The sequence below is a fragment of the Methylocystis sp. genome (assembly GCF_051061285.1).
In the GTDB taxonomy this organism is placed as follows: Bacteria; Pseudomonadota; Alphaproteobacteria; order Rhizobiales; family Beijerinckiaceae; genus Methylocystis.
Map to the genome: position 1 here is coordinate 1 of NZ_JBPFEA010000006.1, position 113,673 is coordinate 113,673.

Sequence of the window (113,673 nt, forward strand, 5' to 3'; positions counted from 1 at the left end):
GGCCATAACCAGTTGCTAAAGATCATCGAGGGTGTGAAGTTCATCGACGGGCTCGAGGTCGCCGCCAAGCCGACCGATTCTCAGCCCCAAACCGCCGCCGCCTGATCCTTCAGGCCGTCACCAAAAATCGGCGATAGCTCCTATGAAATACCGCTGATTTAAACGCCAGCCGGCCTGTAAGCCGGGTTCTGTACGTTCTTTGCAGAACGTGACGACCATTCCTCTGGGACGGACGTTGCCGCCCGCCTCTAGCAACCAACCCGGGCGACAGTCCCGGAGACAGGTTGAAGGCAAAAGCTCGCGCTTAAGGCCTTCCGTCGCCCCTATTCGGTCTTGCTCCCGGCGGGGCTTGCCGTGCCCCGAACGTCGCCGTTCGGGGGGTGCGCTCTTACCGCACCCTTTCACCCTTACCGCTTGCGCGGCGGTTTGCTTTCTGTGGCGCTATCCCTGGGGTCGCCCCCGCCGGACCTTATCCGGCGCCGTGTCTCCGTGGAGCCCGGACTTTCCTCTGCGTTTCGGCAGCGGCCGTCCAGCCGACTGGCCTCTTGAGGGATAGGCGCCCTCGCGACGGAATGCAAGACGGCGTCAAAACGTCGCCTTGGATAGCTAAGCAATAGTCGCCAGCTCATAAACTGTTTCTTCGCCTTGCCGTATACTGACGGGCGCCGCAGAAGTCCGACACGCAAAATGCGCAATTTCCGCGGGACCCGCGCTGCGTCGCGCCCTGCACTGTCTGAGTTTGTTGCTTTGCCTCGGATGTCGGCGAGAAGGCGCCGCGCAAGGCTGGAACCTTGGCGCCTTTGACGGCTTAAATCTTGAGTCGCAATCGGCGGCTTAGCCAATCGACGACTCGCCTGCGCATGGATGGTTCATTATGCAGCAGCACAGCAGCGCCACCGAGCGCAAACCTCGCGTCGTCATCATCGGCGGCGGCTTCGCCGGGATTGCGGCTGCGCAGGCGCTTGCTGGCGCCGACGCGCGCATATTCATCCTCGACAGCAACAATCATCATTGCTTTCAGCCCCTACTCTATCAGGTCGCGACGGCGGCCCTAGCTTCGCCTGATGTCGCCTGGCCGATACGCCACATCGTGCGGCGCCAGAAGGAAGTGACCGTGCTGATGCTCACGGTTGAGAGCGTCGACGCCGCCCGCAAAGTCGTCAAAACCGACAAATGCGAGATCGGCTATGACTTCCTCGTCATCGCGACAGGGGCCACCCACTCCTACTTCGGTCACAATTGGGCGAGTTTGGCGCCGGGGCTGAAATCCATTTCCGACGCGACCCTCATCCGCCGCCGACTGCTTCTCGCGTTCGAACGCGCTGAGGTCAGCGTCGATCCCGGCGAGCGCGAGAGACTGCTCACCATCATCATTGTCGGGGGCGGACCGACGGGAGTCGAACTCGCCGGCGCGATTTCCGAACTCGCCCGGCGAACGCTCCCACCAGAGTTTCGCCGCGCCGATCCACGGAACGCACGCATCATTTTGCTCGAGGCGGGGCCGCGCATTCTTGCAAGCTTTCCCGAACGGCTTTCCGACTATGCGCGCGATTCGCTGGAAAGGAATGGCGTTGAAGTGCGCGCGAACATGCCTGTCGATCAGGTCTTCGAGGACAGAATTGTCGCTGGAGAGAAGGAGATTCCCGCGGGCGTCATCCTCTGGGCGGCTGGCGTGCGGGCGTCGCCCGCAGCGAACTGGCTGGGCGTTGAAGGCGATGGCGCCGGACGCATTGCTGTGAGCGGCGATCTGACGATTCCCGCCCTTCCCGACGTCTATGCGATTGGCGATCTCGCCTTCGTGACCGGTCCTGATGGCGCGCCGGTTCCGGCGCTCGCCGCTTCCGCCAAGCAAATGGGCAGATACGCCGGACGCGCCATCCGACTCCGTCTGAAAGGGCGCTTTCCGCGCAAACCCTTCCGCTACCGGGACTACGGCAATTTGGCGACGATCGGCCGCAACTCCGCGATCGTCAAACTCGGCCGACTGGAACTGACCGGCTTTCCGGGTTGGCTCTTCTGGAGCGTGGTGCACATTTATTTTCTGGTGAATCTTCGCAGTCGCATCTTCGTCGCGATCAGCTGGATCGCGACCTATCTGACGGGCAATCGAGGCTCGCGACTGATTATCCGTTGATCGAATTGCGCCAGCGCAATGAAGCCGTCGGCAGATCGCTACATCTTTTCCTTGATCCCGCTGCGAATGAGAAACCAATTGATCGGATAGCTCGTCATGAAGCCGCAGATCATTGCGATCTGCATCATGAACCAAAACTCAAAACTGTTCACCTCCAGGCGCATGCCGAGCAGAACGCGGAACAAGTAAAAATAAGCGAACGCCATGAAGCCATACATGCCGATCTGCCAGGCGGTGAGTGAGAGCGTGTCAGCTTTTAACGCCTGCCAGAGCCCCTCAAGAGGTCGAAGATGGCGCATGGGCGCGATGGTGAAATATTGAAACGCGATTCCAAACAGAAAAGCGAAAATGTAGTCGAGCACCCATACGGCGAAGATTTTTTCCTCGAACAGCGAGCCCCAACCGAACCAAACGGCCACAGCCGGAAACGCAAAGGCAAGCCATTCGGCGCAAATATCGCCAAGCGTGCAGCCGCTCCCGCAGTGACTGGCGCCCTTGGCGACGACTATGGGAAATGGCGTTAAGACCTTGTTGGGCGGCTCTCTGCCCTCTTGTTTCGCCTCCATCGTCGCGCTCTTCGTGGCGAGGCGACCATATTTGAAATATCCCCAGACACTTACGGGACCGCCGAACAGCGCCACCACGGGCCAGACCACGTTCATGATCCACATGTGCTGCGGATGCACCACTTCGTCGACCGCGATGATCAGCGCGCAGAGCCCTCCAACCACAAGCGCGAAAATGGAGAGATCGTGAAGCCAAGCCGGCGTCATGCCTTATCTCCCGTCGTCGTGTCGAGGCCAACGCCGTCGGGCGGGCGAATATGCAATAGTCGATTGGAGTTCGCGCTAAGCCCGCTCCATCTCCGCGCCGCCCAGAAGCGCGCGCGACGCCGCCGCGCCGCAGGCCAGACCAACCGCCAAGGCGCCAAAAGCCGCGACCATCGAGCGGTCCGATAAGGCGAACTCCCAACCGGGCGTGATTCGCTTGGGCGCGAGGCCGTAATCGACGGTGGCGGCGATTCCCGACATCATCGCCGCATCGCCGATCAGTTCGAAGGTTGAGCGCGGCGGCTGCATCGCAAGCCAGGCCTCAAACGGGAAAGCCCAGAAGACCGCCGACGCGTGATGCGTCGCGTAGCCCACCGCCGTGTGTGCGGCGTCGACGTCGCTCCGCCCGCGCGATTTGCGCCCCCAAAGCCAATGGCTGGTGGCGTTGGTCGGCTCGAGCGCGCCCCTGCCTTCAAGCGTCGCGAGCGCCGCCAGGGCGGCGGTGGAGACGACGCTTGCGACGCTTCCGGTCACAAGCGCTGACAGACCGATGCGCGACAATTTTTCCATTCGAAGGCTCCTTGGAGACATTGAGATACTCGAACCCGGTCGCGCGTCGCTTCGTTCCAGAAAATTTTTGCTGAGGACCGGAAATGGATTAAGCCCTCGGCATGAGCGCGGCGCAGGACGAGGACGAAAGAGCGCGAATCGTCGAGATCTTGGCGCCCGTCGCGGTCGATTCGACCTATTCCTACCTCGCCCCGGCGGCGATGCGGCTTTCTCCCGGCGACAGCGTCACAGCGCCGCTGGGACGCCGGGAGGCTTATGGCGTCGTTTGGTCCATCGACGGCGACTCTGCCCCGGGCGGGAATCTCAAGACGGTCAGCGCCCGTCTTGATCGGCCGCCGCTTTCGCAAAAGCTACGCGGCTTCATCGACTGGCTCGCACGCTACACGCTGACGCCGCGCGGCATGGCGCTACGCCTCGCCACGCGCGCGGCCGAAGACGCCGGGCCCGAGGCGCCGCGCATGCTCTATCGCGCGACGGGCAATGTCCCGGAACGATTGACGCCGACGCGCGCCCGCGTCCTCAAAGCCGCGGAAGGCGGCGTTGCTTTCGCCAAGAAAGCGCTTGCCGAAGCCGCCGCCTGCTCGACGGGCGTCATCGACGCGCTCGTCGACGAGGGCGCGCTGGAGACGATCGCCGCGCCGCCGGCGCCGATTTCGCCGCCGCTCGATCCACAGTTCGCTGCGCCGGCGTTGGAGCCCGCGCAACAGGACGCCGCCGATGCGCTGAAGGCGTCGCTTGCGCCCCAGGCGTTCAAGCCTTTTCTGCTCGAAGGCGTCACCGGCTCGGGCAAAACCGAGGTCTATTTCGAGGCGATCGCCCAGGCGCTGGAGGCAGGCGGACAGGCGCTCGTCATGATGCCAGAAATCGCGCTGACGACTCAATTTCTTGAGCGTTTCGCGGACCGTTTCGGCGAAAAGCCCGCCGAGTGGCATTCCGGCGTCGGGACGCGCAAACGCGCGCGCATCTGGCGCGGCTGCGCGACGGGCGACGTTCGCGTGGTCGTCGGCGCGCGCTCGGCGCTGTTCCTGCCCTTTTCGGATTTGCGGCTGATCGTCGTCGATGAGGAGCATGAAGGCGCCTACAAACAAGATGACGGCGCGAGCTATCACGCGCGCGACATGGCGGTCGTGCGCGCGCGGATGGAGCAGGCCACGATCGTTCTCGCCTCGGCGACGCCCTCCATCGAAACCCGCGTCAACGCCATGCGCGGCCGCTACGGCTATCTGAGACTCGATTCGCGGGCGCGCGCACGCCTCATGCCGACGCTCGAAGCCATCGACATGCGCAAGGAAGGCCCGCCGCGCGGCCGATGGATCGCGCCGCGGCTGGCGTTGGCGGTCGGCGAAGCGATCGCGCGCGGCGAGCAGGCGCTGCTGTTCCTCAATCGGCGGGGCTATGCGCCGCTAACGGTTTGCCGCACATGCGGCCATCGCTTCCGCTGCGAACATTGCGACGCTTGGCTCGTCGAGCATCGTTTTCGGCGCGCGCTGATGTGCCATCATTGCGGCCATATCGAGCGCCGTCCGAACCTGTGCCCGGAGTGCGGCAGCGAGGATTCGCTCGCCGCCTGTGGACCGGGCGTCGAGCGACTCGCCGAAGAAGCGGCGACGCTGTTTCCGGATGCGCGCATACTCGTTCTCTCGTCGGATTTTCCCGGCGGCGCCGATCGGCTGCGGCGCGAACTGGAGGAGATTGCAAAGGGGAGCTTCGACATCGTCATCGGGACGCAACTCGTCGCCAAAGGCCATAATTTTCCGCATCTGACGCTTGTCGGCGTGGTCGACGCCGATCTGGGCTTGGGCAGCGGCGATCCGCGCGCCGCCGAGCGCACATTTCAGCTGCTCAATCAGGTCACAGGGCGCGCCGGGCGCGGCGACAAGCCCGGCCACGCGCTGATCCAGACGTTTCACCCGTCGCATCCGGTGATCGCGGCGCTTCTCTCGGGAGACGCGGAAAAGTTCTACGAACAGGAGATCGCCATACGCGAGCGCGCGGGCCTGCCGCCCTTCGGCCGTCTCGCCGCGCTGATCGTTTCCGCTAAGGACGCCGCCACGGCGGAAGCGCATGCGCGCGCGCTCGCGCTCGCGGCGCATGAACTGCCGCCATCGCCCCGCTACAGAGTCGCTGCGCCCGGCGCCTGGCCAGAGCAGAATGAAATCGCGCTGCTTGGTCCAGCGGAGGCGCCCATCGCGCTCATCCGCGGCCGCTATCGATTCCGCTTGCTGGCCAAAGGACCGCGCAGCGCCGACATGCAGGCGTTTCTGCGCGACATGCTCGCGGGCGGACCGAAGGAACGCGGCGGCGTGCGCGTGCAGGTGGACGTCGACCCGCAGAATTTCTCGTAACGCTATCGCTGTTTGCCGATTAGAGACGGACCCGGCGCGACGCGTTACCCTCCGATGACTCGCGCCACGACCCTGGCCGTATAGTCGACCATGGGCACGATCCGCGCGTAGTTGATCCGGGTCGGGCCAATGACGCCGAGCGCGCCGATGATCCGGCGTTCGCTGTCGCGCAGCGGCGCAGCAATCATCGATGAGCCCGACAGCGAGAACAGCTTGTTCTCCGAGCCGATGAAGATGCGGACCCCTTCGCCCTGCTCGGCGCGCTCCAAAAGGTCGATGACCTCCGTCTTCGTCTCCAGATCGGCGAACAGCAGCCGAACGCGTTCGAGGTCGACGGCGGCGGTCAGGTCCTCAAGAAGATGCGCCTGGCCGCGGACGATCAGCTGCCGCGATTCGCCCATTGCGCCCGCCCAGGTCGCAAGCCCCGTTGCGACAAGCCGGGCGGCGAGTTCGTCGAGCTCCATTTGTGCGGCCTGACGCGAGCTTTCGATGCTTGCGCGCGCTTCCGCGATGGTCCGTCCGCAGACGCGCGCATTCAGATAGTTGGCGGCTTCGGTAAGCGCCGAGGCCGGAAGATCGCGCGCGACAGGAATCACGCGATTCTCGACCGATCCGTCATCCGCGACCAGAATGACCAAAGCCCGCTCGGGCTCGAGCCGCACGAAATCGATCTGCTTTAAGCGCACATTGTCCTTGGAGGCGACGACGACGCCGGCGACGCGCGTCAGTCCCGACAGCAGACTCGTCGCTTCCGCCAGGACGCCGGGAAAATCATGGTCTTTGGAAGCCGCTTCAACTTCGGCGGCGATGCGCGCGCGCTCATTCTCCTCGACGTCGCCGATCTGAAGCATGGAATCGACGAAAAAGCGCAGGCCAAGCTCGGTCGGAAGACGTCCGGCGCTCGTATGCGGCGCATAGATGAGGCCGAGCTCCTCGAGATCCTGCATGACATTGCGCACCGAGGCGGGCGACAGCGTCATCGGCAGGAGCCGGGCGAGATTGCGCGAGCCGACCGGATCGCCTGAGGCGAGATAGCTGTCGACGATGTGCCTGAAGATTTCGCGGGAGCGCTCGCTGAGCTGCGCGAGGCTCAGAGCCGAAGGGTGGGCAAGCGGGGCGTTGCGGATCATTCAACAAGAATATCGCACCGGCGCGCCAACAAAAAAAGCCCGGCCGCAAGGCCGGGCTTTTTTCGACGTCGGGGAGGACGGTCGATCAGAGGCCGAGTTCAGGCATGCCGATCAGCGCGCCAAAGCTCTTGACCTGATAATTCACGCCAATGCGGGCGATGTTCGTATCCAGGTAGTTGCCGGCGCCGGTACGGTAAGTGAACGGGAAGGCGAGGTTCGCGCTGGAGGCCCCCTTCATGCGGGTGAAGATGTACTCCGCCTTGACGGTCCAATTGTCGAGGATGGCGTATTCGATGCCGGCGCCGATGGCGAAACCGCCCTGCCACACCGACTGGCTGACGGGGAACACACCCCCCCACTGCTGGCCATAGGGACGCACCTTGCCATAGGCCAGGCCGCCAGTGATGTAAGGCAGAAACCGGCCGAAGGCGTAGCCGAAGCGCAGGCGCTCCATGCCAAACCATTGCAGACGGCTGCTGGCGCCGACGCCTCCGAGATAGGAGCCCGCATTCGACACGCGAACGTCGGCGTAGTTGAATTCGCTTTCGTAACCAGCGACGAGACCGTTGGCGAACACCCAGTTATAGCCGTTCTGGTAACCGACCAAATATCCGCTCGTGCCGAACGAAGTCGATGTCGGAATCGCCAGGAAGGGTCCGGGCGCCAGCAGGTAGGTTTGCGAATATTGGCTGGAAACGCCGCCGGCGTAAGAGCCGCTGATGCCGATGTGGAAGCCTTCCCAGCTGAAGACCGGCGGCGGCGGCGGTGGCGGCGGAGCCTTGTAAATCGGGAGGTCAGCCGCCGAAACGGCGCTCACCGCCAGCACCGACGCAAAGGCGCCAACAATATAAGTTCTGAAAGTCATCCGAGGCGCCTCCAATAAGCTCGTCCGCTTGGGACGAACGGCAGTTTCGAATGCAAAGTATCACCATCAAACCTAAGACGTAATTACCGTAGAGGTATGCAACGGCGTTTTTCCGGCGCCGTTGCCGATGGGACACACTTTCGCGCAACATGCTGATTTTCCCGGAATCTACTCCCCTGATCCGGCGCTGATCAGCGCTGCTGCGAGGACGCCGAGGCTCGCCTTATAGGCCGCGAGCGAAAGCCGCGACTCGTAATAGCGGCGCGCCGCGCTGCCGCGCCGCCCCGCTTCGTCCAAAGGCGCGCTGGCGGCCGCCCGGCTCAGCGCGTCGGCGAATTCTTGAGCCGAATCGACGATGACGACGCCAGGAAGGCTCAACGCTTCCTCATCCATCCCGCGCATCGCCTGCCTGGTGGCGATCAGCGGCAGGCCGCTCGACAGCGCTTCGACCGCTTTGATCGAAAGTCCAGTTCCGCTGATCGTCGGAAGCAGCGCAAGGCGGGCGTTCGCGTAGACGGCGCCGGGGTCTTCGACTCGGCCCAGAAACCAGTCCTTGTAGGCAGCGTATTGCTTCGGCGCCTTTGAACGCACCCCGGCGTCGACGTTGCCGACGATCTTCACTGTGACGCCCGGCGCTTTCGGCGCGACTTCGCGCAAAAACCAGACGACGCTTTCGACATTGGCGGTGTTGTTGCTCGCGACAAGAATGATGTCCGGACCGCCAGGGCCGGTCGGCGCCTCAGGCGTTGCGGGATAGAGCAGCGCATGCGCCTTCTCAGGAACCAGAGCGCGAAAGTCTTCGGCCTCCTGCGCATTGAGATGCAGCAGCAGATCCGCGCCGCGCATCGCCTCAAGTTCCTGCGCCAGCATCGATTCGTGGGAGGCGCGTGGGGAAAGCCACGGCATTGTTTCGTTGATCAGCGCGAATTGCCGCGCCTGCAGATCATGCGTGTCGAGCAGGATCGGCGCGGCGCCGCGCGCGAGACGGCGCGCAATCGGCATCAGAAAAAAGTGATTGCAGTGAACGAGATCGAACGTCGCGCCCTCGATGGCGCGCGACAGCCGCGCGCGCTCCGCCATGGCGAGACGCACCACCGCCTGATCGCCATGGAGATAGGGCCACAGCACGTTAAGCAAAAAACGGGGCGAGAGCATCGCGTGGAACGGCGCGCCGCCGTAATAGCGCGCGCCGCCATCAAGTTCCGGAGTCGCCTGGTTAAAGGATTTCCAGATCCAGTTCCGGCCCGGAACGAAGCCTGGATCGGAACTGACCGCGATCGGAAAAACTTCGGCCCCCAGCGCGCGATAGGCGGCGATCTGCCCAAGGACGACGCGATAGGTGCCGCAGGAGTGCCAAGCCGGGTGGATCAGCGCGACGCGCCGGCCAAGAAGCGGATGCTGCGCGCAGGCCAAGCAATCACTCGATGCAACGCTCAACCCGTTCCTCCAGCTTCCGCGAGCCGCAGCCTAAGCAGAGTTTAACTGTTCCGACAATTGCCGCGTAGCTTTACGGGGCCTGATTCAGAGCGTGGCGGCGGCCATCGCCAAAGCGTGCGCATAAGCTTCGGGGCTGAACGCGTCTTCGTACAGGCGACGCGTGTCGCTTCGCTCCGGCTCTGCAGGTTCTCCGCTCACGGCTCGCGCCTCAGCGTCGCGCCATAACGCCGCAAATTGCCTGGCGTTTTCGGCGAGAGCGACATTTCCCAATTTGGCGGGATCGACCTGCATGCCGCGAAATGCGAGCGTCGTCGCGACGAGGGGCGCGCCACAGGAGAGCGCCTCGACCGCCTTGATCGACAGGCCGTGGCCCTCGACGGTCGGGAGCAGCACGCAGCCGGCGTTGGCGTAAACCGCGCCGATGTCGTCGACGCGGCCTTTGAACAAGGCGCGATGCGACTCATAGAGCGCCGCGTCGCGTCTCTTCACACCGCCGTCGATATTGCCGTAGATCGCGACGCGGGCGCCGCCCGCAAAGGGCATGACCTCCTGCAAGAACCAGCGAAGGCTCATGTAATTGGCGTAATTGTCGCTCGCCACGATGATGATGTCGCGTCCGCGCGCCAAGGGCGCCGACGCCACCGCCGGATAGATGAGCGCATGTCGTAACTCCGGCAGGAGCCGTTGAAAATCGCGATGCTCTTCCTCATTGAGATGCGCGCAAAGATCGGCGCGGCGCATCCATGAGAGTTCGACCTCGAGCATGTCGTCGTAAGTCGCATGGGGCGTGACGAAGAACTCGCCCTTGTTGCGCAACACATATTGGCGCGCCTGAATGTCCTGCGTCTCCAGAACGACGGGAACTTTACGGCCGCGCATCAGCCTTTGCGCGAAGGGCAGCGTGAAGTAATGATTGGCGTGAATGAAGTCGATCGACTCGCTCTCGAATCCTTCGGGCAAGGGCGCGCGCTTTGCGAGTTCGATGAGCCACGACGCCTGATCGCCGTGGATCAGTCGCCACCAGCCATCGACGAGCAACCGGGACGCCAAGGCGGAGAACGGCGCGCCCGAATAAAAGCGACGATCGGCGCCGATGTCGCGCGACGCCTCAAAATAGGTTGTCCAGCGCCCGCCGCGCGGTGGACGGCGCGCGAGATCGTCCATCATCGCGACAGACACGACGCGCGCGCCAAGCGCCTTATAGGCGGCGATCTGACTGACGTTCACCTGATAACTGCCGCAACTGTGCCAGGCGGCATGAACAACGGCGACGGTTTTGCCGGCAAAAGGCCGCGCCGGCGGGCCGGCGGTCTCCGCCCGCCGCGCCGCGGATGACGAAATGTGGCCCATCGTATCAGACATCGTGCTGCAACATGGTCGATCGTTCTCAAATACCTTACGAAAATCGCGCGCTCGGCCTCTCAGGCGCGCCGACTCGCTGCTGTTTCAGATTGAGGCGTCCGACCCGCATCTTCCCTCAATGCCGAGCCGCCTCTTGCTTTTGCCCGCCATTTTCAAATACATCCCCTATATGAGGCTTCGCGTCCCAAATCCAGTCTTATCGCCCGAGGGCGCCGCGGCGCCCATCCCCACCCCTGCCAAGCGATACGGCGTCGCCATCGTCGGCAATGACAAGATCATCGACTGGCTGCTCCCTTTTCTCGAAAGCTACCGAGACACAAATTCCGCGCTGCCGCTTTATCTCATTCCCTATGACGACAATGTTGGCATGACGCGCCGCGCCGCGGAAATTTACGGGGCGCATTACGTCGGCGAAGAGCCGACCGAAATCGACAAGCTCTCGCACGAACTTTATCCCGGCATCTTCAACACCAACCGCCGTCGGCTGCGAAAGCTGCAAGCGCTCTCCCTGCCGCTTGATGAAGTCGCCTATGTCGACGTGGACGTCATTCTGTTTCGCGACTTCACGCCGCTGTTCGGCCGTCTGGACAAAGGCAAGACGGAGTTCATCGTCGCCTCGCCGAGCTTCGAATATGTCTACAATGACAGGCGCGACCACTATCCGTTTCTCAAGGACGCGCTCCTCTTCAATGACGGCTTCTGGGTTACATCGAACCAATATCTGAAGCTGTCCGATTTCATCGAGACGATCCGTGACGACGCCGTAATTTTCCATGACGTGCGCAAGCGCGGTCAGCTCTTCGCTCAGCCGCTCGTCAATTTCGTCACGCACCGCCGGGGCCTGAAAATCGAGCTTTTGCCGAATGTCATCGCGGGCGCCTCTCACGAAAGCTTCTACAAGGCGCCAGGCGTCGAATTTAAGAACGGCAAGCCCGTCGACTACGAAGGCAAGGAGATCTATTTCGCGCATTGGGCCGGCGCGACAGCGCTGCCCAAGAATGGCGTGTTCGACGAGGCGTGGACGCACTATTCGCAGGCCGCCTGGGCGAGGTTCAAGCAATGACGCGCAGCGTCTCGCATCGTGCGCGGCTTAACGCCAGCGCGCCGCTCTTCCGCTTGGGCGTCGCGACGCGAACTTTCTTTGCCGCTCGGCGCGACGCCGAGCGATAGCGCGGAGCCCCCGCCATGCCGCGCCTGTTGTTCCGCTATCTGTTCAAGCGCATCGGATTCGGCGTGCTCATCGTGCAGTTCGCGCTCTCCATTCCGGTCGTCTTGTCATATCTGCTTTACCAACTGCCGCCGGCCGCCGTGCGCGGCGGCCTTGTCATTCCCGCCTTGATCGGGGTGACGCCGACGGTGGCCTATGTGACGCTGCCGATGGCGGTTGGCGTCGCCACCGCCCTCGAGTTCGGCCGCATGGCTAGCGAAGGCATGGTCGCCGTTCTCTATGCGCTGCGCCTTTCCGTCTGGGCCATCTGCCGCCCGGCGCTGGTCTTGGCGGCCGGCGTCGTCGTCCTCGGCTATCTGCTCGCCAATTTCGCGGCGCCCTATTATTCGAGCGGCATGCAGGATGTGCTCAATGTCGTGCGCAATTCGCTCAACCATCGCATGCTCGACGCGGCGCATTTCTACACCTTCGACAATGGCGTGAAGACGCTCTACATCGAGCGTTGGGAGACGCCTGACCTTGCGGTCAATCTGTTCGTGCGTCAGCTGTCGATCGAAAAGATGCAGGAAGAGACGGTGACGGCGGCGCGCGCCGAATTTCGCCGCAACGAATCAGGCGTCATCGTCGCGCTCTCCAACGGCAGCATCCAGACGCGCTCATTGACGACAGGCGACGTGCGCATCGCCAATTTCGACGAATACGCCATGGCGCTGCCGATGCAGGGTAGCACATCGCTGCCCGACCGGGGCTGGCGCGGCGTTTATGAATTGTCGGCCGGCGCCTTTCTCGCCAATTATGCTGCGGCGCGGGGCGATCCGCGCCAGCTTGGAGAGTGGACGGCCGAGGCGGCGAAGCGCTTCGGCGTGCCGGCGCTCGCCTTTGCCCATACGCTCCTCGCGATGGCGCTCGTTCTGACATTCGGGAACATCACCGGCCGGCGCGGCGCGGCGGGAGGCCTCGCCACGATTGCGGTTCCCGCCGTTCACATCGGCTTTCTCGTCGCGCTTGAATCGCTCCTGCGCATCAATGGGCTGTTCGTCTTGCTGCTTGCCGCGCTCGCCCTCGCCGAAGTCGGCGTTTCAGTTTGGCTCCTTGCCCGGCTCAACCGCAGCCCAAAGCCCAAGCGCCTTCTCGGCCAACGCGCTGCATCCGCGCGGGACGCCTACGCGACGCCGCTCGCCTGAGTTTCTTCGGCGCGCATCGCCTTACGGTAGTCGGCGACCACCTTCGCCGGGTCGCCGATCTCGCGCACGACGCCGTCCTCCAGCCAGAGCACGCGGTTGCACAGAGAGGCGAGAAAGTTGAGATCGTGCGACACCATCAGAATGGTGCCGGTTTTGGCGAATTCGGCGATGTATTTCTCGCACTTGCGCTGAAATATTTCGTCGCCGACCGAAAGCGCTTCATCGACGATGAGCACGTCGGCCTTGGCGTAGGCGCAGATCGCGAAAGCCACTCGCGCGATCATGCCCATCGAATAGGTGCGCATCGGCTGCTCAAAAAATGGCCCGATGTCGGCGAAGGCGGCGATGTCCGCGATGCACGCGTCGACCTCCTTGCGCGACAGCCCCAGGATCGCCGCGCCGATGCGGGCGTTTTCGCGCCCCGTCAGCAAGCCGTCGAAGCCCGAGCCGAGCGCCAAAATTGGCGCGATACGGCCGCCGACGCTGAAATCGCCCTTCGTTGGCTGGGTGATGCCGCACAGAATCTGCAGCAGCGTTGTCTTGCCGGCGCCGTTGCGTCCCACGATGCCGACGCGCTCGCCTCTCTCAACCGTGAAATTGACGTCATGCAGAACCCATTTGTCCTTATAGAACTTCTTCCATAGGCCAAACAGGATCTGCTTGAGCTGATCGTTCTGATGCGCATAGAGCTGGAAAGCCTTGCCGACGCCCGCGCAGCGGATAGTGGGCTCAGATGACATCGACGATGACCGATTTGTAGCGCATGAAAAACTGATAGCCGCCAAGGAACACCGCGTAGGAGATCGCGACAAGCGCGAAATAGCCGAAGACGTTTGGAATTGTTCCATCAAGCGCAACGCCGCGCAGCATCTCGATGTAATCGCCGACGATGTTGAGACGCAGCCACAATGCGACCGATCCGGACATGGCGGCGATCTGGTCCAGGCGATAGAAGATCGGCGTCGCGAACATGAGCACCGGCACGACGGAGGCCATGATATGGGCGACGTCGCGCGTGAACGCCCCGAGCGCCATCAGAAACCACACGACGCCAATGGTAAAGAGAAAAAAGGGCGCGATCAGAAATGGCGTCAGCACGATCGTTAAGGGAATCGTTCCTGCCGTCAGCAACCGAAAGACGATGTAGACGGCGAAGCCCACTCCACCGTAGGTGAACGCCCGGATCGTCGCAGTCCAGGCGATGGTTTCGCTGGGGAAAATCGACTTCTTCACGAAGTTGACATGCTCGTGCAAGAGCATTGGCGCCCGATAGGCGAGTTCGCTAAACAGATTGAAGACAATAAGCCCGATGAAAATCGAGCTTGCATAGTCGGTGACGCCCATGCCGGCGGAAAGCTGCGGAACCGTGATCGAGAACAGCGCGGTATAGGTGAGCAGCATGATGAGCGGCGAGAGCACCGCCCAGAGCGGTCCAAGCGCCGAGCCACGAAATCGGGAAATGAACTCGCGCCGCACGACGGCGCGGATAAGCTCCCGGTTGCGCCAGGCCCGTTCGAAGGGCGCGACATAGACAGGAGGGATCGAGGCGAGCAAGTGTCGGCGCGTCCTTTCAGGTTCAGAACATGTTCTCGAAAAGCGCGAGGCGTCCCTCGGACAGGATCGTGCGCCGATCGAAGCTATCGCGCCTGGCGCGGCGTCGCCCGCATAGACCAGTTCAGCCCGCCCCCTGTCAATGGCGACGCTCACCCTCAATGGTACGGCATGCAGTATCGAGCTTATTGTCTTGGGAAGCGGCCATGGTGACGCGTCGCGCGACGATCGCCGGACTGGGCGCCCTGGCGACGCAGTTGATCCTGCCGAGCGCCGAAGCGGCGCCAGAGCCGCCCTATCAGCTGGGTGAATGGACGGGCGACAGTTTCGCGCCCATGCACGCGATCCGCGATGGGCTTTGGCGCGCTCCGCTTTCGGCTCCCGAGCGGCGCGTCGACGTCGTCGTCATCGGCGGCGGTCTGGCCGGCCTCGCCGTCGCGGCGCTGCTACGGGATCGCGACGTGCTCGTCCTTGAGCGCGAGTCGGCTCCTGGCGGCGTCGCCAAATCCGAGCGTTGGCGCGATGTCGATTATGCGCTCGGATCAGCCTATATCGTTGACATATCTAATCCTTTCATGGCGCTTTACGAGACGCTGGACCTCGCGCCGCACCCTGTCAGCGAACCGGTCGACAGAGCGCTGTCAGGGACGGCCGGCGCGGGGGATCCCCGGGAGCGGGAATGGCGCGGCGGCTATGAGCGGCTAAAGGCGCTTTTGCGCCGCCTCGGCGAGAGCCCGGACTTTCCCAAGATTCCGATCGGGGAGGCGTCGGCGCCGGCGCTTGCGCTGGACCAGCTCTCCCTGCACGAATTCTTGCGGCGCGAGCATATCGACGCCGAACTCTTCGGCCTGCTTGACGCCTACAGCCTCTCGGCGCTCGGCGCGCCCACGGCCGAAATATCCGCCTATGCGGGCGTCAATTTTCTTTCGGAGATCAACGCGCCGATCTACGCCTTCCCAGGAGGCAACGCGGCGATCGCCCGCGCCTTGGCGGCGCGCCTATCACGCGCCGGCGAGGGACGCATCCTCACGGGCGCCGCGGTTTACGCGATCGAGCCGGCGGAAGGCGGCTACGCCCGCGTGGGCTGGTTCGACGCGCGACATCCAGAAGCGCCCCGCTGCCTCGAGGCGCGCTGGGCGGTGGTCGCCGCGCCCTATTTTTTTGCAGGCCGCATTCTGCGCGGCGTCGATCCCGCCGCGACGGCGCAAATGACCCGGTTGCGGCAGGGCAGCTATCTCGTCGCCAACTGCTGTTTCGAGGGACCGCCGGCGGAGCTGCCCTATGACAGCTGGGCCCTGGGCGCTCAGAGCTTCAGCGACGCGATCAGCGCGACCGCAGTGCTACCTGCCGGCGAGCGGCCCAAGGATCGCAGCGTCCTGACCGTCTATGCGCCGTTTCGAGACCCTCGCGCGGGTCGCGCCCGCCTGCTCGCGGGCGAACGCGCCGCCTTCGCCGCGCCGATCGTCGAGGAGCTGCGACGTTTCATGCCGGAGACGTTCGGCAAGGCGCGGCTCGCCGAGGTGCAGCTGACGCGCTGGGGCCACCATCACCTCATCGCCGCGCCGGGGATCGTCGCCACGATGCGCGCCTTGCCAAAACGCTTCGGCAACGTCCTACTCGCCCATTCGGACGGTCAGGGCATGCCGGCGGTCGAGAGCGCCATCGTCGAGGCGCAGAACGCCGTCGAGATCATCACGAGGGGCTGAGCGCCCTACTCCACCGTGACGCTCTTGGCGAGATTGCGCGGCTGATCCACGTCTTTGCCCATGAAGGTCGCGACGTGATAGGCGAGGAGCTGCGCCGGAACGGCGTAGACGATGACCGCGAACGGGCCCGCCACGCTTTCCGGCATTTCGATGAAACCGGCGAGCTCGGCGGCCGCGGCGTCCCGGGCGTGCGGCGAACCGATCAGAATCAGATGGCCGCCGCGCGCGGCGACTTCCTGGAGATTTGAGACTGTTTTTTCCAGGCTCGCGTCGGGCGGCGCCAACACGATCACCGGCATGGCGAAGTCGATGAGCGCGATCGGCCCATGTTTCAGTTCTCCGGCCGCGTAGCCCTCCGCGTGAATATAGGAGAGCTCCTTGAGCTTCAGCGCGCCTTCGAGCGCCAGCGGAAAGGCCGGTCCACGACCGAGATAGAGCACGCTTGAGGCCCGCGCCACGTCGCGCGCCACGGGTTCGATCTGCGCTTCGTGCGCGAGCGCCTGCGCCATCTGCCCAGGCGCGGCGACGAGTTCGGCGACCAGTTCGCGTTCGCGTTCCTTGCTCAGCACGCCGCGCGCGCGGCCCAGCGCCAATGCTAGGCAAGCGAAAACCGCGAGCTGACAGGTGAAGGCCTTGGTCGAGGCGACCCCGATCTCGGGTCCCGCCAATGTCTGCGCCACCGTGTCGCTCTCGCGCGCGATCGTTGAGGTTTCGACGTTGACGATCGAGAGAATGTGCTGGCCCTGTTCGCGGGCGTAGCGCAGTGCGGCGAGCGTATCGGCGGTTTCGCCGGACTGCGAGACCAGAATCGTCAAGCCATTCTCGGGCAGCGGCGCCTCGCGGTAGCGAAATTCCGAAGCGATGTCGATTTCGACCGAAAGGCCCGCGAAGCGCTCCAGCCAATAACGCGCCACGAGGCCGGCGTAATAGGCCGTGCCACAGGCCGAAATGGTCACGCGCGAGAGCGTCCGCGGATCGAATGTGAGTTCGAACGGCAGGCGCACGACGCCCTCGGCGAGATCGAGATAATGCGCCAGCGTGCGGCCGACGACCTCCGGCTGCTCGTGGATTTCCTTGGCCATGAAATGGCGGTAGTTGCCCTTGTCGACCAGGAAGGATCCGGCGAGCAGCGGCTGAAAGCGCCGCTCGACGAGAGCGTCGCTGGCGTCATGGAAGCGCGCGCCGTCGCGCGTCAGCGTCACCCAGTCGCCCTCGTCGAGATAGGCGATGGAGGTCGCGAATGGCGCGAGCGCGAGAGCGTCGGAGCCGAGATAGACGCCCTCGTCGCTCCGACCCACGGCAAGCGGCGAACCGCGCCGCGCGCCGATCAGCAGATCGTTTTCGCCCTCAAAAAGAAAAACGAGCGCAAAGGCGCCCTTCAGGCGCTTCAACGCCGCCGCGACGGCTTTTTCCGGCGTTGCGCCGTTGCCCAGCGCGTCGGCGACAAGATGGGCGACGGCCTCGGAGTCGGTCTCGCTCGAAAAGACATGGCCTTTCGCCGTCAGCTCGGCGCGCAGCTCGCGGAAATTTTCGATGATGCCGTTATGAACCACCGCGACGCGGTCGTTGGCGTGCGGATGGGCGTTGTTCTCGGTGGGGCGGCCATGGGTCGCCCAGCGCGTGTGGCCGATGCCGATGGCGCCCGAGAGCGGCGCGGCCGCGAGCTTTTCTTCGAGGTTCTTGAGTTTGCCGCTCGCCCGCACACGGGTGAGCCGCCCGTTCTCCAGAGTGGCGATCCCGGCCGAATCATAGCCCCGATATTCGAGACGCTTGAGCGACTCGACGATTTTCCCGGCGACCGGAGCCGTTCCGATGATTCCCACAATGCCGCACATGACGACCTCCAAAAGCATAATAGCAAGAGCGCCGCCAAAGGCGGTGGACAAAAAATGTCGTCAAATGATGATGCGCATGCTTAACGGCGTCATATTATTTTTTCTTCGCCTTTTTCGCCGCCTGCGCCATACGAAACGAGACCGCCCAGCCCGCCTTTTCCATCTGCCGGCCGCGCGCCACCGCGAGCGCGTCTGGCGCAACATCCTTGGTGATGACGGAGCCGGACCCGACATAGGCGCCCTGCCCGATCGTCACCGGCGCGACAAGCGACGAGTTTGAGCCGATAAAGGCGTTTGCGCCGATCGTCGTGCGATATTTGAGGAAGCCGTCGTAATTGCAGGTGATGGTTCCTGCGCCGATATTGGCGTTGGCGCCGATGTCGGCGTCGCCGATGTAGGACAGATGATTGACCTTGGCGCCTGGCGCGACATTGGCGTTCTTGATCTCGACGAAATTCCCGACCTTGGCTTTGTCGGCGAGCGCGGCGCCCGGACGCAGTCGCGCGAAGGGACCAACGCTCGCGCGTTCGCCAACGCGCGCGCCTTCAAGATGCGAGAAGGCGTGGATCACCGCGCCGGCGGCGATTTCAACGCCCGGTCCGATGACGACATGCGGCTCGATCGTCACGTCGCGGCCGATCACGGTGTCGGCGGAGAGAAAAACCGTCTCTGGCGCGATCATCGTCGCGCCCCCCGCCATGGCGGCGCGGCGAAGACGCATCTGCGCGAGGGCCTCAGCCTGCGCGAGCTGGACACGGTCGTTGACGCCGAGAACTTCGGTTTCGTCGGCGATGACGACTCTCGTTTCGCGTCCGTCGGCGCGCGCGAACTCGACCACGTCAGTAAGATAGAACTCGCCTTTGGCGTTTTTGTTGTCGATCTTTTCCAGCAGGCGCAGCGCCCCTAGCCCGTCGATCGCCATCAGACCGCCGTTGCAGAGCGTGACCGCGCGCTCTTCATCGGTGGCGTCTTTTTCCTCGCGGATGGCGACGAGACGCCCCGAGTCGTCGCGCAGCAGCCGTCCGTAGCCGAAGGGGTTGGACGCCTGAAACCCCAGAACGGCGACGGCGGCGCCCCCGGCAAGGGCGGCGCGCAAGGCGCCGATCGTCGGCGCCGTCACCAGCGGCGTGTCGGCGAAGAGCACCAGCAGGTCGTCGCATCCTTCCGCGATGGCGGCGCGCGCGGCGAGAACGGCGTGCGCCGTGCCGAGCCTTTCGCTCTGCACGAAGATCTCTGCGTCAGCGATCGAGCGGCGCGCTTCAGCGCCGACGTCATCGCGTCCCGGGCCGACGATCACGGCGACGCGGCCGACGCCCGCCGTCGTGGCGCTCGACAGCACATTGGCGAGCATGGAGCGGCCGGCGACCTCATGCAGCGCCTTCGGCCGGTTGGATTTCATCCGCGTGCCTTCGCCGGCGGCAAGGACGATCGCGAGCGCGCTTCTGGATTTCGGCATCTGGCGCCCAAGGCTAGACGTTGGCGTAAGGAGCCGGCGTCGCGACGCCGCTCAGGCCGCGGTTCTGGCAGATTCGAGCGGCGGAGCGCAAGCCGCCGCGGCTTTCGCGCGCAGCCCTCAAAAACCGCCAAGAAAACCATTTTGTCTCCTTAGCTTTCTTGTATAGAGGGGCTGTCGCCAGCCCAGCGCCGCAAAAAGGCTCAATCACCCGTTCATGGACCGCGCGGATCGGCCTCCTTCGGTAGCTCATGTTTGAACGTCGAGATGTTTTGAAAGCGGGCCTGGGCGCAATCGCGGCGGGGATCGTTCCACCGCCGGCAAGCGCGGGGACCGCCGGTCAGGTAGATCCCCCGACTGTCCAAAAATCTGCGCCGTTTTCGCGCGACATGGTGGTCGAACTTGCCCGCGCGCTGGCCGCAAAGCCTTATACGCCGCCGCGAACCGACCTGCCCGAACCCTTCGCTAATCTCTCCTACGAACAATTCGTCGGGATCAAGACGAAGCCCGACGCGGCGATTTGGCGTCACGACAACACGGGTTTCAGCATCGAGCCGCTTCACCGCGGCCATATTTTTGCGGCTGCTGTGGATATCTACGTCGTGGAGAACGCCGCCGCCGCGCGACTGCCTTATGAGGCGAGCCGCTTCGACTATGGCGCGCTCAATGTCCCGGAGACGCTTCCCGACCTCAGCTTTTCGGGCTTTCGGGTGCTTCACGCCCAAAATGGCGGCGCCGAAGCGGAGCTCGCCATATTCCAGGGGGCGAGCTTCTATCGGGCCGTCGCGCGCGGGCAGAATCTGGGCGTCACGGCGCGCGGCCTCTCCATTCGAACGGCCGATCCGCGTGGCGAGGAATTCCCCGCCTTCCGCAGTTTCTGGATCGAGAAGCCCGCGCTCGGCGACAACGCGCTCGTCATCCATGCTCTGCTCGATTCGCCCAGCGTCGCCGGCGTCTATCGCTTCACCCTGCGGCCCGGCGAAGCGACGCTCATCGACACGGAGTTGACGCTCTATCCGCGGACGGCGGTCGATCATTTGGGAATCGCCGGCTTTGCCGGGGCTTCGCTCTTTACGCCGCTCGACCGCCCCAGGCTCGACGATTGGCGGCCGATGGTCGCCGACATCAACGGCATTCAGATGCTCAGCGGCCAGGGCGAATGGCTCTGGCGACCCGTGTCGAACCGCGAGATCCTGCAATTCTCCTCCTTTGTCGACGACAGTCCGCAGGGCTTTGGCTCGCTGATCCGGCAGCGCGACATCGACGACTATGAGGACGACCAGCAGCACTGGGAGCGCCGTCCCTCGCTGTGGGTCGAACCGCTCGGCGAATGGGGCGAAGGCGCCCTGCAGCTCGTCGAGATTCCCTCGGAATCCGAAATCAACGCCAATATCGTCGCCTATTGGCGGCCCAAGACTGCTCTCGTCGCCGGCAAGGAGACGTCTTTCGCCTATCGGCAGTTCTGGTGCTGGGAGCCGCCGACGCGGCCGCCGCTGGCGATCGCCATGAGCGCGCGCTCGGGCCGTGCGCCGGGCGGCAAGCTCCGCCGTTTTATTGTCGTGTTTTCCGGCGACGTGTTGGCGGACCCTCAACGCACAACGCAGCTGAAAGCAGCGTTGACGACCTCTCCGGGATTGGCGACGAATATTCGCACCTATTTAAATCCGTCGGCAAAGTCCTGCCGCGTCGTCTTCGACGTAGACCCCGCCGGCGAGAACTACTGCGAGCTTCGGCTCGTTTTGCAGTCCGACGAGCGACCGATCAGCGAGACCTGGCTTTATCGATGGACGTCGTGACCCTCGCTCCTTCAGACAATCCGCCGCGGGCAATGGAATGGCGGACCTCCAGCTCCGATCCCGCCGCCGCCCCGCCGACCCCGATCGAGAGCCGGCTGTCGATGCCGGCGCAAAATCTCTTCAAATTCGACAAGCGGCAGCGGCGCAAAACCGAGGCGCCTTGGCTGTGGCGCACGCCATGGCTTTCGAGGATTTTGACTTTTGGCGGCGGCTTGGCGCTGACCGCCTATGGCGCTCACGAGATGTATAAGGTCGTCGACGTCGGCGGGGTGACGACATTGAAGTGGGCGCTGCTGGGGTTGTTCGTACTGAACTTCTCCTGGATCGCGCTGTCCTTCACAAGCTGCGTCGTTGGCTTCGTCCTGCTGATGCGCCGGCGCCGGCGCCCGGCTCTGCCGGCGGCGCTCGCCGAGACCACCGCCGTTGTGATGCCGATCTACAATGAGGCGCCGAGCCGAGTGTTCGCCGCCCTGCAGACGATCTACGAAGACGTGCAAGCGACCGGCCTTGGCGCGCATTTCGATTGGTTCTTCCTCTCCGACACCACCAATCCCGACATCTGGGTCGCCGAAGAGCGCGCCTTCATCGGTATTCGCCGCCGGCTCGGCCCACAGGCGCGAATCTTCTACCGCCGGCGTGAAAAGAACACCGGACGCAAGGCGGGCAATATTGAAGATTTCGTCTCGCGCTGGGGCGGCGCCTATCAGCACATGGTGGTGCTCGACGCCGACAGTCTGATGAGCGGGCCGACCATCGTGCAGCTCGCCGCTGCAATGGAGGCCGACCCCGACAGCGGCATCATCCAGACGCTTCCGCTGATCATCAATCGCAACACGCTCTTCGCCCGGGTCCAGCAATTCGCCGCGCGCATCTATGGCCCCGTCATCGCGATGGGCCTAACGGCCTGGATGGGCCGCGACGGCAATTATTGGGGGCATAACGCGATCATCCGCACAGAGGCCTTCGCCCGATACTGCGGCCTGCCCGACCTGCGCGGCCGGCCGCCTTGGGGCGGCCATATCCTGAGCCATGACTTCGTCGAAGCCGCGCTTATCCGCCGCGCCGGATATGCGGTCTACATGACGCCGACGCTTGGCGGCTCCTATGAAGAAAGCCCGCCTTCCCTGATCGACCTGTCGATTCGCGACCGCCGCTGGTGTCAGGGCAACCTGCAACATGCGCGCGTACTGCTCGGCAAAGGCTTCCACTGGGCGTCGCGGCAGCATTTTCTCACCGGCATCTTCGGCTATCTGACGTCGCCGCTCTGGCTGCTGCAACTTCTCATCGGTATCGTCATCGTCTTCCAGGCGAGCTATTTCCGACCGGAATATTTTACCGGCGAATTTGCGCTCTTTCCGACCTTCCCGCGGTTCGACGCCGAACGGTCGCTCGAACTCTTCGGACTGACGATGGGCATTCTGCTCGCCCCCAAGATGTTGGGCCTGATCGTCGCCATCTTTGAGCCGGAAACGCGCAAAGGCTCCGGCGGCGTGATCATGCTGCTGATCTCGACCCTTTTCGAAGTCGTGCTGTCCGCCCTGCTGGCGCCGATCATGATGCTGATTCAGACCGGCCATGTGCTGCACATCGTTTTCGGCTTCGATACCGGTTGGGATCCGCAGCGACGCGACGACGGCTCGGTGCCGTTTGCCGATATCGTCCGCCGCCACCTGTGGCACGTGGCGCTGGGCCTCTTAAGCCTCGTCGCAGGCTTCATGATTTCGCCCTCGCTCGTCGCCTGGATGTCGCCGACGATCGCCGGCCTCGTGCTCGCGATCCTGATTTCCTGGGCGACGAGTCAACGTTGGCTGGGCCTGATGTTTCGTCGCGCCGGCGTGCTGACGACGCCCGAAGAAACGGCGACGCCGCCGATCGCCAAGCGCGGCAAGGCGCTCTCCAAAGCGCTGGCGCGCGCCGGCGAAGATGACATCAATGGTCTGCTGGCCATCCACGCCGATCCCGAGTTGCGCGCGCTGCACGAAAGCTGGCTGCCGACGCGACGCCCGAGGCAGCGGGGGCAGATCACCGCGGACCGGGCCTTGGCCGAAACTAAAATCGCCGACGCCGAGACGATCGAGGACGCAGTCAATTGGCTGAACCGCGGCGAGCGGCTGGTGGCGCTCTCCGACCGTGCGCTCATCGGCATGATCGCGCGTCTGCCGCGCCGGGCGGCGCTGGCGGCCGCTGCGCAGAGAACCCCGCGCGCCGCGGAGTGACTCGGCGGGCTTGAGACAAGGCTGATTGGCTCGTGACTCATATCTACAAAATCGTTTCGCAGTCCGAGTGGCGCGCGGCGGAAGCGGCGGGCGTCTTTAGCGGCGCGGCGGTCGATCTCGCCGACGGCTTCATTCACTTTTCGGCCGCGGATCAGGTCGAGGAAACAGCGGCGAGATATTTCGCCGGCCAAACCGATCTGCTGCTCGTCGCGGTGGACGCCGCCGCGCTCGGCGACGCGCTCAGATGGGAGGTTTCGCGCGGCGGCGCGCCCTTTCCGCATCTTTATGCGCCGCTTCCTCTCGAGTCGGTTGCGCGCGTCCATCCGCTGCCCTTAGGCGCGGATGGCAAGCACGATTTTTCGGCCATCCTCGAATGACGGACGCCTTCGCGATCGCGTCGCCGCTTTTACGTCTGCTCGACGCTGAAACGGCGCATCATGCGACGATCGCCGCGCTGAAACTGCTGCCGCGTCGTGCGCCGCCGGCGAATGATCCGCGTCTCGCGGTCCACGCCTTCGGTCTCGACTTTCCCAATCCGATCGGCCTCGCGGCAGGCTTCGACAAGAACGCCGAAGTCGCCGACGCCATGCTCGGCCTCGGGTTCGGCTTCGTCGAAGTCGGCACGCTGACGCCGCGCGCGCAGCCCGGCAATCCGCGTCCCCGCGCCTTTCGACTCGTCGAGGATCACGCCGTCATCAATCGCTATGGCTTCAACAATGAGGGCCATGCGCCGGCGCTGGCGCGCCTGTCGAAGCGCGCGCGGCGAGGAATCGTCGGCGTCAATATCGGCGCAAACAAAGACGCCGCCGACCGCGCGGCGGACTATGTCGCGGGCGTGCATGCCTTCGCCGACGTCGCGAGCTATTTCACGATCAACGTCAGTTCGCCGAATACGCCAGGCCTGCGCGATCTGCAGGAGCCGGAAGCGCTTTCCGATCTCCTCGCGCGCGTCATCGAGGCGCGCGACGCGGCGCCGGTTCGGCGGCCCCTGCTCCTCAAAATCGCGCCGGACCTCACGCTCGCGCAGCTCGACGCCATCGTGCGCGTCGCGCGCGATCGGCGCATCGACGGCATGATCGTGTCGAACACGACGATTTCGCGGCCCCTATCGCTGCGCTCGCATTTTGCGAAGGAGAGCGGCGGCCTTTCCGGCGCGCCGCTGTTCGATCTCTCGACGCGCATGCTCGCGCAAACATTTTTGCGCGTGGAAGGACAGTTCCCGCTGATTGGCGTCGGCGGCGTCGGCAGCGCCGAAGCGGCGCTCGCCAAAATCGAAGCCGGCGCGACGCTGGTGCAGCTTTATTCCGCGCTTGTTTATGAAGGGCCAGGGCTGGTCACGCGGATCAAGCGCGGGTTGATCGAAACTCTCGCGCGCGACAAAGAGGCGCTGGCGGCGAGGATCGGCAAATGCGCTACGACGTCATGCCGCGCGGAATAGATCTTCGATAGGCGCTCGCCAGCGCTAGCACGCCATGTCTGACGATCGCCGGCTTCCATGTGACGGCGCGCGATGCTATCGACCGCTCGGCTTAACCGAAGAGGATCAAACATGACCGAGCATATCTGGCTGGCGACGGGCGAAGCGACGGTTCTGGCCGCGGACGGACAATATACCGACGCCATGCCGGAAGTCATGATCGGCAACGTCAAGGGCCCGGTCGGGCACGGGTTCGCCAGCATGGCGGGTCAGGTCGCCGGCCATCCGCGCATGTTCGTCATCCGCGACCTCAACCAGCAGGTGCGGCCGGCGACGATGATGACCACCAAAATGACGGTCAAATCGGAAGATTACGTCGAGCTTCTCGGTGGCGTGGTGCAAGCGGCGACCGGCGACGCCATTGTCGACTGCGTCGCTGAAGGGATTCTCCCCAAGGATCAGCTCAATGAGCTGTGCATGATCATCATGGTCTGGCTCGATCCGCGTTGCGCCACCCATGCGGAGCTCGACAAGAAAGATCTCTATCGCACCAATTACGAAGCGACGAAGCTCGCGATCTCTCGCGCCATGAAGGGCGAGCCGACGGCCGACGAGCTCATCGCCAACCGCAAGAGCGTCCAGCACTACGCGCTTGAAGGCGTGTTCGAAGGCTGATCGTCCTCGCGGACGCGCACGCCGATAATCATGCCGTCCTCGAACCAGCTCGACAGAGATTGCGCCAACCGCTCTGGCGCAATCTCGCCCGCCTGCTGAAAGGCGGTCATCTGACAAATGTCGCCGAAGGCGTGGCCGGCGCGCGCTTCGGAAAGCGCGACATATTCATCGGGCTCGAGCTGGCGATAGGCGGATTCATGATCGACGCGCCATACGGCCGCATATTCGATGTGTTCGCCCGCCGCGGGCTTATCGACTTTCGCCGGCGCCTCCTCGCTGATCGCCACGCCATAGGCTTCGATGGTGCCGGCGGCGAGTTCGAGCAGCGTTAGGCTCGGGTCGAATTCGAAGGCGAGGCGCGCCCAATCGTCGGGCGCAAATCCCGCCAGCGCCTGCACCGTCACCGGCGTTTCGTCAGCTGTGTCGAAGGCGTCGACCATGGCGCGCTCAAACAGCGCCATGGACACGGCCGCACCATCGTCGCGCCAGCGCACATTTTCGCGCATGAAGTCCGGCAGTCCGGTCGTAAACCAGCGGGCGTTCGGATCGCGCGACGGACGCTGGTCGATGTAGTCGTCGACCAGCGCGTCAAACGCCTCGTCTCCGAGAATCGCGCGCAGCCCCGGGTGATCCTGCGAAACAAAGTCCGCCAGTCGTATGCGGTAGCCCGTCTGATAGACGTCCAGCAGCGTCTCTGGCGTGGCGCCGCGCGGCGACGGCCTCAATTTTTTCAGGAGAGGCTTGTCCGCCTCTCCTGAGCCGGCCAGCACACGCTGCTGAAACAGAGACTGAAAATCGGCGAGTTTCATGCCGCGCTGAGCGCTCGCTCTTTTGAGACGCGCGCGTCGATGTCGCGCATATGCTGGAGTTCGTCGAGAAGCTCCGCGAGCGGCGGATAATTGTCGTCGCGCTCAATCATCGCGGAGACGTCGCCGCAGCGCCGACGCGCGTGCTCATAGAGCGCCCAGACTTCGTCGCAGACCGGCTGATCATGTGTGTCGACGCGATGAGTCTCATTATTGGTATGACCCGCCATGTGAAATTGCACGACGCGATCGGCCGGAACGCCATCGATGAAAGCGACCGGATCGAAGCCGTGGTTGAAGCTCGAAACGAAAACATTATTGACGTCGAGCAGCAACAGGCAATCGGCGCGCTCGGCCATTTCGCGAACGAACTCGTGTTCGCTCATCTCCGAATCGACAAAGGACACGTAGGTCGAGGCGTTTTCAACAACCAGACGGCGCTTGAGAAAGTCCTGCACGCGTTGAATGCGCTCGACGATATGCGCAAGCGATTCGCGTGTGTAGGGAATGGGCAGCAGATCGTGGAGCGTCACGCCATGAACGCCTGTCCAGGCGACGTGATCTGAAACCCATGCCGGCTGGACGCGTTCGGCGAGCGCCTTCAACTGCCGCAAATAGTCGAAGTTGAGCGGGTCGGTTGACGCAAGCGACATCGAGACGCCATGCATGACGACGGGATAATCGGCGCGTATGCGCTCCAACATCGCCAGCGGCCGGCCGCCGGCGAGCATGTAGTTTTCAGAAATGATTTCGAACCAGTCGATCGGCGGGCGCGACGACAGGATCTCCTCATAATAGATCGGCCGCAGGCCCAAGCCGTAGCCAAGCGGCGGGGGCTTTTCCATGACGTGTTCCCCTCTCAGGCATCGCCGCTCATGCCGGAGCCGCATCAGCGTGGCGGGGACGGTCGTAGGAGCCGCCCCCGCACAACAGGGCGATTACTTGGTGTGGCAGCGGCTCTTCATGTTGCAGTGGCCCTTGTGATGGTGGCACTGCGCCTTGTGGTGGCATTTTGACATGTGGCGGCATGTGCCCTTGGCGCCGCAATGGGTCTTCGCGTGGGTCGACTTCGCGGAATGCGCATAGGCGGGCGCAACCGACGCGCCGCTGAGAGCGAGGGCGACGGCGGCGGCGGCGAGAGCCGAACCTGAAATAATATTAGTCTTCATCTCTTTCTCCTCTTTATATCCCTATCGCAACGACGGGAAGTCGACGCTCTCGCCGTCTGGACGGCGAACGCGAAGTTCTAGTGGTTTCGGCCAAGCGGTCCGGCGCGCCAATGTTGCTCCGGGCGGCGGGGGCGCCGCCGCTGACGCCTGGCGGCGCCCCGAAGCGTGGCAGTAGGATGCAGACTATGCGTGCGGCTGCGATTCCGCTAGCGAGAAATTCGCCAACAAACGAGCCTTTTTGCGTTATGATTATTATATTAAAACGGTATATTGTTAACATATTGCAGCGCAATATCATGGCTTTGCGCAGGCTGCGCTGACTCTTTTCTTTTTTAGCGCGCTTGCGACGGCGGCGCGCCGCTGGTAGATAGGCCCCGCCTCGGTAACCAAGCCGGGGCATTCGCTTTGGTTTTCGACATCGGGCCGCGCCGGCAGTTCGCTTAGCGAACTTTTCGTCCAGCCTCGCGTTTTAGCCGCGGGGGACGTCCGATCGCCGAAAGCCGATCTGCAACGCTAACCCTTGCCGGCGCCGCCCTCTCTGGGCTCTCGGGAGAACAAATGTCCGCCACGACCGATCGCGCGCCTACGCGCGAAGATTTCGCCGCTCTGCTTGATGAGAGCTATGGCCAGAACGAGGCCTTCGAAGGCTCCGTCATCAAGGGCCGCGTCGTCGCCATCGAAAAGGATGTCGCCGTCATCGATATCGGCCTCAAGACCGAGGGCCGCGTCGCCATCAAGGAATTCACCGGCTATGGCCGCGACCCCGCCCCTCAAGTGGGCGAAGAGGTCGAAGTCTATTTGGAGCGCGTCGAGAACGCGCTCGGCGAAGCCGTCATTTCGCGCGACAAGGCGCGGCGCGAAGAGAGCTGGGTCAAGCTCGAAAAAGCCTTCGAGACCAATGAAAAGGTCGAGGGCGTCATCTTTAATCAGGTCAAGGGCGGCTTCACCGTCGACCTCGACGGCGCCGTGGCCTTTCTGCCGCGCAGCCAGGTCGACATCCGACCGATCCGCGACGTCGGCCCGCTGATGAACGTCCCGCAGCCGTTCCACATCCTGAAGATGGACCGCCGGCGCGGCAATATCGTCGTCTCGCGCCGCACCGTGCTCGAAGAGAGCCGCGCCGAGCAGCGCCACGAGATCGTCGCCAACCTCGAAGAGGGACAGGTGATCGACGGCGTCGTGAAGAACATCACCGACTACGGCGCCTTCGTGGATCTCGGCGGCATCGACGGCCTGCTGCATGTCACCGATATCGCCTGGCGGCGCGTCAATCACCCGTCCGAGGTGCTGACCATCGGTCAGACCGTCAAGGTGAAGATCATCAAGATCAATCACGAGACGCACCGCATCTCGCTCGGCATGAAGCAGCTGCTCGAGGATCCCTGGCAGGGCATCGAGGCGAAATATCCGATCAGCGCCAGATTCCACGGCCGCGTGACCAACATCACCGACTACGGCGCTTTCGTCGAACTGGAGCCTGGCATCGAAGGCCTCGTCCACGTCTCGGAAATGAGCTGGACGAAAAAGAACGTCCATCCCGGCAAGATCGTCTCGACGAGCCAGGAAGTCGACGTTCAGGTGCTCGAAGTCGATCCGGTCAAACGCCGAATCTCGCTGGGCCTCAAGCAGTGCCTGCAGAATCCGTGGGAGGCCTTCGCCGAGAAGCATCCGGTCGGCTCGACCGTCTCTGGCGAGGTGAAGAACAAGACCGAGTTCGGGCTCTTCATCGGCCTCGACGGCGACGTGGACGGCATGGTCCATCTGTCGGATCTCGACTGGAACCGTCCCGGCGAGCAGGTCATCGAGGAGTATAAGAAGGGCGACACCATCAACGCCCAGGTCCTCGACGTCGACGTCGAGAAGGAGCGCATTTCGCTGGGCGTCAAGCAGCTTGCGGGCGATCCGTTCGCTTCCGTCAGCGCCGAAGAAGGCGGCGAGCTCAGAAAGGGCCTTGTCGTCACCTGCGAGGTGATCGAGGTGAAGGAGTCCGGCATCGACGTGAAGATCGCCGGCACCGATCTCTCCACCTTCATCAAACGCAGCGAACTCGCTCGCGATCGCGCCGACCAGCGCCCTGAACGGTTCGCCGTCGGCGAGAAGGTCGACGCCCGCGTGACGCTGTTCGACCGCAAGGCCCGCAAGGTCTCCGTCTCGATCAAGGCGCTCGAAGTCGCTGAAGAGAAGGAAGCCATCGCGCAATATGGCTCGGCCGACTCCGGCGCGTCGCTCGGCGACATTCTCGGCGCGGCGCTCAAGGCCCGCGAAGAGACGCCCAAGAAAGCCAAGAAGGACGAAGAGGAGTAAGATCTCCTCGACCGCCAGTTTCAGGCCCGCGCCCTCAAGGCGCGGGCCTTTCTTTGCGCGTCGCGTAAACCTTTCATTCACCATGCCTCAATTCGCGCCGGGCCGTTAACGCTAACTTTTGAAACGACTGCGCAAACTCGGCGCGTTTTCCGCCCGCGGCCGCCGCGGGCCGCCGGAGTCGCGTCTCATGAGCGTTGCCGAATTGGACCCCAACTACAGGCGTTATGCGCAGCCGCTGCGCGCCCGCCCGGCGGGCGTTCGCGCAGCGATCGGAATGGGCGTCGGCGCGACGCTCATTCTCTTCGCCGCGCTCGTCCTTCTTCCGCGCGGACCCAGGATCGCGGAACCGAAAGTCGCGGCGAACGTCGAGCAACCGCGCGTCCCTGTCGCGCCATCGCGCAAGATTTCCACCAAGATTTCCGTCGAAGCCATCGAAGCCTCGGCGCTGATGGCGAAGCCCTTCAGCGCATTCGATATCGCCGCGCCGGAGTTCGACCGGGAGAAAAAAACCATCGCTGTGCGCGACAGCGAGAATGGCTCCGGCCGTATCGACACAATCGCCGTCGGGCAGTTCGCAATGGGCGCGCCATTCATGCGCGTCGATATCCATCAGGATATCATCGACAAGGAAAAGACATCCGATTTCTTCCTCGACATGGCCCGACACGCCGCCCAGGCCGGCCTTAACGTCGCGAAGATCGGCCAGCCGAGCACGCTCATCACCAAATTCGGGGCGTTTGAGACGGCCGAAATACGGCTCTCGCAAACCGCATCCGAGGGCGTCGCGGCGAGCGAACGCAGCTGCATTGCGGCGCGTTTCATCGATGGGAAGCTCGCTCTCGAAATCGCCGGACTGGCCTGCGGCGAATCGGCGAAACCGATCGACCGAGTCGCGCTCGGCTGCCTGCTGGACCACATCAACTACACGTCGAGTCCGGATAATCCGGCGCTGAACGACTTCTTCGCGCAAGCGGCGTCGACGCGCGCCATTGGTTGCGGCGACATCTCGCGCGACGACCTGACCGCGACCATCCCAGCGCAAAAGAACGCCGCGCGTCCAGCGCAGGGCGCGCGCCGCGCGCACGCGCGGACATCGCGCCAAGGCGCACAGATCACGCGCTAAGCGTTCCGCATTCACCCTGACGGCGGATTGCTGGCGGGATAAGCCCGCTTTAATTCGCTTTTGCGAAACGATCCGCTATTATGACCTACGGCGTTCAGTCCAAAAGGGGATCGTGATGCGCAGGAATAAAGTGCTGTCGGCGGGGCTCGCCTGTCTGGTGTTGTTCGCGGCGGGCGATGCGCTCGCCAAGTCCCGCTATCGCGTCTCCTCGAGCGATGCTTGTTGCGCCCGCGGTCCAATCGACATCCAGCGCCGCAGCTGGCTCGATCCCGGCACCCAGGTGCCGGTCGGCAGCACCAACCGCTACATGGTGCAGCAGACCTACCTCAATCACGATCCGATCGAGCGCAACCAGCGCAGCTGGTATATGCAGGAGACGCTTCCGCAGCGGCCGCCCTATAACGCGAGCATGATCGTGCCTTACGATGAGGGTTTCCCGTTCTGGTGGCCGTAAGTCGGCTTTTCTCAAGAAATCTTGACTTAGGGAGCGCTTTCCTTTAGCTCCCCACAAGCCTGACGCGGCCCGTTCGCGCAAGGCTAGCACCCGTGGCGTTTGCTGCAAACGCCTGTCGGCCGGTTGACGGCAGAGGAGGGCGCGTTCTTGAAGCCCCGGCGCTGGCCGGGAGCGGCGAGAGACGCGAATCTGGACGACGTCCGAGCGCAACGCTCCGGGCGAATTTCGTCTATCGCCTCTCGCACGCCTCAAACGCGACCATGAGAGGACGAGAGTCAAAGTGACGAAGCGCGCAGAATCAAAATATAAGCTCGACCGCCGCCTGGGCCAGAACATCTGGGGCCGCCCGAAGAGCCCGGTCAACCGCCGCGAATATGGCCCCGGACAGCACGGACAGCGGCGCAAGGGCAAGCTCTCCGACTATGGCACGCAGCTCAAAGCCAAGCAGAAGCTCAAGGGCTACTACGGCAATATTTCCGAAAAGCAGTTTCGCAAATATTATGCGGAAGCGATCCGGTTGAAGGGCGACTCGGGCGATAATCTGATCGGCCTTTTGGAGCGGCGCCTAGACGCGATCGTCTATCGCGCGAAATTCGTTCCGACGGTTTTCGCCGCACGCCAGTTCGTCAATCACGGCCACATCCGCGTCAACGGCAAGCGCGTCAACATTCCATCTTATCAGGTGAAGGTCGGCGACGTGATCGAGGTGAAGGAAGCCTCGAAACAGGCCGTGACCGTGCTCGAGGCGGTTCAGCTCGCCGAGCGCGACGCGCCGGAATATTACGACGTCGACCACTCCAAGATGACCGCGAAGCTCATCCGGGTGCCGCATGCGACGGAGGTGCCCTACCCCGTGCAGATGGAGCCGAACCTCGTCATCGAGTTCTATTCGCGCTAACCTCGACGCCGCAGCAATGTGAAGAAGACAGCAGCCGCGTCGAGCGGCTGTTTTTTTATGCCCGTTCTTGACTGTGGGACCGCAATCGGAAACTCTAGAGCGCTTCCCGATCACATGGGCTCATGTGATCGATAAGGAATCGCTCAAAATCAAAAGTTGGAGCGGGTTCCCATCGAAAAAGTCTGTCAACTTTTTCGGAACCTGCTCTCGCGCAAAAGCGCCGTCATCACTTGCAAGCAAGCTGAAAGACGGCCGGACCGTCAAGGGAACGCAGAAGGAGAGGCGCGTGTCCGGGCTACCGAAGAAGCGGCCGGCGGAGAAGGAACGCGGTCAGCGTCCGCTCTGGATAGCGATCGGCGGCTTGCTGGTCAGCGTTCTAAGCTACACCATGAGGGACCTGATGCTCGGCGACGTCGTTTTCTGGTTCGGCGTCGTGCTCGCTTTTATCGGCGTGCTTTACTGGTTCATTCGGCCGAAACACGGGCTGTAGCGCCCGCTTAGCGGCTCCACATCCTCGCCAGATTTGATTTGCCACAATTGTCGAAGACGTTATGGTCTTCGGCGTCTCAACAGTTACGGACCGCACATGCTCTTCGCTTTTATGCCCCGTCGTGGTTTCCTTGTCGGCGCCGCCTGCGCGCTCCTCGCTGCAGCGCCCGCCTTCGCCGACAAGTCGCCTTCGGGCAAGGTTGCGGTCGACGAGCTGATGGCGCCCAACGCCCTGCCGGACGTAGTGGAAGGCGCGGCGAACGCTCCCGTGACGATCGTCGAATATGCTTCGATGACGTGCAGCCACTGCGCGGCGTTCCATAAAGACGTGTATCCGGAGCTGAAAAAGAACTATATCGACACGGGCAAGGCGAAATTCATTTTGCGGGAGTTTCCGCTCGATCCGCTCGCGACGGCCGCCTTCATGCTGGCGCGCGAACTCGGCGACAAGCGCGACGCGACGGTCGATCTTCTGTTCTCGCAGCAGAAGAATTGGGCCTTCTCCGATAAGCCGCTTGACGGTCTGGCCAATGTCTTGAAACAGGCTGGTCTCGGCCAGGAGAAGTTCGAAGCCGTCTTAAAGGATCAGGCGCTTTACGAGAACATCAATAAGGTGCGCAATCGCGCCGCCGAGAAATTTGGCGTCAACTCAACGCCGACGTTCTTCGTCAATGGCGACAAATACACCGGCGAGATCGGCGTCGAGGACTGGGACAAGATCATCACATCGAAAACCGCAGCGAAGTGATCGCTTCCTTCGCGGGATGACCGTATCAGGCCAGCCATGAGCATTCGGGAAGCGCTCTGCTAGATCACGCTGCATTTGGGCGGAATCGCCCAAATGCAGATAAATTGATCGGCACCCAAAGTTTAGAGCGCGCTCTACGCGAAAAACCGGTTCCCACTTTTTCGCGGCGCGCTCTAAAACGCCGTCCGCCGCTCAAGCGCCGCCGCAAGCGTTCCCTCATCGAGATAGTCGAGTTCGCCGCCGACCGGCACGCCATGGGCGAGCCGCGTCACCTTCACGCCTGACGGCGCGAGCACATCGGCGATGTAATGCGCAGTCGTCTGGCCGTCGACGGTGGCGTTGACCGCAAGCACGACCTCGCTGGTCTCCTCTTCGCGCACGCGCGCGACGAGGCTGGCGATGGCGAGATCGTCGGGGCCGACGCCGTCGAGCGGCGACAGCACGCCGCCGAGCACGTGATAGCGCGCGTTGAGCAGCCCTGCCCGCTCCAGCGCCCAGAGATCGGCGACCGTCTCGACGACAACCAGGATCGACCCATCGCGGCGCGCGTCGCGGCAGATCGTGCACGGATCGCTCGTATCGATATTGCCGCAGACCGAGCAAACGACGATGCGCTCCCGCGCGACGCGCATCGCTTCGGCGAGCGGCGCCAGCAGTTCTTCGCGTTTGCGGATCAGATGCAGCGCCGCGCGCCGCGCCGATCGCGGACCGAGCCCCGGCAATTTGGCCAGGAGCTGCACGAGTTTTTCGATCTCGGGACCGGCCACCTTTTCCGCCATAGCCGGATCAACGCCTCATGTGGTTTCGCGTCATGCCCGCGCTTGTCGCGGGCATCCAAGTCAGAATGCTACGTATAATTGGAAGCTTTGGGCGGCGTCATCACGTGGATGGCCGGCTCAAGGCCGGCCATGACGCGAGAATTGCAGCAATACGCATCAAAACGGCAACTTAAAGCCTGGCGGCAACGGCAGCCCGCCGGTGAGCGCTTTCATTTTTTCGGCCATGGCCTCCTCGGCTTTGGCGCGCGCCTGCATGTGGGCCGTGAGGATCAGGTCTTGAAGAATTTCCTTCTCGTCCGGAGTCAACAGACTCGGGTCGATGGAAATGCTTTTCATTCCGCCTTTCGCGGTGAGCGCGACCCTCACCATGCCGCCGCCCGCCTCGCCTTCGACGACGGTCTGTTCGAGCTCCAGCTGCGCTTCGGCCATTTTGGCCTGCATCTGCTGCGCCTGCTTCATCAGGCCCATGAAGTCCATCATTGCGCGTCTCCGTCGTCTTCCTCGATTGGCGTCGCGTCATCATAGAGCGTTTCGGCGGACGCTGCGCCCTCGTCCCTGCCCCGCACGGCGACGATCTGCGCGCCGGGAAAACGCGCGAGCACGCTCGCGACAAGCGGATCCGACTCGAGCGAGGAGCGGCGCTTGCGCTCCTCCGCGTCGCGCTGTTCCTTGAGCGTCGGCGCGCCGCCGGAGGCGACGACCGACACCATCCAGCGCTCGCCGGTCCAGGCCTGAAGCCTCTGCATCAGAGTCGACGCCAGTTCCCGCGCGCCGCCCGGCGCGAGTTCAAATTCGATCCGTCCATGTTCGAACCGCACCAGCCGCACTTCGGATTCGAGCCCGATCTTGAGGCGCATGTCGCGTTTCTGCGCGGCAAGCGCCACAAGCGCATCGAAGCTCTCGATGATGATTTCTGGCGTCGGCGCTGCAGATCTTGGCGCTGGCGCTGCAGAGGGCTGAGGCGCGGCGGAGCGCGGCGCGGGCGCCTGGCCGCCGCCGCCCGACCGCGGCGCAGCGCCAGCTCCGGCAGGCCGTGCGCTTCGCGTCGAGGGCGCCACGGAGTCGGCGCCCGACGCGTTCTCGCCAAACCCCAGTCGGCGCAGCGCCTCCGACGGCGAAGGCATGTCGGCGGCGTAAGCGAGCCGCACCAGCACCATGTCGGCCGCCGCCAACGGCCGCTGCGAGCCGCGCAACTCCTCAACGCCTTTCATCAAGATTTGCCAGGCGCGCGTGAGCGCGGGAACCGAGAGGCGCGTCGCGGCCTCTTCGCCACGACGTTTCTCTTCGGGCGTCAGCGCCCCCGAGTGGGCGGTCTCCGGCGCAAGCTTCAGGCGCGTCGCGAGATGCGTGAATTCGGCAAGTTCGAGCAGCACCTGCGCCGGATCGGCGCCGCCGTTATACTGATCTTCGAGAATGGCGATCGCCTTGCCGATATCGCCCGACATCGCCGCTTCGAAAAGGTCGATGATTCGCGCCTTGTCGGCGACGCCGAGCATCAGCCGCAGATCCTCGGCGGCGATCGCGCCGCCCGCCGAATGCGCCGCGCCATAGGCGATCGCCTGATCGAGCAAGGACAGCGCATCGCGCGCCGAGCCTTCCGCCGCGCGCGCGATCATGGCGAGCGCTTCCGGCTCGATGGCGACGCCCTCGGCCTTGCAGACGCCCAGCAGATGATTGGCGAGCAGGCCGGCGTCGATGCGGCGCAGATCAAAGCGCTGGCAGCGCGAGCGCACCGTCACCGGCACCTTGTCGATTTCCGTCGTCGCGAAGATGAACTTCACATGCTCAGGCGGCTCTTCGAGCGTCTTTAAGAGACCGTTGAACGCGGCCTTCGAGAGCATATGCACTTCGTCGATGATGTAGACTTTGGTTCGCGCCATGACCGGGCGGTAACGAGCGTTGTCGATAATTTCGCGGATGTCGTCGATGCCTGTGTGCGAGGCGGCGTCCATTTCGAGCACGTCGACATGGCGCGAGTCGATAATCGCCTGACAGTGGACGCCGAACTCCTCCATATGAATCGTCGGCTGATTGATCGCGGGCCGCCCGTCTCCCGCCGGCAGTTCATAGTTGAAGGCGCGCGCGAGAATGCGCGCGGTCGTCGTCTTGCCGACGCCGCGCACGCCGGTCAGCAGATAGGCCTGATGAATTCGGTTGAGATCGAAGGCGTTTTCGAGCGTGCGCACCATCGGCTCTTGGCCGATCAGGTCCGCGAAAGTGGTCGGTCGATATTTGCGCGCCAGCACGCGATAGGCCGACGGCGGCGCCTGATCGGCGCCAAACAGCGAAGGTCCGTCATCGGGCGCCAGCGATGGCCTCGGCGGATCGTGCTCGTGGTCCATCTGCATCCATCCAGCGGCAGACGAGCGACGAACAGCGCTTCTATGCGCTACGCCATTCGCTGCTCGCCGAAGAAGGTGGGAGGCTGAACGAAGACCCGCCCAAGCTCGTTAGGGCTGCTTCCTTCCGGACCTGACCCGGTTGGCGAGTGAAGCGTCCACCGCCAACCTCCCGGCCCTTATTTGGCAGACGAGAGCGAGGGATGCAAGGCTCCAGACCGCGGCCTTTGCTTTGGCGCGTTCACCTTTCGCCCGGAGCGGGGGTGCGCCCGCGCGGCGCACTTGCTAAAGAGAGCGCAAATTTCGAGGGATTTGCGCTTGAACGCCGTCACCGCCACTTCAGCAGAACGCGAAGCCACGAGCCTTGCGGCCATTCTTGCGCATTTCGCGCGCGAGGGGTTCGCACGCTGCGAGCCGCGCCTCCTGCAGCCGGCGCATGTCTTTCTGGATCGATCCGGAGAGGATTTCCGGGGCCGGCTTTACCTGACGAGCGATGGCTCGGGCGCGGAATTTTGCCTGCGGCCGGAATATACGATTCCGGTCTGCCTCGATTATCTCGCCTGCGCTCGTCCCGGCGATCCGGCCGCATATGCGTATGGCGGCTCGATCTTTCGCGCGCCTGAACATGGCGCGACCGGCGACGGCGAGTTTCTTCAGGCGGGGCTGGAGAGCTTCGGCCGCCAGGACCGCGAAGCCGCGGACGCCGAAATTCTCGCCGCTTCCCTCGACGCCGCGGCGGCGGCCGGCGCGAGGGCGCTCAAGGTTCTGATCGGCGACGCCGGGCTCGTCGCCGCCTTCCTCGAACGGCTCGAGATGCCGCCGGTCTGGCGCCGCCGTCTGGCGGCCGGCCACGCGCGCGGCCAAAGGTTGTCCGATATTTTTGCCTCGCCCGAACGCAACGGCGGATCGGAACAGTCGGGCGTCTTGGCGGCGCTGACGAAAGTCGACCCGTCGGATGCGCGCCGTCTCGTCGAGGACTTGTTGTCCATCGCCGGCATCACCGCCGTCGGCGGCCGCAGCGCGGCTGAAATCGCCGAACGCTTTCTCGATCAGGCGACGCTCGCCGAAGGCGCGGGCGTTTCCAACGAGACGCGTGCGCTGGCGGAGACTTTTTTCAGCATCGGAGGCGCGCCCGAGTCAGCTTCCGCAGCCGTGCGCCGGCTGGCCGCCGACGCGCGGCTTGACCTCTCCGCCGCGCTGGACGCGTTTGACGCGCGCGCTGAGGCCATTAGCGCGCGCGGCCTCGCCGTTCACGAGATCCGCTTCTCGGCAAGTTTTGCGCGTCATCTCGACTATTACACGGGCTTCGTTTTCGAGGCCCGCCACTCCAGCGAGGGCGAGCCAGTGATCGGGGGCGGACGCTATGACCGACTGCTCAAGACGCTCGGCGCAGCGTCGGACATACCGGCGGTCGGCGCCGCGATCTGGATCGACCGTCTTTCGCCGAGCGCGGGAGAAGCATGATGGCGCCCGTGCAAAAACTCATCATCGCCTCCCCGTCAAAAGGCCGGCTGCAGGAGAATGCCGCCGCCTTCTTCGCGCGCGCCGGCCTGGAGCTGATGCAAGGCCGCGGCGCGCGCGACTATCGCGGCGCCGTCGCCGGAGTCGAAGGCGCGGAAGTCGCCTATCTCTCCGCTTCCGAGATTACGCGCCGGCTGGCCTTGGGCGAAGCCCATCTCGGCGTCACGGGCGAAGATCTGGTGCGCGAGGAGATCGCCGACGCCGACAAGAAAGTGGAGCTTCTCGCGCCGCTTGGGTTTGGCGCCGCGAATGTCGTCGTCGCTGTTCCGCAAGCCTGGATCGACGTGCGCTACATGAGCGATCTTGCTGACGTCGCCGATGGATTTCGCGCGCGTCACGGCCGCGGGCTGCGCGTCGCGACGAAATACGTCAACACGACGCGGCGCTTTTTTGCCGCGCACGGCGTGTCCGACTACCGCATTGTGGAAAGCTCCGGCGCCACCGAAGGCGCGCCCGCGGCGGGTTCAGCCGATCTCATCGTCGACATCACGACGACAGGCGCGACGCTCGCAGCGAACGCGCTGAAGATCATCGAGGACGGCGTCATTCTGCGCTCGCAGGCCAATCTCGTCGCCTCGCTCACCGCGCCTTGGAGCGATGCGACGCGCGAAGCGGCGCGCATCATTCTCTCGCGCATCGCCGCGGAAGAGGAAGCGCGCACGACGCGCGACGTGCGCGCAAGCCTGCCAATGCCGAGCGAACATATCCTGAGCGAGGCCGAGGCGAACTTCGGCGCCGGATTGCGCGACATGGACGACGAGTCAGCGACGTTCTCCTGTCCGGCGAAAAAGGTGGCGGCGCTCGCCGATTGGCTGATCGCCCGAGGCGCCAAAAGCGTCACCAGCGCGCGGCTCGATTATATCTTTCAGGCGGAGAACGCCTTGTGGAGCAGGCTGGCGGCGCGGCTTGGGTAATCCGAATGTCATTCCCGGCAGGTCGAAGACCTGACCGGGAATCCAGAGCCGCTATACCGAATCCAAGATTTTTCTGGATTCCCGATCACGCGCATCGCGCGTGTCGGGAATGACAAACCGCAAACCGATTCATGCTTCCATCAAGGCGCCGACATGCGCAGCAGCGCTGCGCGCGAGATCTTCCGGGCGATAACCGCCTTCAAGCAGCGAAACGATGCGTCCTTTGCAGCGGCGCGCGGCGATCTCCATCACGCGCAACGTGACGTCTCGGAAATCCTCTGCGACGAAACGCAGTCCGCCGAGCGGATCGTGGAGATGGGCGTCGAAGCCGGCGCACAGTATGACGAGATCGGGCGCAAACGCATCGACACGCGGCAGAATGCGCGACGCCAGCGCCTCGCGGAACTCCGCGCCGCCGTCGCCCTTTGCGAGCGGCGCGTTGACGATCGTGTCATGCGCGCCGGTTTCGCTCACCGCCCCAGTGCCGGGATAGAGCGGCGCCTGATGCGTCGACGCGTAAAGCACGCTTGGATCGCTCCAGAAAATCTCCTGCACGCCATTGCCATGATGCACGTCAAAATCGACGATGGCGACGCGCGAGGCGCCATGCGCCGCGCGCGCATGCAGCGTCGCCACGGCGGCGTTGTTGAAAAAGCAAAAGCCCATCGGCAAGTCGCGCGTCGCATGATGGCCCGGCGGCCGCATGGCGACGAAAGCGTTCTTGGCGGCGCCGCGCATCACCGCATCGACGGCCGCCAGCGCGCCCCCGGCTGCGCGCAGCGCCGCTTCATGCGTGGCGCCGTTCATGGCGACGTCGGGACCGATGCGCGCATATCCCTCTGAAGGCGCCGATTTCGCGAGACGCGCGAGGTGTTCAGAGCTATGCGCGCGCAGCAGGGCCTCCCGCGGCGCTAAAGGCGCTTCAACGCGCAAAAGATCCGCGAAGCGCGCGTCGTCAAGCGCGCGCAGAATGGCGCGAAGACGCTCCGGCCGCTCGACATGCGCCGGCCCCATGTCGTGCGCGAGCGCAGCAGGATGTGTGATGAGCAGGGTCGAGGCCGTGGCGGCTCGCGCGCCGGAACAGGCAAGGCTTGCGCCGGCGCCGGCGATTGCTTCTCGGCGCGTAAAGGCGACGCGACGTTCTCCGGCCATTTCCCCGGTCCGTGGCTTCAAACATGCAGCATAGGATCGCCCGACGGGCGTGTCAGCCGGATTTGGATTTGACAGCAAGAAACGCATTGCGGCGATCGTCGCAAAAGTTGGATGATGCGCGGCATGCAGACGAACGACATGACGCAGGCACATTCGCTCGACCTCGACGAAACGCGCTGGGCGGCGGTTGTCGCACGCGATGCGCGCCGCGACGGCGACTTCTACTATTGCGTCGAAACGACCGGCGTCTATTGCCGTCCCTCCTGCCCCTCGCGGCCGGCGAAGCGCGCCAATGTGCGCTTTTGCGCCACAGCCGCCGAAGCGGAGGCGGCAGGTTTTCGTCCCTGCCGTCGCTGCCGGCCGGATGCGCCATCTCAGCAAGAGCGGGACGCGGAGAAAATCGCCCGCGCCTGCCGAATGATCGAAGCGGCCGAAGCGCCGCCGACGCTTGCGCAGCTGGCGCACACGATCGGACTGAGCCCCTATCATTTCCACCGACTGTTTTCGCGCATCGCCGGGGTTACGCCCAAGGCCTATGCTCAGGCGCATCGGCGCTCGCGCCTGCGCGGCAAACTCATGGAAGGTCAGACAGTGACCGATGCAATCTATGGCTCGGGCTATAATTCGAGCGCGCGGTTCTACGCGACGGCGAAGGACGCATTGGGCATGACGGCAAGCGCCTATCGCGCCGGGGCTCCATGCGAGACGATCCGCTTCGCCATCGGCCAGTCGTCGCTGGGCGCGGTGCTGGTCGCGGCGAGCGCGAAGGGCGTGTGCGCCATTTCGCTCGGCGACGACCCCGAAGAGCTGCTGCGCGATCTGCAAGATCGATTTCCGCGCGCGACTCTCATCGGCGGCGATGAGTCGTTCGAACGCTATGTCGCCGTGGCGGTGGGCATGGTGGAGCGACCGCAATCATCTTTCGAACTGCCGCTCGACATGCGCGGCACGGCTTTTCAGCAGCGCGTCTGGGCGGCGCTGCGCGAAATTCCCGCGGGAGCGACGGCAAGCTACGCCGAGATCGCCCAACGCATCGGCGCGCCGAAAGCGACGCGCGCCGTCGCGGGCGCCTGCGCGGCCAATCCGGTGTCGCTCGCGGTTCCCTGCCATCGTGTCGTGCGCAGCGACGGCGCGCTTTCCGGCTACTATTGGGGCGTGGAGCGCAAACGCGAGCTGCTCGAACGTGAACGCAAACCGTGAACGGGGGCTCTACGCGCTTCGCAGCGCCGCATGTTCTTCATTGATCGCGTCATGCAGCTCTTTCCACAGAGCGCTGATGCGCACGTCCGGCCCCCAATTGTAGAGCGCCTTGGCGACCTCCGCGATCGTCTCATTGATGGGTTCGCATTCCCCCTCCTCCAGTTCCAAAGAGAAAAGCTTCGGCGGCGCATCGCCTTTCCAGGCGTCCCAATGTTCATTCGAATAGTTGGAGACGCCGCGCTGCGCAGCGAGCAGTTCCGGCGCATATTTGGCAAAGCGCCGATGCAGAGGTCCGTCCGACTTTTCTGTGCGATAGGCGTGACGCACCGCGAAATAGCGCACATGCTGCAATTCATGCGCGAGACAGCAGCCGAGGCGCGCGTCGCTCATTTGCGGGTCGTAAAAGATTTCGATGCGGCCGTCGGGAAAAGACTGTCCCTCCGAAGTGAAGCTTTGGCCGAGAAAGTTGAACGTCTTTTGCTGTGGGCTGAGGGTCACTTTGCTGACGTCGTCGCCGAACTCCGCCACGAGCGCGGCGAGCGTTTGCCGCTTCCTTAAGAAATCGGGCGCGTTTTCGATCTCGCTCACCGTCTGCACGGGCGCCGGGTCGGCGTGCGGCATGCGCCGCGCGGCAAGCCTTGAGCGGAGAAAAGACAGCGCGTGGAAACTTAGCCGCTCACGTCCTAGGCGTGCTTCCAAACGGCTCCTCATGCGTGATCACCCAATCGAATTCGGGATGCGCCGCGGCGACATGCTCCCACCATCGCCGGCCGTCCTGCAAGCGCGGCGAAAGGTCGTTGACCCTGAGCCGCCGGAAAGCGTCCGGCTGCGCCTTCGCCCCGTCGAGGACCGCCTCGACCATGGCGCGCCCCAGGCCGCGCTGCAAAGAGTTGATCTGTTCGAAAACTAGCGACGGCGGCTCATACGCGCCGGCGAGCAGAAGCGCGATCCCAGACGCCTCCCTCCCGTCGGGCGTGGTGATCAATTTCGAGGAGGTCGAGGCTTTGATTTCAAAGAACCCGCGCCCGTAGGGCCGCGAATCGACGAAAAGGCCGAGGGCCGCGAGATTGCGGGAGATCGCCTCAGCGATCGCCAGCATCGCTGGGTCCGACGGTTGAACCGCCGGCTTCCTCCGCCAGAACCGCAAGACCTCCCAAAACGCCATGCAGCCTCCTAAAAGGGGGGTCCAGATCGCCGTGCCCTTCCCGCCGTTCCGTGCGATAAAGGACCATGGCGACACCGATTCGCAATGCTTTCGACCCCGGCTTTGGCGTCTATGTCCACTGGCCGTTCTGCCTGTCGAAATGCCCCTATTGCGATTTCAACAGCCACGTCCGGCGCGGCGACGTCGACGAGGACCGCTTCGTCGAGGCCTTCAGCGCGGAGCTTGCGCATCGCGCGGCGCTGACGCCCGGTCGCGAAGTCCGGTCGATCTTCTTTGGCGGCGGCACGCCGTCGTTGATGTCGCCGTCGACGGCTCAAGCCATTCTCTCTCAGATTTCGAGCCACTGGACCCTCGCCAAGGACTGCGAAATCACGCTCGAAGCCAATCCAACGAGCGTCGAGGCTTCGCGCTTTAAGGGGTTCAAAGCCGCCGGCGTCAATCGCGTCTCGCTCGGCGTACAGGCCTTGAACGACATTGACCTTCGCGCGCTCGGCCGGCAGCACTCGGTCGCAGAAGCCCTGATGGCGCTCGACGTCGCCAATTCGGTCTTCGAGCGCACGTCCTTCGATCTGATCTACGGCCGCTCGGGCCAGACGGCCGCCGCCTGGCGAAAAGAGCTGGAGCTGGCGCTCACCCGTTCGCCCGAGCATGTCTCGCTCTATCAGCTGACGATCGAGCCGGACACAATGTTCGAGCGCATGGTCAACACGGGCAAGATGGCGTTGCCCGACGCCGACACGCAGCGCGCGCTCTGGGACGTCACGCAGGAAGTCACCGCCCGCGCCGGCTTGCCGGCGTACGAAGTCTCGAATCATGCGCGGCCCGGAGCCGAGTGCCGGCACAATCTGGTTTATTGGCGTTATGGCGAATATGTCGGCGTCGGTCCCGGCGCGCATGGGCGGGTGGTCACGCCGCGCGGACGCCGCGCCCAGTCCACCGAGCGGCATCCCGAGATGTGGCTGACCTGCGTCGAGACCGAAGGGCATGGCATCATCGAGGACGAATTGCTCTCGTCCGAGCAGGAAGGCGACGAATTCCTGCTGATGGGGCTGCGGCTGCGCGAGGGCGTCGATCCGCAGCGCTATTTCCTGCTGACCGGCAAACGCCTGTCGCAGTCGCGCATCAGCGAACTGATTGGCGACGGGCTGGTCGAATTCACCCGCGACAACAGGCTGCGCGTCAGTTCGGAAGGATTCCCGGTGCTCGATGCGGTGGTCGCCGATCTCGCGGCGTAGCGGCGTTCCGCCGTTCTTGTCGCAATGGTCGCGACCGTGACCTACATCGTAAGGCTCTCCGCTCCCTCTGACGCAGACGCTGTGAGCGCCCTTCTGGCGGCGAGCTACTCAACTCTGTTGGCGTCGCATTACGAAAAGGCGCTGCTCGATCGAGCCTTGCCTTTCATGACAAAGGCAAATCCGACACTCCTCGCATCTGACGCCTTTTACGTCGCGCAGAGCAGCCATGGCGAACTCATCGGGTGCGGAGGCTGGTCGCTTGAGCGTCCAGGAACTGCAAAGATCGTCCGAGGGGAAGCCCATATCCGACATTTCGCCACCCATCCCGGCTGGACTCGCTTGGGCGTCGGGCGTTCCCTTATGAATCGGTGCTGCATAGACGCCAAGGCCCGGGACGTAAGCGAACTTCATTGTTGCTCAACGTTCGCCGCCGAAAGTTTTTACAAGGCGTTAGGCTTCAAAGCTATAACGGGGGCAGATATCCCTCTCGACTCGCAGGTCTCATTCCCGGCTGTTCTGATGCAGCACGCATTGCCGTGAGGCGGATGTCAGCCACACGGACGCGTCTGCCTCCGCACATGCGCCGAACCTGAGACTGCAACCGGCGCCGCTCCAACGAGCGGTGCCGGCTTCGTAATTGTGCGGCTAAGCGCCGGGCAAACTTAACGTCGATAGAGCTGCTCTAGCGCGTCCGCGCCGAGGAGTTCGCGAAGACGGCCAAGGATCAGCAGCACGACGCCGAAAGTCGCCAGCGACATCCAGCCGAAAAAGACGAAGCCCCAGTGCAGCGGACCTGCAAAGCCTTCGTCCATCGCCCAGAACGTGTGACCCCATTCATTGAATCCCACATTCGGGATCGTCATGAAGACGCCAACGACAAGAACCACGAAGGCGAGAGAATATCCCTTCGCGAAAGTCGGCAGACGCGTCTTCGCATAGAAGAACGCGCCGAGCCCGATGATCGCAAAGAGCGGATATGCAATATAGAAGGTGATGATATTGCTCGGCGTGAAATCCGTGTCGCGCACGGCGGTCATGTGCCAGACAGCCGTCTGCTCCGAAAAGAAGCTTAAGCCCCAAAACAGGGCGAGCGAGAAAACGAGCAGCCACTGGACGAGATAAACGAGCCGTCGCGTTTCGGCTGCGGCTCCCAAATTCGCCAGATCGCGATCGCGCGTGCGCCACAGAAAGCCGACAAGGGCGATCGCGGCAAAGCTCGACGCCATAATCGCGAACTGCAACAGACCCATCCAGTAGAGCTGAAACTCGGGCGAGAAGGAATCGAGACCGAAGCTCCAGGCGAAGAGTTGTTCGTAGAGGCGCAGGCAGGCCACGAAGAACATCAAGACCGCAACGCCGATAAGAACGGGCCTGGTGTCGATAATTCGTTCAGCGCTTCGGGCGGCGGAACGGGCCTCTGCTTTTGTCATGCTCATAAGTCATCTCCAAAATTCTGGTTATGCGGGGCATGAACGCCCCTTTGAATGGTTTGATGCGCGCGCTCGGCAGTCGTCGCGTCTGCTCTCGCAGCCGTGGCGACAGGATCCGTTTGAAAGATTTCGCGAACGCGCTCTCGCCGGCATCGCCATCGCAATGATGGCGGCCGCGTTGAATCTCAGCGCGAGAAAAACTTCAGCCCTGTCGGGGAGGAGCTCGTGGCGATTGTGGCGCGCGCCGCGGCTCGATGCGCGGCACCTGACTGGACGTCTCCAACGGAGACGAATGAGCCTCAGCTGGAAAAATCAGAGCGATCGAAACAACTGGTTTGGAAGGAGGCGCGTCCAACGCGCAATTGTGAAGGACGCAACAGAATCCATGGCGGTGGCGTTCATTTGGGAAAAGCGGCGGCTCGCCGTTCCCGGCATCCTGCGGCGCGCAGACTGTTCCGAAAGCGACGCCTTCTCCCAGCGCAACGGCGCCTGCGTCCGCGGTCGTGGTCTGCACGAGCATAAGGAAGGCGACGAGCGCCGCAAAAATGCGCGCACGCTGACTTGTCCGCTGGAAGATTGGATCCACCGCCGCCTCTCGGGTTCCAAGCACCGACCTTAGGTTTCAATCCTGCGTGCGGTCAAGCGAGGTGACGAAAAACCGCTGTGCGACGAAGCGACGCGTCGATTTTTGATGCAAGACAAAGCCAATGCGCGACGCCGCTTCGCGCTTGGTTACAATCGCTCGCGCTTGATCCGATTTGGTCGGACTCCGGAACAGTGGGACATATTTCTCGCTTCTCGAATTAGCCTCCCAGCTTTGCCGTCACTGTGCGGGGGCGCGCAACCTTCGATCGGCCTTTCCGGGTTGAACATGATGTTCCGCCGGACAGACTCGCCGAGTCGCAGGCGCGACCATAGTTGTATCGGGTGACGCGTTATGCGGCGCATGAGTGGAACGGCCATGCCGGAGGCGAAATCAGGCCTTGAGCGGGCGTCGATGCGCCCCGTGGAAGACGCCCAGGAGATCGTTCTTGAGGTCGTCCGCGGTCTCGTCATCGAGTTGCATCCGGATATGGTCGAGTCGCGTCTCGTGCAGCTCGACAGCGACCTTGATCGCGATTTGGCGCTGGATAGCCTGACCCGCGCCGAGCTGTTGCTGCGGCTCAACCGCAAATTCAAGGTGCAGCTCTCCGAACGGCTCCTCGGAGAGGTCAGCCGTCCCCGCGATCTCCTCAACGCCGTTCTCGCGGCCGGCGCCGCGGTCGCCCCTGCGTCGCCTCGTCCAGTCCCCCATCTTACGCTCGAGTCTGTGGACGAACCGCTCCAGGCCAAAACGCTGGTCGAGGCGCTGGCTCAACACGCAAAGCGGCATGGCGCGCGCGAAAATGTTCTGCTTTGGCGCGCTGAAGGGCCTCCGGAGCCTCTGACGTATCACGACCTCTATCACGCCGCCCGGGCCGCAGCTGGCGGCCTCATCGAACGAGGCGTTGGCTCAGGCGATCGCATCGCGATCATGCTGCCGACGAGCCGTGATTTCTTCGTCGCCTTTTTCGCGGTTTTGTTCTGCGGCGCTGTTCCCGTTCCGATTTACCCGCCATTTCGTCTATCGCAGATTGAGGATCATCTGCGCCGCCAAGCCGGCATATTGTCGAACGCTGAGGCCTGTGCGCTGATCACGAACGACGAGATCAGAATTGTCGGACGCTTGCTCTACGGGCTGGTCGGCGCGCTTCAGCACATCGTGACGATTCCTGAGCTGAGCTCTGCGGCGCCTTTGCCCACGCCATTGCCGGCGCCGCCCGACGCGACAGCGCTCATTCAATACACCTCGGGCAGCACAGGCGACCCTAAGGGCGTCGTGCTGTCGCACGCCAATCTTCTCGCCAATATTCGCGCCATGGGCGCCGTGTTGAAGGCTTCGTCGGCGGATCGGGTCGTCAGTTGGCTGCCGCTCTATCACGACATGGGGCTGATCGGTTGCTGGCTGGGCAGTCTCTACTATGGAGCGCCTGCGCTGATCATGTCGCCGCTGTCGTTTCTCGTTGATCCGGCTCGCTGGCTGTGGGCGATCGACGCTCACAAAGCGACGATCTCGGCGGCGCCGAATTTTGCGTACGAGCTCTGCCTGAAGGCCATCGACGATACGAAGATCGCCAATCTCGATCTTTCTTCGATGCGTGCGATCATGAACGGTGCCGAACCGGTGAGCCCGACATCAATTGCGCGCTTTGTCCAACGGTTTTCGGCTTATGGCTTTCAGCATCAGATGATGAGTCCCGTCTACGGCCTCGCGGAAAATGCGGTGGGGCTCGCCTTTCCGCCGCTCGGCAGAGGACCGCTCATCGATCGCGTCGATCGGAAAGCGCTCGATCGGGACGGCGTGGCGCGCGTGGCGGACGCCAGCGGCGAGGACGTCGTTTCCTTGGTGGCCTGCGGGCGCCCTCTCCCGCATCACGAGATCCGCATTGTCGATGACTCCAGTCGCGAATTGCCTGAACGCCAGGAGGGACGCATCCAGTTTCGCGGGCCATCCGCAACGCGAGGATATTTCCAAAATCCGGAAAAGACTCGCGCGCTGTTCGACGGCGATTGGCTCGAGACGGGCGACCGCGGCTATGTCGCCGGAGGCGACGTTTTCGTCACCGGCCGCATCAAGGATTTGATCAAGCGCGCGGGGCGCAACATCTATCCGCAGGAGCTCGAAGAGGCTGTCGGGTCGCTTGAAGGGACGAGAAAAGGCTGCGTCGCGGTGTTTCCCGCGCTCGACGCGCGCGCCGGGACGGAACGACTCATCGTGTTGGCCGAAACGCGCCTGACCGAAGACGCGAGGCGGGAATCGCTGCGCAAAATGATCGTCGAGGCGTCCCAAGCCTTGCTTGATCTCGCGCCGGATGAAGTCGTCCTCGTTCCACCGCACACCATCCCGAAGACGTCGAGCGGCAAGATACGACGCTCGGCTGCGCGCGCCATGTTCGAATCCGGCCGGCTGCGCGTGAAAAGCGAGAGCCCACAATTGCAGCTTGTCCGCGTCGCCTTGTCCGGCGCCGGAACTCGGTTGCGCAAAGCCCTGGCCAACCTCGCGACCTCGGCATACAACGGCTACGCATGGAGCGTGCTGGCGTTCATTGGCGCTTTCGTATGGCCGTCCGTGCTGTTGACGCCAAAGCGGACATGGCGTCACCGCCTTGTCAGCGCGGCGGCTCGATCGTTTTTTCGCATGATCGGATGCCCCCTCTCGGTCACGTGCGACGCGCCGCTCCCGCAAGACAACGCGATCCTCGTCGCCAATCATTCCAGCTATCTCGACAGCGCCGTGCTGGTCGCCGTCTGCGCTGGAGAACTCTCCTTCATTGCGAAGGAAGAGCTTGCACATCAGCGCGTCGCCGGTCCCTTTTTGCGGCGACTCGGCGCGATTTTCGTTCGCCGCTCCGATCCGGCAGGCGGCGTCGCCGACGCCAGGGAAGCCTTGAAGTCGGCGCGCGCCGGCGTGCGTCTGGTCTGGTTTCCGGAGGGCACCTTTTCGCGCATGCCGGGACTGCTGGGGTTTCATATCGGCGCGTTTTCCAGCGCCGCGCAGTTGGGGCTACCAATTGTGCCTATCACCATACGCGGCACGCGCTCGATTTTGCGCAGCGATTCATGGCTGTTCAGGCGAGGCCCGATCGCCGTGCATATCGGCGCGCCGATCGCGCCCGAGGGCGACGATTTCCAAGCGGCGATCGCGTTGCGCGACGCCGCTCGCCAAAGAATATTGGAGCGTTGCGGCGAACCCGACCTCGGTCACGAACGCGTGGCGTTGACGGGATGAGTCGACTCGCGACAACGCGCGATCAGCCCCGCGACGCGGCCGTCACCCCACCTGCCCGCGATGGCGCAGGAAATGATCGGCGAGCACGCACGCCATCATCGCTTCGCCCACCGGAACGGCGCGAATGCCGACGCAGGGATCGTGACGGCCCTTGGTGACGATCTCGGTCTCCTTGCCGAAGCGGTCAATCGTTCGCCGCGGCGTCAGAATCGACGACGTCGGCTTCACCGCGAAGCGAACGACGATGGGCTGGCCTGTCGAAATGCCGCCGAGCACGCCGCCAGCGTTGTTCGACAAAAACTCCGGTCCGTTTTGTCCGGCGCGCATCTCGTCGGCGTTGTCTTCGCCGGTGAGTTCGGCGGCGGCGAAGCCCGCGCCGATCTCGACGCCCTTCACCGCATTGATCGACATCATCGCCGCGGCGAGGTCAGCGTCGAGCTTGCCGTAAATCGGCGCGCCCCAACCGACCGGAACGCCCTCGGCGACAATTTCGATCACCGCGCCGATGGAGGAGCCGTCCTTGCGCACTTCGTCGAGATAGTTCGCCCATAATTCCGCCGCGCGCGCGTCGGGGCAAAAGAGCGGATTGCGCTCGACCTCCGCCCAATCGAAATTCGCGCGGTCGATCCTGTGCGGGCCAACCTGCACCAACGCGCCACGAATCGTCACGCCGGCGATGACCTTCCGCGCGACCGCCCCGGCGGCGACTCGCGCCGCGGTTTCACGGGCCGAGGAGCGCCCGCCGCCGCGATAATCCCGGACGCCATATTTCGCGTCGTAGACGTAATCGGCGTGGCCGGGTCGATATTTGTCGGAGATCTCTCCGTAGTCCTTCGAGCGCTGGTCGGTATTTTCGATCAGCAGCGCAATCGGAGTTCCGGTCGTCACCTGTCGGCCATCGCCGTCAGAAAAAACGCCCGAAAGAATCTTCACCTCATCGGCCTCCCGCCGCTGCGTGGTGAAGCGCGACTGTCCGGGCTTGCGCTTGTCCAGAAAGCCCTGGATCTCCTGCGCTTCGAGCGGAATTTTTGGCGGACATCCGTCAACGATCGCGCCGAGCGCCGGCCCGTGGCTCTCGCCAAAGGTGGTGACGCGGAAAAGATGGCCGAAACTATTGTGGGACATGCGATCTTCTAGGCTTGGCGCCGGCGAGCGTCAAACGTCGGTTTCAGCCGCCGACGTCATGACGCGGCGCGCGCGCGCCGTTAAGATAGGCGCATGACCCTCACGCATAAGCCCGTCGGCCCCGGGAGCCATATCTTCCTCGTTGACGGCTCCTCCTTCGTCTTTCGCGCCTATTTCCAGTCGATCCGACAGGATGCGAAATATAACTATCGCTCCGACCGGCTGCCGACCGGCGCCGTGCGGCTGTTCTGCACCAAGCTGTTGCAGTTCGTGCGCGAAGGCGCGGCCGGCGTGAAGCCCACGCATCTCGCCATCATCTTCGACAAGAGCGAGCATTCCTTCCGAAAGGACCTTTATCCCGACTACAAGGCGCATCGCTCCGAACCGCCGGACGATCTCATTCCGCAATTCCCGCTGATGCGCGCCGTCGTGCGCGCGTTCGGCCTCACCCCGATCGAACAGGACGTCTACGAGGCCGACGATCTGATCGCCACCTATGCGACGCAGGCGCAGGCCAAGGGCGCCGACGTGCTGATCGTCTCGGCCGACAAGGATCTGATGCAGCTCGTCGGTCCCGGCGTCAGAATGTACGACCCCGCCTCCGGGACAGCTGGAACGAAAGGCGCGCGCGAAGAACGCCTCATCGGCGAAGCCGAGGTCGTCGACTATTTCGGCGTTCCGCCGGAGAAGGTCGTCGACGTGCAGGCGCTCGCGGGCGATTCGACTGACAATGTGCCGGGCGCCAAAGGCATCGGCGTCAAGACCGCCGCTCAGCTCATCAACGAATATGGCGATCTTGAAACGCTGCTCGCCCAGGCGTCGGGGATCAAGCAGCCGAAGCGACGCGAGGCGCTGACCGAGCCGGATGCGGTCGCGCGCATCCTTCTTTCGAAGAAGCTCTGCGAACTGGTGCGCGACGCGCCGCTCCAAACCCCGCTCGAAGACCTTGGCCTGCATCAGCCGGACGCGGCCAAGCTTATCGCTTTTCTGCAGGCGATGGAGTTCACGACGATCACCCGCCGCGTCGCCGAGCTGTATGGGCTCCAGGCGCAGGATATCGAGCCCGATCCCCAATTTCTGGGCGCCGCCGGCTGGCGCGGGCGCAACGGCGAATTGTCCGAGATCGCGCCGCCCGCTTCTGAAGCGCCGAACCGCACCGAGAAACCGACAAGCGACGCGCTCACGCCCGCGAACCTCGTCGCCACGCGTCTCGCCGAAGCGAAGGCGGTCAAGATCGACCGCTCCAGCTATGAGACGGTCGTCTCGGCCGAGCGTCTGGATGATTGGATCACGGAAGCCGTTGGCGCAGGACTCGTCGCGATTAATGTCGAAACGACCTTGCCGGATCCGATGCGTTGCGAACTCATCGGCGTCTCCCTGGCGACCGCGCCGGGACACGCCTGCTATATTCCGCTTCAGCATCGCTCTGGCGACTCGGCTGACCTTTTTTCCGGCGCCAATTTGGTCGAGGGACAGATCCCGCTCGACGCGGCTCTCGCGCGATTGAAGCCGCTGTTTGAGGACGCCTCGATCCTCAAGATCGCACATAATATGAAGCATGATCTGCTGGTTCTTTCGCGCTACGGAATCGACGTCGCGCCGATCGACGACGCCATGCTCATGTCCTACGCGCTGGACTCGGGACGTCGCGATCATCGTCTCGAAGAGCTGGCGCGCAATTATTGCGGCCATGACGCTCTGACCTTCGCCTCCGTCGCCGGCGCGGGCCGCAATTTTCTCGGCTTTGCCCGCGCTGCGCTCACGGCGGCGACGGAATACGCTGCGGAACAGGCGGACATTTCCCTGCGCCTTTGGCGCGTGCTGAAGCCGCGGCTCTTGGCCGAGCGCATGACCACGGTCTACGAGACCTTGGAGCGGCCGATGGTCGCGACGCTCGCGCGCATGGAGCGAAGGGGCGTCACTGTCGAGCGCGCGACCCTGTCGCGACTCTCCGGCGAATTTGCGCAGGACATGGCGCGTCTCGAGGCCGAGATCTTCGAACTTGCCGGCGAGAGTTTCAACCTTGGCTCGCCCAAGCAGTTGGGCGACATCCTTTTCGGCAAGATGGGGCTGCCCGGCGCGAAGAAGACGGCGACCGGCGCCTGGTCGACCTCCGCAAGCGTTCTCGAAGACCTCGCCGTCGCCGGCAATGATTTTTCGCGCCGCATTCTCGATTGGCGGCAGCTCTCCAAGCTCAAGAGCACCTACGCCGACGCCCTGCCCGGCTATATCAACGCCGAGACCGGTCGCGTGCACACGAGCTATGCGCTCGCCGCCACGACGACGGGACGGCTCTCTTCATCCGAGCCCAATCTGCAGAACATTCCCGTGCGTAATGAGGCCGGCCGCAAAATTCGCAAGGCCTTTGTCTCGACGCCCGGCCATGTGCTGATCTCGGCGGATTACTCGCAGATCGAGTTGCGGCTGCTCGCGCATATCGCCGACATTCCTCAGCTCAGACGCGCCTTCGCCGAAAACCTCGACATTCACGCGATGACGGCGAGCGAGATGTTCAATGTGCCCATCAAGGACATGCCGCCCGAAACGCGGCGCCGCGCCAAGGCGATCAACTTCGGCATCATCTACGGCATTTCCGCCTTCGGCCTCGCCAATCAGCTGAGCATTCCGCGCGAAGAGGCGAGCGCCTATATCAAGCGCTATTTCGAACGCTTTCCCGGCATTCGCGACTATATGGATTCAACGCGCAAGACGGTGCGCGAGAAAGGCGAAGTCTCGACGATTTTCGGCCGAATCTACCACTTCCCCGGCATCTCATCGGCCAATGCGTCAGACCGCGCCTTCTATGAGCGCGCCGCGATCAACGCGCCGATCCAGGGCGCGGCCGCGGACATCATCAGACGCGCCATGATACGGATGGATGACGCGCTCGTTCGCGCCGGTCTCTCGGCGCAGATGCTTCTGCAGGTGCACGACGAGCTTGTCTTCGAAGCGCCGAACGATGAAGCCGAGGCGACGATCGAACTCGCGCGCCGCGTCATGGAGCAGGCGCCCGCGCCCGCCGTCCATCTCGCCGTGCCGCTGAAAGTCGATGCGCGCGCCGCCGCCAATTGGGACGAAGCCCACTGACGCTCTTAAATCGCCTGATCGTCGCTTCCCTGCGCCTCACCCGTCGCAAGTCCAAAATTCAATCGCGACCAGAACCGTTCGTGGAAATAATAGAGCGCGAAGATCGCGATCATTTCAACGCCGGTGATTTCGGCGGCGAGTGCGGCGCTCTGGACGAAGGCGTAAACGATCAGGAAGGTCGAAATGCTCGCCGGCAGGAGCCAGGAGAGCGCCTTCACCAGGCTGCGCGTCGGGGTCGGTCGAAACGACTCCCGCGCCAGCGGCAGTCCTTCCATGGAGGCGTAGCTGAGCTCCGTCAGCGGCGGCGCGACGCGGCCATTCGATGCGGCGACGGCTTTGACCATGCCGACCGCGACCGTTTCATTGGTGATGCGGTCGATGAGAATGAATCCGCCGGTTTCGCGGTTCTCTCCATAGGGATCGCAGGCGATCACGGTCTCGAGCGACAGGCGCGCGCCGCCGATCTCGTTGAAGGCGAGCGTCGACCCTTCAGGGAGCGGCTGCGGCAGGCCGGTTTCGATGTCGATTCGCGCGTCGACCGCGGTCACGGCGGCCGGCGCAGTCTTCGTCCCGAGCTTTAGGAGATAGCTCTTGCCGACGACAAGAGGCTCACGCACCAGCCACAACAGCCTCGCTTCGAGACGATCCCCGGTCTTCGCCGGCGAGACCGGCGAACACAAGAGATCGCCGCGCGAAATGTCTATCTCTTCGGTCAGCGTGAGGGTCGCCGACTGACCGGAAACGGCGCTCTCGAGATCGCCGTCGAAGGTCACGATCCTGGCGACGCGCGTGTCGCGCCCCGAGGGCAGAACGCGCACGATGTCGCCCGGCTGAATATTGCCGCCGCTGATGAAGCCCGAGAAGCCGCGGAAGTCGAGATTGGGCCGATTCACCCATTGCACGGGCATGCGGAAGGGCGCGATCCGCGTGGCGTCCTCCACGGCGACGCCCTCAAGATAGGAGAGCAGCGGCGGCCCATCGTGCCAAGGCATATTGGCGCTGTGGTGGACAAGATTATCGCCATCCTTGGCGACAAGCGGCGCGACGTAAATGGACGCGAAGCGAAGATGGTCGGCGAAGGCATGAAAATCCGCTTCGATCTTACGGAACACCTCTTCACTGTAGCCGACGAGATCCATCTTATTGACCGCGACGACGACATGGCGGACGCCGAACATCGAGGTGATGACGCTGTGACGCCGCGTTTGCGGCAGAATGCCCTTGCGCGCGTCGACAAGCAGAATGGCGAGTTCCGCGGTCGAGGCGCCGACGGCCATGTTGCGGGTGTATTGCTCGTGGCCAGGCGTGTCGGCGACGATGAACTTGCGCATGTCGGTCGCGAAATAGCGATAGGCGACGTCGATGGTGATGCCCTGTTCGCGCTCGGCCGCAAGCCCGTCGACGAGCAAGGCGAAATCCAGCTCTTCGCCCTGAGTGCCATGCTTTTTCGAATCGCTTTCCAGCGCCGCGATAATGTCGTCCGGCGCAAGATCGGCGTCGTACAGCAGACGACCGATCAGCGTCGATTTGCCGTCGTCGACCGAGCCGCAGGTGATGAATCGCAAGAGCGGCTTTTCGCCGACCAACCGCGCTGGCGCGCGCGACGGCGATGCGGCAGCGACGGCGCCGTGCATGTTAGAAATATCCTTCCTGCTTCTTTTGCTCCATGGAGCTGGAGCCGTCGTGGTCGATGAGCCGCCCCTGGCGCTCCGAGGAGCGGCTTTCGCGCATCTCCGTAATGATCTCTTCGAGACTGGCCGCATCGCTTTCGATGCCGCCGGTCAACGGATAGCAGCCGAGCGTACGGAAGCGCACCATCTTATGTTCGATCGATTCGCCGGGCGCGAGCTCCATGCGCGCGTCGTCGACCATGATGAGCGTGCCGCCACGGCGCACGACCGGCCGCTCCTTGGCGAAATAGAGCGGAACGACGGGGATGTTCTCGCGCGCGACGTAATCCCAGATATCCGCCTCGGTCCAATTGGACATCGGGAAGACGCGCAGGCTCTCGCCGGGCGCCTTTCGCGTATTGTAGAGACGCCAGAATTCCGGGCGCTGATTCTTCGGGTCCCAGCGGTGCTGCGCCGTGCGAAAGGACAGCACGCGCTCCTTGGCGCGGGATTTTTCCTCGTCGCGGCGCGCGCCGCCGAAAGCGGCGTCGAATTTATACTTGTCCAGCGCCTGCTTCAGCGCCTCGGTCTTCATGATCTCGGTGTGAAGCTTCGAGCCATGAACGAAGGGGCTGATGTTCATCTCAACCCCTCTGGGATTGATATATTCGATGAGTTCGAGGCCAAGCTCTTTCATGCGACGGTCGCGAAACTCGATCATCTCGCGAAATTTCCAGGTCGTATTGACATGGAGCAGCGGAAACGGCGGCTTGGAGGGATAAAAGGCCTTCATGGCGACGTGCAGCATCGCCGCCGAATCCTTGCCGATCGAATAGAGCATCACCGGCCGTTCGCACTCAGCGACGGTCTCGCGCATGATATGGATGCTCTCGGCCTCGAGGCGATCGAGATGGCCGAGCGGACGTGTCGCAAGCGCCGTCATAGGCTTCTCGCCTCTTGCGGCGCCCCGCGTCGCAACACGCCGTCGTCGCCGACATGAAGGCCGCATTCCTTCTTGTTGTCTTCTTCCCACCACCAGCGTCCGGCGCGTTCGTCCTCGCCGGGCAGCACCGCGCGCGTGCACGGCGCGCATCCGATCGATAGAAATCCCTTGGCGTGGAGATCGTTGATCGGCACTGAAAACTCCTCGACCGCGGCGACGACCGCGTCGCGCGTATAATCGGCCAGCGGATTGAACTTGAGCACCCTGTGGGTCTCATCGAAGGCGATGAGCGGCGCCTCGGCGCGCGCCTGCGACTGGTCCGCTCGAAGCCCCGTCACCCAGCCAGAAACGCCGGCGAGCAGCCGCGACAACGGTTCAACCTTGCGAACATGACAGCAGGCCTTGCGCGCGTCCACGGACTTATAAAAGCCGTTGATCCCCTGCTCCTCGATGAGCGCTTCGAGCGGCGCGGCCTGCGGGTAAACCGCGCGAATACGCCGCGCATAGCGCGCTTCGGTGCGCTCCCACAGCGCATAGGTTTCGGGAAAGAGCCGGCCGGTGTCGATCGTCGCGACGTCGATATCGAGGCCCTGCGTGAAGATCGAATGCGCGATGAGCTGATCCTCGACGCCGAAACTCGTGGTGAAGACGATCCGGCCGGGAATGAACTCGCGCACGAGCAGCAAACGATGATCGAGATCGAGCGGCGCCAGTCGCGGCGCCAGCGTTTCGGGGATCGAAGGCTTCATGACCGCATCGCCTTTCGGCGCGCTTCGAGGATCGAGCCGCGCCCGGCGTAGCCGCGCTGATAGCTCATTGAATAGGCGTTGAGCGCGGCGCGCCATTGTTCTTCATCCTGGCGATCGGCGAGATCGTCTGGAATTTCGATCGTATCGAAGCCGCAGCCGATCGCGTGAGGATATTGGTCGGCGACGAGACGCCCGCTGGCGCGCAACTCGCCTTTAAACTCCGCCCGCCGCAGCAGGCGCGCCAAAGAGAAGCCGCGACCGTCAGCGAAAGCCGGGAAAGTGATCGAGATGAGGTCGAGCCGCGGCAAGGCGGCGATGAGCGCCGACGGTTCCGTCGTGTTCGGAACAATCACGCCAAATGTGGCCGTCGGCCCAAGGACCTCCACGGCATGTTCGAGTCGCGGCAACGATACGATGAACTTGCCGGTCTTCGGCAGCGCTTCCTCGTCGGCAAGCCGGCGCCATGTATCTTCAATGAAGCGGCCGTCAGATATCAGCGCCATCTTCGCCCTCCCGACGCAGAACGTCTTTGAACCGCGCATGGCCGATGCGGCGCCAGGTGTCGATGAAGGCTTCGCCCTCCTCGCGTTCGGCGAGATAGTAGTCGACGAGGTGTTCGACGACGTCGGGCACCTGCTCGGCGGTGACGCCAGGTCCCAGAATCTCGCCGATCGACGCGGAGAAGGTCGGGTCGCCGCCAAGTGTGATCTGATAGGATTCCTGGCCCTTCTTCTCCAGCCCGAGAATGCCGATCGCGCCGACGTGGTGATGGCCGCAGGCGTTGATGCAGCCTGAGATCTTGACGCCGAGCTTGCCGATGCGCCGCTGCCTGGACATGTCGGAAAAGCGCTTCGAGATCGCCTGCGCGATGGGAATCGAGCGGGCGGTGGCGAGCGAGCAATAGTCGAGACCGGGGCACGAGATGATGTCGGAGACGAGGCCGGCGTTCGCCGTCGCGAGCCCGGCGGCGTCGAGCATAGTCCACAGGGCGAAAAGATCGTCCTGCTTCACATGCGGCAGGATGATGTTCTGCTCATGGCTGACGCGCAACTCGCCGAAGCCGAAGCGTTCGCTCGCCTCGGCCAGCACCCGCATCTGATCGGACGTGGCGTCGCCGGGGACGCCGCCGATGGGCTTCAATGAAACGGTGACGATGGCGTAGCCGGGGATCTTATGCGCGCCGACATTGACGTCGACGAAATTGGCGAAAGCCGGCGTCTCCAGTTTCGCGGCGCGCAGCAAGGCGGACGTCGCCGGCAGCGAGTCATAGGGCGGCGGCGCGAAGAAGGCGGCGATGCGCTCGAATTCCGCGGAGTCGTGGGCAAATGCCGAGCGGTCCATCGCCGCGAACTCGGCTTCGACCGCGGCGCGGATTTCGTCGATTCCCTTCTCGTGGACGAGAATTTTGACTCGCGCCTTGTATTTGTTGTCGCGTCTGCCGAAGCGGTTATAGACGCGCAGGATCGCCTCGAGAAAGGCGAGCAGATCCTCGCGCGGCACGAAGTCGCCGACGACCTTGCCGATAAAGGGCGAACGGCCGAGTCCGCCGCCGACCACGACCTGATAGCCGATCTCGCCCGTATCGTTCTTGACGATGCGCAGGCCGATGTCATGCACCAGAATGGCGGCGCGATCATGCGCGGCGCCCGTCACCGCAATCTTGAACTTGCGCGGCAGGAACGAGAACTCCGAATGCAGGCTCGACCATTGGCGGAGAAACTCGGCGGTCGGCCGAGGATCTTCGATCTCGTCCGGCGCGACGCCGGCGAAATGATCGGCCGTCACATTGCGAATGCAGTTGCCCGACGTCTGGATGGCGTGCATCTCGACGTCCGCCAGCGATTCCAAAATGTCCGGCGTATCGACGAGCTTGGGCCAATTGTACTGGAGGTTCTGGCGCGTCGTGAAATGGCCGTAGCCCTTGTCCCATCTATCCGCGATATCGGCGAGCCGGCGCATCTGCCGCGCCGTCAGCGTGCCATAGGGAATAGCGACGCGCAGCATATAGGCGTGGAGCTGCAGATAGAGCCCGTTCATCAACCGGAACGGACGGAACTCCTCTTCCGTCAGCGCGCCGGAAAGCCGCCGATTGACCTGCTCACGAAACTCCGCCACCCGTTCACGCACAAAAGCCGCGTCATATTCATCGTAGCGATAGGTGGTCATCGGCGCATTGGGCCGCTGCGCCACACGCAGAACGACCGCCGTCATAACGCGCCCTCGCCCGCTTGTTTGCCGAGATCAAGGCGAACGCTCGGTCCCTTCACGCGCATCTTTTCTCGATAATGTAACGGCGTCGGCGCGCCGTCGCTCCCGATCTCGACATCGGCGAGATAGACGTCGACCACGCGATTGGCTGAAATGTCGCGCATGCCCAAGGCTTCGAGCGCGGTCGCCTCGTCGGCCTTCCGGGCGACGCGCGCGCGACGGTGGTCGCGCTCCCAGCCCGAGGGGCCGAGAAACACCACTTCGCCGTCCGTCAAATTCGAGGCGATCAGGATCTGGGGATGTTTGAAGACGGGCATCATGTTTCCTGCGCCAGCTTTAGCCGAAGGCCGCTCATCTCATCGGACCAGATGATCTGGCAGGAGAGACGCGAGTTTTCGTAAAGCATCGGCAATTCATCGAGCTTTTCGACTTCCTCTTCGCGCGGCGGCGGCACGCGCCGGGCCGATTCCGCGTCGAGAACGACGTGGCATTCCGCACATGCAAGAGCGCCGCCACAGGTGTTGACCATGCCGACGCCATGGTCGCGCATGATCTCCATCAGCCGCCAGCCTTCGACGGCTTCGAGTTCATGGACAACGCCGTCGCGATCCTCGACGTGCAGAGTCGGCAGACTCTGCTGCGACGATTCGGCGGGCCGCCGCGCGACGATATTCTCGATATTGCTCATGCCTTGACGCGCCGACCTGGTCCGCGCCAGCGAGTAGCCACGGACGTTCTGTATTTCGAACGCATAAACCTCTAAACCGCACGAATGTCAATTCACGATCTTATTGTGGTGCTTGTGTTTAATAACATATTTGTTGTGTTGTTTTAAGCGCGTCACAATTGGAGCGCCATCCGCAGTTAGCTGAAACAGAACATGACAAGCGCCAAAAACCATGTTTGTTGAGCGCTTGTCATTCACGAACAGCGGCGCCAGCGCGACATGCGATAGGAGCACCCATGGTCAAGAAGCCGGTCAAAATCACCAGGGAAGCGCCAGCCAAACGGGAGCCGGAAAGCCGGCCGCGAAAGGCCGAGGCTCCGGCCGCCGCCGCGAGCGCCGCCGCTCGCCCGGCGGTCATCGTCGTTGGCGCGGACAAGGGCGGCGTCGGCAAAACCACGATCGCCAGAGCCATCCTCGATTTTCTTTCGCTCAATGACATTCATACGCGCGCGTTCGACACCGAGACGCCGCGAGGAACGCTTCATCGCTTCCACCCCGAAGAGACGATGATCGTCGATCTGACCGAACCCGCGGACCAGATGAAGATCATCGACACGCTGAATACGTCGCAGGCCAAGGTCAGCGTCATCGACGTGCGCGCCGGCGGGTTGAGCCCGGCGCTCGGGGCGCTCGACGAAATCGGCTTCTTCGATGCGGTGAAGGGCGGCGAATTCCGCTTCGTGCTGCTGCATGTGATCGGACCCTCCATCGCTTCGCTGGAGGAGATCGCCGAAATCGCGCCCTACGTTGCGGACGCCAATTATTTCATGGTGAAGAATCACGTCAACGACACGACCTTCTTCGAGTGGGATCCACAAACCCACGCGAAATATTTCGAGCATGTCGTCACCTCAGGCGAGATCACGATCCCCAAGCTCAGCGAACTCGCCTACGAGCAGGTCGAGCTGTCCGGCACGCCGTTCTCGACATTCATCGGCAATCAGGATGCGCAGGGCCGGCCGGCGGAGCATTCGTTCGTGTTGCGCGGCTACGTCCGCACGTGGCTGGCGCGCGTCGCAGATGAGTTCGAACGTGTCGGCCTTCTCGATCTTGTTGGCGAGAAGAGGCGATAGAGGGGCGCGGCGGCGGCGCGCATCTCTCCGCGAAGATCACATGGCGCGTCGCACTCTTGCGTTCTTCGTTTGCTCGCCGCACTCGCGAACAGGCGTGACGACAGCGGCGCGTTTGCTGACCGATTATTATTTGTCGCGCAATGTCGGCGTCGAAGGCTTCGACACGGATTTCCGGGAGCCGCTTTATGCAGTGTTCTTTCCGGAAGCGACGCACATCGTCGACCTCAGCGAGATCAAGGGGCAGATTTCGCTCTTCGACCGCCTGCTCGTCGCCGATGAGACGCCAAAGATCGTCGACGTCTGGCATCGCTCCTATGAGCGCCTGTTCGCGACCATTGCCGAAATCGGCTTTCTCGAAGAAGCGCGGCGGCGCGGCGTTGAACCGATCGTGCTCTTTCAGACGGATGTCACGGAGAGCGCGGCGAACAGCGCGCTCACCCTCAAGACCACATGGCCGGATCTCACCATGAGCGTCATTCACAATCGCGGTGCCTCGCCGCTCGGCCGCGACTCCTTGGCGATTCTTGCGCGCTATCCCGCGAGCGGCAAATTCGTGATCCCGAGTCTTGAGGCGCCGATCGCGCGCGCGCTCGACGACGTCGATCTGTCACTGTCCCGCTTCATGAGGGAGCCGCCGCCAGGAATGTCGCTCGTGGTTCGCGCGGCGCTCAAAGCATGGCTCTTGCCGATCTTCACTCAGTTTCAAAGCTTCGAACTGCGACTTGAGCTGCAGTCGAGCGAATGGCTTCATTAAGGGACGCGCCCCGTGGAATACCGCAAACTCGGCGACAGCGATCTCTCCGTCTCCGCCATCTGTCTCGGCTCAATGACGTGGGGACAGCAGAACAGCGAAGCCGAAGGCCATACGCAATTGGACTATGCGTTCGATTGCGGCGTCAATTTCATCGACACGGCGGAAATCTATTCCATTCCGCCGAGGCAGGAAACTCAAGGCTCCTCCGAGCGTATCATCGGAAGATGGCTCGCCGCACGTAAGAACCGCGACAAGGCGATCATCGCTACTAAGGTCGCCGGCCGCGGCGACGCCAACTGGCTGCGTCCCGGAGGCGCCGGAACGGTTCTCGACGCCAAGAACATCAACTCTGCGATCGAGGGATCGCTGAAGCGGCTGCAGACCGATTACATCGATCTCTATCAATTGCACTGGCCGGATCGTTCGCTACCGCTTTGGGGCGCAGGCGGCACGGTCTATCGACGCCCGACCAGGCGCGACGAAATTCCGATCGAAGAGACGCTCGAAGCGCTTTCGCGGTTGGTTGAGGCCGGCAAAATTCGTCACATCGGCCTTTCCAATGAAACGCCGTGGGGCGTGGCGCGCTTCCTGCGCGCGGCGGAACTCGGCCATGGGCCGCGCGTCGTCTCGATTCAAAACGCCTACAACCTCGTCAACCGTACCTTCGAGATCGGTCTCGCTGAGTTCACTGAGCGCGAGCGCGTCGGATTGCTCGCCTATTCGCCGCTCGCGCAAGGATACCTCACCGGCAAATATCAAGGCGGCGCGCGGCCGCCCGGCGCCCGCACGACGCTGTTTGAGCGCGCGCAACGTTATGAAAAGCCGGAAGTCGAACACGCGGTCGCCGCCTATCTGACGCTCGCGCAAGATATGGGAGTCGATCCGGCGCAGCTCGCCATCGCCTTCGTGACGTCCCGGCCCTTCGTGACGTCGAATATTATTGGCGCGACGACGATGGCGCAGCTCAGAACCGACCTCACGTCGGTGGAGTTCAGGATCACGCCTGAAATCGAGCGGCGTATTGACGCCATCCACCATCTCCACAGCAACCCTGCGCCATGACCGGAAGCGCAACTCTTCGCGAGGAGACGCCGGAGGATCATTCCGCCATACGCGGGCTGCTTGTTGCGGCTTTCGACCGTTGCGGCGAGGCCGAACTCGTCGAGGCGCTGCGCAAGGAAGGCGACCTGGTTTTTGGCGGCGTCGCGGCTGTCAACGGCGTCATCGTCGGCTACGCCGCCCTGTCCAGGATGAACGCTCCCTTTCCGGCGCTCGGGCTCGGTCCTGTCGCCGTCGCCGCGGCATATCGCGGAAAAGGGATCGCCAACGCCCTTTTGCGCTGGAGCTTGGCGCGTGCGCAGGACGACCAGTGGCGCGCGATTTTTGTGTTGGGCGACGGCGCCTTTTACGGCCGTTTCGGATTTCGACCGGAGCTTGCAGCCGGCTTCGGCACGCCATATGCGGGGCCGCATTTCATGGCGCTGGCGCTTAACGGCGCGATTCCCGCCAAGGAGGGACCGGTAGACTATGCGCCAGCCTTCGGTCGGCTCTGAATCGACGCTCAGGCGTGTCCTGCGTGTGTCGACAGCCGTTCTGGATCGACTCCGATCGAGCGCAACGCGCGCGCATATTTCGTCCCGAGGTCGTGATCGAACAGCAAAGCGGGATCGGTCGGACAATTCAGCCATCCATTGCGCTGAATCTCTTCTTCGAGCTGACCCGGGTCCCAACCCGCATAGCCGAGCGCCAGCAGCGCGCGGTCCGGACCGCGTCCTGCCGCGATCGCGCGCAGAATGTCGATGGTCGCCGTGAGCGAGACGCCGTCGTCGATCGGCAAGGTGGAATTGTCCAGGAAGAAATCCGGCGTATGCAGCACGAAACCGCGGTCGGTCTGCACCGGCCCGCCGGACAGCACCTGGATGTCTTCGGCGCGGCTCGGCAGGCTGATGCGCTCCTGAGGCGCAATCACTTGCAGCTGAACGAGCAAATCGGGAAAATTACGCACACGGGCCGGCTGGTTGACAATGATGCCCATGGCCCCTTCTTCGGAATGGGCGCAGAGATAGATCACCGAGCGCGCGAAGCGCTGATCCAACATGCTCGGCATCGCGATCAGCAATTGGCCGTCGAGAAAGCGGCGCTCCTCGGGACGCCCGCTGCGGCGCTCGCTCACCCTCTCCGCGAAATCTTGCTTCTTTCCGCTCGCCCTCATAGAGTCATGCTACGCCCGCCGCGTGCTCAGGACAAGCGGCGCAGATCACGTAACTGACTGCCTTGACTGGGGGACGGGGGCGCCGAAGGGTCACGATGCGCTCAAAATTCTTTCTCTTCGCGCCGCTAGCCGTCACGCTGGCGCAGAGCTTTCCGGCGGCGTCGCTCGCCGAGAACACAGCCTTCGCATCTGCGATCGTCAAGGGGATGGCGTCGAGCGCTCGGCTGTTGTCCGCCGGCCCGCCGCAGGACGGGGCTTACCGCGCCGCCGTCGAGATCGCGCTCGCGCCGGAAACCATCACCTATTGGCGCCAGCCTGGCGAGTCGGGGTCGGCGCCCGCGTTCGATTTCTCGAGATCGGTCAATGTCGCCAAGGTCGAACCGTCCTTTCCCGCGCCGAAACATATCGACGAGGCCGGAACCATCGTCGCCGGCTATGATGCGCGCGTCGTCCTGCCGTTGAAGGTGACGCCGCGCGATCCCAACGCGCCGGTGACGCTCAATCTCGTGCTCGACTACGCCTCATGCGGCAAGATCTGCCTGCCGGGCCGCGCCGATCTTTCTCTGGAGCTGCCGCGCGCCGGCGCATCGCCGCATGCGGCGGCGATCGCCGAAGCCGAACGCCTGGTGCCAAAGAAACTCAGCGCGGCCGACGCCAAAAAGCGCTTTACGGTTTCGCGCAATAGCGTGGACGGGTCGTGGCGGCTGCGCTACCTTGGACCCGGCAAGGCCGAGGACGTCTTCGCCGAAGCGCCTGAGCCGCTCTTCATTGAAAGCACGCGCGCGGTAGAGGGCTTCGAGCTTAAGCTCTTTTCCGGAAGCAAAACCGCCAAGGCCGCCGACGCGACGCTCACGATCGTCACCGACGCCGGCGCTTTCGAGGCCCCGGCGCGGCTGGAGTGAGCGCGACCGGCCTTCGCCCTACTCCACCTCAGCGTCGATCGGCGTCGCAGCTTCATGGTCGAGCTTGGGCGTGCGCTTGAACGTCGATTTGCGGCCTCGCAGGGTCTGGAGGATCTTCGCGCCATTGGCGAAGGCGAGATAGATCATCAGCGGCGGAATCGACGCGACCGTTTTCACATAATCGGCGATGGTCCCGCGCTTGAGCGCCAGATAGGGCGGCAGCGTGACGCCGAGCGCCACCAGGACCGTCATGAGTCCGATGATCTCCAACATCCCGGCGAAGGGCGCGAGCGATCCGTGCAGGATCACGCCAAGGAAGAAGGCGATGAGTCCGATGGCGGCCGTAGGGAAGAAAATCTGATGGGCGATCAGCGAGATCGCCATCACGCGGCGCGTCAGGCTCCATGGCGAACGCCAGATCGGCAGGACGGTCTTTTGCGCGACCTGCACGAACCCGTTCGACCATCGCCTTTGCTGGCGGCGGAAATCGCGGATTCCCTCCGGCACCTGACCGGGAATCGGCGGCTCGGAGACAAACAGCCCATGCCATCCCTGGAGCGCCGCGCGCACGGTGAGGTCGAGGTCCTCGCACAGTGAGTAGTCGGACCAGCCGCCGGCGTCCTCGACCGTCGCGCGTCGCCAAATTCCGCCGGTGCCGTTGAATTGAAAGAGCCAACCGGCATGCGCGCGTGAGCGCTGTTCGACGATATAATGGCCGTCCTGCACGAGGCCCTGGGCGCGCGTCAGCCAGTTTTTCTCGAAATTCTGGAACTCGCAGCGCGACTGCACGAAGCCGATGCGATCGTCGGTCAGAAAAAGCGGGACCGTTCGCTTCAGCCAATTGGCCGGCGGACGGAAGTCGGCGTCGAGCATTGCGACGAAGGGTTCGTCGGTGAGCGTGAGGCCATGCGCGCAAGCGCCCGCCTTGAATCCCGAGCGATCGGCGCGCCGCACATGGTCGATCACGGCGCCGCCGATACGAAGCTCCGCCGCCACTGCGTCTGCCCGCGCGCTGGTCTCGTCCGTCGAATCGTCGAGAAGCTGGATGCGCAGCCTGTCCTTGGGCCAGTCGAGAAGCGCGACGCAGCGCAACGACTGCTCGGTGACGAGCGGCTCGTTGAAAACGGGGATCTGAAGCACGACCCGCGGCAGATCCGTGTCAGGAATGGCAGGCGCTTCGGGATCGCGCACGCCGCGCAGCTGGTCGTAACAGAAGCGGCCGATGACGATCAGATAGCCGATTCCGATCGCCATCAGGATTGAAGCGCAGACCATCGCGACCGCGTCGACGAGGAATTGAAAAAGCCCCAGCACCAAACGGCCTATCCTTCTTCGTGCGGAACCGGCGAGGGCTTCGCCCCGGCGCGCGCGTTCACGCTGTCCCTCGCCCAAACCACCTGGTCAGTGACCCAGGCGTTCAACCAGACCGCCAGCATCGTCGCCTCGCGGACCACAAACACCGCGGGCGCGGCCCACGATAACTGCCATCCTTTGGCCACAGAAAGCAATGTCTCAAGCGCAAACCACAGCATAAGCGTCGCCGACGCGGCGGCAATTGGCGTGATCCCGACGAGCGGGGCCGCGAGCGCGGAAGCGATAACTGCTGGAACCGCTTGGCATATTGGCTCGGCGAGGAAGGAGATGAGTTCGTCGTTGCGGCGGATAACCATCCAACGCAATTGCCGCTGATAAACATCGTCGAACGCGCGCGCGCCGAGCTCCTGGCGCACAGGCCTGTGAGAAAACACCGGCCGTTTGCCGATCCGCCGCATCGCCTTGGCTAAGGCGTTGTCTTCGCCGACCGTATGGGAAATCGCGTCAAAGCCTCCCGCGCGCAGGAAGTCCGAACGTCGAAACAGCATGATCTTGCCGATGCCATGCCCCTGTCCCAGCGACGAGGCCAGAAACAGAATGCGGGCATGCGGACCGTTAATGATCGCGGCCTCGACATGCGCGGCGAAATTCTCGAGTCGCGCGCAATACGGAATGGCGCAAACGAGCCCGACTTCGTCCGTCAGCTGCCTGACGTGCTGCGCCAGCGCGTCCGGCTCGAGCAGCACATTGGCGTCCTTCATCAGTATGACGTCGTGCGTCGCCTGCATGAACGGCGCATAAAGATTATCGACCTTCGGACTGACGGCGAATTTCGCTGTCGAAAGAAGAATGCGCGAAGGCACAGTCGGGTGACGCGCAAGAATGGCGCGCATGCGCTGGACGGCCGGTCCATCGACCTCGGTTGCGGAGACCGTCACGTCGAAATCGCGGTAATGCTGCGTCAGCGCGGACTCTTGCGTGCGGTCGAACTGGTCCTCGAGCAGCTTGACGGGAAGGACCACGGAGATCGGCGGCTGGTCTCGGCGCGTGGCGCGGCGCGCGACGAGCCAGGGCTGCGCGATGGTCGCCGCGACAGAGACGACAAGCAAAACGACGGCGATCATCCAATAGGCGCCTGCGGCCCAAGTAAGGACGGTGTAGGCCGTCACGAATTCTCCCGTTCCTGCGTTTCCGGCACTTCGGCGGGAAACTGGCGCATGACGCCGTCGACGAGCGCCGCCGGCAAGAGGGAGAAGAGGCGCATCGCCCAATACATGTAACGCGGAAAGGCGATGACGTTGCGACGGCGGTCCAGCCCGTTCTTGATGATGCGCGCGGCTTCTCCGTCGGACATGGCGCTGGGCTGCCAGGATTCGACTCCCGCCGACGCCGACCTCTTTAGGAGAGTGCGCGCCGAAAGGGGCGTCTTCACGATGGTGCGCGCCGACATGGGCGTCTTCACATAACCTGGCACGATCAGCGCGACATGCACGCCATGGGCCGCGAGCTGGGCGCGCAGGGAGTCGGCCCACATGTGCACGCACGCCTTCGCCGCACAATAGGCCGGCGAATGCGGGAGCGCGCGCACGCCGGCCATCGAGCCGACAATAGCGATTCTGCCGCTCTTACGGGCGCACATCGGCAGAATTACCGGCTCGACCGTGTTGAAGACGCCCTCGACATTGATCTTGAGCATTGCTCGGACCGCCTCGGGCGTTTCGAGAAGCTGGCTGGGCGAGAGCCCCGTCGCGACGCCGGCATTGGCGACAAGAATGTCGATCGGGCGCTTTTCATGCGCAGACTGAACGATGCACGCCATCGCTTCGCGATCCCGCACGTCGGCGACGTGAGTCTCCGCCTCTTCTGCGCCGGCTGCGAGACAGGCGCGCGCGGCGGCCTCGAGCCGCTCGGCGTCGCGGCCAAGCAAGACGAGGCTCGCGCCTTCGCGTGCATAGGCGAGCGCCAAGGCGCGCCCAATGCCGCTTGAGGCGCCGGTGATAAGAACCCGAACAGCGCTGTTAGCCATACGCGCGCCCCGCCCCACGACGCAGCCGATCGTTCATGTGGCCGGCCTCGGCCGCAAGGTCGCTTCGCCGACGATGCCGGGCGCCCGCGCCGCGCCATAGGCCACCAGACGGACGAAAATCTCGTTTTCGGTGGCGCGCAGCACGCGCCCCGACAGCCTGACGGTCTCGCCGCGCAGGATCGGCTGCACGAACTTTCCGGCTATGGAGGCGATGACGAGGTCGCCGCGCCAGGCCCTCAGCATCGGTTCAAACGCGGCCAGAAGCTTCATGCCATGTACCGGGGGCGCGGCAAGCCCGATCGCCGCCGCCACGGCGTCGTCGAGATGCAATGGATTTGCATCGCCCGAGACCTCGGCGTAGCGCGCAAGCGAAGGCGCGTCGAACGGGCCAATGACGGTCTCCGGCAGTTTGTCGCCGACCTTGATGGGATCGCTCATGACGCGCTCCCAAATCCCGCGCGTGGCACGAGCCGCAATATGGTTTCGATTCGTGCGCAAGGCTCGCCTTGGGGCGTTGCGACTGTCCCGACCATCGTCAGACGCGGCGGCGCTTCCTCGCTGCTCATGGTGACGCTCAAGTCGTAACTCTCGCCCGCGACGAGGGGCGCGTCATAGGAAAAGCTCTGCGACTCATGCACCGGCACGACGTCGCGCTGGGCGCAGAGGTCGCGCACAGCCGAAAAAAGCGAAGGCTCGGCGAGCCAGATCGCCGGATAGGCCAGCGGAACGCTCGCGCCGTCGCCGCCGGTTTCTTGCGCATAGGCCGCGGCGCGCGCCGGATCAACGCGCAGCCGAAAAGGCCCCAGCGCAAGCGGCCGGTCAGACTGCATGACGCACGATCAGCACGGCGTTGATCCCTCCGAAAGCGAAGGAGTTCGACATGGCGGCGTCGATCTTATGCTTGCGCGCCGCGTTCGGGACGACGTCAAGCGGGCACTTGGGGTCGGGCTCCAGAAAATTGATCGTCGGCGGCGCGATCTGTTCGCGAAGCGCGTGTATGGTGATGGCGAGCTCCAAGCCGCCGCTGGCGCCCAGCGCGTGGCCGTGAATAGGTTTCGTCGAGGACACCGGCACGACCCGTCCATAATCGCCGAACACGCGCAGAATCGCTTCGGCTTCGGTGATGTCATTGGCGTGGGTCGCGGTGCCGTGCGCGTTGACGTAATGAATCTCCTGCGGAGCCATTCCCGCATCTTCGAGCGCCAGGGCGATCGCGTTCGACGCGCCTTCAAGATCCGGCCGCACGGGGTCCTTGGCGTCGCTCGTCGTGCCGTAGCCGGCGAGTTCGCATAGGGGCGCGTGGCCGCGCGCCCGCGCCGCCTCCTCCGTTTCCAGGACGAAAACCGCCGCGCCTTCGCCAAGCGACATGCCGTTGCGGCCCTTGGAGAAGGGGCGGCACAAATTCGGGCTCAGCACGCGAAGGCCTTCCCACGCGCGGATCGTCGCGTTGATGACGCAGGCCTCGGCGCCGCCGACGATGGCCTTGTCCACAAGGCCCTGTCGGATCATCTGCATGCCAAGTCCGATCGACTGCGTCGCCGAGGAGCAGGCGCTGCCGATTGCGAATGTCGGGCCGTGGCACGAATAGCGCATCCCCAGCGTCGCGGGCGCCGCGCTCGGGATGAGCTTGGGAACGCTCAACATCTCCGGCCGCGTTCCTTCGACATAATAGCGGTAGATGCCGTCCTCGATCGTCGTCATGCCGCCGATGCCGGAGCCGATGATGACGGCCGTTCTCGGCCCGGCGACGTCCTTGCGTCCGAAACCCGCCTGCGCCACCGCTTCGTCGGCGGCGACGATGCAGAACTGCGTAAAGGGATCGCAGAACGGAAGAACGTTGGGCTCGATATAGTCGGCGGGATTGAAGTCGGGCACCTGCGCCGCGATCTTGATGCGCCCGTCATAAGGGCGCTCTGTCTTGAGCGGACGAATTTGGGCGACGCCGTCGCGCGCCGCTTCCCAGAGCTTTTGCGCGCCGACGCCAGAGGCGCAAACCGCGCCCATGCCAGAAATAACGACGCGGCGCCCCTCGGCCCGCGCTCGCGAGAATGCCATTTACTGCTTCTCGCGCTCTTTCTGGATGTGGTCCGCGATCGCCTCGATCAGACTTTTGACGTCTTTGGCTTCCTGCAGCGACCCGTCCATGGGGATGTAAACGTTGAACTTCTCCTCGAGCGCCGTGAGAATCATAACGATGTCGACGGATTTGAGGTCGAGGCTCTCGATCGACGCGTCGGGGGTGATCTTGCTTTTGTCGACCATGCCTTCCGACGCGATCACTTCGATGATCTCGTCGACGAGCTGATTCTTGTCCTGCGGATTATCAGTCACGAATCCCTCCGTTTCAGGCTCTGCGCCGCCGACGACAACTCGCGCTCGCGCGCGACGCCGCGCGACGCATTGACGCGGCGGCGCCGATCCGACGCCTTTAAATCCGGGCGCATGGCCAGAACCGCCCGCCTCTGGCTCTTCCGCTCCAGCGCCCCTTTTCCCGCCCTCGGGCGCAGTCGGCACTGGTTAAGGCGTTTGGCCTCGAAAATAAAGCCCGCCGCGCTCTCGGCGGATTTGCAGTGGCCCGGCGGAGCGCTTCATGCGAAAACGCCGCCCGAAACAACGGAGGGCGACAGCGAACATGACGGGACAGGAGACGGCGCTGGCGGGGGTCTTTCCGCAGGCCACTGACGCGCAGTGGCGCGTTCTTGTTGAGCGGGCGCTCAAAGGCGCGTCCTTCGAAACGCTCGTCTCCAAGACCTATGACGGGCTTTCCATTGAGCCCATCTACGCCCGCGCCGCCGGTTCGCCCTTCCCCGTGCTACGCAAAAACCCCGGCCGCTGGGCGATTCTCGCGCGCGTCGACGTCCCCAACGCTGACGTCGCCAACCGCTTGGCTTTGCAGGACCTCGACAGCGGCGCCGACGGATTGCATCTCGTCTTCGCCGGCTCGATCGGCGCCTACGGCGGGGGTCTCGTCGGCGACGACGATGACGCAATCGCTCACGCGCTCGCCAATGTTCGCCTCGACTACGGCATTCCGCTGACGCTCGACTCTTCGCCGCGCGCGCCAGGCGCCGCGCAGGCGCTCATGCGTTTTGTCGACCGCCAACATATTGAACCGTCGCTCACCCGCGTTTCGATGGGCTTCGATCCGCTGGGCGCGCAGGCGCGGCACGGATTCGCGGCGGAGCCCTGGACGGAAGTCTCCCGAAGCTTCGCGCGGGACGTGAAGGCGGCCGCCGACGCCGGCTTCGTCTACGCGACCGCCGTCGCCGACGCCCGCGTCGTGCATTCGGCGGGCGGGACCGAGTCGCAGGAGCTGGCTTTCGCGCTTTCTTCCGCGCTCGCCTATCTCCGCGCGCTGGCGGACGCCGGAGTCGGCCTCGACGCAGCGCGCGGCCTGATCGCGTTCCGATTCTGCGCCGACGCCGACGAATTGCTGGGCGTCGCCAAATTCCGCGCCGCACGGCGCCTTTGGGCGCGCGTTGAAGAGGCTTGCGGCCTCTCTCCCAAGCCGGCGCTGGTCTTCGCCGAGACAGGCTGGCGGATGATGTCGCGGCGCGACCCATGGAACAATATTTTGCGGGGGACGCTCGCCGCGTTCTCGGCGGCGATCGGCGGCGCCGACGCCGTCTCCGTCCTCCCCTTCACCCAGGCGCTCGGCGCCCCCGACGAATTCGCGCGACGGCTGGCGCGCGACACCCAGCTCGTGCTGCAGGACGAATCCCATATCGACGCCGTCGACGATCCGACGAGCGGCGCGGGCGGCTTCGAGGCGCTGACAGACGCGCTGTGCGAGCGGGCGTGGGGACTTTTTCAGCAGATCGAGGCCGACGGCGGCCTTCCCAAAACGTTGGAGAGGGGAGTCTTTCAGGCGGGCGTCGCCGAAGCCGCCGCGTTACGGGCGAAGAACGTCGCGCGCGCCAAGGATAAGCTCATCGGCGCGAACCAATTTCCCGACATTCACGAGGGCGCGCTCGACGTTCTCGCGCCCTATGACGCTGCGGCTGAAACCGTTGAGCCGCCAAAAGGCGCGCGAAAGAGCGCTCCGCTCGCGCCAAGCCGTCTCGCCGAGCCCTTCGAGCGGCTGCGTGACGAGTCGGATGACCGCCTCGCCGAGTTGGGCGATCGCCCGAAGATTTTCCTCGCAAATCTCGGCCCCGTCGCCGCATTCACGGCGCGGGCGAATTTCGCCAAGAATTTTTTCGAGGCCGGCGGCGTCGAAGCGGTTTTTGGACCCGAAACCGAGTCCACGACCGAATTGGTCGACGCCTTCCGGGAGTGTGGCGCCAAACTCGCTTGCCTCTGTTCGTCCGACAGGATCTACGGAGACTCGGCGGAAACGGCGGCGCTGGCGCTAAAAGGCGCAGGCGCTGGGCTTTATCTCGCCGGCCGGCCGGGCGAACTCGAGGAGCGTCTGCGCCATGCCGGCGTGACGGAGTTCATCTACGCGGGCTGCGATATGCACGGCGCGCTGCGGCGCGCGCTTTCGGAGGCCAAATGAGAATTCTAGCGTTGGCGCTTGCGGCCTGCGTAGCGGCCCAGGGAGCGTCCGCCAAACAGCCGCGGAGCCAAAAGGCGAAGCCGGACAACGAACAAGCGCTGACCGGCCCCGTCGGCGATCCAAGCGGCAGATGGAACATCGAAGCGACGACGACCGTCGGGGAGTGTCGCAGTCTCATTCCGCCGTCTTTTGACATCGTCGGCAATAAAATCGCGGCCGCGCCGGGGCCGGCTGCCTCATTTTGGGGCTATGTCGACGAGGAAGGCACAATCGTCGCGCGATTCACCGGCGAGGGCGAGCGGGTCGTGCGCTTCCACGGAACGCTGCGGGGCGGCAGGGGCTCCGGCCCTTGGTCATCATCGACCGACCTTTGCGGCGGAACCTGGCGCGCCTCGCGCAGCGACGCGGCGGCGCAATAGCGCGCCGCAATTATCGGGGACGCTCTTCGAAGTAGCTGTCGTCGTCGCTCGGGAACAGCCCTTCGCCGCGCATCGGACGCGCCGCCTGCACCAGCGGCGCCGCCGAATCGGCGCCGGCCGAGCGCAGCCCGAGCCCGTCGCGCTGGTAGATGTCGTCGCGGAACTGGGTGACGCCGTCCGGCGCCGCCCACGCGGTGATATAGACCCAGTAGACAGGCACGGCCGGCGTGATCTTGACGTCCACGCGTTCGCCGGAGGCGATGACCTCGTCAATGTGGTCGCGGTCCCAGCCGGGCGTCTCCTTCAACAGCCAGGCGACATAGTCGCGAACATTCTGAAGCCGGATGCAGCCCGACGAGACGAAGCGGAAGTCGTCGCCAAAAACGCCTTTAGCGGGCGTGTCGTGCATGTAAACGCCGTAGGGATTGGCGATGTCGATGCGCACGACGCCAAGCGAGTTGAAGTCGCCGCCGATGTCCTGGCGGAAACGGAAATTGAGCGCGTCGAGCGAGCGCCAATTGATCTGCTCGGGCTGCAGCTCCTGGTTGTCCTTGCCGTAGACGCGGATGTGATTGGCGTTGAGATAGTTTGGATCCGCCTGCATCTTGGGGATCAAATCCTTGCGGATCACCGACGCCGGCACGGTCCAGAACGGATTGAAGTTGACCTGGATCGCCTTGGTCTGCATCACCGGCGACTGGCGGTCGATCTTGCCGACGCCGGCCATGTGATGGGTGACGACCTCGCCGTTCTCGACTGTCTCCACCGAAGCGGCCGGGATGTTGGCGGTGACGTAGCGGTTGCCGAGGTCATGTGAAAAACTACGCAGACGCACCAGATTGGTCTCGAGCTGCTTCAGCCGGGTCTCAGCCGGCACATTCATCGCCTGAATGGTCTGCTGATTGACGACGCCAGTCGAAATGATGCCGTGGCGCGCCTGGAACCGGCGCACCGCCGCTTCGACATAGGAGTCGAACACCGGGCTCGCGCCGGTTTCGGCCCCAATGTCGCCGGAGACGATCAGGCGGCGGCGTAACGCCGAGACCGCCGGACTATTCGAGCCCAGCCGTAGCTGTTGGCCGCCCGGCACCTGTGGCCAGCCGCCATTGGCCGCGATTTCGCGCAAACGCTCGATCGCCGCTTCCGTGGCGGCCACCGTATGAGTGGACAGGATGGGGGTCGTCGATCGCGACACGGTCAAGCGGGCGTCGGCGTCGTAGCGCTGCGCCCATTCAGCCTGTCCGTCCTGGTCCCAAGCGGCTGCGGCGGGCGTGAGAGCGACCGCGCCAAGGACGAGCGCGGCGCCGGCAAACTGGAAAATTGCGGATTCTCGCACAGATCGCTCCAATCGCATCGCCGGAGCTTGCTCCGGCGGTCAAGCCGAAAGACGACGCCGCCTAGAGGACCGCGCCGGCTCTTTCGATCGAGTTGTGCATCTTCGGCGTTAACAAGGGACGAATAGTCCGGCGATTTTGTGACCTGCCGGAGCGCGGCGTAGGGCCGCCGCCAAGTCTTCGCTCCTAATCCTGCCGGCTAGTCCACGCGGACCCAGCCGCTCATGCCCAGCCGCTCTTGAGGCAGGAAGCGCGACTTATATTCCATCTTGCGCGAACCTTCGACCCAATAGCCAAGGTAAACATGCGGCAGACCAAAGGCGCGGGCGCGCTCCGCATGGTCCAGAATCATGAAGGCCCCGAGCGACCTGTGCTCGAGTTCAGGCTCGTAAAAGGAATAGACCATCGACAGCCCGTCCGAGAGCCGGTCGGTCAAGCAGCAGGCGACCAGCGCGCCGATCTCGCCATCGCCTTGGGCGAGACGATATTCGACGAGCCGCGTGTCGACGTGGCTGTCTTCGATCATCATCTGATAGTCGATCATGCTCATGTCGGCCATGCCGCCATCGGAATGGCGGGCGCTGACGTAGCGGCGAAACAAGGCGTATTGCTCAGGCGTCGCCCGCGCCGGGCGTGTTTCGGCGACGAGTTCAGCGTTGCGCCGGCGGACGCGACGCATGCCGCGCGACGGCGTGAACTCGTCGATCTTGACGCGCACCGAGACGCAGGCTCGGCACTGCTCGCAAGCGGGGCGGTAGGCGATGGTCTGCGAGCGACGGAAGCCGGATTGCGTCAGCGTGTCATTGAGCGCCGGCGCGCGCAGCCCGATCAGATGCGTGAAGACCTTCCGCTCCTCGCGGCCCGGCAAATAGGGGCACGGCGCCGGAGAGGTCAGATAGAATTGCGGCGCGTCGCGCGGCTCTTTCGTCACGCTCTAAGATCCCAGATTCAAAACTAATCTAGAGCGCCCACGTGGCGTGCGCCAAGGGAGATTTGCGGCGTCGAAGTTGCGGATTTTAAGACGAGCGCCGCAAAACGATGACGTCCGCCAGCATGTCGTGCAGGCAGCGCTTGTCGCCGGTAAACAGCGAGATGAGCAGCAGCGGCGGAAATAGCCAGGTGACATAAAACAGCACAGCATGGACGGCCGCCTGCAGAAACGGCACCGGGTCCCCGTCCATGGTGCGCATCTCCAGGTCCATGAACGCCATGCCGGGCGTCGCCATTCTCCGCCCCGACACTGTCAGACCATTGTAGAAAAAGGCGACGATCGGGAATAGCGGCGGCAGGATGAATGCCGACAATCCGGCGCTGAGGATAAAGAGAGCGACGAACAGCGCCGCCGACATGCCCGCGACAAGAATTAGGTCGAGCATGACGGCGATGATGCGGCGCGTCCGCACGCCCTCCAGCGCCTGTGGCGGAATGTAAGGCGCGGCGCGCGCCCCGATTGGGGACATTGGGCGCTCACGACTGGAAAAGGGATCCCGCTCGGTCATCAATTTAAGGCCTTTCTGGTGGCCCGCCAAAGATCGGCGACCTTAAGGCCGGTTTCAAGTGCGCCGCTCGGGGTGCGGAATTCGGGGATTAGTGGCGCCGCCGCCTTGACGAGCGCCGCCGGTTTGTCGCAAGGCTCGCGCCCAGCCGGCGCGCGCCCAGCCCGCCCGGAGCAGCTTCGGGAATTGCACATGACCAGCAACGCCGTCGACGGCGGACATTTGCGCGCCTTCATCGAGCGGATCGAGAAGCTCGAGGAGGAAAAGCGTGCGATCAGCGATGACATCAAGGATGTCTACGCGGAAGCGAAAGGGACCGGGTTCGACCCCAAGGTGATGCGCAAGATCGTGTCGCTGCGCCGTCTGGATAAGCACAAGCGGGAGGAGGAGGAGGAAATCCTCGACCTCTATCTTTCCGCGCTCGGCATGGAATAGGCTCAATCCAACCCAAAGCGGACTGGCCGCTGGGGACGGCTCGTCTCATGCGCGGCAGCGGGCGCAAGTTCGAGACCTCACATGGATTTTGGCGCGCAAGATGAAGTCGTGCGCTTTCTCGCCTCGCTCGACGGCGGCGCGGAGCGAATCGTCACGACTCACATTTCCGTCGTCGCGCTCTGCGGAACCCACGCCTATAAGCTGAAGAAGGCGGTGCGCTTCCCCTATCTCGACTTCTCGACGCCGAGCCGCCGATGGGAGATGTGCGAGCGTGAAGCGACGCTCAACACAAGCTTCGCGCCCGAACTTTATCTCGGCGCGCATCGCGTGACCCGCGAGACGGACGGGCGGCTGGCGCTCGACGGCGCGGGCGAGATGATCGACGCCGTGGTCGTCATGCGGCGCTTCGCCGACGAAGACCTCTTCGAACAGATTGCGAGGGACGGCCGCCTGACGCCCGTGATGGTGGAGGCCCTGGCGCGCCTAATCGCGAAGACCCATGACGAAGCGGCGCCGAACTATGAAAAGGGCGGCGCGGCGGCGATGCGCCGAACGCTGGACGATATGGCTTTGAGCTTGCGCAACGCGGCGGCTGCAAGCGCCGAGCAAATCGATTCGCTTGTCGCGCGCCTCAACGGAGCCCTCGACGCGCAGGACGCGCTTCTGGACGCGCGCAAGGCGCGGGGCAAGGTGCGCCGCTGCCATGGCGATCTGACGCTGCGCAACATCTGTCTGTTCGAGGGCGCCCCGACGCTCTTCGACTGCCTCGAGTTCGACGACGAGATCGCAACGATCGACGTGCTGTATGACGTCAGCTTCCTGCTGATGGATCTCTGGCGGGTCGGCGCGTCTGGCTGCGCCAATCTGGCGTTGAACCGCTATCTCGACGCCCGCGACGAAACTGATGGCCTGCCGCTGCTTCCCTTCTTCATGTCGCTGCGCGCCGCCATACGCGCGCATGTCGAGGCGTCGCAACACAACGCCGAACGCGCGCGCCTCTATTTCGATCTCGCGACGACTCTGCTCGCGCCGGCCAAAGCCGCCGTTATCGCCATCGGCGGTCTCAGCGGCTCTGGAAAATCGAGCGTCGCCGCGGCGCTTGCGCCCGTCATCGGATGTCCGCCCGGCGCGCGAGTCATCAACAGCGATCGCATTCGCAAGCGGCGCTTCGGCGTCGCGCCGACCGCGCGTCTTCCGCAAGAGGCCTACGCCAGCGCAGTTTCGGCGCAGGTTTACGGCGAGATGTTCGACGTATCGGCGCGAACGGCCGCGCGCGGCTGGCCCGTCATCGTCGACGCCGTCTTCGACCGTTTTCAAGATCGCGAAGCGATAAGAGCCGCCGCCGAGCGTGCACGCGCGCCATTCTTTGGGGTCTGGCTCGATCTCGATCTCGACCGGCGCGCGGCGCGCGTCGATGCGCGCGTCAACGACGTGTCGGACGCCACGCGCGACGTGCTCGAGGCGCAGATGGAAAAAACCATGGGCGAGATCGAATGGCTCAAGATCGACGCCGCGAACGATACGGCGATCATCGCCGCCCAAATAAGAAAGGCTTTTGAGTCCCGCCACGCAATATCCTCACCGGAATGATGCAGGCGTTATCCGTCGTCATTGCGAGCCAAAGGCGAAGCAATTCCAGAATCGCGCGGCGGCGTGGATCGCTTCGGCGCTGTCGCGCCTCGCGATGACGGGAAACATGTCGAAGCCTCATGCAGCGCCGTCCTACGGAATCAGCACAGCGGCGCCTTGCAGCCGGCCCTCGCGCAGATCGGCGAGCGCCGCATTCGCCCGCGCCAGAGGATAGCGCGTCGCATGCATGTTCAGCGGAATCGTCGGCGCCAGCGCAAGAAACTCGCGCGCATCATCGCGCGTGAGATTCGCCACAGAGAGCAGTCGACGCTCCTCCCAAAGCAGCGCGTATGGAAAGCTCGGAATGTCGCTCATGTGAATGCCGCCGCACACGACCGCGCCGCCTTTTTTCGTCGCGGCGAGCGCGCGCGGAATGAGCGCGCCGACCGGCGCAAAAATCAGCGTGGCGTCGAGCGGCTCCGGCGAATGCGCGTCAGAATCCTGCGCCGAGGCCGCGCCGAGCGAGAGCGCGAATTCCGCCGCCGCTTTGTCTCCCGGCCGCACAAATGCGTGAACGCGCTTGCCTTGAGCGATCGCAACCTGAGCGATGATATGGGCGGCGGCGCCGAAGCCGTAGATGCCGATCGCTTCCGCCGGACCCGCCATCTTCAATGTGCGCCAGCCGATGAGGCCCGCGCACAGCAGCGGCGCGAGCGTCGCCGGATCGCCGGTCTCGGGCAGCGGGAAACAGTAGGACGCGTCGGCGATCGTACGGGTGGCGTAGCCGCCATCGCGCGTATAGCCGGTGAAGAGCGGATCGTCGCACAGATTTTCGCGCGCGCTCAGACAGTAGGCGCAATGCCCGCAGCTATGGCCAAGCCAGGGAACGCCGACCCGCTGTCCAAGCGAGAAGCCAGTCACGCTCGGACCGATCGCCTCGACGCGCCCGACGATTTCGTGGCCGGGAACGATCGGAAGCTTCGGCTGGGTCAGTTCGCCGTCGACGACATGGAGATCGGTGCGACAAACGCCGCACGCCTCGATCTTGAGTCGCAACTCGCCGACGCCGGGCGACGGGATCGGCCGCTCCTCCATGACGAGCGGCGCATGGGGCCGCGGCAGGACCATCGCTTTCATGATCTCAGTCATTGGAGCGGCTTGCTTAGGGAGATGCGGCTGTGGCCCGGCGGAAAATCCGCGATTTCGCCCACGCGCGCGAAGCCGAGCCTCTCATAGAATGCGGCGACGCGTTTCTCGAATGTGTCGATATAGACGCCGACGCAACCACGATCCCGCGCGAGGCGCTCCGCCTCCCGCATCAGCCGGGCGCCGAGGCCCTGGCCGCGCCGCGACTCCGCCACCCAGAGATGGCGCACATAGGCCCATCGCCAATGGATGAGGCCATTGACCCCGCCGATCAGCGCGCCATCTTCCCCGCGCGCCAGAATGGAGAAAGCCGTTTCGTCCCGCACGCCGAACCGTTCGCCAAGCGCCGCGCCGAGACGCGCCGAAAGCTCCGCTGATTCCGCCGTTTCGATCGACAGAGCGAGCTTCTCAATCTCGATGCTTTTGGCCATGGTCTTGCGCATGACTCGGATGTTCGGCCTCCTATTTTGCGCGCGCCTCGCCGGCGCCGCAACGGCGTTTGGCGCGAACGCCCCCTGCGCGCCGGTCGAAATCGCGCCGTCTCCGACGCCGGCGGCCGCGCGCGTCAAGAATTATGCGCCGGTTTTCGAGAGCTGCGCGCGCGAAAGCGGCTCAATGCGGCTCGCCATCCGGCGCATGAGCGTCGACGGGACGCCGCTGATCCTGACGGTCGACCCGCAATCGCTGCAGACGTCGCTGGAGCGGGCGGCATGCTGGCGCTGCGAAGAGACGAGCGATGCGGCGCAGGCCAAGGCGCGCTATCTCCAGGCGCTGCATCCGCCGCAAGACCCGACGCGTCCGCCGGCGCTCGTCAACGCCGGCCTTATTCACAGCGCCGGCGGCGGCGCCTTTGTGACCGGCGACCTCTGCCCGAGCCGCAAGTCGCTGGACCGCGCCTTTTTCGAAGAACTCGCCGCGCAGGGGCCGCGCACGCCCGTGATGCTCGCCGTCTCCGGCGGCTGGATCGCCCGCCACGGCGCCGACTTCGCCTGGCTGCGCGAGAAGGCGCGCAGCGGCGCGCTCGACATCGCCTGGGCCAATCATTCCTACAGCCATCCCTATGTTCGCCGCCTTCCGGACGGGCGGAATTACTTCCTACGGCCGGGCGTGGACGTCGATCGCGAGATTTTCGAGACGGAAAAGCTCATCATCGCCCAAGGCGAAACGCCGTCGGTGTTTTTCCGTTTTCCGGGTCTCGTCGCCAACGCCGCGCTGCTGGAGAACGTCCGCAGCCGGCATCTCATCGCGCTCGGCGCCGACTCCTGGCTGGCGCTCGGCCTAAGGCCCCGCCCCGGCTCGATCGTGCTTGTGCACCCGAACGGCAATGAGCCTATCGGCATAAAGCTGTTTATGCGGCTGATGCAGACCGGCGTGATGCCGTTGCCCCTGCGCCCGATCAATGAGGCTCCATGAGCCCCCTGTTTGACGAGCCTCTATTTGACGAGATTAACTGTGTAGTTGTTGTAGCTGCCGATATATTTCTCGCGGAAGCCGACCGTCCGGCATGTCGGCGAGCAACAGGTGTTGATGCACCACTCATAGGCGCTCTGCGGCACGCATGTGTTGAAAGGGCCGCTCCACACAGCGCCGTCGTTCGACTCGGCGTACCAATAATAATAGGTGTTGACGCTCTGTAGATCTTTGCCGAAGACGGTTTTCGTCTGGCCCGGCTCCAATTTCCACCACCCCTTTTTCGTCCAGTCGCCGCCGTCCGAACAGCCCGGCGAATACCAAAGAAATGAAACCCACACCGTGGCCTTGGTCGTGTTGTGGAACTTGAACCAGGCCTGCGCGGCGTTCGGCGCACAGACGATGCTGAGCGTGGCCAACAAGATCAAAAATCTGCGCATGGTCCCCTCCCCTGCGAAAATGCGCGGGACGCGATCGAAAAGAATTAAGGTTTGGGCGTGGGCTGGGCCGCAGGGTCGCGGCGGATGGACCGCGCCTTGGTGGGAACTTGCGGCTCTTTGGAAACTTCGCCGACGCCCGGCCGGGCGTCTTCTTCGCCCGTAATCGGCTTCTCGCTCGCCGGCCCCAAGACCGCCTTTGGCGGCGGCTTATCGCCGAAATGCTCGGTCCCGCTGACCGTCGCCTCGGAAGGCGTGCGGCGCTGGGCCTGCGCCTCTCCACAAGCGAGCAGAAGCGCGGCGGCGGCGAGCGCCGCGACGAGTTGAAAATTGCGTCTCATGAACGAACCCCCTCGAAAATCCGCCCGCGCCGCGCCGCGACGCTAGCCCGGCGCGGGACGGTTGAGCGAGGCTAGGCCCCGGCGGCGCGCCCGTCTTCGTCCGTTTGGATCATAAGCGTCGGGACCGGCGAGATGATCCGCCCCGCCGCGCGACGGCTCCATCGCGCTGGCGCATCCCAACACCAGCCGATCCCAAGGCCCGCCGCCAGAGTTGAGGCAAGCACGATCAGGGGCAAAATTCTCACCCCGGCCGAATCTTCCACGACTGGCGTCCTCCAGCGGCCCGAAGGATGGCTCAAGGACGCGGCGCGCGCAACGGGCCCGGGGCGCCGCGCCGCCAAATCCCTTACATTGACAAGGTTTCCGGCGGCTCTTATCTCTCCGGCGGAAACGCCGCGTCGATCTCGGCGCTCCGCCGTTGGCGCGATGTCGCAGGCGGATGTTATTCATGCATTATGCGACGTTCCGCCGGCCGCCGTTCCCCGGCGCGCCGAGAAGGCGGCAGACGCTGCTCGGGAGAAAGGTTCGCAAGGATGATCGGCGCACTCGCCAAGAAGATTTTCGGCTCGGCCAATGACCGCCGGCTCAAGACCTACGCGCCGAAGGTCAACGCGATCAACGCCCTGGAGGCGGACGTCGAAGCGCTGACCGACGACGCGCTGAAGGACCGAACCCGCCAGTTCCGCGAAGAGCTCGCCGCCGGCAAGTCGCTCGACGATCTGCTCATTCCCGCATTCGCCACGGTGCGCGAGGCCGCCAAGCGCACTCTCGGCCAACGCCATTTCGACGTTCAGCTCATCGGCGGCATGGTGCTGCATGAAGGCGCTATCGCCGAGATGCGCACCGGCGAAGGCAAGACTCTCGTCGCCACGCTCGCCGTCTATCTCAACGCGCTCGCCGGCAAAGGCGTCCATGTCGTCACGGTGAACGACTATCTCGCCAAGCGCGACTCCGAATGGATGGGGCAGATCTACAGATTTCTCGGCATGAGCGTCGGGGTCGTGGTGCATGACCTCATGGACGAGGATCGCGCCGCCGCCTACGCCTGCGACATTACCTACGGCACCAACAACGAATTCGGCTTCGACTATCTGCGCGACAATATGAAATATGAATTCTCGCAGATGGTTCAGCGCGGCCATAATTACGCGATCGTCGACGAAGTGGACTCGATCCTCATCGACGAGGCGCGCACGCCGCTCATTATCTCGGGCGCCATCGACGACAAGTCCGATCTCTACAATACGATCGACAAGCTGGTCCCCAAGCTCAACGCCGACGACTTCGAACTCGACGAGAAGCAGCGCACGGTTCATCTGACCGACGCCGGCAATGAGCATATGGAAGAGCTGCTGACCGAGTCCGGCGCGCTAACCGAAGGCGCGCTTTACGAAGCGCACAACGTGACGCTTGTGCATCACGTCAATCAGGCGCTGCGCGCGCATAAGCTCTTCCAGAAGGACAAGGATTACATCGTCCGCAAGGGCGAGGTGGTCATCATCGACGAATTCACCGGCCGCATGATGCCGGGCCGCCGCTATTCGGAAGGCCTGCATCAGGCGCTCGAGGCGAAGGAGCATGTTCAGGTTCAGCCTGAAAACGTCACGCTCGCGTCGATCACCTTCCAAAATTACTTTCGTCTCTACGGCAAGCTCGCCGGCATGACCGGCACGGCGTCGACCGAGGCGAACGAATTCGCTGAAATCTACAAGCTTGACGTCGTCGAAATCCCGACGAACCGTCCGGTCTGCCGCCTCGACGAGGATGATGAGGTCTATCGCACGTCCAAGGAGAAGCTCGGCGCGATCGCCGCCGAGATCCAAGACGCGAACGGGCGGATGCAGCCGCTTCTCGTCGGCACGACGTCGATCGAGAAGTCGGAGCAGCTGGCGGAGTTCCTGCTCGCGCAGGGCTATACGATGATCGACTTCGTCGAATCCAAGGGACTGACCAAGCTCTACGAGGCGGCGCGTTCGGGCAAGCCGTCGAAGCTTTTCGCGGTGCTCAACGCGCGCTTCCATGAACAGGAAGCCTATATCGTCGCGGAAGCCGGCGTGCCCGGCGCGATCACCATCGCCACCAATATGGCCGGCCGCGGCACCGACATTCAGCTGGGCGGCAACGTCGAGATGCGCGTCATGCAGGAATGCGCCGGCCTCGAAGGCGACGCATGCGCCAAGAAGGAAGCGGAAATCCGCGAGGAGGTCGCGGACTTCAAGGAGAAGGCCATCGCCGCCGGCGGCCTCTACATCATCGGCACCGAGCGCCACGAGAGCCGGCGCATCGACAATCAGCTGCGCGGCCGCTCCGGACGCCAGGGCGACCCTGGCCGCTCGAAATTCTTCCTGTCGCTGCAGGACGACCTCATGCGTATCTTCGGCTCCGAGCGCATGGATTCGATGTTGGTGAAGCTCGGCCTGCAGGAGGGCGAAGCCATCGTCCATCCGTGGATCAACAAAGCGATCGAGAAGGCGCAGCATAAGGTCGAGGCGCGCAACTTCGACATCCGCAAGAACATCCTCAAGTTCGACAACGTCATGAACGACCAGCGCAAGGTGATCTTCGAGCGCCGGCTCGAAATCATGGATGAGGAGAGCGTCGAGGAGCAGACCGCCGACATGCGCGCCGACGTGGTCGACGCGATGGTGTCGCAGCACATCCCGCATGACGCCTACGCCGAGGCCTGGGACGTCAACGGGCTGGCGGAAGACGTCAAAACGAAGCTCAATCTGGATCTGCCGGTCGCCGACTGGGCGAAGGAAGAAGGCATCGCCGACGAGGAGCTCAAGGAGCGTCTGCTGGAGGCGGCCGACGCCGCTTACGCCGAACGCGTCGAAAAGAACACCGAGCCGCTGATGCGCATGATCGAGAAGCAGGTCGTCCTGCAGTCGCTCGATACGCTGTGGCGCGAACATCTCATCGCGCTCGACCACCTTCGGCAGGTGATCGGCTGGCGCGGCATGGCGCAGCGCGATCCGCTCAACGAGTACAAGTCCGAAGCGCTCGAACTCTTCAAGGGCCTGATGACGCGGTGGGACGAAACGGTGACCACGCAGCTGATGCGCGTCGAAGTGTCCTTCGAGGCCCCGCCTTCCGCGCCCCCGGAGCTGCCGCCGATGGAAATGTCGCATCCAAATCCCGAGGCGCTGATCGGCGGCGGACAGCAGCTTGCGCTGGATGAACTCAATACGCGTCTCGCGGGGGTCGATTTTTCGGCGCGCGGGCTCGCGGTCAGCGAGGCGCCCCCTACGCGCGACGCGGCCAATCCCGCCACTTGGGGCAAGGTGGGCCGCAATGAGCCCTGCCCTTGCGGCTCGGGTAAGAAATACAAGCATTGCCACGGCGCTCTTGTCTAAGCCGAGGATGCGGACAGCGATGTGGAAGATCAGCGTCTCGGCTCTCCTGTCGACGCTGGCGTCTTCCGCATCGGCCCGCGTCGAATGGGTGCAGGTCTCCAAGGACGATTTCTCGACAGTCTATATGGACCCCGGCTCGCGTCGGACGTCGCCCGACGGAATCGTCACGGTCGACGCGCTAACGGATTACAACGCCGCCTCGCCAAAAGCCGCCGCATTCGGCCTTGCCGAAAAGGGGCTGTCGGAAATCGAGAAAGTGTCGCTCGATTGCGCCAATCGGAAATACAGGTCCGAGGGCGGCGGCTGGCGGCAGGGCCAAATGGGCCAAGGAAAGATCACCAAGCCATATCCGCCGAAAGACGAATGGTCGCCGGCGCCGCCCTATTACGATGGACTCTTCGCCAAGGTCTGCGCGAGCACGTCCTCGGATGAGCGGTCGGATCGATTTGAACCGTCTGGCGCCTGAGAATATAAGCGCAGCGCGGTTGAAGCGCCGCGGGTTTCCAGGAGCTTGTCGTGACCGCCATTGATTTTTCTAAAGTGCTCGTCGCTCAGGGCGGCGGCCCCACCGCCGTCATCAATCAGTCGCTCGTCGGCGCCGTGCTGGAGTCCCGCAAATTTCGCGAGGTCGAGCGAGTCTATGGCGCCTTCCACGGCGTTCGCGGCATCATCAACGAGGATTTCGTCGACCTCACGCAGGAGACGACCCATAATCTGGAGCTCGTCGCCTGCACCCCGTCTTCGGCGCTCGGCTCGACGCGCGACAAGCCGGACCTCAAATATTGTCAGGAAATCTTCCGCGTCCTGCGCGCCCATGGGATCGGCTGCTTTTTCTATATCGGCGGCAATGATTCCTCGGACACGGTGCGCATCGTTTCGCAGGAGGCCCAAAGCGCCGGCTATCCGCTGCGGACGGTGCACATTCCAAAAACCATCGACAACGATCTGATGGTCAACGACCACACGCCGGGCTTCCCCTCGGCGGCGCGCTGGGTGGCGCAGGCGTTCGCCGGCGCCAATCTCGACAATTGGGCTCTCCCCGGGGTGTATATCGCGATCGTCATGGGCCGGCATGCGGGCTTTCTGACCGCCGCCTCGGCGCTCGGCAAGAAATTCCCCGACGACGGCCCGCATCTCATCTACATCCCTGAGCGCGCCTTCATCGTCGACAAGTTCCTCGCCGACGTTAAGTCGACGATGGCGAAATACGGCCGCTGCGTCGTCGCGGCATCAGAAGGCGTCTGCGACGAAAACCATACCCCCATCGCCGAAAAGCTGGCCAAGGCGGTGGAGCGCGACGATCACGGCAATGTCCATCTCGGCGGCGGCGCGCTGGCCGACGAACTCACCCGCCTGGTGAAGGATCGGCTCGGTTTCAAGCGGGTGCGGGCCGATACGTTCGGCTATGTGCAGAGGAGCTTCGTCGGCTGCGTTTCCGACGTCGACCAGCGCGAGGCGCGCGAGGTCGGCGAAAAGGCCGTGCAATACGCCATTTGGGGCGACCGCGACGGCTCGGTGACGATCCACCGGACCGGCTTTTATTCGGTCGACTATCGGTTGACGCCGCTTGAAGAGATCGCCGCGAAGACAAAAGTCATGGCGGACGAATACATTAGCCCCTGCGGCACGGACGTCACCGACGCCTTCCGGATGTATCTCCGCCCCTTGCTTGGAAGCGGCATGCCGGACGCCTATCGCTTGCGGCTCAATCGGGTTCCCAAGATCCTGACCGCCTGAGCCGTCCGGCGAGGGCGCCTTTCTTGCTTCAACAGAGTTTCCAGCGAAGGTTGCAATTTGGCCGTCGTGTAAAATACACTCACTAGTCATGGTTCTCGGGCGCTCGTCGCTGACGACCGAAACTGGACGGGGAAACGGGCACGCCAGCCGCTTCCACTTTTTGTTAGTCTGGCGCCGGTAACACAGGTGTTCGGGCCGATTCGCCCGGCAGTCCGGCCTGATAGGAGAGCAATATGAGCAAGGTCGGCGGCGGCGATTCCAAGAACACGCTTTACTGCTCCTTTTGCGGCAAGAGCCAGCACGAGGTGCGTAAGCTCATCGCCGGACCGACGGTGTTCATCTGCGATGAATGCGTCGAATTGTGCATGGACATCATCCGCGAGGAGAACAAGTCCTCGCTGGTCAAGCAGCGCGACGGCATTCCGACCCCGCGAGAGATTTGTAAGGTTCTGGACGACTATGTCATCGGCCAGTCACAAGCCAAGCGCGTTCTCTCGGTGGCTGTCCACAACCATTACAAGCGCCTCAACCATGCCACCAAGCATGGCGACGTGGAGCTGGCGAAGTCCAACATTCTGCTGATCGGACCGACCGGCGTCGGCAAGACCATGCTGGCCCAGACTCTGGCGCGCATCCTGGACGTTCCGTTCACCATGGCCGACGCCACGACCCTGACCGAGGCGGGCTACGTCGGCGAGGACGTCGAAAACATCATCCTCAAGCTTCTGCAGGCGTCGGACTATAACGTCGAGCGCGCCCAACGCGGCATCGTCTATGTCGACGAGATCGATAAGATTTCGCGCAAGTCCGACAATCCTTCAATCACCCGCGACGTTTCGGGCGAAGGCGTGCAGCAGGCGCTCTTGAAGATCATGGAGGGCACCGTCGCCTCCGTGCCGCCGCAAGGCGGTCGCAAACATCCCCAGCAGGAGTTCCTGCAGGTCGACACGACGAACATCCTGTTCATCTGTGGCGGCGCTTTCGCGGGGCTTGAAAAGATCATCTCCGCCCGCGGGCGCAATACCTCGATCGGCTTCGCCGCCACCGTGCAATCGCCCGACGAACGGCGCACCGGCGACATTTTTAGGCAAGTGCAGCCGGAAGACCTGCTGAAATTTGGGCTCATCCCCGAATTCGTCGGCCGCCTCCCGGTCATTGCGACGCTCGAGGATCTTGACGAGGACGCCCTCAAGCGGATCCTGACCGAGCCTAAGAACGCGCTGGTCAAGCAGTATCAGCGGCTTTTCGAGATGGAAAACGTCGAGCTCACCTTCCAGGACGACGCGCTGTCGTCCGTCGCGCGCAAGGCGATCGAACGGCGCACCGGCGCCCGCGGCCTGCGCTCGATCATGGAAGGAATCTTGCTAGACACGATGTTCGATCTGCCAGGATTGGAGGGCGTCGAGCAGGTTGTGATCGGACCGGAAGTCGTCGAAGGCAAAGCCCGGCCGCTCTATATTTACTCCGAACGCAGCGAAAAAAGCGGCGCGAGCGCCTGACGCGCGAAGACGAAGCGACGGCGACGCACGCGGGTTTAAGCTTGGGCGCCGCAGCGCCTTGAATCGATTGTTCGCGTAACCATTTGCGTTAACGAGGCCGTCGGGCGCATCCGCCGGCGGTCTTTAACTGGCGCGAAATCGGCGGGCGACCGTATCGCGGCCTAAAGCCAAAGTCGCCCTGCGGACTCGCGCCGCCGCTTTAGCGGGACGCGTCAAGGACAGGACAAAAAGAATGTCGAACGAAAAGCGAGACGCCGTCATGCCCGGAACCATCGAAAGCTATCCGGTGCTGCCACTGCGCGACATTGTCGTCTTCCCGCACATGATTGTTCCTCTGTTCGTCGCGCGCGAGAAATCCATCCGCGCGCTCGAAGAGGTGACGAAATCCGACAGGCTCATTCTGCTGGCGACGCAGAAGAACGCGGGCGACGACGATCCCTCGGCCGACGCGATCTACCCGATTGGAACGCTCGCCTCGGTGTTGCAGCTTCTGAAGCTGCCCGACGGCACGGTGAAGGTGCTGGTCGAAGGCGTCGCGCGCGCCAGCGTTCGCACCTACACGCGCGCAGACGATTATTACGAAGCGGACGCCGAAGTCGTCGCCGACGATCTCGCCTCTCCGGTCGAGGTCGAAGCGCTTGGCCGGTCTGTGATCGCCGAATTCGAAAGCTATGTGAAGCTCAACAAGCGGGTCTCTTCCGAGGTCGTCGGCGCGGTGACGCAGATCGACGACTATTCGAAGCTCGCCGACACGGTCGCGTCTCACCTGTCGGTGAAGATCGCCGAGAAGCAGGACGTGCTTGAGACGGTCAGCGTCGCCCGCCGCCTCGAGAAATGTCTGTCGCTGATGGAGAGCGAGATCTCGGTCCTGCAGGTCGAGAAGCGCATTCGCACGCGCGTCAAGCGCCAGATGGAGAAGACGCAGCGCGAATACTATCTCAACGAGCAGATGAAGGCGATCCAGAAGGAATTGGGCGACGAGGACGGCAAGGACGATCTCGCCGAGCTCGAGGAGCGCATCAAGAACACCAAGCTTTCCAAGGAAGCGCGCGACAAGGCCTTCGCCGAGTTCAAGAAGCTGCGGCAGATGTCGCCGATGTCGGCCGAAGCCACTGTCGTTCGCAACTACCTTGACTGGATCCTGTCGATCCCGTGGGGCAAGCGCTCCAAGGTGAAGCGGGATCTCGGACAGGCGGAGGAAGTGCTCGACGCCGAGCACTTCGGCCTCGACAAGGTCAAGGAGCGCATCCTTGAATATCTCGCCGTGCAGAGCCGCGCCAATAAGCTGACGGGACCGATCCTCTGCCTCGTCGGCCCGCCCGGCGTGGGCAAGACCTCGCTCGGCAAATCCATCGCCAAGGCCACGGGCCGCGACTTCGTGCGCATGTCGCTTGGCGGCGTGCGCGACGAAGCGGAAATCCGCGGCCATCGGCGCACATATATCGGCTCGATGCCCGGCAAGATCATCCAGTCGATGCGCAAGGCGAAGACGTCCAATCCGCTCTTTCTCTTAGACGAGATCGACAAGATGGGCATGGACTTCCGCGGCGATCCATCGTCAGCCTTGCTCGAAGTGCTGGACCCAGAGCAGAACGCGACCTTCAACGACCATTACCTCGAAGTCGACTATGACCTTTCGAATGTGATGTTCGTGACGACGGCGAATACGCTCAATATTCCGGCGCCGCTGATGGACCGCATGGAGATCATTCGCATCGCCGGCTACACGGAAGATGAGAAGCTCGAGATCGCGCGCAGGCACCTCATCCCCAGTGCGGTGCATAAGCACGGCCTGTCGCCCGACGAATGGATGATCGCCGACGACGGGCTGCTCACCCTCATTCGCCGCTATACGCGCGAAGCGGGCGTGCGCAATCTGGAGCGCGAACTCTCGAACCTCTCGCGCAAGGCGGTGAAGGAAATCCTTCTTAAGAAGAAGGAGAAGATCCTCATCACGAGCGAGAACATCGCCGATTATCTCGGCGTGCCGAAGTTCCGCTATGGCGAGGCCGAACTCGAAGATCAGGTTGGCGTCGTGACCGGACTCGCCTGGACCGAGGTCGGCGGCGAATTGCTGACGATCGAAGGCGTCATGATGCCCGGCAAGGGCAAGATGACCGTGACGGGCAATCTGCGCGACGTCATGAAGGAGTCGATCTCCGCGGCGGCGTCCTATGTGCGCTCGCGCGCGGTCGACTTCGGCGTTGAACCGCCGGTCTTCGACCGACGCGATTTCCATGTGCACGTGCCGGAAGGCGCGACGCCCAAGGATGGACCGTCGGCTGGCGTGGCGATGGCGACCGCCATCGTCTCGATCATCACCGGCATTCCCGTCCGGCGCGACATCGCCATGACCGGCGAGATCACGCTGCGCGGCCGCGTCTTGCCGATCGGCGGCTTGAAGGAGAAGCTGCTGGCGGCGCTGCGTGGCGGCTTGAAGAAAGTGCTGATCCCAGAGGAGAACGCCAAGGATCTGGCGGAAATCCCGGACGCGGTGAAGAACCGCCTGGAAATCGTGCCCGTCGCGCGCATGGAAGAGGTACTGCGGCACGCGCTGATCTCCCAGCCGACGCCGATCGAATGGCGGGAAGACGCCGCCGCGATCGCCAAGCACGCCGTCAGCGACGATGACGGCACCGGCGTCCGCGCGCACTGATCGCAGAGCCTTCAACACCTCAAGAGCCCCGCTCCTCCCAGAGCGGGGCTCTTTCCTTTTGGGCGGCTGGGATGCACGCTGCAGCCCCCAGATTGCATGAGCATTTCGCCGCCGAGCCGCCGTTTCCCCCGGAAAACCAGCGGTTCTGCGCCTTTGGCGGCCGCTAACCCTTGCTTTTCCTGCGATTCGCGACCAACACTCGCCATCGCTGCGCAACGCCGATTCGAGGTCGCGCATTCTTACGCCGGGCGACTCGCAGTGAAGGAGAAGGAAAAAGCCATGAACAAACTGGAACTCGTCGAGCACGTCGCGAGCGAGACGGACAGCTCGAAAGCGGCGGCGGCCGCCGCCATCGACGCCGTCATCGACGGCATCACGAAGGCCCTCAAGAAGGGCGACGAAGTTCGCCTCGTCGGCTTCGGCACCTTTTCGGTCAAGAAGCGCGCCGCCGGCAAAGGACGCAACCCGGCGACCGGCGAAGAAATCAAGATTGCCGCCTCCAAGAGCGCCCGCTTCAAGCCCGGCGCGACGCTGAAGACCGCGCTCAACAAAGCCAAGTAGCTGGGCGCGGGGAAGCGCTGGCGTCGCAGGCGTTTTTCGATATTTCGCATGACGGCCGTCGGAGCCCCGGCGGCCGTAGTCTTGAGCCGGCTTGCCTCGCGAGGCGCCCGCCCTTAAAACCCGGCGGGCGCGCATCGTGTCAGGGCGGTTAGCTCAGTTGGTAGAGCATCTCGTTTACACCGAGAGGGTCGGCGGTTCGAGACCGTCACCGCCCACCATTGGCGCCCTCGAGGCGGCGCGGGCTCGCTGCGGGAATTGGTGTTCCAAAGCCCAGGATTTCGCCTTAGCTTGTTGGGATTAGGAAGGCCGCCCGGATGAGATTGATCAAGACCGTCCTCTTTGCGCTCTGCGTCGCCGCATTCGCCCCCATTTTCGCGCAAGCCGAAGAGATGAGCTTTCGCATCGTCGGCGTGAATTCCGACGGCTGCCGCGCAAATTGCCCACAAGTGATCGCGGCGCAAGGCGAAATCAGCTTAGAGACGCCCGAGGCCTTCATCGCCTTCGTGCGCGAAAATGCGCGCGGCGGCAATCTGCACGGAATTGTGCTGCTCGACTCGCCTGGCGGAAAGGTCGTCGCGTCGATGGAGCTCGGACAGGCCTTCCGCAAGCTCGGGATGGCGGTGATCGTCGCCCGTCCCGCGGCGGATCAATCTCGTACAATGGCGCTCGTATCGGGCCGCTGCTATTCGGCGTGCGTCTACGCGTTGATGGGCGGCAGGAAGCGCGTGATCCCGCCGCAGAGTAGCGTCGGCATCCACCGCATGTTCAATTATTCGACGAGTTTCGACATTGGCGAGGGGGGACTCGTGCGAGAGCGCAATTATGACGATGGCGGCATGCTCCAAACGCTTTCCCGCTACGCGGCGATGATGGGCGTGAGCACCGAACTCGTGAAGCTTGCCGAGCAGACGTCGCCCGATAAGCTTTACATGCTGACCGGCGCCGACATTGCCCGTTGGCGGCTTGGGTCGCGCAAGCTCTAGACGCGCCGGATTACAGGCATATCAGCAACCAGGGCAGCACATGAAACATATTTTCGACGGGCTTGAACGGCGGCGCGCGTCCGCCCGACTTGGCGGCGGCCAGAAGCGGATCGAAGCGCAACACGCCCGCGGCAAGCTCACGGCGCGCGAGCGAATCGAACTGCTGCTCGATCACGGCTCGTTCGAAGAATTCGACATGTTCGTCGCCCACCGCTGCACCGATTTCGGCATGGATCAGGGCGAGAAGATCTCGGGTGACGGCGTCGTCACCGGTTGGGGGACGGTCAACGGCCGCGCCGTCTTCGTCTTCGCCAAGGACTTCACCGTCTTCGGCGGCTCGCTTTCCGAGACGCACGCGCAAAAGATCACCAAGCTGCAGGACATGGCGCTGAAAAATCGCGCCCCCATCATCGGCCTGTTCGACGCCGGCGGCGCGCGCATTCAGGAAGGCGTCGCGGCGCTCGGCGGCTATGGCGAAGTCTTCCAGCGCAACGTCATGGCCTCTGGCGTCATTCCGCAAATCTCGGTGATCATGGGCCCTTGCGCCGGCGGCGACGTCTACTCGCCGGCGATGACGGACTTCATCTTCATGGTGCGCGATACGAGCTATATGTTCGTGACCGGGCCCGATGTCGTGAAGACGGTGACAAATGAGACGGTCACGGCGGAAGAGCTCGGCGGCGCTTCGGTGCATACGACCAAAAGCTCGATCGCCGATCGCGCATACGACAACGACGTCGAGGCGTTGTTGCAGATGCGCCGCCTCATCGACTTCCTGCCCTCCTCCAATACGGAGGAGCCGCCGGAGTGGCCGGCGTTCGACGACGTCGATCGTTTCGACAATTCGCTCGACACGCTAATCCCCGACAATCCGAACAAGCCTTACGACATCAAAGAGCTCATCCATAAGATCGTCGACGAGGCCGACTTCTTCGAGATACAAGATGCGCACGCTCGCAATATCGTGATCGGCTTTGGCCGCATCGAAGGGCGCACGGTCGGTTTTGTCGCCAATCAGCCGCTCGTGCTCGCCGGCGTGCTCGATATTGACGCCTCCAAGAAGGCGGCGCGTTTCGTGCGTTTTTGCGACTGCTTCAACATTCCGATCGTCACCTTTGTCGACGTGCCGGGTTTCCTGCCCGGGACGGCGCAAGAATACGGCGGCCTGATCAAGCATGGCGCGAAGCTGCTGTTCGCATACGCCGAAGCGACGGTGCCGAAAGTGACCGTCATCACGCGAAAGGCGTTCGGCGGCGCCTATGACGTTATGGCGTCAAAACATCTTCGCGGCGACGTCAACTACGCCTGGCCGTCGGCGCAGATCGCCGTCATGGGGGCAAAGGGCGCAGTCGAAATCATCTTCCGCGCCGATCTCGGCGATCCGGAGAAGATCGCTCAGCGCACCAAGGAATATGAAGATCGCTTCTTGTCGCCATTCGTCGCCGCGGAGCGTGGGTATATCGACGAAGTGATTACGCCGCGTTCGACCCGCAAGCGAATCGCTCGCGCGCTGGCGCTGCTTCGCCACAAGGAATTGGAGAATCCTTGGAAGAAGCACGACAACATTCCCCTCTGACGCGGCGCAATAGCGCCCGCGGCGCCGGCGCCGGCGTGATGGCGTTGCGCCATTTGCGTCGGGGTCCGCGCGATCAGCCTAATTCAGCGGCGCCCGATCACAAAATTCGTCAGACTGCACATTTTTGAAGTGACAGTCCGCCCGTTTTGTCCTAGTGTTCGCTCGCCAGGTTGGTTGGGGTAAAAGCCTAAGCGTCGAATGCGTCGCAGGAATTAAGCCCAGCTACGGTCCAAGTCGGGGAGGACGCCGAACAGAACGCAGTTCGCCGAGGCTCGCAAGATGAGCCGGCGCGGAACGGGCTATCGGAGCGACTTAAGACTTCGGAGCTTGGCGTTTCAGTTCGGTTAAGGACGGGGTGCCAAAGAGCGGGGAGCGGCGGGACGCCATTCCCGCTCTTTGTGTTTTGTCGTCGCGCAACCGATGCGTTTAATGAATCGCTAAGCGTCGAAGATTGATTCCAATCGGTCTGCACCGGATCTGCTTGGGACGTCGCCTTGACGGGCGGTGACGCGCTTCCTACGTTCCGCGCACGTCTAACGAAAAGCCCAATGGAAGGCCGTCCATGTCCACGCAAAAAATCACTGACGCCACTTTCGAACAGGAAGTGCTCAAATCCGCCGAGCCGGTTGTCGTCGATTTTTGGGCGGAATGGTGCGGTCCCTGCCGCATGATCGCCCCGGCGCTGGAGGAGATCGCCGCGGAGATGAAGGGCAAGATCAAAGTCGTCAAGCTCAACATCGACGAAAACCCCGCCGTGGCGAGCAAGCTCGGCATCCGATCGATTCCGACGCTCATCCTGTTCAAGGACGGCAAGGCCGCCGCGCAAAAGGTCGGCGCCGCGCCCAAGGGCGAATTGTCGCGGTGGATCGCTGCCGCCGTGTGAACGATTCTTGCCATTGGGCCCAGCGGCCGGCGCATCGCAACAGGCGTGCTCTCGAGCCATCAAACCTCGGGAGCTGCGTAGATGCGCCGACTGCATGAATTTCTCGCTTTCTGTTGCCTGATCGTTTTAACGCTCGCGCCGCTCCGCGCGGCGACAGCCAGCGAAATCACCATCGCGGCGGCGTCCGATCTCAAATTCGCGTTGCAGGAAATCGTCTCCAACTTTCAAGCCGCCCATAAGGGCGACAAGGTCGATGTTATTTACGGCTCTTCCGGCAAGCTGCAGACGCAGATCCGCGAGGGCGCGCCTTTCGACATTTTCTTTTCGGCCGACATCGCCTATACGCGCGCGCTGCGCAAGGACGGCTTCGCGGCGACCGAGCCCACGCCCTATGCGGTCGGCAGGATCGTTTTGTGGAGCGCGACGCGGGACGCGACAAAAATGCGCCTGGAGGATCTTGCGGATCCCAAGATCGGCAAGATCGCGATCGCCAATCCGGCGCATGCGCCTTACGGCAGATGCGCGGAACAAGTGCTGCGCGCCGCCGGCCTTTGGGACAAGGTGAAGGACAAGCTTGTCTTCGGCGAGAACATCTCCCAGGCGACGCAATACGCCGAGACCGGCGCCGCCGATGTCGCGCTGACCGCTCTTTCGATCGCGTTGAGCAAGCAGGTCGCGGACAGAGGCGGCTATTCGCTGATCCCTGAGACGCTACATTCACGACTCGAACAAGCCTATGTCGTGACCCGCCAGGGCGCCGACAAACCTTTGGCGAAGACCTTTCTCGACTATCTCAAAACCGGACAGTCGCAGACGATCATGATAAAGTTTGGCTTCGCGCCCCCCGGCCAGGCCGCGCGGTAGGCCGTTTTCGCCCGTGCACGTATCCGCTTAAATGTGGAACAGGCGGACGCTGACAGTCTTCCGCCTGTCTTAACCTCACCGCCGCCGCTCGGCGGCAGGTCTCGCATGCCAACATCCGAAGATTTCGCCGCGATCTGGCTGACGCTCAAGCTCGCGACGATCGTCACCTTTCTGCTGCTCCTGATCGGCGCGCCATTGGCGTGGTGGCTGGCGCGAACGGAGTCATGGCTCAAGGGACCATTAGGGGCCGTCGTGGCGCTGCCGCTGGTTCTGCCGCCGACGGTGCTGGGCTTCTATCTGCTGCTGACCATGGGCCCGCATGGACCCTTGGGCAGGCTCACGGCGCTTTTCGGCGTCGCGCCTTTGCCGTTCACCTTCGCCGGACTCGTCGTGGCGTCGCTCTTCTACTCGCTGCCCTTCGTCGTGCAGCCGATCCAGAACGCCTTCGAGGCGATGGGCGATCGTCCGCTGGAGGCCGCCGCCACCTTGCGCGCGAGCCCGCTGGACGCCTTCTTCACCGTGGCGCTGCCGCTCGCCAGACCCGGTCTCGTGACGGCGGCCATCCTCGGCTTCGCCCATACGGTCGGTGAATTCGGCGTCGTTCTGATGATCGGCGGCGCCATTCCAGACAAGACGCGGGTGGTGTCGGTCCTGATCTATGACCAGGTTGAATCGATGAACTACGAGCGCGCACATTGGCTCGCCGGGGGCATGCTGCTGTTCAGTTTCTGCGTTCTCCTCGCGCTCTATGGGCGCCGACGGAACGGCCGCTATGGCTGACGGCGCCATCGCCGCGCGTTTCCGCCTCGCCTATCCCGGCTTCGCGCTCGACGTTGACCTCGAACTGCCGGGACGCGGCGTGACGGCGCTTTTTGGACCTTCCGGCTCCGGCAAGACCACCGCCCTGCGCTGCATGGCGGGGCTGGCGCGCGCGCCAGACGGGCTTCTCAAGATCGGCGGCGACGTCTGGCAAGACGAGGCGCGTGGCGTCTTCGTGCCGACGCATCGCCGCGCGCTCGGCATGGTGTTTCAGGACGCGAGCCTATTTTCCCATCTCACCGTCAAGGGAAACCTCGATTATGGAATGACCCGCGCCCGCGTGACGGCGGCCGAGACGAGCCGCGACGCGCTCTGCGAAATGCTCGACATCGCCGCTCTGGCGCAGCGCTGGCCCGATACGCTTTCCGGCGGCGAGCGGCAGAGAGTGGCGATCGCCCGCGCCCTGCTGACGCGTCCACAACTGCTGCTCATGGATGAGCCGCTGGCGTCGCTCGACGTTGCGCGCCGTCTCGACGTGTTGCCCTATCTCGAACGGCTGCGCGACGAACTCGATATCCCGATTATCTACGTCAGCCATGCGCCGGAAGAAGTCACGCGCATCGCGGACGAGGCCGTCGTGCTCGATCGCGGTCGCGTCGTCGCGCGCGGCGCGCCGCTCGACGTGCTGCCGAGCGCGAGCCGTCTCGTCGAAGGCGGCCGATTCGGCGTGGTCAACGCGCTCAAAGCGCGCGTCGTCGCCGTCGACGAAGCTTACGGCGTCACGCGGCTCGCCCATCCGGCGGGCGAGATCTTGATCGCTGCGCGTCTGACGACGCAGCGCGAGGCGCGCGTCGTCATGCGCGCGACCGACGTTGCGCTTGCGACCATCGAACCCAGCGACACCAGCGTGCGCACGATTTTGCGCGGCCGCATCGAGAAGATCGATGCGACCGAGAGCGCCCTCGCCTTCGTCACGCTGACGCTCATTGGCGGCGACCGTCTTGTCTCGGCGATCACGCGCCTCGCGCTCGACGAGTTGCGGCTGACCGTCGGCGCAGACGTATTCGCCCTGGTGAAGTCTGTCGCTCTCGATGAACGCGGTCTATAGGCCAGCGAATTCCGTCAGCCACAACGCCATGAGCGCGCCGGCGACGGCGAGAGCGGAAGCCGCGGCGAGTCTGTGGCCCATTCCGGCGCCGCCGATAACCCAGCCCATCGCCACTTTCGACGCCGTGTTCGACAGCAGCGCCAGCAGCACCGCTCCCGCCGCCGCCCTTATGCCGATCTCGGTTGCGCCGAGCCGCGCCATGGTCAGTCCGATCGCGTCAACGTCGACGATGCCGGAAATGGCCGCGAGCGCATAAGCGCCGCCGCTTCCGGCGAAATGAGTCGCGAGCCGCGAGAGGATCATCACGCTCGCGAGGAGCGCGCCGAATTTGAGCACCGCCATCAGATCCAGCGGATTGCCGACAGAAAAGCCGCCCGATTCTGCAGGCCGCTCGCTTCGTCGCAGGAGAAAGACTCCGGCGAGCGCGAAGAGCACGCCGGCCGCAACGACCGGCGGCGCCACGCGCCACGCCAGCGTCGGATTGATAACCGCGATGACGGCGATGATTCGCGGCGCCATCATCGCATTCGCGAAGATGGCGCCCGCCGCCGAAGCGCCAATCTGCGCGGGATGTTCCCGCGCCAGCCGAGACATCGCCGCCGTCGCGGCCGTCGATGACGCCAACCCTCCCGCCATGCCGGCGACGGCGACGCCGCGCCGGTAGCCGACTGCCCTGACGGCGATGTAGCCGACAAAGGAAATCACGCCAATCAAAACGGTCATCAGCCACAATTCGAAAGGGTTCACCGCTTGCCACGGATCGATGGCGCGAGTCGGCAAAACCGGCAGCAAGATGAAGCTCATCGCGAGCAGCGCCAGCCCGGAGCGCAGCTCGTCCCAGGTGATGCGCTTGACGAGGCCGTGCAGAAACGCCTTGAGCGCCAGGATTGCGGTCGTGGCGACCGCAGCCGCGGCCGCCGCCTGTATGTCGCCGATCACGGCGAAGGCGCCGAGCGAAAAGGCAAGCGACGCCGCGACGACGGTTGTCGCGCCAAAGGTCTCGTCACGGACGTTTTCGCGGTAGCGATAGACCCCGACCAAAGCGCCGACGAAGGCGAAGGCGATCGCCAAAGCGACCACGCCGGAAGCGCCAAAAGGCTGAACGATTGCGCCCCACACGCCGCCGAGCAGTCCGGCAAGCCCATGCGTGCGCAGGCCGGCGGCGCGCTCGCCTTCCGACTCGTCGCGTGACGTCCAGCCTCGTTCCAAGCCAATGAGCAGTCCGATCGCCAACGCGATCGACAGTCTCTGAATCAGCTCGGCTGCGCTTAATTCGTACATTTCTTCTTTGCCGTCCTTTTCTTTGTGGCGTGACGCCAAGCCGTTTCCAGCGCGTCGCGCAGCTCCGAGACGTCGATCGCCTCGAGCAGAATCGTCGTCCATCCTTGCCGTCCCCAGGCGTTGGGGACAGCCGTAAACGCCTGCGGCGCCATCATGGATTTGAACGCCTGCTCTTCGGGCGCGAATTTCACGTTCGCCGTTCGTCCGTCGCCCGCGAGAGTGGCGTAGATGCGTGCGGCTTTAAATGCGGATCTGTCGAAATGCGGCGCTTCGCGCGTTCCCTCGAGAGACATTGCGATGCGCCGGAAATCATGGCTGCTGGCCATGTCTGCTCCATGGAAGGCCGGCATGAAAGGCCGGCGCGATGCGCGCCGCTCAAGATAATATGGCGCGCGGCGGCGAGAGCGTGCGCACAACGGAGATTGGCAATAGAAGGCTCGTATGAACGCACCCCTACCCCCATCCCGTCGCTCCCAAATCGCACCCTTCATGGCGATGGACGTGCTGCGCGACGCGAAAGCCTTGGAGCGCGCCGGCCGCAGCATCATCCATTTGGAGCTCGGCGAACCCGGGGTCGCCGCGCCGCGCCGCGTGCGCGAGGCCGCCACGGAGTCGCTGCGCCACGGCTCGATCGGCTATGGCGAAGCGCTCGGCGACGCGCCGCTGCGCGCCCGCATCTCGCGCCACTATGGCGAGCGCTATGGCGTCGACGTCACGCCCGACCGCGTCATCGCCACGACAGGCTCATCCGGCGGCTTTCTGCTCGCCTTCCTCGCGGCATTCGACCCGGGAGCGAGAATCGCCGTCACCGCGCCTGGCTATCCGGCCTATGCGAACATCCTTTCCGCGCTCGGCCTGGAGCCGGTCCTGCTCGACGTCGGCCACGAGACGCGCTTTGCGCCCACTGCGGCGATGCTCGAAGCGGCCCATCGAGGCGGCAAGCTTCACGGCGCGCTCTTCATGAGCCCTGCCAATCCGACCGGCGCGATGATTGCGCGCGATGAATTGGCGCGGATCTGCGCCTTCTGCGACGAAGCCGAAATCGTTCTGGTCTCCGACGAGATCTATCACGGACTCGAATATGAGATGCGGGCGGAGACCGCGCTGCGCTTCTCGCAACGCGCCCTCGTCATCAATTCCTTTTCGAAATATTATGCGATGACCGGTTGGCGGCTCGGCTGGCTCGTCGCTCCACCCGAACTGATGCGTCCGCTCGAGCGCTTGCAGCAGTCGCTCGCGATCTGCGCCCCGACCCTGTCGCAGCGGGCGGCCCTCGCCGCTTTCGACGCGGGCGACGAACTGGAGGCGAACCGCGCCGCCTATGCGCGAAACCGGGCGCTTCTGCTGGACCGCCTTCCCAAATTGGGATTGGACAATTTCGCGCCGCCCGACGGCGCTTTTTACATCTACGCCGACATCTCGCGTTTCACCGACGATTCGATCGGATTCTGTCGGCGAATGTTGCAGGAAGCTGGCGTCGCGACGACGCCCGGCCTCGATTTTGATCCGCGCCGCGGCGCAAAAACGCTGCGGCTCTCTTACGCCGGGCCGGAGACGGATGTGCGCGAGGGCGTCGTCCGCCTAGAAGCCTGGCTGCGACGACCCTAGCTGCCGAAAGGCGTGCGCACGCGCTGCCACCAGCCGCCCTTTTTCGGGCGGTCGGGGTCTGCTTGCGTAATGACCACTTCCGTGGGCTCGCGCGGGGCGATCGGCTCGGGGGCGGGCACGGGCGTCGGCGTCGGCGCCGCCTGAGATGGCGCGATCCGGGCGACCGGCTCGCTTGCGCGCTCTTGGGAGGGCGGCGCAATCTCGGCGCCGTTTACCGGCGGCGGAACCGGCAAAGGCGCCGGAAACTCCGGCGCCTGCGCCCCACGCGGGGAGATCAGGGCCCGCGCCTCCTCACCACCCTCGTCGAGCGCGAAGACCGCCGAAGGGTCTTTGAATTCCTCTGGCAAGGGGGCGGATCGCCGCCAACGGCCAGGGCCGCGATCTGCACCGCGATCTGGACTGCGGTTGCCGCCGCGTCGGCCGCCGCGGCGGTCAGGCCGTTCCTCGGCGGGCGCCGGCGCGCCCTCAATCGCCGCCATGATCGCAAGGCCTTCATCGGACGGCTGCTCGGCGCCAGGCGCCAAGAGTTCGCCGCCCTGTGCGCCGCCGCCACGGCCTCGGCGACGGCGACGGCGACGGCCGCGCGACGCGTCTTCATCCGCGCCCAAGCGCGATCGTTCGCCGTTCTCGTCACGCTGATCGCCGTTCGACTCGACGGCTTCCTCTTCCGTCTCGACCATTTCGCCAGCGATCACGTCTTCCGGCGCCTCTTCCTCAAGAGGTTCGGCGAGCACCGAATCGACGCGCAAAGGCGCGTCGCGCTGCGAAACGCGCGGCCCGGTCGCGAGTTCTCCGCGCTCGAGCGCGTGATATGTCGCGCCGGTGAGCGTGTCATCGGCGGCGACCGTGATATGGACGCCGAAGCGGCGTTCGAGCTCCTGCAGATGGGCGCGCTTCTGGTTGAGAATGTAGAGCGCCACCACCGCGCGGGTGCGCAGAGTCACGTCATGCGCGGCGCTCTTGACCAGCGCCTCCTCCAGCACGCGCAGCACATGCAACGCAACGGAGGCGGTGGAGCGCACATGGCCGGCGCCGGCGCAGTGCGGACATGGCACCGTCGAGCCCTCGACGACGCCGGCGCGGATGCGCTGACGCGACATTTCGAGCAAGCCGAAATGCGAGATGCGGCCAACCTGAATGCGGGCGCGGTCGTTTTTCAGCGCGTCCTTGAGGCGCCGCTCAACAGCGCGATTGTTGCGGCTCTCCTCCATGTCGATGAAGTCGACGACGATCAGCCCGGCGAGATCGCGCAGTCGCAACTGCCGCGCGACTTCGTCCGCGGCTTCGAGATTGGTGCGAAGCGCCGTGTCCTCGATATTGTGCTCGCGCGTCGAACGTCCCGAATTCACGTCGATGGCGACCAGCGCCTCGGTCTGGTTGATGACCAGATAGCCGCCCGATTTCAGGGTGACGTGGTTGGAGAACATCGCGTCGAGCTGAGCCTCGACGCCGCTTTCGGCGAAGATCGGAAACGCTTCGCGATGCAGGCGCACGTTCTTGGCGTGGCTCGGCATCAGCATGCGCATGAAGTCTTTGGCCTCGCGATAGGCGTCTTCGCCGGAAACGACGACTTCCTCGACGTCGCGCCCATAAAGGTCGCGAATGGCGCGCTTGATGAGTGAGCCTTCCTCATAGACGAGCGTCGGCGCCGCGGAGCGCAGCGTCAATTCGCGCACGCTCTCCCACAGCCGCAGCAGATATTCGAAATCGCGCTTGACCTCCTGCTTGGTCCGCGTCGCGCCGGCCGTTCGCAGGATGACGCCCATGCCCTCCGGCACTTCGAGATCATGCACGATCTCCTTCAACCGCTTGCGGTCCGCGCCGTCAGTGATCTTGCGCGAAATGCCCCCGCCCCGCGCGGTGTTGGGCATGAGCACGGAATATCGGCCGGCAAGCGAAAGATAGGTCGTGAGCGCCGCGCCCTTGTTGCCGCGCTCTTCCTTGACGACCTGAACGAGCAACACCTGGCGCCGCTTGATGACTTCTTGAATCTTGTACTGGCGACGGGAGCGCGGCGCGCGATAGGGCGCTTCGTCCATCGCGTCCCCGCCGATGTGCTCGACGTGATCGTCCTCGTCGTCATGCTCTTCCTCGTCGTGCTCCTCAACCGGGGCGTCGACGCGGGCGTTGACCTCAGCCGTTTCGTCTTCCGAATCTTCGCGGGCGCGTTCACGCGCCTCATCGCGCTCGTCCTGGCGGCGCGCTTTCAGTTCGTGGTCAGGCTCTGGCGCCTCGAGGGCAAACTCCTCCGCCTCGCCGGTTTCGACCGAACCGAAACCGGCGGGATCGATGGAAATCTGCTCATGCTGCGCCGTCGCGATCGCCTGATCGCCCGCCTCGGCCTCGATGTCCGCGCTCTCTGACCGAACCTCGGCGGATTCAAGCTTCCCTGCGTCGGGCTCCTCCGCGCCGACGTCTTGACCACGCGCTTCGGTCTCGACGGCCGCTGGCCGAGCTTCAAGACGTTCTTGCGCCCCAGCCTGGGGCGCGAACTCCGGCGCGGCTTCAGGCCGGTCCTCAGCCGATTCGGCGAAGCCTGTTTCGGCCTGATCCTCAATGACGACCGGCGAAGCGCCCGAATCCTCGAGGGGCTCGCTCGTCACAGCCTCGTCGGCGCTCACGCGCTTCTCGGCGCCCTCGTGTTGGCGGCGGCGCGAACGGCGCCCGCGACCATGCGGAACGCGCTCTTCCTCGTCGGCCTGCTGATGGGCGCGGCTCTCTTCGTCGAGCAGCGCCTGTCGATCAGCGACGGGGATTTGATAGTAGTCAGGGTGAATTTCCGCGAAGGCCAGAAAGCCGTGACGGTTTCCGCCATAGTCGACGAAGGCGGCCTGAAGGGACGGCTCAACCCGCGTGACCTTCGCGAGATAAATGTTGCCGCGTAGCGGTTTTTTGTCGGCAGCCTCGAAATCGAATTCCTGAACACGGTTTCCACGTAGAACGACTACGCGGGTCTCCTCCGGGTGGGAGGCGTCGATGAGCATCTTGTTAGCCATGGGGGACTCTTCTGCGGCGTGGCGCGCAATAACGCCGACGGGGCAAGCCTGAGTCCTGGAAAGGACTCGGCGACCGCTCTTTGGCGCATCCTGACGGCGCGAACGCTTCTTGTGAGGATAAGGGAGACAGGCCTGAGGCCTGCGATACGCTTGCCGGCTTGCGAGCCGGCGGGACAAAGCGCATCGCGCCTCGTCCCCGTGAGATGACGAACAAGCCAAGAGCCCATGCTTTTAACGAAGCTGCGCCCTGCCGCGCGGACACGCCACACGGAGGAATCGCCTGCTCTCGCGCCTATCACGGTCCTGGCCATGAGATCGTCAAAAAACCTTTCGCGCCGCCAGGTGGCGGCGACCAAACGTCACGACCTGCACGGGGCGGCGTAACGGAAAGCAACTGTCCGAAATTCTGTTGGCTCGACTTGACGGCCGCATCTCGCGGAGAATATCGCGCCGCAGAATTCGCAGCTGTCTCCTTACATATCGGTCGCCGTAGGCCGGCGCAAGCGCCGGCTCGGCTATTCACCGAAAAATTTGTGGAGAAAGGTCCCGGAGCTGACGGCTTTCAGATAAGCTAACGATGCGTTAACGGCGCTCCTCCAAAATCGACAATTGCCGGATCGAAACGCCGCGTGAATCTAGAGACCAACATGAGGAGGACAGCTTTGCGCGCAGGGACGCCGCCACCGTTCATCGCCATGGCGGCTGCGCTCCTCGCGGTTCTGGGCGCGCTTGCGCGGCCCGCCGCGGCCGAGGACCAGCAGAAGGAAATCTCTGCGCTTACCGCCCGCATTGAGGCGCTCCCCGATCGCTCCCGCCTCCTCTTCGATCTCACCGGCCTGCCGCCGGTGACCGCGCATCCTGTGGCGAACCCGCCGCGCATCATCGTCGATTTGCCCGAAGTGCTCTTCCGGATGGAGGCGAACGCGGGCCTGTCGCCAGGCGACAAGCTCATAAAATCCTATCGTTATGGCATCTTCGCGCCGGGACGCTCGCGCGTCGTAATCGATCTCGCGGCGCCCGCCAAAATTCTCAAGGCGGACAGCGAGGCGGCTGCGGGGGGACCGCGGCTCGTCATCGAGCTCGCCCCGACCAGCGCCGGGCATTTCGCCGCGACCGTCGCCGAACAGGCGCGCCTACAGCCCGCAGAGCCGCCGAAACTGCCAGGGACGGCGGCCAAAGCGCCGACCGACAAGCCCATGGTCGTCATCGATCCGGGCCATGGCGGGCTCGACATGGGCGCGACCGGCAAGCACGGCGAAATGGAAAAGGACGTCGTGCTCGAGTTCGCCCGCGCGCTGCGGGACAAAATCCAGGAAACCGGCCGAGCCCGCGTGCTTTTGACCCGCGACCACGACATGTTTCTCCCGCTTGCCGAGCGGGTGCGAATCGCTCGCGAAAACAATGCTTCCCTATTTGTCTCAATTCACGCGGACACGCTCGCCGCGTCCCGGGTCGAGGGCGCCACCGTTTATACCGTCTCTGAGCGCGCCTCTGACGCCGAAGCGGCGCGGATGGCGGAGAAGGAAAATCTCGCGGATCAGGCCGCCGGCCTTGAAAGCAAGGCGGACGCCGAAGAGGTCGGCGACATATTGTTCGAACTCACGCGGCGCGAGACCCGCGCCTACAGTCGCCAGTTTTCGCATTCGCTGATCTCATTTTGGAGGGAAGTCGGGGCGCTCAACAAAAATCCGAGCCGCTCGGCCGGTTTCGTTGTGCTCAAAGCCTTCGACGTTCCCTCCGTGCTGCTCGAGCTCGGGTATCTCTCGAGCGAGAAGGATCTGTCCCGGCTGACGTCCCAGGACTGGCGCGAGCGCGCCGCGCAGAAAACCGCCGAAGCCGTTGACGCCTTTATCAGCGCGCGTAGCCGTGAAGCGCGGGCCCCCGCCGAAGCGCCCTCGAGCGCGACGCGCCCACAATAAAACACAAAATCACGGCACATGGAGACGGTCGCGACGCACGATCGCCCGCGCATCGCAGCCGCCGAAGATCGAGAAACGCAGACGCGGCGTCACATACTTGCGGATAAGCGCTTCTCGCGTCGCGGCAATCGTGACCGGCGGCGTTCGCAGTCAAGCGCGCAGGGACCGGCGCCGGGAATTCGCCGAACGGTGGAATGATCCAAAAGGGCGTTGTTAAAGAAAATGACCCCGGAAAGTGCGATCGCTCACTATATCTGAGCTAAACGAGTCGCGCGCGCCGGCCAGGCTCAGGCGCCCGCCGTCGCGCAACGGACTTTGGCATTAGAAACATAGCCGACGCCAGCCGCCGGCCGCTCTAAGGGTGATATTTCATGCGAATGCTCGCAAGGTTTTTGGGCTTCGTCTTCGCGACCGCGACGATCGTCTTCCTCATCGGAGCGATCGCCGGGTCCGGGCTGATCTATTATTTTTCCAAGGATCTGCCCGACACGGCCCAGCTGCATGACTACGAGCCGCCAGTGACGACGCGGTTGCACGCCGGCGACGGCTCGATCCTCGCCGAATATTCGCACGAACGCCGCCTGTTCCTGCCGAGTTCCGCCATTCCGCAACTGGTGAAGCAGGCGTTCATCTCCGCCGAGGATAAGAACTTCTACAACCACGTCGGCGTCGACCCGGAAGGCGTGATGCGCGCCGTGACGGTGCTCGCCCAGGGCGGCCGCCATGTGCAAGGCGCCTCAACCATCACGCAGCAGGTCGCCAAGAACTTCCTCGTCGGCAACGAGCGCTCGATCGAACGCAAGATTCGCGAAGCGCTCGTCGCCTTCCGCATCGAAGCCGCCTATCCCAAGGACAAGATTCTCGAGCTTTATCTCAACGAGATCTATCTCGGCCTTGGAAACTACGGCGTCGCCGCCGCGGCGCTCAACTATTTCAACAAATCGGTCAATGAGCTCACGCTCGCCGAGGCGGCCTATCTGGCGGCGCTTCCCAAGGCGCCGAGCAATTACAATCCGTTCCAGAACCGCGAGCGCGCCATCGAACGCCGCAACTACGTCATCGATCGTCTGATCGCCGACGGCTATGCCACCGCCGAAGAAGGCGCAAAGGCGAAAGCGGAGCCGCTCGGAGTCAATCCGCGCGTTCTCTCGCCCAACACTTATGTCGCCGGCTATTTCGCCGAGGAAGTGCGGCGTCAGCTGCTGGAGCAACAAAGCGAGAAGAAGCTCTACGAGGGCGGCCTTTCGGTTCGCACGACGCTCGACCCGAAGATGCAGGCCTGGACGCGAAAGGCGCTGGCCGACGGCCTCGTTCGCTTCGACGAGGCGCATGGCTTCCGCGGCGCGATGAACCACATCGACATCTCCTCCGACTGGGGCGTGACGCTCTCCGCTATTCCGGCGCTTGGCGACGTCAAGCCGTGGCGCCTCGCCGTCGTGCTCGATGTGACCGGCGACGCCGCGCGCATCGGCCTTCAGCCGGGACGCGAGAAATCCGGCGAAGTGGCGCGCGAACGCGAGACCGGCCTTCTAACGGCCGAAGGCATGCGCTGGAGCGGCCGCAGTCCACGATCAGCTCTAAGCGCCGGCGACGTGATCTACGTCGAGCCGCTGGCGGGACGCGCCGGCCAATATCGTCTGCGCCAGATCCCCGACATCTCCGGCGCGATGGTGGCCATGGACCCGCATACGGGCCGCGTCTTCTCCATGGTCGGCGGCTTTTCCTTCGACCAGTCGTCATTCAATCGCGCGACTCAGGCGTGGCGACAGCCAGGCTCCTCGTTCAAGCCCTTCGTCTATGCCACCGCGCTCGACAATGGCTATACGCCGTCGTCGTCAATCCTCGACGAGCCGATTTCCATCCAGCAGCCGGACGGCACCTATTGGACGCCGGAGAATTTTGAAGGCGGCCACGGCACCGGCGCGCATCCGCTGCGCTACGGAATCGAGCATTCCAAGAACATGATGACGGTGCGTCTGGCGAAAGACGTCGGCATGCCGCTCATCGCCGAATACGCCAAACGCTTCGGCGTCTACGACGAGATGACGCCCTATCTCTCCATGGCGCTCGGCGCCGGCGAAACGACGCTGCTGCGCATGGTCACCGGCTATTCGATGCTGGCGAATGGCGGCAAGCGCATCAAGCCCACGCTGATTGACCGCATTCAGGATCGCTGGGGCAAGACGCTCTACCGCCATGACGAGCGCCAATGCATCGGCTGCGACTCCGCCAAATGGGAGAACCAGCTCGAACCGAAGCTCATCGACAAGCGCGAGCAGGTGCTCGATCCGCTCACCGCCTATCAGATCACCTCGATCATGGAAGGCGTGATCCAACGCGGCACCGGCGTCTCGATCAGGGCGGTGGGCAAGCACCTTGCTGGCAAGACCGGCACGACGAACGACGCGAAAGATCTCTGGTTCATCGGCTTTTCGCCCGATCTCGCGGTCGGCGTCTTCATCGGCTACGACCGGCCGCGCTCGCTCGGCAGCCACGCCCAGGCCGCGCAATTCGCCGCGCCGATCTTCCGCGACTTCATGACGGTGGCTCTGAAGGACAAGCCCGATACGCCGTTCCGCGTGCCGCCGGGGATCAAGCTCATTTCCGTCGACGTGCACTCCGGGCTGCGTTCGTCGGGAGCAGGCACGATTCTCGAAGCGTTCAAGCCGGGAACGGCGCCGCCCGACTCCTACTCCGGCGGCGGCGGCCCGCGTGCGCTCGATACGCCGCATGACGTGGATCAGCAGGTCGGCAGCGGCACCGGCGGCCTCTACTAGATCGAACGCAGCGGCATCGGTGGAAGGCTTCCTCATCCTGAGGAGCGTGCGCAGCACGCGTCTCGAAGGACGAGGAAGCCCGTTTTCGCGTATTTTTTCTCACCCTCGTGCTTCGAGACGGCTCCTCCCCAAGTCGCGCTTGCGCGACTTGGCATTTAGGTTGCGATCTCGGAAACATCCGAGATCGATTGCCTCCTCAGCATGAGGGTGAGAAAAACAATCCTTCACCCGATTCCCCTGAGCGCAGCGGCCGGAGACCTTTGGTTTCCCGCCGCCGGACTATATGCTCGAAGCGATGACCCTGGACGCCGAAACAACCGCGCATGTGACGCTGGAGACCGCGGCTGGCGTCGCGATCCTTACGCTGAACAGCCCCGCCTCGCGCAACGCTTTATCGCTCGCGATGATCGACGCCCTCTCGGGCAGGCTCGACGCGCTTGCCGGCCGCGACGAGGTTCGCGTCGTCGTGCTGCAGGCGGAAGGCCCCGCCTTCTGCGCCGGGCATGACCTCAAGGAACTGACGGCGCATCGCAACGATCCTGACCGGGGCCGCGCCTTCTTCGATAGGACGATGCGCGCCTGCTCGGCGCTGATGCAGAAAATCGTGACGCTGCCTCAGCCGGTCGTCGCGGCTGTCGATGAAATGGCCACGGCCGCCGGCTGCCAGCTCGTCGCGAGTTGCGACCTCGCCGTTGCGGGCCCGCGCGCCCGCTTCTGCACGCCGGGCGTTAACATCGGTCTTTTCTGCTCGACGCCGGCCGTGGCGCTCTCGCGCAATGTGGCGCCAAAGCAGGCGATGGAGATGCTGCTCACGGGCGTTCCCATCGGCGCCGAGGAGGCGCTGCGCATCGGCCTCGTCAACCGTATGTCAGCCGATGGCGCACGGATCGGCGCGCTGGCGCTGGCGCTCCTCATCGCCGAAAAATCCCCACAGGCGATCCGCTTTGGAAAGAGGGCCTTCTACGCTCAGAGCGAGAAGCCGCTTTCGGACGCCTATGAGCTGGCGAGCGCCGTGATGGTCGAGAACATGCTGGCGGAAGACGCCAAGGAGGGCGTGGCGGCCTTTCTGGAGAAGCGTGCGCCTCTGTGGGCGGAATGATGACGGGCCTTCGGTGAGGGAACTACTCACTCTGCGAAACTGACGCCAAGAGCGATGACATGATTGTCGGTCAGCTTGCATTGATCGCCGCGGCCGTCTTCTCCGGCGCGGCGCTCTACATCATTGTCGCCGAACAACCGGCGCGACTTAATCTCGACGACAAAAATCTGCTGCGGCAATGGAAGCCCGCTTATAAGCGGGGCTTCGCCATGCAGGCGCCGCTCGCGTTGCTCGGAGGCGTTTTCGGCGCCTTGGCATGGTGGCAAACCGGCCAATGGCTCTGGCCTTTAGGCGCCGCGCTCATAGTCGCCAATTGGCCTTATACGCTACTGAGAATCATGCCCGTCAACGAGCGGCTCATGGCGATCGAACTCGCTGAAGCAGGGCCGGAAAGCCGTAAGCTCATCGAGAGCTGGGCAAAGCTACATGCCGTGCGCGCCGGTCTCGGCTGCGTTGCGACGCTGATCTTTCTATGGGCGTCTCTCAGCTAACCGGACGAGGCGCCGGACGCTATTTCATTCATAATGACGTTTACCACGCGTAAGTCTTTGGGACGCGCGCATTGTTCAAGGAGTCGAGAAATGTCCAGATTGCGCAATCGCGTCCTGCATCTGGCGCTGCTCCTGGCGCTCGCGATCGCCTTCACGCTCGCCGCCTTCCCGGCGCGCGCAAGCTGACCTTCGATCGCCGGCGCGAAGAACAACGCGTCAGCGCTTGATCAAGCGCTGATGGCTTTGCCGCAATTTCAAAGCTCATTTTTTGGAGGGTGAAATGCATGCTTTTCGTCTTTCGATCGCGCTCGCCGTCGCATCCTGCGCTTTTGCGCCGTCCGCGAAGGCGGATTTGACGGTCTGCAACAGTACGCCCGATCAAGTCACTGTCGCATCGGCCTGGGTGAGTCCGAGCGGCGGATTCACGTCGGAGGGATGGTGGAAGCTTCGCGCCTGCGGCGGCTGCGAAAGAGTCGTTCTGCGCAGCGAGACGTCCGATCCGCACAATTACTTCTTCTATGCTCACGGCGGCGGCAGGGAATGGCGCGGCGACTCGAATTTCTGCACGACTCAGGGCGCATTCAAGATCGGCAACGCCAAGCGCTGCGTGTTTGGACGACGCGGCCAGATGAAGAACTTCGTTCATGTCACGAGCCGCAGTGGCAACCATACGCACAGCCTCACCGGCCGTTCGAACAGCGGGCGCGTGTGCATTGATTGAACGCTTCTATTCGCCGAGATAGCGCAGCGCCGCCGCGGCGGCGAATGGGCAAAGCGCGAGAGCGGCGAGCGTGATCGCGCAGAGGATCGCGAAGGGCGCGTAGAAGGGCACAGCGCCGCCGCTCGCCGCCTCCGCGGCGGAGACGCCGAAGATCAGCACCGGGATCGTCAACGGCAGGACGAGCAGCGCCATCAAGAGGCCGCCCCGCCGCACGGTCACCGTCGCCGCCGCGCCGATGGCCCCGATCAAAGTGAGCGCCGGCGTGCCGACAAGTAGCGTCGCGACGACGCCGAGAAGCGCCATGGCCTCCTGTTGCAGCATCAGCCCCAGAAACGGGGCGGCGATCACGAGCGGCAGGCCGGTCGCCGCCCAATGCGCTGCGCATTTGACGAGCACCGCCAATTCGAGCGGGGTCTCGGAAAGATGGAAGAGATCGAGGGAGCCATCCTCGGCGTCGGCCTGAAACAGGCGGTCGAGACAAAGCAGCGTCGCCAGCAGCGCCGCGATCCAGAGAATCGCCGGGCCGATGCGGGCGAGAAGATTGGGGTCGGGCCCGATGGCGAAGGGCACGATCGCGACGAGCGTCAGGAAGAACACGACGCCCATCGCGCCGGAGCCGCCGATGCGGCGCGCGACGCGCCATTCGCGCAGAAAAAGCGCGGCAAGCGGAGAACTCACGAGGCGCCGCCCAAGGCAAGCGATGCTGCTTCATTGAGCCCGAGCGGCTCATGCGTCGCGGCGACGATCAATCCGCCGAGCGCGCAATGATCACTCATGGCCACGGCGAATTTTTCGCGTGAGGCGCGATCGAGCGCGGTCAGCGGCTCGTCGAGGAGCCAGAGCGGCCGAAAGGCGACGAGAAGACGCGCGAGCGCCGCGCGCCGCTTCTGGCCCGCGGACAGCACGCCGAATGGCGCGCCAGCGACATGGCCGAGGCCGACGATCGCGAGGGCGGCGTCGATCGTATGGCTGCGTTGGTCTGGTTCTCGGGCGAGATAGCGCGCCCAGAAATCAAGGTTCTCCTCGATCGTCAACGCCGACTTCAAGCCATCGTTATGCGCAAGATAATGCGCCTGCTGCGGCAGTTCGACGTCGGGCGGCCCACCTTCGAGAGCGATCGAGCCGCCCGCGCGCGGCAGGAGTCCCGCCAAGGCCCGCAGCAGCGTCGATTTTCCGGCGCCGTTGGGGCCCGTCACGATCAGCGCCTGCCCGGCGGAAAGCGAAAAGCTCACGCGATCGAGAACGCGCCTCCCCCCGCGCAAAACGCCGAGATTGTCGACGCAAAGGCGTAAAGCGCCATCGACGGGCGGCTGAACGGGCTCTGGGACATTGATCGACATGCGCTCCGCATAGAGCTTTGCGACCGACTCCGCCAGACAGGGACAGAGCGTTCTTGACGCCCCGTCCGCGCGCGCCTTAAGCGCGCCCCGGCCCCCAGCAGGGCGATCGAGTGAAGGGCTTCCTCATCCTGAGGAGCGTGCGCAGCACGCGTCTCGAAGGACGAGGAAGCCTGTTTTCTTGTATTTTTACCTCACCCTCGTCCTTCGAGACGCCGCCTGCGGCGGCTCCTCAGGATGAGGGTGAGGTAAAAACTCCTCCGCCCGATCGCCCTGCCCTGCCCCCGGCCGCGCCGCTGGCGCAGACGGGACGGGAATGCTAAGCAGCGCAGACCCTTTCTTGGACGCTCAGCGGCCCAAGTTCTCGCCAATAGCGCGCGGCGCGCCCGTTATTCAGGGATTGCCCAATAAGTGACGAAGCATAAGAGCTTAGAGGATTACGCGGCACGGCGATTCCGTTTTGCTGGCAACGCCTTGCTGGAGTTCAGCGATCCGTTCTTCGCCCAGATCGACAGGCTGCGCGCCGAGTTCGAGGCGCAGGGCAAGCATTTCGTCAGCTTCGCCAATTACGATTATCTCGGGCTGGCGAATCACCCGCGGATTCGCGAGGAGGCGAAGCGCGAGATCGACGGCCTCGGCATCGGCGCGCTGGCCTCGCGGCTCGTCGGCGGCGAACGCACCACGCACAAGCCGTTCGAGGCGGAGATCGCCGAATTCCTTGGCATGGAAAGCGCGCTGACGCTCGTCTCCGGCTATCTTTCCAATGTCACGACGATCGCCTGGCTGATGAGCGGCAAGCGCGACGCGATCTTCATCGACGAACTGGCGCATAACAGCATCGTCGCGGGCGCGGACGGCGCGCCGGCGCAGGTCGTCAAATTCCGCCACAACGACTTGGATCATCTCGAACATCTGCTCGCGCGTCACCGCGAGGAATACCGCAACGTCCTGATCGTGGTGGAAGGCGTCTACAGCATGGACGGCGACACCGCCGACCTGCCGCGGCTCCTGGCGATCAAGGAAAAATTTCAGGTCTGGCTTCTCGTCGACGAGGCGCATTCGCTCGGCGTGCTCGGCGCGACGGGCCGCGGCCTCGCCGAACATCAGGGCGTCGATCCGACGCGCATCGACCTCATCGTCGGCACCATGTCGAAAACGCTCGCGTCCTGCGGCGGCTATGTCTGCGGCAAGAAGCAGGTCATCGACTGGTTCCGCTATACGCTGCCGGGCTTCGTCTACAGCGTCGGCCTGTCGCCCGTCATTCTCGCCGCCGCGCGCACCGCGCTGCGGCTGATGCAGGAAGAGACCTGGCGGATCGCCAAGCTCGCGGACAACGCCGAGCTCTTCCGGACGGTCGCGCATGAAGCGGGATTCTCGACCGGGCCGGCGATCGGCCGCGGGGTCGTGCCGATCCTGTTCTCGAGCGACGTCGAGACCATGTGGGCGTCGCAGCATCTGCTGGAGAACGGCTATTACGTGCCGCCAGTGGTGCGCATCGGCGTGCCGAAGGACGGGCCGCGGCTGCGCTTCTTTTTCTCGGCGAACCACAGCGAAGCGGAAATCCGCGGCGTCATTCAGACCCTGCGCGACATGCCGCCGGTGACGGAAGAGGCGCATCAGATCGTCGCCGCGGCGATGGCCGGCGGATAGGCCATTCGCCATATCCGCGTCACTTTGACGCTTTCGGTTAATGCCGACTTGCCGCTAGGACTAGCATCATGGCGCGGATCGAGATTCTTCCGGTCGACGGCCCCTTTCGCTTTGCGACCTTCTGCAGGCTGCCGCGATTGCTCTATGCCGGCGCGCAAGGCTTCGCGCCGCCGCTCGACGTCGAGCGCTGGAGCGTCTTCGCCCATAAGCTCAACCCGCATTACAAGCTCGTCGAAGAGCAGAAATTTCTCGCCCGCCGCGACGGCCAATGGGTTGGCCGCGTCATGGCGCAGATCTATAAGCCCGGCGTCACGCCGGTCGGCGCGTCCAATGCGCAGTTCGGCGCGCTCGACGCCATCGACGACATCGAGGTCGTGCGCGCGCTGACCCAGGCCGCCGAGGACTGGCTGCGCGCCAAGGGCGCGGAGCGGATCAACGGACCGTTCTCGCCGTCGGTCAACAAGGAGTGCGGACTTCTTGTCGATGGCTTCGACGCGACGCCGATGTTTTTCATGCCCTGGCATCCGCCCTATCTCTCGCGCCATATCGAGGCGCTGGGGTATGAGAAGGCGCAGGACCTCTTGTCCTACCGATTCGACATTTCGAGCGACGAGAGCGACAAGCCGGCGCGCATTTCAACGCGGCGCGAATGGCGCGATCGCTTGAAGCTCAGGCCGTTGAACATGAAGGCCTTGAAGCGGGGCGAAACCGCGCTGATGGCCGAGCTGTTCAACGACGGCTGGAGTGGAAATTGGGGCTTCGTGCCCTTCACCAAGGAAGAATTCGACTCCGACGCCGACGCGTTGCAATTTCTCGTGCCGGCGGATTTCGGCATCGTCGTCGAGCTTG

The 113,673-nt window shown here is 63.9% G+C and carries 102 protein-coding genes, 1 tRNA gene and 2 other RNA genes (1 of these 105 only partly in view); 55 read left to right on the forward strand and 50 right to left on the reverse strand.

Annotated elements, in window-relative coordinates; translation table 11 throughout:
• Positions 1-161 precede the first annotated feature (161 nt).
• Positions 162-541, reverse strand: an RNA gene (gene rnpB / locus ACR65T_RS00965) — RNase P RNA component class A.
• 333 nt (positions 542-874) lie between these two features.
• Between rnpB and ACR65T_RS00970 the strand changes: the two genes are divergently transcribed.
• On the forward strand, positions 875-2,134 hold the full coding sequence (locus tag ACR65T_RS00970; RefSeq protein WP_434494731.1) for an NAD(P)/FAD-dependent oxidoreductase: 1,260 nt from the start codon (positions 875-877) through the stop codon (positions 2,132-2,134).
• Between the two features lie 38 nt (positions 2,135-2,172).
• On the opposite strand, the gene ACR65T_RS00975 is transcribed toward ACR65T_RS00970, so the two are convergent.
• Both ACR65T_RS00975 and ACR65T_RS00980 read right to left on the reverse strand, forming a co-directional pair.
• Positions 2,173-2,907, reverse strand: coding sequence for a DUF4396 domain-containing protein (locus ACR65T_RS00975; RefSeq protein WP_434494732.1), 735 nt, complete (start codon positions 2,905-2,907; stop codon positions 2,173-2,175).
• A 75-nt stretch (positions 2,908-2,982) separates the two neighbouring features.
• The gene (locus ACR65T_RS00980; protein ID WP_434494733.1) at positions 2,983-3,474 is read right to left on the reverse strand and encodes a hypothetical protein; all 492 of its coding nucleotides are present in this window, start codon (positions 3,472-3,474) and stop codon (positions 2,983-2,985) included.
• 101 nt (positions 3,475-3,575) lie between these two features.
• Between ACR65T_RS00980 and ACR65T_RS00985 the strand changes: the two genes are divergently transcribed.
• On the forward strand, positions 3,576-5,819 hold the full coding sequence (locus ACR65T_RS00985) for a primosomal protein N' (protein WP_434494734.1): 2,244 nt from the start codon (positions 3,576-3,578) through the stop codon (positions 5,817-5,819).
• 44 nt (positions 5,820-5,863) lie between these two features.
• Here the strand turns inward: ACR65T_RS00985 and hrcA are convergent, their stop codons facing one another.
• From hrcA to ACR65T_RS01005, 4 genes are all read right to left on the reverse strand, one after another.
• Positions 5,864-6,949, reverse strand: a complete 1,086-nt coding sequence (hrcA, locus tag ACR65T_RS00990; protein ID WP_434494735.1) for a heat-inducible transcriptional repressor HrcA — start codon at positions 6,947-6,949, stop codon at positions 5,864-5,866.
• 85 nt (positions 6,950-7,034) lie between these two features.
• Positions 7,035-7,814: an outer membrane protein gene (locus tag ACR65T_RS00995; RefSeq protein WP_434494736.1), complete on the reverse strand. Its 780-nt coding sequence runs from the start codon at positions 7,812-7,814 to the stop codon at positions 7,035-7,037.
• Between the two features lie 168 nt (positions 7,815-7,982).
• Positions 7,983-9,227: a glycosyltransferase family 4 protein gene (locus ACR65T_RS01000; RefSeq protein WP_434494737.1), complete on the reverse strand. Its 1,245-nt coding sequence runs from the start codon at positions 9,225-9,227 to the stop codon at positions 7,983-7,985.
• 108 nt (positions 9,228-9,335) lie between these two features.
• Positions 9,336-10,613: a glycosyltransferase gene (locus ACR65T_RS01005; protein ID WP_434494738.1), complete on the reverse strand. Its 1,278-nt coding sequence runs from the start codon at positions 10,611-10,613 to the stop codon at positions 9,336-9,338.
• Between the two features lie 169 nt (positions 10,614-10,782).
• On the opposite strand from ACR65T_RS01005, the gene ACR65T_RS01010 reads away from it, so the two are divergent.
• Entirely contained in the window at positions 10,783-11,676 is an 894-nt protein-coding gene (locus tag ACR65T_RS01010; protein WP_434494899.1) for a hypothetical protein, read from the forward strand.
• A 122-nt stretch (positions 11,677-11,798) separates the two neighbouring features.
• A complete protein-coding gene (locus ACR65T_RS01015) occupies positions 11,799-12,965 on the forward strand; it encodes an LptF/LptG family permease (protein ID WP_123175773.1) in 1,167 nt (388 codons plus the stop codon).
• Here the strand turns inward: ACR65T_RS01015 and ACR65T_RS01020 are convergent.
• Positions 12,944-13,705, reverse strand: a complete 762-nt coding sequence (locus ACR65T_RS01020; RefSeq protein ID WP_434494739.1) for an ABC transporter ATP-binding protein — start codon at positions 13,703-13,705, stop codon at positions 12,944-12,946. The two genes, ACR65T_RS01015 and ACR65T_RS01020, sit on opposite strands and share 22 nt — an antisense overlap.
• A complete protein-coding gene (locus ACR65T_RS01025) occupies positions 13,695-14,519 on the reverse strand; it encodes an ABC transporter permease (protein WP_434494740.1) in 825 nt (274 codons plus the stop codon). The genes ACR65T_RS01020 and ACR65T_RS01025 overlap by 11 nt, the downstream gene beginning before the upstream one ends.
• 203 nt (positions 14,520-14,722) lie before the next feature.
• On the opposite strand from ACR65T_RS01025, the gene ACR65T_RS01030 reads away from it, so the two are divergent.
• A complete protein-coding gene (locus ACR65T_RS01030) occupies positions 14,723-16,222 on the forward strand; it encodes an FAD-dependent oxidoreductase (RefSeq protein ID WP_434494741.1) in 1,500 nt (499 codons plus the stop codon).
• A 5-nt stretch (positions 16,223-16,227) separates the two neighbouring features.
• Here the strand turns inward: ACR65T_RS01030 and glmS are convergent, their stop codons facing one another.
• The gene (glmS, locus tag ACR65T_RS01035; RefSeq protein WP_434494742.1) at positions 16,228-18,057 is read right to left on the reverse strand and encodes a glutamine--fructose-6-phosphate transaminase (isomerizing); all 1,830 of its coding nucleotides are present in this window, start codon (positions 18,055-18,057) and stop codon (positions 16,228-16,230) included.
• A 94-nt stretch (positions 18,058-18,151) separates the two neighbouring features.
• Positions 18,152-19,513, reverse strand: coding sequence for a bifunctional UDP-N-acetylglucosamine diphosphorylase/glucosamine-1-phosphate N-acetyltransferase GlmU (gene glmU, locus ACR65T_RS01040; protein WP_434494743.1), 1,362 nt, complete (start codon positions 19,511-19,513; stop codon positions 18,152-18,154).
• A 248-nt stretch (positions 19,514-19,761) separates the two neighbouring features.
• Between glmU and ACR65T_RS01045 the strand changes: the two genes are divergently transcribed.
• The 5 genes from ACR65T_RS01045 (at position 19,762) to fae (ending at position 25,614) form a co-directional block, all read left to right on the forward strand.
• Entirely contained in the window at positions 19,762-21,306 is a 1,545-nt protein-coding gene (locus ACR65T_RS01045; protein ID WP_434494744.1) for a glucan biosynthesis protein, read from the forward strand.
• Entirely contained in the window at positions 21,294-23,522 is a 2,229-nt protein-coding gene (mdoH, locus tag ACR65T_RS01050; protein ID WP_434494745.1) for a glucans biosynthesis glucosyltransferase MdoH, read from the forward strand. The genes ACR65T_RS01045 and mdoH overlap by 13 nt, the downstream gene beginning before the upstream one ends.
• Positions 23,523-23,554: 32 nt before the next feature.
• Positions 23,555-23,899, forward strand: coding sequence for a DUF952 domain-containing protein (locus ACR65T_RS01055; RefSeq protein WP_434494746.1), 345 nt, complete (start codon positions 23,555-23,557; stop codon positions 23,897-23,899).
• Positions 23,896-24,960 (forward strand): quinone-dependent dihydroorotate dehydrogenase, encoded by a 1,065-nt coding sequence (locus ACR65T_RS01060; RefSeq protein WP_434494747.1) that lies wholly within the window; start codon positions 23,896-23,898, stop codon positions 24,958-24,960. Before ACR65T_RS01055 ends, ACR65T_RS01060 begins: the two co-directional genes overlap by 4 nt.
• A 111-nt stretch (positions 24,961-25,071) precedes the next feature.
• Positions 25,072-25,614, forward strand: a complete 543-nt coding sequence (gene fae / locus ACR65T_RS01065) for a formaldehyde-activating enzyme (RefSeq protein WP_434494748.1) — start codon at positions 25,072-25,074, stop codon at positions 25,612-25,614.
• Here fae and ACR65T_RS01070 read toward each other — a convergent pair.
• The 3 genes from ACR65T_RS01070 to ACR65T_RS01080 all read right to left on the reverse strand — a co-directional run bounded on the left by ACR65T_RS01070 (position 25,584) and on the right by ACR65T_RS01080 (position 27,589).
• A complete protein-coding gene (locus ACR65T_RS01070; RefSeq protein WP_434494749.1) occupies positions 25,584-26,423 on the reverse strand; it encodes an HvfC/BufC family peptide modification chaperone in 840 nt (279 codons plus the stop codon). The genes fae and ACR65T_RS01070 overlap by 31 nt on opposite strands.
• The gene (gene bufB, locus ACR65T_RS01075) at positions 26,420-27,265 is read right to left on the reverse strand and encodes an MNIO family bufferin maturase (RefSeq protein ID WP_434494750.1); all 846 of its coding nucleotides are present in this window, start codon (positions 27,263-27,265) and stop codon (positions 26,420-26,422) included. The genes ACR65T_RS01070 and bufB overlap by 4 nt, the downstream gene beginning before the upstream one ends.
• 93 nt (positions 27,266-27,358) lie before the next feature.
• A complete protein-coding gene (locus ACR65T_RS01080; protein WP_434494751.1) occupies positions 27,359-27,589 on the reverse strand; it encodes a hypothetical protein in 231 nt (76 codons plus the stop codon).
• A gap of 558 nt (positions 27,590-28,147) precedes the next feature.
• On the opposite strand from ACR65T_RS01080, the gene rpsA reads away from it, so the two are divergent.
• The 6 genes from rpsA (at position 28,148) to ACR65T_RS01110 (ending at position 33,605) form a co-directional block, all read left to right on the forward strand.
• Positions 28,148-29,893, forward strand: coding sequence for a 30S ribosomal protein S1 (rpsA, locus tag ACR65T_RS01085; RefSeq protein WP_175092710.1), 1,746 nt, complete (start codon positions 28,148-28,150; stop codon positions 29,891-29,893).
• Positions 29,894-30,080: 187 nt separating this feature from the next.
• Entirely contained in the window at positions 30,081-31,016 is a 936-nt protein-coding gene (locus ACR65T_RS01090; RefSeq protein ID WP_434494752.1) for a hypothetical protein, read from the forward strand.
• 115 nt (positions 31,017-31,131) lie between these two features.
• On the forward strand, positions 31,132-31,470 hold the full coding sequence (locus tag ACR65T_RS01095) for a hypothetical protein (RefSeq protein ID WP_175092708.1): 339 nt from the start codon (positions 31,132-31,134) through the stop codon (positions 31,468-31,470).
• Positions 31,471-31,750: 280 nt separating this feature from the next.
• On the forward strand, positions 31,751-32,368 hold the full coding sequence (rpsD, locus tag ACR65T_RS01100) for a 30S ribosomal protein S4 (protein WP_434494753.1): 618 nt from the start codon (positions 31,751-31,753) through the stop codon (positions 32,366-32,368).
• 286 nt (positions 32,369-32,654) lie between these two features.
• Entirely contained in the window at positions 32,655-32,858 is a 204-nt protein-coding gene (locus tag ACR65T_RS01105) for a hypothetical protein (RefSeq protein ID WP_196402000.1), read from the forward strand.
• A 96-nt stretch (positions 32,859-32,954) separates the two neighbouring features.
• A complete protein-coding gene (locus ACR65T_RS01110; RefSeq protein WP_434494754.1) occupies positions 32,955-33,605 on the forward strand; it encodes a DsbA family protein in 651 nt (216 codons plus the stop codon).
• A gap of 173 nt (positions 33,606-33,778) precedes the next feature.
• Here the strand turns inward: ACR65T_RS01110 and recR are convergent, their stop codons facing one another.
• The 4 genes from recR to ffs form a co-directional block, all read right to left on the reverse strand.
• Entirely contained in the window at positions 33,779-34,384 is a 606-nt protein-coding gene (recR, locus tag ACR65T_RS01115) for a recombination mediator RecR (protein ID WP_434494755.1), read from the reverse strand.
• 156 nt (positions 34,385-34,540) lie between these two features.
• Complete coding sequence (locus ACR65T_RS01120) at positions 34,541-34,864, reverse strand: YbaB/EbfC family nucleoid-associated protein (protein WP_192879583.1); 324 nt, start codon at positions 34,862-34,864, stop codon at positions 34,541-34,543.
• Entirely contained in the window at positions 34,861-36,726 is a 1,866-nt protein-coding gene (locus ACR65T_RS01125; protein ID WP_434494756.1) for a DNA polymerase III subunit gamma/tau, read from the reverse strand. The genes ACR65T_RS01120 and ACR65T_RS01125 overlap by 4 nt, the downstream gene beginning before the upstream one ends.
• Positions 36,727-36,800: 74 nt before the next feature.
• An RNA gene (gene ffs, locus ACR65T_RS01130) (signal recognition particle sRNA small type) lies at positions 36,801-36,897 on the reverse strand.
• Positions 36,898-37,035: 138 nt separating this feature from the next.
• Between ffs and ACR65T_RS01135 the strand changes: the two genes are divergently transcribed.
• Positions 37,036-38,187 carry an ATP phosphoribosyltransferase regulatory subunit gene (locus ACR65T_RS01135; RefSeq protein ID WP_434494757.1) on the forward strand — a complete coding sequence of 384 codons (1,152 nt, stop codon included), beginning with the start codon at positions 37,036-37,038 and terminating at the stop codon, positions 38,185-38,187.
• Positions 38,187-39,158 carry an ATP phosphoribosyltransferase gene (gene hisG / locus ACR65T_RS01140; protein ID WP_434494900.1) on the forward strand — a complete coding sequence of 324 codons (972 nt, stop codon included), beginning with the start codon at positions 38,187-38,189 and terminating at the stop codon, positions 39,156-39,158. The genes ACR65T_RS01135 and hisG overlap by 1 nt, the downstream gene beginning before the upstream one ends.
• 129 nt (positions 39,159-39,287) lie before the next feature.
• Here hisG and ACR65T_RS01145 read toward each other — a convergent pair whose 3' ends face one another.
• The gene (locus ACR65T_RS01145; protein WP_434494758.1) at positions 39,288-40,310 is read right to left on the reverse strand and encodes a histone deacetylase family protein; all 1,023 of its coding nucleotides are present in this window, start codon (positions 40,308-40,310) and stop codon (positions 39,288-39,290) included.
• 138 nt (positions 40,311-40,448) lie between these two features.
• Between ACR65T_RS01145 and ada the strand changes: the two genes are divergently transcribed.
• Positions 40,449-41,510 (forward strand): bifunctional DNA-binding transcriptional regulator/O6-methylguanine-DNA methyltransferase Ada, encoded by a 1,062-nt coding sequence (ada, locus tag ACR65T_RS01150; protein ID WP_434494759.1) that lies wholly within the window; start codon positions 40,449-40,451, stop codon positions 41,508-41,510.
• Between the two features lie 9 nt (positions 41,511-41,519).
• Here ada and ACR65T_RS01155 read toward each other — a convergent pair whose 3' ends face one another.
• Together ACR65T_RS01155 and ACR65T_RS01160 are read right to left on the reverse strand one after the other, a co-directional pair.
• On the reverse strand, positions 41,520-42,131 hold the full coding sequence (locus tag ACR65T_RS01155) for a hypothetical protein (protein WP_434494760.1): 612 nt from the start codon (positions 42,129-42,131) through the stop codon (positions 41,520-41,522).
• Positions 42,132-42,186: 55 nt separating this feature from the next.
• A complete protein-coding gene (locus tag ACR65T_RS01160) occupies positions 42,187-42,675 on the reverse strand; it encodes a hypothetical protein (protein ID WP_434494761.1) in 489 nt (162 codons plus the stop codon).
• Between the two features lie 65 nt (positions 42,676-42,740).
• Here ACR65T_RS01160 and hemW point away from each other — a divergent pair, with 65 nt between their 5' ends.
• Positions 42,741-43,910: a radical SAM family heme chaperone HemW gene (gene hemW, locus ACR65T_RS01165; RefSeq protein ID WP_434494762.1), complete on the forward strand. Its 1,170-nt coding sequence runs from the start codon at positions 42,741-42,743 to the stop codon at positions 43,908-43,910.
• Positions 43,911-44,075: 165 nt separating this feature from the next.
• On the forward strand, positions 44,076-44,450 hold the full coding sequence (locus ACR65T_RS01170) for a GNAT family N-acetyltransferase (protein ID WP_434494901.1): 375 nt from the start codon (positions 44,076-44,078) through the stop codon (positions 44,448-44,450).
• Between the two features lie 122 nt (positions 44,451-44,572).
• Here the strand turns inward: ACR65T_RS01170 and ACR65T_RS01175 are convergent, their stop codons facing one another.
• Positions 44,573-45,346 (reverse strand): methane monooxygenase/ammonia monooxygenase subunit C, encoded by a 774-nt coding sequence (locus ACR65T_RS01175; RefSeq protein ID WP_434494763.1) that lies wholly within the window; start codon positions 45,344-45,346, stop codon positions 44,573-44,575.
• 379 nt (positions 45,347-45,725) lie between these two features.
• Between ACR65T_RS01175 and ACR65T_RS01180 the strand changes: the two genes are divergently transcribed.
• Entirely contained in the window at positions 45,726-45,959 is a 234-nt protein-coding gene (locus ACR65T_RS01180) for a hypothetical protein (protein ID WP_434494764.1), read from the forward strand.
• A gap of 342 nt (positions 45,960-46,301) precedes the next feature.
• Positions 46,302-49,148: an AMP-binding protein gene (locus tag ACR65T_RS01185; protein ID WP_434494765.1), complete on the forward strand. Its 2,847-nt coding sequence runs from the start codon at positions 46,302-46,304 to the stop codon at positions 49,146-49,148.
• Positions 49,149-49,190: 42 nt separating this feature from the next.
• On the opposite strand, the gene aroC is transcribed toward ACR65T_RS01185, so the two are convergent.
• Complete coding sequence (aroC, locus tag ACR65T_RS01190) at positions 49,191-50,273, reverse strand: chorismate synthase (protein WP_434494766.1); 1,083 nt, start codon at positions 50,271-50,273, stop codon at positions 49,191-49,193.
• 93 nt (positions 50,274-50,366) lie between these two features.
• Between aroC and polA the strand changes: the two genes are divergently transcribed.
• Positions 50,367-53,360, forward strand: a complete 2,994-nt coding sequence (gene polA / locus ACR65T_RS01195) for a DNA polymerase I (protein ID WP_434494767.1) — start codon at positions 50,367-50,369, stop codon at positions 53,358-53,360.
• Between the two features lie 5 nt (positions 53,361-53,365).
• On the opposite strand, the gene cysN is transcribed toward polA, so the two are convergent.
• The 7 genes from cysN to ACR65T_RS01230 are packed head-to-tail and all read right to left on the reverse strand — an operon-like array spanning position 53,366 to position 59,558.
• Positions 53,366-54,994 (reverse strand): sulfate adenylyltransferase subunit CysN, encoded by a 1,629-nt coding sequence (cysN, locus tag ACR65T_RS01200; RefSeq protein ID WP_434494768.1) that lies wholly within the window; start codon positions 54,992-54,994, stop codon positions 53,366-53,368.
• Position 54,995: 1 nt separating this feature from the next.
• Entirely contained in the window at positions 54,996-55,913 is a 918-nt protein-coding gene (cysD, locus tag ACR65T_RS01205; protein ID WP_196401984.1) for a sulfate adenylyltransferase subunit CysD, read from the reverse strand.
• A complete protein-coding gene (locus ACR65T_RS01210; protein ID WP_434494769.1) occupies positions 55,910-56,662 on the reverse strand; it encodes a phosphoadenylyl-sulfate reductase in 753 nt (250 codons plus the stop codon). Before ACR65T_RS01210 ends, cysD begins: the two co-directional genes overlap by 4 nt.
• Positions 56,659-57,165, reverse strand: coding sequence for a DUF934 domain-containing protein (locus tag ACR65T_RS01215; RefSeq protein ID WP_434494770.1), 507 nt, complete (start codon positions 57,163-57,165; stop codon positions 56,659-56,661). The genes ACR65T_RS01210 and ACR65T_RS01215 overlap by 4 nt, the downstream gene beginning before the upstream one ends.
• The gene (locus ACR65T_RS01220; protein WP_434494771.1) at positions 57,149-58,873 is read right to left on the reverse strand and encodes a nitrite/sulfite reductase; all 1,725 of its coding nucleotides are present in this window, start codon (positions 58,871-58,873) and stop codon (positions 57,149-57,151) included. The genes ACR65T_RS01215 and ACR65T_RS01220 overlap by 17 nt, the downstream gene beginning before the upstream one ends.
• Positions 58,870-59,190, reverse strand: a complete 321-nt coding sequence (locus ACR65T_RS01225; protein ID WP_434494772.1) for a DUF2849 domain-containing protein — start codon at positions 59,188-59,190, stop codon at positions 58,870-58,872. Before ACR65T_RS01225 ends, ACR65T_RS01220 begins: the two co-directional genes overlap by 4 nt.
• Positions 59,187-59,558 (reverse strand): 2Fe-2S iron-sulfur cluster-binding protein, encoded by a 372-nt coding sequence (locus tag ACR65T_RS01230; protein WP_434494773.1) that lies wholly within the window; start codon positions 59,556-59,558, stop codon positions 59,187-59,189. The genes ACR65T_RS01225 and ACR65T_RS01230 overlap by 4 nt, the downstream gene beginning before the upstream one ends.
• Before the next feature lie 275 nt (positions 59,559-59,833).
• On the opposite strand from ACR65T_RS01230, the gene ACR65T_RS01235 reads away from it, so the two are divergent.
• From ACR65T_RS01235 to ACR65T_RS01250, 4 genes are read left to right on the forward strand one after another with little or no spacing between them, the layout of a single operon-like run.
• Positions 59,834-60,670: a hypothetical protein gene (locus ACR65T_RS01235; RefSeq protein ID WP_434494774.1), complete on the forward strand. Its 837-nt coding sequence runs from the start codon at positions 59,834-59,836 to the stop codon at positions 60,668-60,670.
• A gap of 40 nt (positions 60,671-60,710) precedes the next feature.
• Complete coding sequence (locus ACR65T_RS01240) at positions 60,711-61,424, forward strand: hypothetical protein (protein ID WP_434494775.1); 714 nt, start codon at positions 60,711-60,713, stop codon at positions 61,422-61,424.
• 12 nt (positions 61,425-61,436) lie between these two features.
• A complete protein-coding gene (locus ACR65T_RS01245) occupies positions 61,437-62,486 on the forward strand; it encodes an aldo/keto reductase (RefSeq protein ID WP_434494776.1) in 1,050 nt (349 codons plus the stop codon).
• A complete protein-coding gene (locus ACR65T_RS01250) occupies positions 62,483-62,977 on the forward strand; it encodes a GNAT family N-acetyltransferase (protein WP_434494777.1) in 495 nt (164 codons plus the stop codon). Before ACR65T_RS01245 ends, ACR65T_RS01250 begins: the two co-directional genes overlap by 4 nt.
• Positions 62,978-62,985: 8 nt before the next feature.
• Here ACR65T_RS01250 and ACR65T_RS01255 read toward each other — a convergent pair whose 3' ends face one another.
• Positions 62,986-63,636 carry a YqgE/AlgH family protein gene (locus ACR65T_RS01255; protein WP_123175727.1) on the reverse strand — a complete coding sequence of 217 codons (651 nt, stop codon included), beginning with the start codon at positions 63,634-63,636 and terminating at the stop codon, positions 62,986-62,988.
• A gap of 95 nt (positions 63,637-63,731) precedes the next feature.
• Here ACR65T_RS01255 and ACR65T_RS01260 point away from each other — a divergent pair, with 95 nt between their 5' ends.
• Positions 63,732-64,538 carry a protein-disulfide reductase DsbD domain-containing protein gene (locus ACR65T_RS01260; protein WP_434494778.1) on the forward strand — a complete coding sequence of 269 codons (807 nt, stop codon included), beginning with the start codon at positions 63,732-63,734 and terminating at the stop codon, positions 64,536-64,538.
• A gap of 18 nt (positions 64,539-64,556) precedes the next feature.
• On the opposite strand, the gene ACR65T_RS01265 is transcribed toward ACR65T_RS01260, so the two are convergent.
• The 7 genes from ACR65T_RS01265 to ACR65T_RS01295 are packed head-to-tail and all read right to left on the reverse strand — an operon-like array spanning position 64,557 to position 70,209.
• Positions 64,557-65,852, reverse strand: coding sequence for a glycosyltransferase family 2 protein (locus ACR65T_RS01265; protein ID WP_434494779.1), 1,296 nt, complete (start codon positions 65,850-65,852; stop codon positions 64,557-64,559).
• An 8-nt stretch (positions 65,853-65,860) separates the two neighbouring features.
• Entirely contained in the window at positions 65,861-67,021 is a 1,161-nt protein-coding gene (locus ACR65T_RS01270) for a glycosyltransferase (RefSeq protein ID WP_434494780.1), read from the reverse strand.
• Positions 67,018-67,878: an SDR family NAD(P)-dependent oxidoreductase gene (locus tag ACR65T_RS01275; protein ID WP_434494781.1), complete on the reverse strand. Its 861-nt coding sequence runs from the start codon at positions 67,876-67,878 to the stop codon at positions 67,018-67,020. Before ACR65T_RS01275 ends, ACR65T_RS01270 begins: the two co-directional genes overlap by 4 nt.
• Before the next feature lie 33 nt (positions 67,879-67,911).
• Entirely contained in the window at positions 67,912-68,316 is a 405-nt protein-coding gene (locus ACR65T_RS01280; protein ID WP_434494782.1) for a MaoC family dehydratase, read from the reverse strand.
• Positions 68,313-68,708 carry a hypothetical protein gene (locus ACR65T_RS01285; protein WP_434494783.1) on the reverse strand — a complete coding sequence of 132 codons (396 nt, stop codon included), beginning with the start codon at positions 68,706-68,708 and terminating at the stop codon, positions 68,313-68,315. Before ACR65T_RS01285 ends, ACR65T_RS01280 begins: the two co-directional genes overlap by 4 nt.
• The gene (locus ACR65T_RS01290; RefSeq protein WP_434494784.1) at positions 68,698-69,933 is read right to left on the reverse strand and encodes a beta-ketoacyl-[acyl-carrier-protein] synthase family protein; all 1,236 of its coding nucleotides are present in this window, start codon (positions 69,931-69,933) and stop codon (positions 68,698-68,700) included. Before ACR65T_RS01290 ends, ACR65T_RS01285 begins: the two co-directional genes overlap by 11 nt.
• Positions 69,934-70,209 (reverse strand): acyl carrier protein, encoded by a 276-nt coding sequence (locus tag ACR65T_RS01295; protein ID WP_014890237.1) that lies wholly within the window; start codon positions 70,207-70,209, stop codon positions 69,934-69,936.
• A gap of 301 nt (positions 70,210-70,510) precedes the next feature.
• Here ACR65T_RS01295 and ACR65T_RS01300 point away from each other — a divergent pair, with 301 nt between their 5' ends.
• Together ACR65T_RS01300 and ACR65T_RS01305 are read left to right on the forward strand one after the other, a co-directional pair.
• Positions 70,511-72,376, forward strand: a complete 1,866-nt coding sequence (locus ACR65T_RS01300) for a methylmalonyl-CoA mutase family protein (RefSeq protein WP_434494785.1) — start codon at positions 70,511-70,513, stop codon at positions 72,374-72,376.
• Entirely contained in the window at positions 72,373-72,795 is a 423-nt protein-coding gene (locus ACR65T_RS01305; RefSeq protein ID WP_434494786.1) for a hypothetical protein, read from the forward strand. The genes ACR65T_RS01300 and ACR65T_RS01305 overlap by 4 nt, the downstream gene beginning before the upstream one ends.
• Before the next feature lie 10 nt (positions 72,796-72,805).
• On the opposite strand, the gene ACR65T_RS01310 is transcribed toward ACR65T_RS01305, so the two are convergent.
• The 3 genes from ACR65T_RS01310 to ACR65T_RS01320 form a co-directional block, all read right to left on the reverse strand.
• The gene (locus ACR65T_RS01310; RefSeq protein WP_434494787.1) at positions 72,806-74,149 is read right to left on the reverse strand and encodes a L,D-transpeptidase family protein; all 1,344 of its coding nucleotides are present in this window, start codon (positions 74,147-74,149) and stop codon (positions 72,806-72,808) included.
• Between the two features lie 179 nt (positions 74,150-74,328).
• Positions 74,329-75,060 (reverse strand): arginyltransferase, encoded by a 732-nt coding sequence (locus tag ACR65T_RS01315; protein ID WP_434494788.1) that lies wholly within the window; start codon positions 75,058-75,060, stop codon positions 74,329-74,331.
• Between the two features lie 85 nt (positions 75,061-75,145).
• Complete coding sequence (locus ACR65T_RS01320) at positions 75,146-75,589, reverse strand: RDD family protein (protein ID WP_434494789.1); 444 nt, start codon at positions 75,587-75,589, stop codon at positions 75,146-75,148.
• A gap of 228 nt (positions 75,590-75,817) precedes the next feature.
• Here ACR65T_RS01320 and ACR65T_RS01325 point away from each other — a divergent pair, with 228 nt between their 5' ends.
• On the forward strand, positions 75,818-76,060 hold the full coding sequence (locus ACR65T_RS01325) for a DUF2312 domain-containing protein (protein ID WP_026223071.1): 243 nt from the start codon (positions 75,818-75,820) through the stop codon (positions 76,058-76,060).
• Positions 76,061-76,141: 81 nt separating this feature from the next.
• Complete coding sequence (locus tag ACR65T_RS01330) at positions 76,142-77,650, forward strand: AAA family ATPase (RefSeq protein WP_434494790.1); 1,509 nt, start codon at positions 76,142-76,144, stop codon at positions 77,648-77,650.
• Between the two features lie 132 nt (positions 77,651-77,782).
• Here the strand turns inward: ACR65T_RS01330 and ACR65T_RS01335 are convergent, their stop codons facing one another.
• Positions 77,783-78,766, reverse strand: a complete 984-nt coding sequence (locus ACR65T_RS01335; protein ID WP_434494902.1) for a zinc-dependent alcohol dehydrogenase family protein — start codon at positions 78,764-78,766, stop codon at positions 77,783-77,785.
• A gap of 8 nt (positions 78,767-78,774) precedes the next feature.
• Positions 78,775-79,206: a GNAT family N-acetyltransferase gene (locus ACR65T_RS01340; RefSeq protein ID WP_434494791.1), complete on the reverse strand. Its 432-nt coding sequence runs from the start codon at positions 79,204-79,206 to the stop codon at positions 78,775-78,777.
• Here ACR65T_RS01340 and ACR65T_RS01345 point away from each other — a divergent pair.
• Positions 79,193-80,188 carry a polysaccharide deacetylase family protein gene (locus tag ACR65T_RS01345; RefSeq protein WP_434494792.1) on the forward strand — a complete coding sequence of 332 codons (996 nt, stop codon included), beginning with the start codon at positions 79,193-79,195 and terminating at the stop codon, positions 80,186-80,188. The genes ACR65T_RS01340 and ACR65T_RS01345 overlap by 14 nt on opposite strands.
• A 20-nt stretch (positions 80,189-80,208) precedes the next feature.
• Here the strand turns inward: ACR65T_RS01345 and ACR65T_RS01350 are convergent, their stop codons facing one another.
• Positions 80,209-80,625, reverse strand: a complete 417-nt coding sequence (locus ACR65T_RS01350; RefSeq protein ID WP_434494793.1) for a DUF1036 domain-containing protein — start codon at positions 80,623-80,625, stop codon at positions 80,209-80,211.
• Positions 80,626-80,669: 44 nt separating this feature from the next.
• The gene (locus ACR65T_RS01355) at positions 80,670-80,963 is read right to left on the reverse strand and encodes a hypothetical protein (RefSeq protein ID WP_434494794.1); all 294 of its coding nucleotides are present in this window, start codon (positions 80,961-80,963) and stop codon (positions 80,670-80,672) included.
• A gap of 533 nt (positions 80,964-81,496) precedes the next feature.
• Between ACR65T_RS01355 and secA the strand changes: the two genes are divergently transcribed.
• From secA to modC, 13 genes are all read left to right on the forward strand, one after another.
• The gene (secA, locus tag ACR65T_RS01360; protein WP_434494795.1) at positions 81,497-84,319 is read left to right on the forward strand and encodes a preprotein translocase subunit SecA; all 2,823 of its coding nucleotides are present in this window, start codon (positions 81,497-81,499) and stop codon (positions 84,317-84,319) included.
• Between the two features lie 19 nt (positions 84,320-84,338).
• Positions 84,339-84,785: a surface-adhesin E family protein gene (locus ACR65T_RS01365; RefSeq protein WP_434494796.1), complete on the forward strand. Its 447-nt coding sequence runs from the start codon at positions 84,339-84,341 to the stop codon at positions 84,783-84,785.
• Between the two features lie 50 nt (positions 84,786-84,835).
• On the forward strand, positions 84,836-86,056 hold the full coding sequence (locus ACR65T_RS01370) for a 6-phosphofructokinase (RefSeq protein ID WP_434494797.1): 1,221 nt from the start codon (positions 84,836-84,838) through the stop codon (positions 86,054-86,056).
• Between the two features lie 233 nt (positions 86,057-86,289).
• A complete protein-coding gene (gene clpX / locus ACR65T_RS01375) occupies positions 86,290-87,555 on the forward strand; it encodes an ATP-dependent Clp protease ATP-binding subunit ClpX (protein WP_014890255.1) in 1,266 nt (421 codons plus the stop codon).
• A 232-nt stretch (positions 87,556-87,787) separates the two neighbouring features.
• A complete protein-coding gene (lon, locus tag ACR65T_RS01380; protein WP_434494798.1) occupies positions 87,788-90,211 on the forward strand; it encodes an endopeptidase La in 2,424 nt (807 codons plus the stop codon).
• A gap of 279 nt (positions 90,212-90,490) precedes the next feature.
• Positions 90,491-90,772, forward strand: coding sequence for an HU family DNA-binding protein (locus ACR65T_RS01385; RefSeq protein WP_041927143.1), 282 nt, complete (start codon positions 90,491-90,493; stop codon positions 90,770-90,772).
• Positions 90,773-90,914: 142 nt separating this feature from the next.
• Positions 90,915-90,990, forward strand: a tRNA-Val gene (locus ACR65T_RS01390).
• Positions 90,991-91,086: 96 nt separating this feature from the next.
• Entirely contained in the window at positions 91,087-91,755 is a 669-nt protein-coding gene (locus ACR65T_RS01395) for a hypothetical protein (RefSeq protein WP_434494799.1), read from the forward strand.
• Between the two features lie 40 nt (positions 91,756-91,795).
• Positions 91,796-93,331, forward strand: a complete 1,536-nt coding sequence (locus ACR65T_RS01400) for an acyl-CoA carboxylase subunit beta (protein WP_434494800.1) — start codon at positions 91,796-91,798, stop codon at positions 93,329-93,331.
• A gap of 562 nt (positions 93,332-93,893) precedes the next feature.
• A complete protein-coding gene (gene trxA / locus ACR65T_RS01405; protein ID WP_175092661.1) occupies positions 93,894-94,214 on the forward strand; it encodes a thioredoxin in 321 nt (106 codons plus the stop codon).
• 81 nt (positions 94,215-94,295) lie between these two features.
• The gene (gene modA, locus ACR65T_RS01410) at positions 94,296-95,078 is read left to right on the forward strand and encodes a molybdate ABC transporter substrate-binding protein (protein ID WP_434494801.1); all 783 of its coding nucleotides are present in this window, start codon (positions 94,296-94,298) and stop codon (positions 95,076-95,078) included.
• A 105-nt stretch (positions 95,079-95,183) separates the two neighbouring features.
• A complete protein-coding gene (modB, locus tag ACR65T_RS01415; RefSeq protein ID WP_434494802.1) occupies positions 95,184-95,858 on the forward strand; it encodes a molybdate ABC transporter permease subunit in 675 nt (224 codons plus the stop codon).
• Positions 95,851-96,945 (forward strand): molybdenum ABC transporter ATP-binding protein, encoded by a 1,095-nt coding sequence (modC, locus tag ACR65T_RS01420; RefSeq protein ID WP_434494803.1) that lies wholly within the window; start codon positions 95,851-95,853, stop codon positions 96,943-96,945. Before modB ends, modC begins: the two co-directional genes overlap by 8 nt.
• On the opposite strand, the gene ACR65T_RS01425 is transcribed toward modC, so the two are convergent.
• Positions 96,940-98,226, reverse strand: a complete 1,287-nt coding sequence (locus tag ACR65T_RS01425; RefSeq protein WP_434494804.1) for an MgtC/SapB family protein — start codon at positions 98,224-98,226, stop codon at positions 96,940-96,942. The two genes, modC and ACR65T_RS01425, sit on opposite strands and share 6 nt — an antisense overlap.
• On the reverse strand, positions 98,214-98,552 hold the full coding sequence (locus ACR65T_RS01430) for an MmcQ/YjbR family DNA-binding protein (RefSeq protein WP_434494805.1): 339 nt from the start codon (positions 98,550-98,552) through the stop codon (positions 98,214-98,216). Before ACR65T_RS01430 ends, ACR65T_RS01425 begins: the two co-directional genes overlap by 13 nt.
• Positions 98,553-98,667: 115 nt before the next feature.
• Here ACR65T_RS01430 and ACR65T_RS01435 point away from each other — a divergent pair, with 115 nt between their 5' ends.
• The gene (locus ACR65T_RS01435; protein WP_434494806.1) at positions 98,668-99,834 is read left to right on the forward strand and encodes a pyridoxal phosphate-dependent aminotransferase; all 1,167 of its coding nucleotides are present in this window, start codon (positions 98,668-98,670) and stop codon (positions 99,832-99,834) included.
• Here ACR65T_RS01435 and ACR65T_RS01440 read toward each other — a convergent pair.
• Positions 99,831-102,830 carry an Rne/Rng family ribonuclease gene (locus ACR65T_RS01440; RefSeq protein WP_434494807.1) on the reverse strand — a complete coding sequence of 1,000 codons (3,000 nt, stop codon included), beginning with the start codon at positions 102,828-102,830 and terminating at the stop codon, positions 99,831-99,833. The genes ACR65T_RS01435 and ACR65T_RS01440 overlap by 4 nt on opposite strands.
• 662 nt (positions 102,831-103,492) lie before the next feature.
• On the opposite strand from ACR65T_RS01440, the gene ACR65T_RS01445 reads away from it, so the two are divergent.
• The 5 genes from ACR65T_RS01445 to ACR65T_RS01465 all read left to right on the forward strand — a co-directional run bounded on the left by ACR65T_RS01445 (position 103,493) and on the right by ACR65T_RS01465 (position 109,837).
• On the forward strand, positions 103,493-104,749 hold the full coding sequence (locus ACR65T_RS01445; protein WP_434494808.1) for an N-acetylmuramoyl-L-alanine amidase: 1,257 nt from the start codon (positions 103,493-103,495) through the stop codon (positions 104,747-104,749).
• Positions 104,750-105,120: 371 nt separating this feature from the next.
• Positions 105,121-107,526 carry a penicillin-binding protein 1A gene (locus ACR65T_RS01450; RefSeq protein WP_434494809.1) on the forward strand — a complete coding sequence of 802 codons (2,406 nt, stop codon included), beginning with the start codon at positions 105,121-105,123 and terminating at the stop codon, positions 107,524-107,526.
• A gap of 295 nt (positions 107,527-107,821) precedes the next feature.
• A complete protein-coding gene (locus ACR65T_RS01455; protein WP_434494810.1) occupies positions 107,822-108,625 on the forward strand; it encodes an enoyl-CoA hydratase in 804 nt (267 codons plus the stop codon).
• 62 nt (positions 108,626-108,687) lie between these two features.
• Entirely contained in the window at positions 108,688-109,116 is a 429-nt protein-coding gene (locus tag ACR65T_RS01460; RefSeq protein ID WP_434494903.1) for a DUF1772 domain-containing protein, read from the forward strand.
• A gap of 280 nt (positions 109,117-109,396) precedes the next feature.
• Positions 109,397-109,837 (forward strand): DUF1036 domain-containing protein, encoded by a 441-nt coding sequence (locus ACR65T_RS01465; RefSeq protein WP_434494811.1) that lies wholly within the window; start codon positions 109,397-109,399, stop codon positions 109,835-109,837.
• 6 nt (positions 109,838-109,843) lie between these two features.
• On the opposite strand, the gene ccmB is transcribed toward ACR65T_RS01465, so the two are convergent.
• Both ccmB and ccmA read right to left on the reverse strand, forming a co-directional pair.
• Positions 109,844-110,515 (reverse strand): heme exporter protein CcmB, encoded by a 672-nt coding sequence (gene ccmB, locus ACR65T_RS01470; protein WP_434494812.1) that lies wholly within the window; start codon positions 110,513-110,515, stop codon positions 109,844-109,846.
• Complete coding sequence (gene ccmA / locus ACR65T_RS01475) at positions 110,512-111,177, reverse strand: heme ABC exporter ATP-binding protein CcmA (protein ID WP_434494813.1); 666 nt, start codon at positions 111,175-111,177, stop codon at positions 110,512-110,514. Before ccmA ends, ccmB begins: the two co-directional genes overlap by 4 nt.
• 408 nt (positions 111,178-111,585) lie before the next feature.
• Between ccmA and ACR65T_RS01480 the strand changes: the two genes are divergently transcribed.
• Entirely contained in the window at positions 111,586-112,824 is a 1,239-nt protein-coding gene (locus ACR65T_RS01480) for an aminotransferase class I/II-fold pyridoxal phosphate-dependent enzyme (protein WP_434494814.1), read from the forward strand.
• Between the two features lie 68 nt (positions 112,825-112,892).
• A protein-coding gene (locus tag ACR65T_RS01485) for a hypothetical protein (RefSeq protein ID WP_434494815.1) crosses the window boundary here: on the forward strand, positions 112,893-113,673 show its 5' portion. 428 nt of this gene lie beyond the right edge of the window; 781 of the gene's 1,209 nt are visible here — the first part of the coding sequence; the start codon lies at positions 112,893-112,895; its stop codon lies off the right edge, out of view.

What these genes read in the sequence shown, in the direction of transcription:
- ACR65T_RS00970 (WP_434494731.1), top strand. Translation starts at nt 875, where the DNA reads ATGCAGCAGCACAGCAGCGCCACCGAGCGCAAACCTCGCGTCGTCATC.
- ACR65T_RS00975 (WP_434494732.1), bottom strand. Translation starts at nt 2,907, where the DNA reads ATGACGCCGGCTTGGCTTCACGATCTCTCCATTTTCGCGCTTGTGGTT.
- ACR65T_RS00980 (WP_434494733.1), bottom strand. Translation starts at nt 3,474, where the DNA reads ATGGAAAAATTGTCGCGCATCGGTCTGTCAGCGCTTGTGACCGGAAGC.
- ACR65T_RS00985 (WP_434494734.1), top strand. Translation starts at nt 3,576, where the DNA reads ATGAGCGCGGCGCAGGACGAGGACGAAAGAGCGCGAATCGTCGAGATC.
- hrcA (WP_434494735.1), bottom strand. Translation starts at nt 6,949, where the DNA reads ATGATCCGCAACGCCCCGCTTGCCCACCCTTCGGCTCTGAGCCTCGCG.
- ACR65T_RS00995 (WP_434494736.1), bottom strand. Translation starts at nt 7,814, where the DNA reads ATGACTTTCAGAACTTATATTGTTGGCGCCTTTGCGTCGGTGCTGGCG.
- ACR65T_RS01005 (WP_434494738.1), bottom strand. Translation starts at nt 10,613, where the DNA reads ATGTCTGATACGATGGGCCACATTTCGTCATCCGCGGCGCGGCGGGCG.
- ACR65T_RS01010 (WP_434494899.1), top strand. Translation starts at nt 10,783, where the DNA reads ATGAGGCTTCGCGTCCCAAATCCAGTCTTATCGCCCGAGGGCGCCGCG.
- ACR65T_RS01015 (WP_123175773.1), top strand. Translation starts at nt 11,799, where the DNA reads ATGCCGCGCCTGTTGTTCCGCTATCTGTTCAAGCGCATCGGATTCGGC.
- ACR65T_RS01020 (WP_434494739.1), bottom strand. Translation starts at nt 13,705, where the DNA reads ATGTCATCTGAGCCCACTATCCGCTGCGCGGGCGTCGGCAAGGCTTTC.
- ACR65T_RS01030 (WP_434494741.1), top strand. Translation starts at nt 14,723, where the DNA reads ATGGTGACGCGTCGCGCGACGATCGCCGGACTGGGCGCCCTGGCGACG.
- glmS (WP_434494742.1), bottom strand. Translation starts at nt 18,057, where the DNA reads ATGTGCGGCATTGTGGGAATCATCGGAACGGCTCCGGTCGCCGGGAAA.
- glmU (WP_434494743.1), bottom strand. Translation starts at nt 19,513, where the DNA reads ATGCCGAAATCCAGAAGCGCGCTCGCGATCGTCCTTGCCGCCGGCGAA.
- ACR65T_RS01045 (WP_434494744.1), top strand. Translation starts at nt 19,762, where the DNA reads ATGTTTGAACGTCGAGATGTTTTGAAAGCGGGCCTGGGCGCAATCGCG.
- mdoH (WP_434494745.1), top strand. Translation starts at nt 21,294, where the DNA reads ATGGACGTCGTGACCCTCGCTCCTTCAGACAATCCGCCGCGGGCAATG.
- ACR65T_RS01060 (WP_434494747.1), top strand. Translation starts at nt 23,896, where the DNA reads ATGACGGACGCCTTCGCGATCGCGTCGCCGCTTTTACGTCTGCTCGAC.
- fae (WP_434494748.1), top strand. Translation starts at nt 25,072, where the DNA reads ATGACCGAGCATATCTGGCTGGCGACGGGCGAAGCGACGGTTCTGGCC.
- ACR65T_RS01070 (WP_434494749.1), bottom strand. Translation starts at nt 26,423, where the DNA reads ATGAAACTCGCCGATTTTCAGTCTCTGTTTCAGCAGCGTGTGCTGGCC.
- bufB (WP_434494750.1), bottom strand. Translation starts at nt 27,265, where the DNA reads ATGGAAAAGCCCCCGCCGCTTGGCTACGGCTTGGGCCTGCGGCCGATC.
- ACR65T_RS01080 (WP_434494751.1), bottom strand. Translation starts at nt 27,589, where the DNA reads ATGAAGACTAATATTATTTCAGGTTCGGCTCTCGCCGCCGCCGCCGTC.
- rpsA (WP_175092710.1), top strand. Translation starts at nt 28,148, where the DNA reads ATGTCCGCCACGACCGATCGCGCGCCTACGCGCGAAGATTTCGCCGCT.
- ACR65T_RS01090 (WP_434494752.1), top strand. Translation starts at nt 30,081, where the DNA reads ATGAGCGTTGCCGAATTGGACCCCAACTACAGGCGTTATGCGCAGCCG.
- ACR65T_RS01095 (WP_175092708.1), top strand. Translation starts at nt 31,132, where the DNA reads ATGCGCAGGAATAAAGTGCTGTCGGCGGGGCTCGCCTGTCTGGTGTTG.
- ACR65T_RS01110 (WP_434494754.1), top strand. Translation starts at nt 32,955, where the DNA reads ATGCTCTTCGCTTTTATGCCCCGTCGTGGTTTCCTTGTCGGCGCCGCC.
- recR (WP_434494755.1), bottom strand. Translation starts at nt 34,384, where the DNA reads ATGGCGGAAAAGGTGGCCGGTCCCGAGATCGAAAAACTCGTGCAGCTC.
- ACR65T_RS01120 (WP_192879583.1), bottom strand. Translation starts at nt 34,864, where the DNA reads ATGATGGACTTCATGGGCCTGATGAAGCAGGCGCAGCAGATGCAGGCC.
- ACR65T_RS01125 (WP_434494756.1), bottom strand. Translation starts at nt 36,726, where the DNA reads ATGGACCACGAGCACGATCCGCCGAGGCCATCGCTGGCGCCCGATGAC.
- hisG (WP_434494900.1), top strand. Translation starts at nt 38,187, where the DNA reads ATGGCGCCCGTGCAAAAACTCATCATCGCCTCCCCGTCAAAAGGCCGG.
- ACR65T_RS01145 (WP_434494758.1), bottom strand. Translation starts at nt 40,310, where the DNA reads ATGGCCGGAGAACGTCGCGTCGCCTTTACGCGCCGAGAAGCAATCGCC.
- ada (WP_434494759.1), top strand. Translation starts at nt 40,449, where the DNA reads ATGACGCAGGCACATTCGCTCGACCTCGACGAAACGCGCTGGGCGGCG.
- ACR65T_RS01155 (WP_434494760.1), bottom strand. Translation starts at nt 42,131, where the DNA reads ATGCCGCACGCCGACCCGGCGCCCGTGCAGACGGTGAGCGAGATCGAA.
- ACR65T_RS01160 (WP_434494761.1), bottom strand. Translation starts at nt 42,675, where the DNA reads ATGGCGTTTTGGGAGGTCTTGCGGTTCTGGCGGAGGAAGCCGGCGGTT.
- hemW (WP_434494762.1), top strand. Translation starts at nt 42,741, where the DNA reads ATGGCGACACCGATTCGCAATGCTTTCGACCCCGGCTTTGGCGTCTAT.
- ACR65T_RS01170 (WP_434494901.1), top strand. Translation starts at nt 44,076, where the DNA reads ATGACAAAGGCAAATCCGACACTCCTCGCATCTGACGCCTTTTACGTC.
- ACR65T_RS01175 (WP_434494763.1), bottom strand. Translation starts at nt 45,346, where the DNA reads ATGAGCATGACAAAAGCAGAGGCCCGTTCCGCCGCCCGAAGCGCTGAA.
- ACR65T_RS01180 (WP_434494764.1), top strand. Translation starts at nt 45,726, where the DNA reads ATGGCGGTGGCGTTCATTTGGGAAAAGCGGCGGCTCGCCGTTCCCGGC.
- ACR65T_RS01185 (WP_434494765.1), top strand. Translation starts at nt 46,302, where the DNA reads ATGCCGGAGGCGAAATCAGGCCTTGAGCGGGCGTCGATGCGCCCCGTG.
- aroC (WP_434494766.1), bottom strand. Translation starts at nt 50,273, where the DNA reads ATGTCCCACAATAGTTTCGGCCATCTTTTCCGCGTCACCACCTTTGGC.
- polA (WP_434494767.1), top strand. Translation starts at nt 50,367, where the DNA reads ATGACCCTCACGCATAAGCCCGTCGGCCCCGGGAGCCATATCTTCCTC.
- cysN (WP_434494768.1), bottom strand. Translation starts at nt 54,994, where the DNA reads ATGCACGGCGCCGTCGCTGCCGCATCGCCGTCGCGCGCGCCAGCGCGG.
- cysD (WP_196401984.1), bottom strand. Translation starts at nt 55,913, where the DNA reads ATGACGGCGCTTGCGACACGTCCGCTCGGCCATCTCGATCGCCTCGAG.
- ACR65T_RS01210 (WP_434494769.1), bottom strand. Translation starts at nt 56,662, where the DNA reads ATGAAGCCTTCGATCCCCGAAACGCTGGCGCCGCGACTGGCGCCGCTC.
- ACR65T_RS01215 (WP_434494770.1), bottom strand. Translation starts at nt 57,165, where the DNA reads ATGGCGCTGATATCTGACGGCCGCTTCATTGAAGATACATGGCGCCGG.
- ACR65T_RS01220 (WP_434494771.1), bottom strand. Translation starts at nt 58,873, where the DNA reads ATGACGGCGGTCGTTCTGCGTGTGGCGCAGCGGCCCAATGCGCCGATG.
- ACR65T_RS01225 (WP_434494772.1), bottom strand. Translation starts at nt 59,190, where the DNA reads ATGATGCCCGTCTTCAAACATCCCCAGATCCTGATCGCCTCGAATTTG.
- ACR65T_RS01230 (WP_434494773.1), bottom strand. Translation starts at nt 59,558, where the DNA reads ATGAGCAATATCGAGAATATCGTCGCGCGGCGGCCCGCCGAATCGTCG.
- ACR65T_RS01235 (WP_434494774.1), top strand. Translation starts at nt 59,834, where the DNA reads ATGGTCAAGAAGCCGGTCAAAATCACCAGGGAAGCGCCAGCCAAACGG.
- ACR65T_RS01240 (WP_434494775.1), top strand. Translation starts at nt 60,711, where the DNA reads ATGGCGCGTCGCACTCTTGCGTTCTTCGTTTGCTCGCCGCACTCGCGA.
- ACR65T_RS01250 (WP_434494777.1), top strand. Translation starts at nt 62,483, where the DNA reads ATGACCGGAAGCGCAACTCTTCGCGAGGAGACGCCGGAGGATCATTCC.
- ACR65T_RS01255 (WP_123175727.1), bottom strand. Translation starts at nt 63,636, where the DNA reads ATGAGGGCGAGCGGAAAGAAGCAAGATTTCGCGGAGAGGGTGAGCGAG.
- ACR65T_RS01260 (WP_434494778.1), top strand. Translation starts at nt 63,732, where the DNA reads ATGCGCTCAAAATTCTTTCTCTTCGCGCCGCTAGCCGTCACGCTGGCG.
- ACR65T_RS01275 (WP_434494781.1), bottom strand. Translation starts at nt 67,878, where the DNA reads ATGGCTAACAGCGCTGTTCGGGTTCTTATCACCGGCGCCTCAAGCGGC.
- ACR65T_RS01280 (WP_434494782.1), bottom strand. Translation starts at nt 68,316, where the DNA reads ATGAGCGATCCCATCAAGGTCGGCGACAAACTGCCGGAGACCGTCATT.
- ACR65T_RS01285 (WP_434494783.1), bottom strand. Translation starts at nt 68,708, where the DNA reads ATGCAGTCTGACCGGCCGCTTGCGCTGGGGCCTTTTCGGCTGCGCGTT.
- ACR65T_RS01290 (WP_434494784.1), bottom strand. Translation starts at nt 69,933, where the DNA reads ATGGCATTCTCGCGAGCGCGGGCCGAGGGGCGCCGCGTCGTTATTTCT.
- ACR65T_RS01300 (WP_434494785.1), top strand. Translation starts at nt 70,511, where the DNA reads ATGACGGGACAGGAGACGGCGCTGGCGGGGGTCTTTCCGCAGGCCACT.
- ACR65T_RS01305 (WP_434494786.1), top strand. Translation starts at nt 72,373, where the DNA reads ATGAGAATTCTAGCGTTGGCGCTTGCGGCCTGCGTAGCGGCCCAGGGA.
- ACR65T_RS01310 (WP_434494787.1), bottom strand. Translation starts at nt 74,149, where the DNA reads ATGCGATTGGAGCGATCTGTGCGAGAATCCGCAATTTTCCAGTTTGCC.
- ACR65T_RS01320 (WP_434494789.1), bottom strand. Translation starts at nt 75,589, where the DNA reads ATGTCCCCAATCGGGGCGCGCGCCGCGCCTTACATTCCGCCACAGGCG.
- ACR65T_RS01325 (WP_026223071.1), top strand. Translation starts at nt 75,818, where the DNA reads ATGACCAGCAACGCCGTCGACGGCGGACATTTGCGCGCCTTCATCGAG.
- ACR65T_RS01330 (WP_434494790.1), top strand. Translation starts at nt 76,142, where the DNA reads ATGGATTTTGGCGCGCAAGATGAAGTCGTGCGCTTTCTCGCCTCGCTC.
- ACR65T_RS01335 (WP_434494902.1), bottom strand. Translation starts at nt 78,766, where the DNA reads ATGAAAGCGATGGTCCTGCCGCGGCCCCATGCGCCGCTCGTCATGGAG.
- ACR65T_RS01345 (WP_434494792.1), top strand. Translation starts at nt 79,193, where the DNA reads ATGCTTTTGGCCATGGTCTTGCGCATGACTCGGATGTTCGGCCTCCTA.
- ACR65T_RS01340 (WP_434494791.1), bottom strand. Translation starts at nt 79,206, where the DNA reads ATGGCCAAAAGCATCGAGATTGAGAAGCTCGCTCTGTCGATCGAAACG.
- ACR65T_RS01350 (WP_434494793.1), bottom strand. Translation starts at nt 80,625, where the DNA reads ATGCGCAGATTTTTGATCTTGTTGGCCACGCTCAGCATCGTCTGTGCG.
- ACR65T_RS01355 (WP_434494794.1), bottom strand. Translation starts at nt 80,963, where the DNA reads ATGAGACGCAATTTTCAACTCGTCGCGGCGCTCGCCGCCGCCGCGCTT.
- secA (WP_434494795.1), top strand. Translation starts at nt 81,497, where the DNA reads ATGATCGGCGCACTCGCCAAGAAGATTTTCGGCTCGGCCAATGACCGC.
- ACR65T_RS01365 (WP_434494796.1), top strand. Translation starts at nt 84,339, where the DNA reads ATGTGGAAGATCAGCGTCTCGGCTCTCCTGTCGACGCTGGCGTCTTCC.
- clpX (WP_014890255.1), top strand. Translation starts at nt 86,290, where the DNA reads ATGAGCAAGGTCGGCGGCGGCGATTCCAAGAACACGCTTTACTGCTCC.
- lon (WP_434494798.1), top strand. Translation starts at nt 87,788, where the DNA reads ATGTCGAACGAAAAGCGAGACGCCGTCATGCCCGGAACCATCGAAAGC.
- ACR65T_RS01385 (WP_041927143.1), top strand. Translation starts at nt 90,491, where the DNA reads ATGAACAAACTGGAACTCGTCGAGCACGTCGCGAGCGAGACGGACAGC.
- ACR65T_RS01395 (WP_434494799.1), top strand. Translation starts at nt 91,087, where the DNA reads ATGAGATTGATCAAGACCGTCCTCTTTGCGCTCTGCGTCGCCGCATTC.
- ACR65T_RS01400 (WP_434494800.1), top strand. Translation starts at nt 91,796, where the DNA reads ATGAAACATATTTTCGACGGGCTTGAACGGCGGCGCGCGTCCGCCCGA.
- trxA (WP_175092661.1), top strand. Translation starts at nt 93,894, where the DNA reads ATGTCCACGCAAAAAATCACTGACGCCACTTTCGAACAGGAAGTGCTC.
- modA (WP_434494801.1), top strand. Translation starts at nt 94,296, where the DNA reads ATGCGCCGACTGCATGAATTTCTCGCTTTCTGTTGCCTGATCGTTTTA.
- modB (WP_434494802.1), top strand. Translation starts at nt 95,184, where the DNA reads ATGCCAACATCCGAAGATTTCGCCGCGATCTGGCTGACGCTCAAGCTC.
- modC (WP_434494803.1), top strand. Translation starts at nt 95,851, where the DNA reads ATGGCTGACGGCGCCATCGCCGCGCGTTTCCGCCTCGCCTATCCCGGC.
- ACR65T_RS01425 (WP_434494804.1), bottom strand. Translation starts at nt 98,226, where the DNA reads ATGTACGAATTAAGCGCAGCCGAGCTGATTCAGAGACTGTCGATCGCG.
- ACR65T_RS01430 (WP_434494805.1), bottom strand. Translation starts at nt 98,552, where the DNA reads ATGGCCAGCAGCCATGATTTCCGGCGCATCGCAATGTCTCTCGAGGGA.
- ACR65T_RS01435 (WP_434494806.1), top strand. Translation starts at nt 98,668, where the DNA reads ATGAACGCACCCCTACCCCCATCCCGTCGCTCCCAAATCGCACCCTTC.
- ACR65T_RS01440 (WP_434494807.1), bottom strand. Translation starts at nt 102,830, where the DNA reads ATGGCTAACAAGATGCTCATCGACGCCTCCCACCCGGAGGAGACCCGC.
- ACR65T_RS01450 (WP_434494809.1), top strand. Translation starts at nt 105,121, where the DNA reads ATGCGAATGCTCGCAAGGTTTTTGGGCTTCGTCTTCGCGACCGCGACG.
- ACR65T_RS01455 (WP_434494810.1), top strand. Translation starts at nt 107,822, where the DNA reads ATGACCCTGGACGCCGAAACAACCGCGCATGTGACGCTGGAGACCGCG.
- ACR65T_RS01465 (WP_434494811.1), top strand. Translation starts at nt 109,397, where the DNA reads ATGCATGCTTTTCGTCTTTCGATCGCGCTCGCCGTCGCATCCTGCGCT.
- ccmA (WP_434494813.1), bottom strand. Translation starts at nt 111,177, where the DNA reads ATGTCGATCAATGTCCCAGAGCCCGTTCAGCCGCCCGTCGATGGCGCT.